General features: G+C 67.1%; 104 protein-coding genes, 1 tRNA gene, 1 rRNA gene and 1 pseudogene. 44 read left to right on the top strand and 63 right to left on the bottom strand.

Annotated elements, in window-relative coordinates; all coding sequences use genetic code 11:
- A 16S ribosomal RNA gene (locus QZM15_RS26940) occupies positions 1-580 on the bottom strand; the annotation flags it as partial.
- A 560-nt stretch (positions 581-1,140) separates the two neighbouring features.
- Here QZM15_RS26940 and QZM15_RS26935 point away from each other — a divergent pair.
- The 4 genes from QZM15_RS26935 to QZM15_RS26920 all read left to right on the top strand — a co-directional run bounded on the left by QZM15_RS26935 (position 1,141) and on the right by QZM15_RS26920 (position 4,952).
- Positions 1,141-2,358 carry a DUF2863 family protein gene (locus QZM15_RS26935; RefSeq protein WP_060312122.1) on the top strand — a complete coding sequence of 406 codons (1,218 nt, stop codon included), beginning with the start codon at positions 1,141-1,143 and terminating at the stop codon, positions 2,356-2,358.
- 210 nt (positions 2,359-2,568) lie between these two features.
- Positions 2,569-3,405: a response regulator transcription factor gene (locus QZM15_RS26930; protein ID WP_059583567.1), complete on the top strand. Its 837-nt coding sequence runs from the start codon at positions 2,569-2,571 to the stop codon at positions 3,403-3,405.
- A gap of 76 nt (positions 3,406-3,481) precedes the next feature.
- Positions 3,482-4,156: an energy-coupling factor ABC transporter permease gene (locus QZM15_RS26925; RefSeq protein WP_059646644.1), complete on the top strand. Its 675-nt coding sequence runs from the start codon at positions 3,482-3,484 to the stop codon at positions 4,154-4,156.
- A gap of 139 nt (positions 4,157-4,295) precedes the next feature.
- The gene (locus QZM15_RS26920; RefSeq protein ID WP_059646642.1) at positions 4,296-4,952 is read left to right on the top strand and encodes a hypothetical protein; all 657 of its coding nucleotides are present in this window, start codon (positions 4,296-4,298) and stop codon (positions 4,950-4,952) included.
- A gap of 82 nt (positions 4,953-5,034) precedes the next feature.
- On the opposite strand, the gene QZM15_RS26915 is transcribed toward QZM15_RS26920, so the two are convergent.
- Complete coding sequence (locus QZM15_RS26915) at positions 5,035-6,189, bottom strand: M14-type cytosolic carboxypeptidase (protein WP_302107582.1); 1,155 nt, start codon at positions 6,187-6,189, stop codon at positions 5,035-5,037.
- A gap of 139 nt (positions 6,190-6,328) precedes the next feature.
- The gene (yaaA, locus tag QZM15_RS26910; protein WP_059583575.1) at positions 6,329-7,111 is read right to left on the bottom strand and encodes a peroxide stress protein YaaA; all 783 of its coding nucleotides are present in this window, start codon (positions 7,109-7,111) and stop codon (positions 6,329-6,331) included.
- 57 nt (positions 7,112-7,168) lie between these two features.
- Between yaaA and QZM15_RS26905 the strand changes: the two genes are divergently transcribed.
- Together QZM15_RS26905 and QZM15_RS26900 are read left to right on the top strand one after the other, a co-directional pair.
- The gene (locus QZM15_RS26905) at positions 7,169-7,666 is read left to right on the top strand and encodes a putative toxin-antitoxin system toxin component, PIN family (protein ID WP_059583577.1); all 498 of its coding nucleotides are present in this window, start codon (positions 7,169-7,171) and stop codon (positions 7,664-7,666) included.
- A gap of 28 nt (positions 7,667-7,694) precedes the next feature.
- Complete coding sequence (locus QZM15_RS26900; RefSeq protein WP_059646632.1) at positions 7,695-8,867, top strand: pyridoxal phosphate-dependent aminotransferase; 1,173 nt, start codon at positions 7,695-7,697, stop codon at positions 8,865-8,867.
- A gap of 44 nt (positions 8,868-8,911) precedes the next feature.
- Here QZM15_RS26900 and QZM15_RS26895 read toward each other — a convergent pair whose 3' ends face one another.
- A complete protein-coding gene (locus QZM15_RS26895) occupies positions 8,912-9,568 on the bottom strand; it encodes a glutathione S-transferase (RefSeq protein ID WP_059583581.1) in 657 nt (218 codons plus the stop codon).
- Positions 9,569-9,767: 199 nt separating this feature from the next.
- Between QZM15_RS26895 and QZM15_RS26890 the strand changes: the two genes are divergently transcribed.
- Both QZM15_RS26890 and QZM15_RS26885 read left to right on the top strand, forming a co-directional pair.
- On the top strand, positions 9,768-10,559 hold the full coding sequence (locus QZM15_RS26890; RefSeq protein ID WP_302107581.1) for an oxepin-CoA hydrolase, alternative type: 792 nt from the start codon (positions 9,768-9,770) through the stop codon (positions 10,557-10,559).
- 216 nt (positions 10,560-10,775) lie between these two features.
- The gene (locus QZM15_RS26885; protein ID WP_059583763.1) at positions 10,776-11,468 is read left to right on the top strand and encodes a glutathione binding-like protein; all 693 of its coding nucleotides are present in this window, start codon (positions 10,776-10,778) and stop codon (positions 11,466-11,468) included.
- A gap of 43 nt (positions 11,469-11,511) precedes the next feature.
- Here the strand turns inward: QZM15_RS26885 and QZM15_RS26880 are convergent, their stop codons facing one another.
- The 28 genes from QZM15_RS26880 to QZM15_RS26745 all read right to left on the bottom strand — a co-directional run bounded on the left by QZM15_RS26880 (position 11,512) and on the right by QZM15_RS26745 (position 38,447).
- Positions 11,512-11,988: a MaoC family dehydratase gene (locus tag QZM15_RS26880; protein WP_059583586.1), complete on the bottom strand. Its 477-nt coding sequence runs from the start codon at positions 11,986-11,988 to the stop codon at positions 11,512-11,514.
- A complete protein-coding gene (locus tag QZM15_RS26875; protein WP_059583588.1) occupies positions 11,985-12,446 on the bottom strand; it encodes a MaoC family dehydratase in 462 nt (153 codons plus the stop codon). The genes QZM15_RS26880 and QZM15_RS26875 overlap by 4 nt, the downstream gene beginning before the upstream one ends.
- A gap of 38 nt (positions 12,447-12,484) precedes the next feature.
- A complete protein-coding gene (locus QZM15_RS26870; RefSeq protein ID WP_059583590.1) occupies positions 12,485-13,618 on the bottom strand; it encodes an acyl-CoA dehydrogenase family protein in 1,134 nt (377 codons plus the stop codon).
- A 19-nt stretch (positions 13,619-13,637) separates the two neighbouring features.
- Positions 13,638-14,834 (bottom strand): acyl-CoA dehydrogenase family protein, encoded by a 1,197-nt coding sequence (locus QZM15_RS26865; protein ID WP_302107580.1) that lies wholly within the window; start codon positions 14,832-14,834, stop codon positions 13,638-13,640.
- A 287-nt stretch (positions 14,835-15,121) separates the two neighbouring features.
- Positions 15,122-15,544, bottom strand: a complete 423-nt coding sequence (locus QZM15_RS26860; protein WP_050016483.1) for a DUF1178 family protein — start codon at positions 15,542-15,544, stop codon at positions 15,122-15,124.
- A gap of 136 nt (positions 15,545-15,680) precedes the next feature.
- A complete protein-coding gene (locus tag QZM15_RS26855) occupies positions 15,681-16,271 on the bottom strand; it encodes an NUDIX domain-containing protein (protein WP_059583595.1) in 591 nt (196 codons plus the stop codon).
- 39 nt (positions 16,272-16,310) lie between these two features.
- Positions 16,311-16,607: a DUF2818 family protein gene (locus QZM15_RS26850; protein ID WP_059583597.1), complete on the bottom strand. Its 297-nt coding sequence runs from the start codon at positions 16,605-16,607 to the stop codon at positions 16,311-16,313.
- The gene (gene nuoN, locus QZM15_RS26845; RefSeq protein ID WP_302107584.1) at positions 16,607-18,061 is read right to left on the bottom strand and encodes an NADH-quinone oxidoreductase subunit NuoN; all 1,455 of its coding nucleotides are present in this window, start codon (positions 18,059-18,061) and stop codon (positions 16,607-16,609) included. Before nuoN ends, QZM15_RS26850 begins: the two co-directional genes overlap by 1 nt.
- A gap of 39 nt (positions 18,062-18,100) precedes the next feature.
- Entirely contained in the window at positions 18,101-19,591 is a 1,491-nt protein-coding gene (locus tag QZM15_RS26840; RefSeq protein WP_099316655.1) for an NADH-quinone oxidoreductase subunit M, read from the bottom strand.
- 18 nt (positions 19,592-19,609) lie between these two features.
- Positions 19,610-21,664, bottom strand: coding sequence for an NADH-quinone oxidoreductase subunit L (nuoL, locus tag QZM15_RS26835; protein ID WP_059583601.1), 2,055 nt, complete (start codon positions 21,662-21,664; stop codon positions 19,610-19,612).
- A gap of 17 nt (positions 21,665-21,681) precedes the next feature.
- On the bottom strand, positions 21,682-21,987 hold the full coding sequence (gene nuoK, locus QZM15_RS26830) for an NADH-quinone oxidoreductase subunit NuoK (RefSeq protein ID WP_006478272.1): 306 nt from the start codon (positions 21,985-21,987) through the stop codon (positions 21,682-21,684).
- A gap of 18 nt (positions 21,988-22,005) precedes the next feature.
- A complete protein-coding gene (locus tag QZM15_RS26825; RefSeq protein ID WP_011545812.1) occupies positions 22,006-22,656 on the bottom strand; it encodes an NADH-quinone oxidoreductase subunit J in 651 nt (216 codons plus the stop codon).
- Between the two features lie 105 nt (positions 22,657-22,761).
- A complete protein-coding gene (nuoI, locus tag QZM15_RS26820) occupies positions 22,762-23,250 on the bottom strand; it encodes an NADH-quinone oxidoreductase subunit NuoI (protein WP_006478270.1) in 489 nt (162 codons plus the stop codon).
- Positions 23,251-23,265: 15 nt separating this feature from the next.
- Complete coding sequence (gene nuoH, locus QZM15_RS26815) at positions 23,266-24,333, bottom strand: NADH-quinone oxidoreductase subunit NuoH (RefSeq protein WP_034207963.1); 1,068 nt, start codon at positions 24,331-24,333, stop codon at positions 23,266-23,268.
- Positions 24,334-26,664: an NADH-quinone oxidoreductase subunit NuoG gene (gene nuoG, locus QZM15_RS26810; protein ID WP_060312106.1), complete on the bottom strand. Its 2,331-nt coding sequence runs from the start codon at positions 26,662-26,664 to the stop codon at positions 24,334-24,336.
- A gap of 81 nt (positions 26,665-26,745) precedes the next feature.
- The gene (gene nuoF / locus QZM15_RS26805) at positions 26,746-28,056 is read right to left on the bottom strand and encodes an NADH-quinone oxidoreductase subunit NuoF (RefSeq protein WP_302107579.1); all 1,311 of its coding nucleotides are present in this window, start codon (positions 28,054-28,056) and stop codon (positions 26,746-26,748) included.
- A complete protein-coding gene (gene nuoE / locus QZM15_RS26800; RefSeq protein WP_006478266.1) occupies positions 28,053-28,538 on the bottom strand; it encodes an NADH-quinone oxidoreductase subunit NuoE in 486 nt (161 codons plus the stop codon). Before nuoE ends, nuoF begins: the two co-directional genes overlap by 4 nt.
- Before the next feature lie 184 nt (positions 28,539-28,722).
- Complete coding sequence (locus tag QZM15_RS26795) at positions 28,723-29,976, bottom strand: NADH-quinone oxidoreductase subunit D (protein WP_059583605.1); 1,254 nt, start codon at positions 29,974-29,976, stop codon at positions 28,723-28,725.
- A gap of 9 nt (positions 29,977-29,985) precedes the next feature.
- Entirely contained in the window at positions 29,986-30,588 is a 603-nt protein-coding gene (locus tag QZM15_RS26790) for an NADH-quinone oxidoreductase subunit C (RefSeq protein WP_099316656.1), read from the bottom strand.
- Positions 30,589-30,609: 21 nt separating this feature from the next.
- Positions 30,610-31,089, bottom strand: coding sequence for an NADH-quinone oxidoreductase subunit B family protein (locus tag QZM15_RS26785; protein WP_006398799.1), 480 nt, complete (start codon positions 31,087-31,089; stop codon positions 30,610-30,612).
- A gap of 62 nt (positions 31,090-31,151) precedes the next feature.
- Positions 31,152-31,511 (bottom strand): NADH-quinone oxidoreductase subunit A, encoded by a 360-nt coding sequence (locus tag QZM15_RS26780; protein WP_006398798.1) that lies wholly within the window; start codon positions 31,509-31,511, stop codon positions 31,152-31,154.
- A gap of 153 nt (positions 31,512-31,664) precedes the next feature.
- Positions 31,665-31,749: transfer RNA gene (locus QZM15_RS26775), tRNA-Leu, on the bottom strand.
- A gap of 110 nt (positions 31,750-31,859) precedes the next feature.
- Entirely contained in the window at positions 31,860-32,237 is a 378-nt protein-coding gene (gene secG / locus QZM15_RS26770; protein WP_059533209.1) for a preprotein translocase subunit SecG, read from the bottom strand.
- Between the two features lie 72 nt (positions 32,238-32,309).
- Positions 32,310-33,065: a triose-phosphate isomerase gene (tpiA, locus tag QZM15_RS26765; protein WP_302107578.1), complete on the bottom strand. Its 756-nt coding sequence runs from the start codon at positions 33,063-33,065 to the stop codon at positions 32,310-32,312.
- 140 nt (positions 33,066-33,205) lie between these two features.
- On the bottom strand, positions 33,206-34,225 hold the full coding sequence (locus QZM15_RS26760) for an NAD(P)H-quinone oxidoreductase (protein WP_060312102.1): 1,020 nt from the start codon (positions 34,223-34,225) through the stop codon (positions 33,206-33,208).
- A 146-nt stretch (positions 34,226-34,371) separates the two neighbouring features.
- Positions 34,372-36,519: a polyribonucleotide nucleotidyltransferase gene (gene pnp / locus QZM15_RS26755; RefSeq protein WP_059583611.1), complete on the bottom strand. Its 2,148-nt coding sequence runs from the start codon at positions 36,517-36,519 to the stop codon at positions 34,372-34,374.
- A 291-nt stretch (positions 36,520-36,810) separates the two neighbouring features.
- The gene (rpsO, locus tag QZM15_RS26750; RefSeq protein ID WP_006398792.1) at positions 36,811-37,080 is read right to left on the bottom strand and encodes a 30S ribosomal protein S15; all 270 of its coding nucleotides are present in this window, start codon (positions 37,078-37,080) and stop codon (positions 36,811-36,813) included.
- A gap of 107 nt (positions 37,081-37,187) precedes the next feature.
- Complete coding sequence (locus QZM15_RS26745) at positions 37,188-38,447, bottom strand: branched-chain amino acid ABC transporter substrate-binding protein (RefSeq protein ID WP_302107583.1); 1,260 nt, start codon at positions 38,445-38,447, stop codon at positions 37,188-37,190.
- Positions 38,448-38,611: 164 nt separating this feature from the next.
- Between QZM15_RS26745 and QZM15_RS26740 the strand changes: the two genes are divergently transcribed.
- The 3 genes from QZM15_RS26740 (at position 38,612) to QZM15_RS26730 (ending at position 41,751) form a co-directional block, all read left to right on the top strand.
- The gene (locus QZM15_RS26740; protein WP_059583614.1) at positions 38,612-39,124 is read left to right on the top strand and encodes a hypothetical protein; all 513 of its coding nucleotides are present in this window, start codon (positions 38,612-38,614) and stop codon (positions 39,122-39,124) included.
- Between the two features lie 382 nt (positions 39,125-39,506).
- Positions 39,507-40,160 carry a carbonic anhydrase gene (locus QZM15_RS26735; RefSeq protein WP_059646593.1) on the top strand — a complete coding sequence of 218 codons (654 nt, stop codon included), beginning with the start codon at positions 39,507-39,509 and terminating at the stop codon, positions 40,158-40,160.
- A 40-nt stretch (positions 40,161-40,200) separates the two neighbouring features.
- A complete protein-coding gene (locus tag QZM15_RS26730; RefSeq protein WP_059583618.1) occupies positions 40,201-41,751 on the top strand; it encodes a SulP family inorganic anion transporter in 1,551 nt (516 codons plus the stop codon).
- 74 nt (positions 41,752-41,825) lie between these two features.
- Here the strand turns inward: QZM15_RS26730 and QZM15_RS26725 are convergent, their stop codons facing one another.
- The 6 genes from QZM15_RS26725 to QZM15_RS26700 form a co-directional block, all read right to left on the bottom strand.
- The gene (locus QZM15_RS26725) at positions 41,826-43,370 is read right to left on the bottom strand and encodes a 2-isopropylmalate synthase (RefSeq protein WP_059583619.1); all 1,545 of its coding nucleotides are present in this window, start codon (positions 43,368-43,370) and stop codon (positions 41,826-41,828) included.
- Positions 43,371-43,689: 319 nt separating this feature from the next.
- On the bottom strand, positions 43,690-44,562 hold the full coding sequence (gene pssA / locus QZM15_RS26720) for a CDP-diacylglycerol--serine O-phosphatidyltransferase (RefSeq protein ID WP_059583621.1): 873 nt from the start codon (positions 44,560-44,562) through the stop codon (positions 43,690-43,692).
- A 15-nt stretch (positions 44,563-44,577) separates the two neighbouring features.
- Positions 44,578-45,222 carry a phosphatidylserine decarboxylase gene (locus QZM15_RS26715; protein WP_006491035.1) on the bottom strand — a complete coding sequence of 215 codons (645 nt, stop codon included), beginning with the start codon at positions 45,220-45,222 and terminating at the stop codon, positions 44,578-44,580.
- Between the two features lie 127 nt (positions 45,223-45,349).
- On the bottom strand, positions 45,350-46,366 hold the full coding sequence (gene ilvC / locus QZM15_RS26710) for a ketol-acid reductoisomerase (RefSeq protein ID WP_006478252.1): 1,017 nt from the start codon (positions 46,364-46,366) through the stop codon (positions 45,350-45,352).
- 88 nt (positions 46,367-46,454) lie between these two features.
- Entirely contained in the window at positions 46,455-46,946 is a 492-nt protein-coding gene (gene ilvN, locus QZM15_RS26705) for an acetolactate synthase small subunit (RefSeq protein WP_006398781.1), read from the bottom strand.
- A 111-nt stretch (positions 46,947-47,057) separates the two neighbouring features.
- Entirely contained in the window at positions 47,058-48,821 is a 1,764-nt protein-coding gene (locus tag QZM15_RS26700) for an acetolactate synthase 3 catalytic subunit (RefSeq protein ID WP_059583623.1), read from the bottom strand.
- A 355-nt stretch (positions 48,822-49,176) separates the two neighbouring features.
- Here QZM15_RS26700 and QZM15_RS26695 point away from each other — a divergent pair, with 355 nt between their 5' ends.
- From QZM15_RS26695 to QZM15_RS26645, 11 genes are all read left to right on the top strand, one after another.
- Positions 49,177-49,740, top strand: coding sequence for an RNA polymerase sigma factor (locus QZM15_RS26695; protein WP_059646583.1), 564 nt, complete (start codon positions 49,177-49,179; stop codon positions 49,738-49,740).
- On the top strand, positions 49,737-50,171 hold the full coding sequence (locus tag QZM15_RS26690) for a DUF3619 family protein (RefSeq protein ID WP_059583627.1): 435 nt from the start codon (positions 49,737-49,739) through the stop codon (positions 50,169-50,171). The genes QZM15_RS26695 and QZM15_RS26690 overlap by 4 nt, the downstream gene beginning before the upstream one ends.
- Before the next feature lie 26 nt (positions 50,172-50,197).
- Positions 50,198-50,959 (top strand): DUF3106 domain-containing protein, encoded by a 762-nt coding sequence (locus QZM15_RS26685; protein WP_302107577.1) that lies wholly within the window; start codon positions 50,198-50,200, stop codon positions 50,957-50,959.
- 6 nt (positions 50,960-50,965) lie between these two features.
- Positions 50,966-51,472 (top strand): RDD family protein, encoded by a 507-nt coding sequence (locus QZM15_RS26680; RefSeq protein ID WP_059583631.1) that lies wholly within the window; start codon positions 50,966-50,968, stop codon positions 51,470-51,472.
- A 226-nt stretch (positions 51,473-51,698) separates the two neighbouring features.
- Entirely contained in the window at positions 51,699-52,637 is a 939-nt protein-coding gene (locus QZM15_RS26675; protein WP_060312086.1) for a UDP-2,3-diacylglucosamine diphosphatase, read from the top strand.
- A 28-nt stretch (positions 52,638-52,665) separates the two neighbouring features.
- Positions 52,666-53,700, top strand: a complete 1,035-nt coding sequence (locus tag QZM15_RS26670) for a glycosyltransferase family 1 protein (RefSeq protein ID WP_059583634.1) — start codon at positions 52,666-52,668, stop codon at positions 53,698-53,700.
- Positions 53,697-54,233 carry a diacylglycerol kinase gene (locus QZM15_RS26665; RefSeq protein ID WP_059583636.1) on the top strand — a complete coding sequence of 179 codons (537 nt, stop codon included), beginning with the start codon at positions 53,697-53,699 and terminating at the stop codon, positions 54,231-54,233. The genes QZM15_RS26670 and QZM15_RS26665 overlap by 4 nt, the downstream gene beginning before the upstream one ends.
- 486 nt (positions 54,234-54,719) lie before the next feature.
- Complete coding sequence (locus QZM15_RS26660) at positions 54,720-55,478, top strand: TetR/AcrR family transcriptional regulator (protein ID WP_059583638.1); 759 nt, start codon at positions 54,720-54,722, stop codon at positions 55,476-55,478.
- Positions 55,475-56,056 carry a TIGR00730 family Rossman fold protein gene (locus QZM15_RS26655; protein ID WP_060312082.1) on the top strand — a complete coding sequence of 194 codons (582 nt, stop codon included), beginning with the start codon at positions 55,475-55,477 and terminating at the stop codon, positions 56,054-56,056. Before QZM15_RS26660 ends, QZM15_RS26655 begins: the two co-directional genes overlap by 4 nt.
- Before the next feature lie 22 nt (positions 56,057-56,078).
- Positions 56,079-56,840 carry an SDR family oxidoreductase gene (locus QZM15_RS26650; RefSeq protein ID WP_302107576.1) on the top strand — a complete coding sequence of 254 codons (762 nt, stop codon included), beginning with the start codon at positions 56,079-56,081 and terminating at the stop codon, positions 56,838-56,840.
- A 227-nt stretch (positions 56,841-57,067) separates the two neighbouring features.
- Complete coding sequence (locus QZM15_RS26645; RefSeq protein ID WP_302107575.1) at positions 57,068-58,960, top strand: glycosyltransferase family 39 protein; 1,893 nt, start codon at positions 57,068-57,070, stop codon at positions 58,958-58,960.
- A gap of 171 nt (positions 58,961-59,131) precedes the next feature.
- Here QZM15_RS26645 and QZM15_RS26640 read toward each other — a convergent pair whose 3' ends face one another.
- From QZM15_RS26640 to QZM15_RS26575, 14 genes are all read right to left on the bottom strand, one after another.
- The gene (locus QZM15_RS26640) at positions 59,132-59,749 is read right to left on the bottom strand and encodes a DUF924 family protein (RefSeq protein ID WP_124863026.1); all 618 of its coding nucleotides are present in this window, start codon (positions 59,747-59,749) and stop codon (positions 59,132-59,134) included.
- Positions 59,746-60,477: an alanyl-tRNA editing protein gene (locus QZM15_RS26635; RefSeq protein WP_302107574.1), complete on the bottom strand. Its 732-nt coding sequence runs from the start codon at positions 60,475-60,477 to the stop codon at positions 59,746-59,748. Before QZM15_RS26635 ends, QZM15_RS26640 begins: the two co-directional genes overlap by 4 nt.
- Before the next feature lie 104 nt (positions 60,478-60,581).
- The gene (locus QZM15_RS26630; protein ID WP_059583648.1) at positions 60,582-60,992 is read right to left on the bottom strand and encodes a group II truncated hemoglobin; all 411 of its coding nucleotides are present in this window, start codon (positions 60,990-60,992) and stop codon (positions 60,582-60,584) included.
- A 43-nt stretch (positions 60,993-61,035) separates the two neighbouring features.
- Positions 61,036-63,651, bottom strand: a complete 2,616-nt coding sequence (locus tag QZM15_RS26625; protein WP_302107573.1) for an ABC transporter permease — start codon at positions 63,649-63,651, stop codon at positions 61,036-61,038.
- Positions 63,648-64,265 carry a DUF4126 domain-containing protein gene (locus tag QZM15_RS26620; RefSeq protein WP_060966844.1) on the bottom strand — a complete coding sequence of 206 codons (618 nt, stop codon included), beginning with the start codon at positions 64,263-64,265 and terminating at the stop codon, positions 63,648-63,650. The genes QZM15_RS26625 and QZM15_RS26620 overlap by 4 nt, the downstream gene beginning before the upstream one ends.
- Before the next feature lie 217 nt (positions 64,266-64,482).
- A complete protein-coding gene (sugE, locus tag QZM15_RS26615) occupies positions 64,483-64,803 on the bottom strand; it encodes a quaternary ammonium compound efflux SMR transporter SugE (protein ID WP_006497024.1) in 321 nt (106 codons plus the stop codon).
- A 136-nt stretch (positions 64,804-64,939) separates the two neighbouring features.
- On the bottom strand, positions 64,940-65,221 hold the full coding sequence (locus tag QZM15_RS26610) for a DUF333 domain-containing protein (RefSeq protein ID WP_302107572.1): 282 nt from the start codon (positions 65,219-65,221) through the stop codon (positions 64,940-64,942).
- A gap of 132 nt (positions 65,222-65,353) precedes the next feature.
- Positions 65,354-66,052, bottom strand: a complete 699-nt coding sequence (gene kdpE / locus QZM15_RS26605; protein WP_059583654.1) for a two-component system response regulator KdpE — start codon at positions 66,050-66,052, stop codon at positions 65,354-65,356.
- Positions 66,045-68,888: a DUF4118 domain-containing protein gene (locus QZM15_RS26600; protein ID WP_302107571.1), complete on the bottom strand. Its 2,844-nt coding sequence runs from the start codon at positions 68,886-68,888 to the stop codon at positions 66,045-66,047. The genes kdpE and QZM15_RS26600 overlap by 8 nt, the downstream gene beginning before the upstream one ends.
- A gap of 152 nt (positions 68,889-69,040) precedes the next feature.
- On the bottom strand, positions 69,041-69,622 hold the full coding sequence (kdpC, locus tag QZM15_RS26595; protein ID WP_089465014.1) for a potassium-transporting ATPase subunit KdpC: 582 nt from the start codon (positions 69,620-69,622) through the stop codon (positions 69,041-69,043).
- Positions 69,623-69,647: 25 nt separating this feature from the next.
- A complete protein-coding gene (kdpB, locus tag QZM15_RS26590) occupies positions 69,648-71,732 on the bottom strand; it encodes a potassium-transporting ATPase subunit KdpB (RefSeq protein ID WP_302107570.1) in 2,085 nt (694 codons plus the stop codon).
- A gap of 63 nt (positions 71,733-71,795) precedes the next feature.
- Positions 71,796-73,601, bottom strand: coding sequence for a potassium-transporting ATPase subunit KdpA (gene kdpA / locus QZM15_RS26585; RefSeq protein ID WP_059646545.1), 1,806 nt, complete (start codon positions 73,599-73,601; stop codon positions 71,796-71,798).
- Positions 73,598-73,690 (bottom strand): K(+)-transporting ATPase subunit F, encoded by a 93-nt coding sequence (gene kdpF / locus QZM15_RS26580; protein ID WP_006752209.1) that lies wholly within the window; start codon positions 73,688-73,690, stop codon positions 73,598-73,600. The genes kdpA and kdpF overlap by 4 nt, the downstream gene beginning before the upstream one ends.
- A gap of 306 nt (positions 73,691-73,996) precedes the next feature.
- On the bottom strand, positions 73,997-74,971 hold the full coding sequence (locus QZM15_RS26575; RefSeq protein WP_089465015.1) for a quinone oxidoreductase: 975 nt from the start codon (positions 74,969-74,971) through the stop codon (positions 73,997-73,999).
- A gap of 502 nt (positions 74,972-75,473) precedes the next feature.
- On the opposite strand from QZM15_RS26575, the gene QZM15_RS26570 reads away from it, so the two are divergent.
- Positions 75,474-75,827, top strand: a complete 354-nt coding sequence (locus tag QZM15_RS26570) for a Rap1a/Tai family immunity protein (protein ID WP_059583664.1) — start codon at positions 75,474-75,476, stop codon at positions 75,825-75,827.
- 105 nt (positions 75,828-75,932) lie between these two features.
- Positions 75,933-76,364 (top strand): hypothetical protein, encoded by a 432-nt coding sequence (locus tag QZM15_RS26565; protein ID WP_124658753.1) that lies wholly within the window; start codon positions 75,933-75,935, stop codon positions 76,362-76,364.
- A 287-nt stretch (positions 76,365-76,651) separates the two neighbouring features.
- On the opposite strand, the gene QZM15_RS26560 is transcribed toward QZM15_RS26565, so the two are convergent.
- Positions 76,652-77,044 carry a methylglyoxal synthase gene (locus tag QZM15_RS26560; protein WP_059583666.1) on the bottom strand — a complete coding sequence of 131 codons (393 nt, stop codon included), beginning with the start codon at positions 77,042-77,044 and terminating at the stop codon, positions 76,652-76,654.
- 52 nt (positions 77,045-77,096) lie between these two features.
- Positions 77,097-77,876: an SDR family oxidoreductase gene (locus tag QZM15_RS26555; protein WP_060312052.1), complete on the bottom strand. Its 780-nt coding sequence runs from the start codon at positions 77,874-77,876 to the stop codon at positions 77,097-77,099.
- Between the two features lie 217 nt (positions 77,877-78,093).
- Here QZM15_RS26555 and upp point away from each other — a divergent pair, with 217 nt between their 5' ends.
- The 13 genes from upp to QZM15_RS26490 all read left to right on the top strand — a co-directional run bounded on the left by upp (position 78,094) and on the right by QZM15_RS26490 (position 89,658).
- Positions 78,094-78,744, top strand: coding sequence for a uracil phosphoribosyltransferase (upp, locus tag QZM15_RS26550; protein WP_006481871.1), 651 nt, complete (start codon positions 78,094-78,096; stop codon positions 78,742-78,744).
- Positions 78,745-78,971: 227 nt separating this feature from the next.
- Positions 78,972-79,700 carry a YebC/PmpR family DNA-binding transcriptional regulator gene (locus tag QZM15_RS26545; protein ID WP_059583669.1) on the top strand — a complete coding sequence of 243 codons (729 nt, stop codon included), beginning with the start codon at positions 78,972-78,974 and terminating at the stop codon, positions 79,698-79,700.
- 104 nt (positions 79,701-79,804) lie between these two features.
- The gene (purD, locus tag QZM15_RS26540) at positions 79,805-81,085 is read left to right on the top strand and encodes a phosphoribosylamine--glycine ligase (protein WP_059646530.1); all 1,281 of its coding nucleotides are present in this window, start codon (positions 79,805-79,807) and stop codon (positions 81,083-81,085) included.
- 118 nt (positions 81,086-81,203) lie between these two features.
- On the top strand, positions 81,204-82,127 hold the full coding sequence (gene hemF / locus QZM15_RS26535; RefSeq protein WP_060312048.1) for an oxygen-dependent coproporphyrinogen oxidase: 924 nt from the start codon (positions 81,204-81,206) through the stop codon (positions 82,125-82,127).
- Positions 82,128-82,167: 40 nt separating this feature from the next.
- Positions 82,168-82,869, top strand: coding sequence for a nicotinate-nucleotide adenylyltransferase (locus tag QZM15_RS26530; RefSeq protein WP_081059376.1), 702 nt, complete (start codon positions 82,168-82,170; stop codon positions 82,867-82,869).
- Between the two features lie 4 nt (positions 82,870-82,873).
- Positions 82,874-83,317 (top strand): ribosome silencing factor, encoded by a 444-nt coding sequence (gene rsfS / locus QZM15_RS26525; RefSeq protein ID WP_006484266.1) that lies wholly within the window; start codon positions 82,874-82,876, stop codon positions 83,315-83,317.
- Positions 83,318-83,336: 19 nt separating this feature from the next.
- Complete coding sequence (gene rlmH / locus QZM15_RS26520) at positions 83,337-83,807, top strand: 23S rRNA (pseudouridine(1915)-N(3))-methyltransferase RlmH (protein ID WP_048249282.1); 471 nt, start codon at positions 83,337-83,339, stop codon at positions 83,805-83,807.
- Between the two features lie 51 nt (positions 83,808-83,858).
- Positions 83,859-84,506: a nucleoside triphosphate pyrophosphatase gene (locus QZM15_RS26515; RefSeq protein WP_302107569.1), complete on the top strand. Its 648-nt coding sequence runs from the start codon at positions 83,859-83,861 to the stop codon at positions 84,504-84,506.
- 8 nt (positions 84,507-84,514) lie between these two features.
- Positions 84,515-85,984 carry a ribonuclease G gene (gene rng, locus QZM15_RS26510; RefSeq protein WP_059583675.1) on the top strand — a complete coding sequence of 490 codons (1,470 nt, stop codon included), beginning with the start codon at positions 84,515-84,517 and terminating at the stop codon, positions 85,982-85,984.
- Between the two features lie 125 nt (positions 85,985-86,109).
- Positions 86,110-86,445 carry a YggL family protein gene (locus QZM15_RS26505; RefSeq protein WP_006490771.1) on the top strand — a complete coding sequence of 112 codons (336 nt, stop codon included), beginning with the start codon at positions 86,110-86,112 and terminating at the stop codon, positions 86,443-86,445.
- Between the two features lie 383 nt (positions 86,446-86,828).
- Positions 86,829-87,794 carry a PRC-barrel domain-containing protein gene (locus tag QZM15_RS26500; RefSeq protein ID WP_059583680.1) on the top strand — a complete coding sequence of 322 codons (966 nt, stop codon included), beginning with the start codon at positions 86,829-86,831 and terminating at the stop codon, positions 87,792-87,794.
- Positions 87,791-89,050, top strand: coding sequence for an MFS transporter (locus QZM15_RS26495; protein ID WP_059583682.1), 1,260 nt, complete (start codon positions 87,791-87,793; stop codon positions 89,048-89,050). Before QZM15_RS26500 ends, QZM15_RS26495 begins: the two co-directional genes overlap by 4 nt.
- A gap of 41 nt (positions 89,051-89,091) precedes the next feature.
- Positions 89,092-89,658: an aromatic acid exporter family protein gene (locus QZM15_RS26490; RefSeq protein WP_302107568.1), complete on the top strand. Its 567-nt coding sequence runs from the start codon at positions 89,092-89,094 to the stop codon at positions 89,656-89,658.
- 80 nt (positions 89,659-89,738) lie between these two features.
- Here the strand turns inward: QZM15_RS26490 and QZM15_RS26485 are convergent, their stop codons facing one another.
- On the bottom strand, positions 89,739-90,128 hold the full coding sequence (locus tag QZM15_RS26485; protein WP_059646521.1) for an RcnB family protein: 390 nt from the start codon (positions 90,126-90,128) through the stop codon (positions 89,739-89,741).
- 94 nt (positions 90,129-90,222) lie between these two features.
- On the bottom strand, positions 90,223-91,974 hold the full coding sequence (gene msbA, locus QZM15_RS26480; RefSeq protein ID WP_059646519.1) for a lipid A export permease/ATP-binding protein MsbA: 1,752 nt from the start codon (positions 91,972-91,974) through the stop codon (positions 90,223-90,225).
- Positions 91,975-92,197: 223 nt separating this feature from the next.
- Here msbA and QZM15_RS26475 point away from each other — a divergent pair, with 223 nt between their 5' ends.
- From QZM15_RS26475 to QZM15_RS26465, 3 genes are all read left to right on the top strand, one after another.
- On the top strand, positions 92,198-92,950 hold the full coding sequence (locus QZM15_RS26475) for a glycosyltransferase family 2 protein (RefSeq protein WP_302107567.1): 753 nt from the start codon (positions 92,198-92,200) through the stop codon (positions 92,948-92,950).
- Positions 92,951-93,070: 120 nt separating this feature from the next.
- On the top strand, positions 93,071-93,913 hold the full coding sequence (locus tag QZM15_RS26470) for a glycosyltransferase family 2 protein (protein WP_060966836.1): 843 nt from the start codon (positions 93,071-93,073) through the stop codon (positions 93,911-93,913).
- A 133-nt stretch (positions 93,914-94,046) separates the two neighbouring features.
- A complete protein-coding gene (locus tag QZM15_RS26465) occupies positions 94,047-95,327 on the top strand; it encodes an O-antigen ligase (protein ID WP_226290408.1) in 1,281 nt (426 codons plus the stop codon).
- Between the two features lie 127 nt (positions 95,328-95,454).
- Here the strand turns inward: QZM15_RS26465 and QZM15_RS26460 are convergent, their stop codons facing one another.
- From QZM15_RS26460 to dnaE, 3 genes are all read right to left on the bottom strand, one after another.
- Positions 95,455-96,633: a glycosyltransferase family 9 protein gene (locus tag QZM15_RS26460; protein ID WP_302107566.1), complete on the bottom strand. Its 1,179-nt coding sequence runs from the start codon at positions 96,631-96,633 to the stop codon at positions 95,455-95,457.
- Between the two features lie 151 nt (positions 96,634-96,784).
- Positions 96,785-97,870 carry a glycosyltransferase family 9 protein gene (locus tag QZM15_RS26455; RefSeq protein ID WP_302107565.1) on the bottom strand — a complete coding sequence of 362 codons (1,086 nt, stop codon included), beginning with the start codon at positions 97,868-97,870 and terminating at the stop codon, positions 96,785-96,787.
- A 309-nt stretch (positions 97,871-98,179) separates the two neighbouring features.
- Positions 98,180-101,713 (bottom strand): DNA polymerase III subunit alpha, encoded by a 3,534-nt coding sequence (gene dnaE, locus QZM15_RS26450; RefSeq protein ID WP_302107564.1) that lies wholly within the window; start codon positions 101,711-101,713, stop codon positions 98,180-98,182.
- A gap of 215 nt (positions 101,714-101,928) precedes the next feature.
- On the opposite strand from dnaE, the gene QZM15_RS26445 reads away from it, so the two are divergent.
- Both QZM15_RS26445 and gluQRS read left to right on the top strand, forming a co-directional pair.
- A complete protein-coding gene (locus QZM15_RS26445; protein WP_089465023.1) occupies positions 101,929-102,783 on the top strand; it encodes a sulfurtransferase in 855 nt (284 codons plus the stop codon).
- Between the two features lie 40 nt (positions 102,784-102,823).
- Positions 102,824-103,726: a tRNA glutamyl-Q(34) synthetase GluQRS gene (gluQRS, locus tag QZM15_RS26440; RefSeq protein ID WP_124862989.1), complete on the top strand. Its 903-nt coding sequence runs from the start codon at positions 102,824-102,826 to the stop codon at positions 103,724-103,726.
- A gap of 267 nt (positions 103,727-103,993) precedes the next feature.
- On the opposite strand, the gene QZM15_RS26435 is transcribed toward gluQRS, so the two are convergent.
- From QZM15_RS26435 to purT, 4 genes are all read right to left on the bottom strand, one after another.
- Positions 103,994-105,553 carry a DEAD/DEAH box helicase gene (locus QZM15_RS26435; protein ID WP_060966831.1) on the bottom strand — a complete coding sequence of 520 codons (1,560 nt, stop codon included), beginning with the start codon at positions 105,551-105,553 and terminating at the stop codon, positions 103,994-103,996.
- Between the two features lie 374 nt (positions 105,554-105,927).
- On the bottom strand, positions 105,928-106,308 hold the full coding sequence (locus QZM15_RS26430) for an MliC family protein (protein WP_060010282.1): 381 nt from the start codon (positions 106,306-106,308) through the stop codon (positions 105,928-105,930).
- A gap of 93 nt (positions 106,309-106,401) precedes the next feature.
- Positions 106,402-106,587 carry a DUF6726 family protein gene (locus tag QZM15_RS26425; protein ID WP_006497052.1) on the bottom strand — a complete coding sequence of 62 codons (186 nt, stop codon included), beginning with the start codon at positions 106,585-106,587 and terminating at the stop codon, positions 106,402-106,404.
- Positions 106,588-106,605: 18 nt separating this feature from the next.
- Positions 106,606-107,820: a formate-dependent phosphoribosylglycinamide formyltransferase gene (gene purT / locus QZM15_RS26420; RefSeq protein ID WP_059583706.1), complete on the bottom strand. Its 1,215-nt coding sequence runs from the start codon at positions 107,818-107,820 to the stop codon at positions 106,606-106,608.
- A gap of 216 nt (positions 107,821-108,036) precedes the next feature.
- Between purT and QZM15_RS26415 the strand changes: the two genes are divergently transcribed.
- Positions 108,037-108,582 carry an META domain-containing protein gene (locus QZM15_RS26415; protein WP_060311997.1) on the top strand — a complete coding sequence of 182 codons (546 nt, stop codon included), beginning with the start codon at positions 108,037-108,039 and terminating at the stop codon, positions 108,580-108,582.
- Between the two features lie 177 nt (positions 108,583-108,759).
- A pseudogene (locus tag QZM15_RS26410) lies at positions 108,760-109,621 on the top strand (DNA translocase FtsK); the annotation flags it as partial.

The raw sequence follows: 109,621 nt of genomic DNA, 5'->3' as shown, positions 1-109,621 counted from the left end.
CTGCGCACGCTTTACGCCCAGTAATTCCGATTAACGCTTGCACCCTACGTATTACCGCGGCTGCTGGCACGTAGTTAGCCGGTGCTTATTCTTCCGGTACCGTCATCCCCCGACTGTATTAGAGCCAAGGATTTCTTTCCGGACAAAAGTGCTTTACAACCCGAAGGCCTTCTTCACACACGCGGCATTGCTGGATCAGGCTTTCGCCCATTGTCCAAAATTCCCCACTGCTGCCTCCCGTAGGAGTCTGGGCCGTGTCTCAGTCCCAGTGTGGCTGGTCGTCCTCTCAGACCAGCTACTGATCGTCGCCTTGGTAGGCCTTTACCCCACCAACTAGCTAATCAGCCATCGGCCAACCCTATAGCGCGAGGCCCGAAGGTCCCCCGCTTTCATCCATGGATCGTATGCGGTATTAATCCGGCTTTCGCCGGGCTATCCCCCACTACAGGACATGTTCCGATGTATTACTCACCCGTTCGCCACTCGCCACCAGGTGCAAGCACCCGTGCTGCCGTTCGACTTGCATGTGTAAGGCATGCCGCCAGCGTTCAATCTGAGCCAGGATCAAACTCTTCAGTTCAAACCTGTTACTGTTTTCGGTTCCGTAGAACCGGTCGCTCACTCAAAGCTGACAGGAATATGAATCACTTCATAAACCTGACTTACTTTAGTGTGAGACTCTTGATACTTTCGCTATCTGATCCGAGGATCAGTTCGCTTTCATCAAGCGCCCACACTTATCGGCTGTTAATTTTTAAAGAGCGTTTCTGCGAGGAATCTGAGACCCCTCGGCAGCGCTGCGTTTTCAGCAGCAGAGAAGCGAGATTATGAACCGTGTTTCGCAGCTCGTCAACAACTTTCTGAACTGCTTCGTTGCGACCGCGGGGCTCAACTTCCTGCGCCGCCGCGGCTCGTTACCACCGAACCCCAACAGCACCGCTTCCCTTCCTCCCGCGCCGCGTTTCCGTTAGCGCGAAAGAGGCGTGATTCTAAGCAGCTCGCGGCATTCGCGCAAGGGGCTTGCAGCAACTTTTTTACGCAATTCGGCCGTCCGGCCATGCGTCGGCACCAGACCGCTTATGGTGCAAAGAACGGACTAGAATGTGAGGTTCTTCGCCTCTTTCTATATACGTCTTTAATATGCGCCAGCGAATCGCCAAACGCCTTCCCCCCGATGCCGACAAACTGGTCGGTCTGTCACTTGCGCTCTTCGCGTCGGGCAGCCGCATCGAGGATCGCTTCTGGGAAGCGAAGCTCGATGCGCTGCTCGCCAAGATTGTCCGCAACGGCAATCAGACGACGCTCGATGCCGCGCTCGACCATCTTCAACAGAATCATCCCGACGCCTACGGCGCGCTCGCCGACATGGCCGAGACGCACAGCGAGTCGATGGTGATCGAACACGACGGCCAACCGTACGATGCGCTGCTGGTCGCCGTCCCGGTTCTCGCCTGGACGCGCTACATGATTCCGTCCGGTCCGCTCAAGGGCGACGTTGCCGACGCGCTGCGAACACACCTGCAAGCGCACGTGCTGGCGGACGGCACGCTCGTCGGGCTCGCCCCGTTCCTCTACAGCATCGACCAGTTGCCGCGACACCATGTGGAAACCTACCGGCTCGCCCAGCAGCTCGCACATGCGGCGATCGGCCAGCACACGCCGAAGCTGAGCTTCGGCGACCTGCCGGAAACTTCGCCGATCCTGGCCGATCCGCGCTTCCTGCTGGCAGTCGTCGCCGCGCCGGCCGGTTCGCCGCTGTTCCGCTGGCAGGAAGAAGAAAACGGCAGCCGTATCGAGCGCGGTCAGTGCCTCGAACAATGGGCCGCACAGGGCGGCCCGAACCTGTCGATCGCGCTGCCTGGCTGCGAATTCGAATGCCTGCTTCCGGACGCGTACTACTCGGCCTGCCGCGATGCGGACGAACGCGTGCGTCCGCACACCGTCCGAACGGCCATTCGTTATCTATTCGACACACTTGGTGCAGCGCCGCAAGAGCTGCGCGCGGTGGTCGCCGGCTTCGGCGAACGTCGCATCGACGAGTATCGCGTCGGCTTCACGCGGCGTGCCAGCAACGACGTGATCTATGGTGTCGTGTGGCCGCTCTACGGCCGTGAAAACGGCGACGTATCGATCGATAGCGCGACGCTCGAGGGCGAAGCGCCGATCGAAGGACCGCTCGAGGAAATCGTGAGCCTGCTGAAAGAATGCGGCGTAACCGACGTCCGGCGGCACGCGGGCCGTTTCGAACCCGAATACTGCGACGACTGCGGCGTACCGCTTTACGCCGATCCGCTCGGTGAAATCGTCCATGCGGAAATGCCGGAAGACGCGTCGCCCGCCCAACCGCACTTTCACTGATCCACCCCGCAGGCCCCGACAGCCTGCCCCGCCCAAAGCCGCTTCCGGTGACCACCGGAGCGGCTTTTTTCTTGTCCGCTGCCCCGCCGCCCAAAATTTCGAACTTTTCCTAAGCCTTTCAGCCAAGCAGACATCGTGTAAGGTCTTTGTCATTATCGGGGCCAGCTTATACCCGACGGCAATCAATGACTCACCTTATGGAGGTTGAATATGCGGTTCTTGGTACTTAACTCAGACGCCGAACGGCGTGACGGACTGAAGACCCTGTTGCGGCAGATCGACCGGCACGCCAGCATCAACGACGCGCCTGACGGTTTCCAGGCACGCCGGCTGCTGCGCACCCAGCGTTTCGACCTCGTCGCGATCGACTGGCTGGACGTGGGCCGGCTCAGCGAGCTTCAGGCGCTCGGCAACGCATGCTCGCCGACACCGGTCGCCGTTCTGGTCGACGACATCTCGCCCGAAGCCATCCAGCGCTTCTTCAATTACGGCGTCGCGGGCGTCATCCCGCATTCCACGCGGCCGCACCTGATCGTGCGTGCGCTCGAGATCGTACTGCTGGGCGGACACTACATTCCGCCGATCGCCCTCAGCCTGCTGCCGTCAACGGCAATGGCGCGCCACGACGCCCATTTCCAGACGCTCGCCGGCTCGCTTCCACGGCGCCCGCCGAGCGGCCTCCTGTCGCCGCGCCAAGCCCAGATCATGCGGTTCGTCCACATGGGCAGCACGAACAAGATGATTGCCCGTACGCTCGGCATCAGCGAAGGCACCGTGAAGATCCACCTCGCGAGCATCTTCCAGCAGCTCGGCGCCGCAAACCGCGCCGCCGCGGTCGCGATCTACAACGGCTGGCTGTCGCCCCATCTCGAGGTACTGCTGGCGAACCGCAATCGCGCCCGCAAGCTGGCCATCGGCGAACACGGCCCCGCTCCGCTGCGAACACAACGGCATGACCGCCCGTACCCGTTGCCTATCGCCAACGCCGGCACGCAGGACCTGCCACTCGCCGCCGAGCCGCCGGCACGGTTCCGGCGCGGACGCTAGGCAAACAGTCTCGATATTGCGACGGTCGGGCACGTGCAGGCTCCCACCTTTGATGCTCAACGAGTAATATGGACGCATGGGTTTTCTTTTCACACCGCTTCCGCTCTGGGTTGGCATCGGTGGCTGGATCGCCGCCGTGGCCCTGCTCGCGCTCGCGATGTGGAATCGCCCGTTCGTACGCCTGCAGGACGCCACGCTTCAGCACGTGTGGCTCGCGCTCGTCACTGCGATCACGGTCCTGTGGGCCTCGAACGCATGGCTCGAAGATGGCATCGTCATGCATCTGCTTGGCGCAACGCTGCTCGTCACGCTGTTCGACTGGACACTCGCACTGGTCGCGATGGGCGCCGTCACGGCGATAGCCGCAGTCATATTCGACGCGCCGTGGCAAGGCGTCGGCCTGACCTATCTGGTCTACGGTGCGCTGCCTGTCGGCGTGTCGGCGTTGCTGCAACGCGCCGCGCTCGCCTGGCTGCCGCACAACCTCGCGTCGTTCATCACCGGACAGGGCTTCCTGTCGCCGGCCATCGCGATCGTCGCGGTCGCCGCCGCGGCGGCCGGTGTTCAGCTCGCGCTCGCGGACGGCGTGCCCGTCGTGATTCCGGCCGGCTATCTGCTGAACACCGCGCTGCTCGCGCTCGGCGAAGCATGGTTCACCGGTATGGCAACGGCACTCATCGCCGTCTATCGCCCCGCGTGGGTCACGACCTTCGACGTCCGGCGCTACCGCCTCGGCGGCCCGCGCGCCTGAATTTTCTCCGGATCGGCTCGACGCATCTGCGTGCCGGGGCACTTTCCGCGGCGCGCGCCGAGTACGTCGCCTACTGCCGCACAACTTTTTTACGCTAAGATTGAACTCCTGTTCTTCATCGGGCCTCTATACGTGCCCGATGTCTCCTTCGCTCCTCACCAATAACCAGATGGACAGCTCACCTGCCTCGCTCCGGATTTTCCGGGCGCTCGGCAAGCTGGCAGCCTGTATCGCGGGCCTGTCGCTTGCGCTTCCCGCTCCGGTATTTGCCGACCTGCTCGACCAGCGCTCCGAACTGATCAACAAATTCGTCAACGAGATGCATGCCGATCCGCTCGCCGCGGATTGTGCGGCGCACGGCAGCTTCATCGCCAGCACATCGACGGCGTTCGACCGCGTGGACTTCGCGCCGAACGCATTCGACAGCGGCAACGCGACGATCACGCCGTGGAACGACTCGTTCGACCAGGGCAAGCAGCGCGTGAAAGTCGACAACATCGTCACCGTCGACGGGCTCGGCATCCACAGCAACGGCAGCGATCCGACGCCGCTGAAGTTTCGCTGCGGCTATGTCGGCCAGCAAATGCTTGCGTTCAGCTGGAACGATCCGGTTCCGCCGCTGAAACCTCGCGTCGAGCGCTCGTCGTCCTCGACGAAGAAGTTCAAGGGCAAGTCGCACCGCGGCAAAGCCAAGGCGAAGGCATCGGGCCGCACCGGCAGCAAGAAGGCCGTCGCAACGAAGAAATCAGCCGGCCAAAAGAAAGCCGTGAAGAAGAAAACCGCGAAGAAATCCTGATACGACGGAGCGGCAACGACAGCAGCAAAAAGCCGGCGCATCTCGCGATGCACCGGCTTTTTTCATGCGACGACGGCAGCGCCTACGCGAACGTGTCGACGTGCACGAGGATCGCGGCGAGCATCGCCGCGCCGAGCGCCGCGCTGCGCTCGCCGTTCCAGCCGACGCGCTCGTCGGGGAGGTTCGCGTTGTCCTTGAACGGCATTTCGAGCGTCAACGACAGGCAGCCGAACTGGTGGCCGATGTACTTCGACGCGAGCTTCAGCGCATCTTCCTTGTACTTGCTCGCCGCGTAGCCATGCTCGGTCTGGAAGTCCGGGCTCGCGACCTTGAACGCTTCGATGAACGCGGCCTGCTCCTTGCCCTGCTGCTCGGTAAAGCTCGGCAGCATCTCCGAGCCGGCGACGAACACGTACGGCAGATCCTCGTCGCCGTGAATGTCGAAGAACATGTCGCAGCCGATCGCGTGGATCGCGTCGCGCACGGCCAGCACTTCGGGGCTGCGCTCGGCATCGGGCGCCATCCACTCGCGGTTCAGGTTCGCGCCGGCCGCATTGGTGCGCAGGTTACCGTGCACGCTGCCGTCCGGATTCATGTTCGGCACGATGTAGAACGTCACGCGATCGTAGAGCTTGCGCGCAACCGGATCGGCGGCCCAGTCGCCCCATCCGGCCAGCCGTTTGACCAGCCCTTCGACGAACCACTCGGCCATCGACTCGCCCGGATGCTGGCGCGCGATGATCCACACCTTCTTCTTCGGCGCGCCGTCGAGTTCCGGCGTGCCGAGCGTCAGCAGCGACATCGGGCGGCCTTCGACCGTGCGGCCGAGTTCGACGACGCTCGCCTGAGGCAACTGCTGGACCGCGCCGAGAAACGCCGCGTGACGCTCTTCCGAGTACGGTTCGAAATACGCGTAGTAGATGCTGTCGAACTCCGGCGTATGGTCGATGGTCATCGTCTTGCCGTCGAACGTCGTCGGCACGCGGAACCAGTCGACGCGGTCATAGCTCGCCACCGCGTGGTAGTTGCGCCAGCCCGACGGATACGCGCATTCGGCTGCGTTCTCGAACGTCATCACGCATCGCTCGCCGCGCGCGCCCGTCAAGCGGTAGTAGAACCATTGCGCGAATTCCGAACGATTGTCGCCGCGCACGCGCAGCCGGATTGCGTCGGGGCGGTCGCACGACACGACGTCGATTGCGCCTGCGTCGAAATTACTGGTGATCGAAAGTGCCATCTGTCCATCTCCTTTGTCGACCGGCGCTGGCGCTTCAGCGCTTACGCCGGTCCCATGCAAAGCGGTCGACCGAAGCAGGCGGTATGTCGCCGGTCCGGCCTCACGCATGCGCCGACCGTCTCGCGAACGGCCGGCAGGGTCACTCGCCGACGCGCCGGCGATATACGTAAGTCGAATCGTTCGACGCAGCCGCATCGAACGCATAGCCTTCGGTGGCGAATTCCTTCAGCGCCTTCGGGTCGGCGATACGGTTCTCGACGACAAAACGCGCCATCAGGCCGCGCGCGCGTTTCGCATGAAAACTGATGATCTTGTAGCGGCCGCCCTTCCAGTCCTCGAATACCGGCGTGATGACCGGTGCGGCCAGCAGCTTCGGCTTGACCGACTTGAAGTATTCGGTCGACGCGCAGTTGACGAGCACGCGCGCCGCGCCGCTGCGCGTCTCGAGTTGCTCGTTCAGCGCCCGCGTGATGCGATCGCCCCAGAACGCATACAGATCCTTGCCGCGCGCGTTCGCGAACCGCGTGCCCATCTCGAGCCGGTACGGCTGCAGCAGGTCGAGCGGACGCAGCAGCCCGTACAGGCCCGACAGCACGCGCACGTGATGCTGTGCATAGTCGAGATCGGCGGACGACAGCGATTTCGCGTCGAAACCCTCGTAGACGTCGCCGTTGAACGCCAGCACAGCCTGCTTCGCGTTGGCCGGCGTGAAGGTCGGCGACCAGTCGGCGTAGCGCTGGAAATTCAGGCGCGCGAGCGGATCGGAGATATCCATCAGCGTCGCGATGTCCTGCGGCGACAGCTTGCGCAGGCCGTCGATCAACTCCGACGCATCGTCGACGAATGCAGGCTTCGTGTAAGACTGGACGTGCGCGGGCGTGTCGTAGTCGAGGGATTTGGCGGGAGAGAGAACGATTATCATAGAGGCTCGCTGGCACGCCGTGCCTTGCGGTCAGACGAAAACCACCGATTGTAACGAATGACCCGCTCTCTCGCCCCGCATGCCGCACACCGCGTCGTGCTCGACTCGAACGTCTGGATCGACATTCTCGTATTCGACGACCCCGCCACGCGCCCGATCCGCGCCGCGCTGGAGCACGGCACGCTGGCCGCCGTGATCGACGGCCGCTGCCTGACGGAACTCGAATACGTGCTCGACTATCCGCAGTTCCAGTCGCGCGCGATCGACAAGGCGGCCGCGCTCGCGACCGTCGCCCGGCTCGCGAGCCTCGTCGAACCGCCGCCCGTCGACGCCGGCGCGCCGCCGCTGCCGAAGTGCAAGGACCGCGACGACCAGAAGTTTCTCGAACTCGCGCGCGCCGCGCACGCCGATTGGCTCGTGTCGAAAGACCGCGCGCTGCTGAAGCTCGCGAAGCGCACCGCCCGCGACTTCGGTTTCCGTATCGCGCAACCCGCGCCGTTCGCGCAAGCCTGCGCACTCGACGCCGCGCCGCCCGTCACGGCGACGCCGGCCTGACGCACCTCACCCGATTCCGACCGTATCGATGAACGCTCCTTCAGATATGCCAACGACACCCGTTTTCCCCTCGCGCCTGCCGAACGTCGGCACGACGATCTTCACGGTGATGAGCGCGCTTGCCGCCGAAAAAGGGGCGGTGAACCTCGGCCAGGGTTTCCCGGATTTCGATTGCGATCCACGCATCGTCGATGCGGTGGCCGCCGCGATGCGCAACGGGCACAACCAGTACCCGCCGATGGCCGGCGTCGCGCCGCTGCGCGACGCGATCGCCGACAAGATCGCGCGGGTGTACGGCCGGCGCTACGATCCGGCCGCCGAAATCACCGTGACGGCCGGCGCGACGCAGGCGCTGCTGACGGCGATCCTGTGCGCGGTGCATCCGGGCGACGAAGTGATCGTCGTCGAGCCCACCTACGACAGCTACCTGCCGTCGATCGAGCTCGCCGGCGGCAAGCCCGTGTTCGTCACGCTGGAGGCGCCCGACTACGCGATCCCGTTCGACCGTCTCGCGGCCGCGATCACGCCGAAAACGCGGATGATCCTGATCAACACGCCGCACAACCCGACGGGCACCGTGTGGCGCGAGGCGGACATGCGCAAGCTCGAGGACATCGTGCGCGGCACCAACGTGCTGATCCTGTCCGACGAGGTCTACGAACACATGGTCTACGACGGCGCGCGCCACGAGAGCGTCGCGCGCTATCCGGAACTCGCCGCACGCAGCTTCATCGTGTCGAGCTTCGGCAAGACCTATCACGTGACCGGCTGGAAGGTCGGTTACGTCGCGGCGCCTGCCGCGCTGACCGCTGAATTCCGCAAGGTCCACCAGTTCAACGTATTCACGGTGAACACGCCGATGCAGATCGGGCTCGCCGACTACCTGCGCGACCCGACGCCGTACCTGTCGCTCGCCGGCTTCTATCAGCAAAAGCGCGACTTCTTCCGGGCCGGCCTCGAGCGCACGCGCTTCAAGCTGCTGCCGTGCACGGGCACGTACTTCCAGTGCGTCGATTACTCGGCGATCAGCGACCTGCCCGAAGCGGAATTCTCGACGTGGCTCACGTCGGAGATCGGCGTGGCCGCCATTCCGGTGTCGGCGTTCTATCACGAGCCGCACGAATCGGGCGTCGTGCGCTTCTGCTTCGCGAAGCGGGAAAGCACGCTCGCATCCGCGCTCGAGCGGCTCGCCCGCCTGTAAGACCCGCACGGGGGCGGCCGCACGCCGCCCTTCGGGAAACGCGGTTACGAACGCGCGACGTTCGCCGCTTCGACATACGCCTTGCGCTCGGCTGCCACGCGCTGCGCGGCAGGGCGTTCGCTCACCGTCTTGGCGTGCGCCTTCCAGTCGATGCCTGCATCGAGCAGGAAGTCGCGGCCGAATATGGCCTTCGTCGCCATCCCGATCACCGGCAGATGAACCCACGCGGCAATGTCCGCGAGGCCGAACGACTCGCCGAGCACATACGGCGAAAACCGCGTCATCTGCTTGAACGCATCGATCGCGCGCGGCAGGCGCTTCTCGACGTGCGCCTTCATTCCGTCGCTGACCTTGCCGCCGAAAAACGCTTCCGTGTACACCTCGCGCGCCACCCATTCGAGATACAGCTCGAGCGTCTCGACCAGTTCGCGCACCTTCGCCGCCGCGAACGGGCTCGCGGGCAAAATGCCTTTCTCGGGATAGCGCGCCGCCAGGTATTCGATGATCACCTGGGACTCGAACAGCGCACCCTCTTCGGTCTTCAGGAACGGAATCTTGCCGAGCGGCGAATCGGCGAGCTGCACCGGATCGCTGACCGGCAAAGCGCACACCGACTCCTCGAACGGTATATCGTGCTCGAGCAGGACGAACTTCACCTTGTTGTAGTAGTTGGACAACGGAATACCGCACAGCTGTAGCATCGGAGTCTCCTTCGTTGCTGGAGCACGGCCGCATCGACGCCGGCCGCCTCGTGATTCATCGCGCCGAAAAGCACGTTCGTGCTAGTCTAAAGCAAGTTTTTCGTCCGTCACGACAACATTACATCCGCTGCGGCGACAGCCCTCGCTGTTCGCGGGATACACTCGGCGTCGCCGCGCCACCCGATGGAGACACGCTCGCATGAGTGCTGAACTGCTGGCCTCGCGCCCGCCCGAGAGCGAATCGACGCTCGTCCTCACGCTGTCCAATCCCGGTGCGCGCAACGCACTGCATCCCGACATGTATGCGGCCGGCATCGAAGCGCTCGCCACCGCCGAGCGCGATCCGGCGATTCGCGCCGTCGTGCTGACGGGTGCCGATCGCTTCTTCTGCGCAGGCGGCAACCTGAACCGGTTGCTCGAGAATCGCTCGAAGGATCCGTCCTTCCAGGCCGACAGCATCGATCAGCTCGCGGCATGGGTCACGGCGATCCGCGCGTCGACGAAGCCGGTGATCGCGGCCGTCGAAGGCGCCGCGGCCGGCGCCGGCTTCTCGCTCGCGCTCGCGTGCGACCTGATCGTTGCCGCACACGACGCGAAATTCGTGATGTCGTATGCACGCGTCGGCCTGACACCCGACGGCGGCGGCTCGTGGTTTCTCGCCCGCGCGTTGCCGCGTGCGACCGCCGCCGAGATCCTGTTCGAAGGCAAACCGGTCGCCGCCGAACGCCTGCATGCGCTGGGCGTCGTCAATCGGCTCGCCGCGCCTGGCACGGCGCTGAGCGACGCACTGGCGTGGGCCGACACGCTCGCCGGCATCTCGCCGAACGCGCTCACGCGCATCAAGTCGCTGCTCGACGACGCCACCGACCAACCGCTGGACGCGCACCTCGGCACCGAGCGCGATCATTTCGTCGCGTCGCTGCATCATGCGGACGGGCTCGAAGGCATCAGCGCCTTTCTCGAGAAGCGCCAGCCGCGCTACAAGCGCTGATCCACCGCGTCGGCCTTCGAACCGACGCCACGCCACCGCGTCCATCCGGTGCGGCACGTCGACGCCGCGTGCACCGCCGGCGACGCCCGCCCGGCCGCGCATGCCCGCCGGCACGGGCGTTTCCGCCGCCAGCAGCCCGCGTCGATCCATGCTCTAATGACCGCCTGTCGCGGCGCCGCAGGCGCCGTTTTCGCGCATGCCACACAGGAGTTGACGATGATCGACGTCTATAGCTGGGCGACCCCGAACGGCCACAAGGTGCACATCATGCTCGAGGAAACGGGCCTCGCGTATCGCGCCCATCCGGTCGATATCGGTGCGGGCGACCAGTTCGAGCCCGCGTTCCTGAAGATCAGCCCGAACAACAAGATCCCCGCGATCGTCGATCCGGATGGCCCCGGCGGCCAACCGATCTCGCTGTTCGAATCGGGCGCGATCCTGATCTACCTCGCGGAGAAGACCGGCAAGTTCCTGCCGACCGATCCGGCCGCGCGCTATGCGACGCTCGAGTGGCTGATGTTCCAGATGGGCGGTGTCGGCCCGATGCTCGGGCAGGCGCACCACTTCCGGCTGTATGCGCCGGAGAAGATCGAGTACGCGGTCAACCGCTACACGAACGAAGCGAAGCGCCTGTACAACGTGATGGAAAAGCGGCTCGGCGAATCCGAGTATCTCGCGGGCGACACGTATACGATCGCGGACATTGCGACGTTCCCGTGGACGCGCTCGTGGCGGAACCAGGGCATCGAGCTCGACGCGTTGCCGAACGTGAAGCGCTGGCACGAGGCGATCGCCGCGCGACCGGCCGTGCAGCGTGGCGTCGAGGTACTCGCGTCGATGCGCAAGGCGCTGCAGGACGACAAGGCACGCGAGGTGCTGTTCGGCGCAACGCAATACGCGAAGCACTGACACGCAGGGTGGACGCAGCGGCATCCGCGTGCCGCTGCGGGCTTCAGAAGTAATGCAGCGTGATGAATTCCGCCGCGCATACCGGCAGCGGCGCGTCGGGACGCTCGATCTGCATCGATACCGACCACGTCACCTGAATACCGCCGCGCGCGGCGTCGGCGATTTCCTTCACCGCGAACAGCGCGCGCACGCGCGCCCCGACCGGCACCGGCTTCAAGAACCGTACGCGGTTGAGCCCGTAGTTCACGCCCATCTTCTGCTCGAAGCGCATTGCGTCGGTCATCAATGCAGGAATCAGCGACAGCGTCAGGAACCCGTGCGCGATGGGCCCACCGAACGGCGACTCGCGCCGCGCGCGTTCGGGGTCGACGTGAATCCATTGGTGATCGCCGGTCGCGTCGGCGAAACCGTCGACGCGCGGCTGGTCGATCTCGATCCAGCCGCTCGCGAGCGGTTCCGCGCCAACCCGCGCCTGCAGCGCCTGCGCGGACGCGATCAGCGGCAAGGTCACGTCGGTCATGCGTTCGCGCCTGCCGGATGGCGCAGCCCGAAAATCACCTTGGTGTGCACGCTGATCACCGTCTCGCCGGCTTCGTTCACGCCGACCCATTCCGTCGACACGATGCCGCGATCGGGCTTGCTCTCCGACACGCGCTTGTCGTGCACCTTCTGGTACATCGTGATCGTGTCGCCGGCGCGCACCGGCTTCAGCCAGCGGATCGAATCGATGCCCGGCGAGCCCATGCTGGTCGAATCCGGCCCCAGCTTCTGGACCAGCAGGCTCATGAACACCGAACACGTATGCCAGCCGCTCGCGACGAGCCCGCCGAAGTGCGATGCCTTCCCTGCTTCCTCGTCGACATGGAACGGCTGCGGATCGTAGCGCTGCGCGAACGTCTTGATGTCGTCCGGCTCGAACGTGTAGCGGCCCACTTCGGTGGTACTGCCCACCACCAGATCTTCGTAACTGATGCCCACTGATAAGTCTCCTTGTCTGGCGCGCTCGCGCGTCGCCGTCATGCTACGTCGGTCTGCGCGAAATCGGGCAGCGCCGCGAGGCGGGCGAGGTGATGATCGGTATCGCCGAGCGTCGTCTCGATGATTGACAGCCGCTTGAACAGGTGCGCGGCGGCCACCTCGTTGGTCACGCCCATGCCGCCGTGCAACTGGATCGCCTGCTGGCCGACGAAGCGCGCGGCCGATCCGACCCGCGCCTTCGCGGCCGACACGGCCTTGCGCCGCGCATCGGCATCGCCGTTCGCATAGCGCACCGCCGCGAGATAGGTCAGCGAACGCGCCTGCTCGGCATGAATCAGCATGTCGACCATCCGGTGCTGTAGCGCCTGAAAGCGCGCGATCGGCACACCGAACTGCTCACGCGTCTTCGTGTATTCGACCGTCGCGCGATTCAGCTCGTCGAGCGCGCCAACCGCTTCCGCGCATAGCAGAAAGGTCGCGTAATCGGCAATCTGCTCGAGCGCCGCCGCGTCTCGCGCCCCGCCCGTCAGGAGTCGGGCCGGCGTGTCGTCGAACGTGAGCGTCGCGGCGCGCTGGCCGTCGATGGTCCGGTAGTCGACCACCTTCGCGTTGGCCGCATCGCGTTCGACGACGAAGAGGCCGATGCCGCCGCCGTCGACACGCGCGGGCACGATCCAGACGTGCGCCTGGGCGCCGTGCTGAACGACCGACTTGATACCGGTCAGCCGGTACGTGCCGTCCTGCTCGCGCGCGCGCGTGTCGAGTTCGTACAGGTCGTAGCGCGCCTGCGGCTCATGGAACGCGACCGCCACGCGCTTTTGTCCTTGTGCAATCGCCTCCAGCAGCGCGGCGTCGTCGCCCGCGCCGGAGCCGGCGATCCGCAACGCCTCGACGCCGACCGCCGTGGCCCAGTACGGCTCGATCACGAGCGCGCGGCCGAGTTCCTGCATCACGACCAGCATGTCGACCGGCCCGCCGCCGAAGCCGCCCTGGGCGTCCGGCACCGGCAACGCGGTCAATCCGAGTTCGGTGAATGCGCTCCACTGCGCGTCCGACACACCGGTATCGCTGCGCACGATCGCCTGACGTGCCTCGAAGCCGTATTGCTCGCCGAGATACCGGCGCAGCGCATCGGCGAACTGCTGCTGCTCATCGGTAAAGCTGAAATCCATGGTTGTCTCCGTTCCCTGATCACAGCCCCAGAATCATCTGCGCGATGATGTTTTTCTGGATCTCGTTCGACCCGCCGTAGATCGACGTCTTCCGGTAATTGAAGTAGTACGCGGCGAGCGGCGCCGCATCGTCGTCGCCGGCGATGCTGTGCTCGCGCTCGCCGGCGAGGAACGGCACGTCGAACGGTGCGGCCAGCGGGCCGATCGCTTCGACCATCAGCTCGGTGAGCGCCTGTTGCACCTCGGTGCCCTTGATCTTCAGCATCGACGCTTCGGGGCCCGGTCCCTTGCCGCTCGTCTCGCGGCTGACGACGCGCAGCACCGTCACTTCCAGCGCCATCAGCTCGACCTCGAGCGCCGCGACCTTCGCGGCGAACACGGGATCGGCGAGCAACGGCTTGCCGTTCTTGCGCTGGTTCGACGCGATGCGCTTCAGGAACGCGAGCTCCCGCTTCGACGCGCCGACGCGCGCGATGCCGGTGCGCTCGTGGCCGAGCAGGTATTTCGCGTAGGTCCACCCGCGGTTCTCGTCGCCGACGAGGTTCTCGACCGGCACCTTCACGTCCTCGAAGAAAACCTCGTTGACCTCGTGGTCCTCGTCGAGCATCACGATCGGGCGCACCGTGATGCCGGGCGTTTTCATGTCGATCAGCAGGAACGAGATGCCTTCCTGCTTCTTCGCGGCCGGATCGGTGCGCACGAGGCAGAACATCATGTCGGCGTGCTGGCCGAGCGTGGTCCAGGTCTTCTGGCCGTTGACGACGTAGTGATCGCCGTGGCGCTCGGCGCGCGTGCGCAGCGACGCGAGATCGGACCCGGAACCCGGCTCCGAATAACCCTGGCACCACCAGTCCGAGCCGTCGAGAATACGCGGCAGATAGCGGCGCTTCTGCGCTTCGCTGCCGTATTTCATCAGGACCGGCGCGACCATCGACACCCCGAAAGGCAGCACGGTTGGCGCACCGATGCGCGCGCACTCCTCGTCCCAGATGTGCCGCTGCGTCGCGTTCCAGCCCGGGCCGCCATATTCGACTGGCCAGGCGGGCGCGGACCAGCCGCGCTGGCCGAGAATCCGGTGCCAGCTCGCGAAATCCTCGCGGTCGAGTCGTTTGTGATCGAGTACCTTGGCGCGCAGTGCGTGAGGCAGGTTGGCCTCGAGCCAGGCGCGGACGTCGGCGCGGAACGCGTCGTCGGCGGGGGAATAATCCAGATCCATGCGCAGTGTCTCCTGTCGACCCGAGTTAGCGCTTCAGCGCTTACTCGGGTCCCATGGCGTGGTTGGGTGGAGTTAGTGCTTCAGCACTTACTCCACCCCCACGGCGGTCGATTCGAGTTAGCGCTTCAGCGCTTACTCGGGTCCCATGGCGTGGTTGGGTGGAGTTAGCGCTTTAGCGCTTACTCCACCCCACGGCGGTCAACCCGAGTTAGCGCTCTAGCGCCTGCTCCGATCTCATGCAAGGCTGGCCGCGACCGTCCGGCCCGGCCAAGGACACACTGCGTACGTCATTGCAGCGGTTCTTTCAGCGCGGCAGGAATCGGCAGCGGCATCACGTCGATGCCTTCTTCGACCAAGGACTGCGCATCCTCCGGCGTCGTGACGCCACGAATGCTGCGTGCCGGCGCCTCGTTGTAATGAATGCGCCGCGCTTCCTCGGCGAAGCGCTCGCCCACGTTCTCGGTCTTCTCCAGCACCTCGCGCAGCGCGCGCATCACCTGCGCCTGCAGCGCACGCGGATCGGCCGGCTGCGGCTGCGTCGCGCCCGACAGGTTCAGGCGCGGCGCCGACGGCATCCGGTTGATCTCCGTCGTTCCGCACACCGGACATTCGACCAGCTTGCGGGACAACTGCGCTTCGAATTCATCGGCGGAAGCGAACCAGCCTTCGAACCGATGACCGTGCGGACACTGTAAATCGAGGACCTTCATGCTGAATCAGGGCGTGTGACGAGTGTAGCGCAAAAAGCGGTTTTGTGAACGATCGTGCTAAATCCGGATTGCGCAGCGCGAACGCACTGCGTCGCCAGATTGTAACGCGGCGCCCCGGCCGCCGCCGACGCCGCGCTCAGGGCGTGACGACCGGGCCGAGCGGCCACGTGCCGGACAGCACCTTGTCGAGCCACATGGTGCCGATGATCGTCTTCACGTCGGAGATCTGGCCCGTGCGCACCCACTCCTGCAGGTCGTCCAGCGTCGCGGTGAAGGTTTCGAGGAATTCGCCTTCGTCGAGCTTGCGCTCGCCGGCCGTCAGCCCGCGCGCGAGGTACAGGTCGATGAATTCGGTCGAATAGGAAATGATCGGATGAATGCGGGCCAGGAACACGTACTCGCGCGCCGTGTAGCCGGTTTCCTCGCGCAGCTCGCGCGCCGCGCACGCGAGCGCGCCTTCGTTCGGATCGAGCTTGCCGGCCGGGAATTCGGCCATCACCTTGCCGATCGGATAGCGGAACTGGCTCTCCATCAGCACGCGGCCGTCGTCGAACAGCGGGATCACCATCACCGCGCCCGGATGCTGCACGTATTCGCGCGTGGCTTTCTTGCCGTCCGGCAGACGGACGGTATCGCGCTTGAGCTTGAGGAACGCGCCTTCGAAGATCGCCTCACTCTCGAGGCAGGTTTCGGTCAGTGCGGCGTCGTGATTGGGTAGTTCGGCCATCGGCGGCTCCTGGATGAGCACGACGGACGGCCGAAGCCGTCAGCGTCGTTTGACGAGATACTGGAACGTGAAGCCGGGAAACGCGAACACGACGAAGAGACTGAACGTGATCGCGTAAAACTGCCAGCCCTGTTCGAAGCGGTTGCCGGCGCGCGACTCGAGCCAGAAGCCGAGCGCGCCGACGATGAAGTACAGCACGATCAGCTCGCCGATCCGCACCCACGCACTCTTCTTCGTCGCGCCGAACGGCACGACGGCGAAGAGGCGTTGGTTCAGGAACGGCAGGTTGGCGCATACGAGCGCCAACAGCACGATGAACCAGCCGGCTGCCGACATTACAGCGGCAGCGTGTGGCGGATTGCCTGCAGGCAGGCGGTCAGCAGCGGGCTCGGGATCAGGCCGAGCACGACGACGGCCAGGCCGTTCAGCACGAGAATCGTGCGCTTGCAGAAATCGCCCGAGATCGGCGTCGAATCCTGCGGCGCATCGAAGTACATCAGCTTGACGATGCGCAGGTAGTAGAACGCGCCGAACAGCGACGTGATCACGGCCAGCACGGCCAGCCACGTGAGGCCCGCGTTGACGGTCGCCTCGAGCACCGCGAGCTTCGCGTAGAAGCCGACGGTCGGCGGAATGCCGGCCAGCGAGAACATCATGACCATCATCACGAACGCGAACACCGGGCTGCGCTTGTTGAGGCCCTTGAAGTCGTCGATCGTTTCGGCTTCGAAATCGCGGCGCGCGAGCAGCATCACCACGCCGAACGAGCCGAGCGTCGTGATCAGGTAGACGATCGCGTAGAACATCGCCGAGCTGTAGGCGTTCGCCGGCGCCGCCGCGTCGCCCTTCACGATGCCGGCGAGCAGGCCGAGCAGCACGAAGCCCATGTTCGAGATCGCCGAGTACGCGAGCATCCGCTTGATGTTGCGCTGGACGATACCGGTGATGTTGCCGACGATCAGCGACAGCGCGGCGAGGATCACGAGCGCGGTCTGCCAGTTCTGCGCGAGCGGCAGCAGGCCCATCACCAGGAAGCGCAGGCCCCACGCGAACGCGGCAACCTTCGGGCCGCCGCCGACGAACAGCGTCATCGCGGTCGGCGCGCCCTGGTAGACGTCCGGCACCCACATGTGGAACGGCACGGCGCCGAGCTTGAACGCGATACCGGCGACGATGAAGATCACGCCGAACATCAGCACGGCCGCGTCGGTGTTGCCGCCGACCGCCTTGTACACTTCGCCGAGCTCGAGCGAGCCGGTCGCGCCGTAGAGCATCGAGATGCCGTACAGCACGAAGCCCGATGCGAGCGCGCCCAGCACGTAGTACTTCATCGCGGCTTCGCTCGACTGCGCGGCGTCGGGGCGCAGCGCGATGACGGCGTACAGCGACAGCGACATCAGTTCGAGACCGAGGTACAGCGTCAGGAAGTTGTTGCCCGACACCATGACCAGCTGGCCGAGCAGCGAGAACATGCCGAGCAGGAACACGTCGCCGCGGAACATGTCGCGGTCTTCGAGGTACTTGCGCGAATAGACGAGCGAGACCGCGAAACCGAACGACACGACGGCCTTCATCATGCTCGCGAACGAGTCGACGACGACCATCTTCGAGAAGAAGTAGTACTGCTGCGGGTCGAGCGCCTGGACCGCGAACCACACGCCGGCGACGACCGACGAGACGACCGCGATCAGATAGGTCAGGCGGCGGCCGGACGCACCGGTAAAGGTGTCGTTCAGCCATGCGACGACGATGGCGGCCAGCACCAGCGCGTCAGGCAACAGGACATTCATAGGGGCGTTTTGCATGATCTTGAGTTCCTCCGCTCGCGATTACTGGGCCAGCGGCAGCTTCGACTGCGCGACGTGGGAGAGGAGGTTTTCCACGGAAACGTGCATCACGTCGGTGAAAGGCTTCGGATACAGGCCCATCAGCAGCGTGAACGCGGCGAGCACGGCCAGCATCAGGAATTCACGACGGCCGATGTCCTTCAGCTTGGCGACGTGATCGTTCGCGACCGCGCCGAAATACACGCGCTTGTACATCCACAGCGTGTAGGCCGCGCCGAGGATCAGCGTGAACGCCGCGCCGAATGCGATCCAGAAGTTGTACTGGACGGCCGCGAGAATCACCATGAACTCGCCGACGAAACCGGACGTACCCGGCAGGCCGCAGTTGGCCATCGAGAACAGCATCGCGAACGCCGCGAACTTCGGCATCACGTTGACGACGCCGCCGTAGTCGGCGATCTGGCGCGAGTGCACACGGTCGTACAGCACGCCGATGCACAGGAACATCGCGCCCGACACGAAGCCGTGCGAGATCATCTGGACGATCGCGCCTTCGACGCCGAGCTGGTTGAAGATGAAGAAGCCGAGCGTGACGAAACCCATGTGCGCGATCGACGAATACGCGACCAGCTTCTTCATGTCGGCCTGCACCATCGCGACGAGACCGATGTAGATCACCGCGATCAGCGACAGCGTGATCACGACGGGCGCCAGGAAGTGGCTCGCGTCAGGCGTGATCGGCAGCGAGAAGCGCAGGAAACCGTATGCGCCGAGCTTGAGCATGATCGCCGCCAGCACGACCGAGCCGCCCGTCGGCGCTTCCACGTGCGCGTCCGGCAGCCACGTGTGCACCGGCCACATCGGCACCTTCACCGCGAACGCGAGGAAGAACGCAATGAACAGCAGGATCTGCGGCGTCATCGCGATCTTCGCGTTCTGCCACGTCGCGAGGTCGAACGAGTGCGTTTCCGTGTACAGATAGATCAGCGCGACCAGCATCAGCAGCGAGCCGGCCAGCGTGTACAGGAAGAACTTGAACGCCGCATACACGCGGTTCGGGCCGCCCCACACGCCGATGATGATGTACATCGGGATCAGGGTCGCCTCGAAGAACACGTAGAACAGCAGGCCGTCGGCCGCCGAGAATACGCCGATCATGATCCCGGACAGGATCAGGAACGCCGCGAGGTACTGCGCGACGTTCTCGGTGATCACTTCCCAGGCGGCGATCACGACGATCACCGTGATCAGCGCGGTCAGCACGACGAACCACATCGAGATGCCGTCGACGCCGAGGTGATACGCGATGTCGAAGCGTTCGATCCAGGTCGACTTCTCGACGAACTGCAGCGCAGCCGTGCTGGAGTCGAAGCCCGTGATCAGCGGGATGGTGACCGCGAGACCGAGCAGCGCGCCGATCAGCGCGACCCAGCGAGCCGTCCCCGGATTTTTGTCGTTACCCACCGCCAGCACGAGGAGGCCGAAAACGATCGGCAGCCAGATCGCGGTACTGAGAATCGGAAAAGCGTGCATTAGTGTTGTCTCCCCGCCTTATTTGCCGCCGAGCGTTACAAACAGGGTCAGGAGCCCCAGCATGCCGATGATCATGGCGAACGCGTAGTGATAGATGTAACCGGATTGGAGGAAGCGGATCACGCCGGCGAACCAGCCGATGAACCGGGCGCTGCCGTTGACGAGGCCGTCGATCACCACGACGTCGCCCTCCTTCCACAGGCCGCGGCCGATCGCCACCGAACCGCGGGCGAACACCACTTCGTTGATCTTGTCCATGTAGTACTTGTTGTCCAGCAGCGTGTAGATCGGGCCGAACGCGCGGCGGATCGACGCCGGCAGCTCCGGACGCTTCAGGTACAGGAACCACGCGACGACGACACCGGCAAGCGCGAGCCACACCGGCAGGCCCGACACCGAGTGCAGGCCCATGCCCACCCAGCCGTGGAACTCCTCGGCCATCTCGGCCAGCGCCGGATGGTTTTCGCCGATGAAGATCACCTTGTCGAATGCGACGCCGTGCTGGAAGAAATCACCGAACAGCATCGGGCTGATCGCGATCGCGCCGATGATCACCGACGGGATCGCCAGCAGGACCAGCGGCACCCACACGACCCACGGGGTCTCGTGCGGCTCGTGCGCGTGGTCGTCATGACCGTGGCCATGGCCGTGATCGTCGTGGCCATGTGCAGCGGCCATGCCCATCGGCGATTCCGGATGCTTCGGCTTGCGGAAGCGCTCTTCGCCGTGGAACACCAGGAAGTACATGCGGAACGAGTACAGCGCGGTGACGAACACGCTCGCGACGACCGCGAAGTACGCGAAGCCCGAACCCGGCAGATGCGACAGCTTCACCGCGTCGATGATCGAGTCCTTCGAGTAGAAGCCCGAGAAGAACGGCGTGCCGATCAGCGCGAGCGAGCCGACGAGCGACGTGATCCACGTGATCGGCATGTACTTGCGCAGGCCGCCCATGTTGCGCATGTCCTGGTCGTGGTGCATGCCCATGATGACCGAGCCGGCGCCGAGGAACAGCAGCGCCTTGAAGAACGCGTGCGTCATCAGGTGGAACACGGCGACCGGGTAAGCGGACACGCCGAGCGCGACGGTCATGTAGCCGAGCTGCGACAGCGTCGAGTACGCGACCACGCGCTTGATGTCGTTCTGGACGATGCCGAGGAAGCCCATGAAGAGCGCCGTGATCGCGCCGATCACCGTGATGAACGACAGCGCGGTATCCGACAGCTCGAACAGCGGCGACATGCGCGACACCATGAAGATGCCGGCCGTCACCATCGTCGCCGCGTGAATCAGCGCCGAGATCGGGGTCGGGCCTTCCATCGAGTCCGGCAGCCACACGTGCAGCGGGAACTGGGCCGATTTACCCATCGCGCCGATGAACAGGCAGATACAGGCGACGGTCAGCAGGCCCCAGTCGGTGCCCGGGAAGTGCAGGCTCGCGAGCTCCGCGCGCTTCGCGAACACTTCGCCGTAGTTCATCGAGCCGGCGAACGCGAGCAGCAGGCCGATGCCGAGCAGGAAGCCGAAGTCGCCCACGCGGTTCACGAGGAACGCCTTCATGTTCGCGTAGATCGCGCTCTCACGCGTGAAGTAGAAGCCGATCAGCAGGTACGACACCAGACCCACCGCTTCCCAGCCGAAGAACAGCTGCAGGAAGTTGTTGCTCATCACGAGCATCAGCATCGAGAACGTGAACAGCGAGATGTACGAGAAGAAGCGCTGGTAGCCGTCCTCTTCCGCCATGTAGCCGATCGTGTACACGTGCACCATCAGCGAGACGAAGGTCACGACGACCATCATCATCGCGGTCAGCGAATCGACGAGGAAGCCGACCTCGAGCTTCAGCGAGCCGACGTTCATCCATTCGTAGACGGTCGCGTTGAAACTCGCGCCGCCCATCACGTCGAGGAAGACTTTCGCCGACAGGAGGAACGCGATCAATACGCCGAGGATCGTGATCCGATGTGCGCCCTTGCGCCCGACTGCGTTCCCGAACAGCCCCGCAATCAGCGAGCCGGCCAGCGGAGCGAGCGGAATCGCCAGCAGCAGGTTTTCATTGAGTGTCGTTGACATAACAGCGTTGCCTGAAATTAACCTTTGAGCTGATCGAGATCCTCGACATTGATCGTGTCGAGCTTACGGAACAGGGTCACCAGAATCGCGAGACCGATCGCGGCTTCCGCTGCGGCGACGGTCAGCACGAAGAACACGAAGATCTGGCCGTGTACGTCGCCGAGGTAATGCGAGAACGCGACGAAGTTGGTGTTCACCGCCAGCAGCATTAGTTCGATCGACATCAGGATGATGATGACGTTGCGGCGGTTCAGGAAGATCCCGACGATCGCGATCGCAAAGAGGATCGCGCCGAGCACAAGGTAGTGAGCAAGAGTCAGCATGGTTTTCTTTTCCTCCGCTTAGCCGTTGGTGCCCGAGCCGGCTTCGCTTTGCGCCGTTTCCGGCTGCGGCTTGTCCGCTTCCATCTTCACGAGGCGCACGCGGTCGTTGCGGCGCACCTTGACCTGATCCGACACGCGCTGGCGCTTGCTGTCCTTGCCCTTGCGCTCGGTCAGCCCGATCGCGGCAATGATCGCGACCAGCAGCACGAGGCCGGCGATTTCGAACGCGAAGATGTAGTCGGTGTAGATCACCTTGCCGATCAGGCGCGTATTCGACCAGTTGGCCATCTCGCCCGTCGCCATCGCATGCACGGTGTGCGTGTCGCCGTAGCCGCGCCACAGGATCAGCGCGGTTTCGATCACGATGATCGCGCCGACCACGGTTGCCATCGGGACGAAGCGCTTGAAGTCGCGGCGCAGGTAGTCGATGTTGATGTCCAGCATCATCACGACGAACAGGAACAGCACCATCACCGCGCCCACGTAGACCAGAACCAGCAGGATCGCGAGGAATTCCGCCTCCAGCAGCATCCAGATCGCGGCGGCGTTGAAGAACGCCAGCACAAGGAAAAGCGCAGACGCCACCGGGTTGCGCGAAGTGATCACCTTCAGCCCTGATACCACCAGGAGCAGCGCGAAGATGTAGAACAGTACGGTCGTGAATTCCATGATTACCGGTTCATCGTTAGGCCATAGTCAGGCGCGGCTTGCGGGACGCCCGCACCCGTCGCGGCGGCTCGGCCCGTTCATGCCGGGCCGGCACTGCAAACACAATCAACGATACGGCGCGTCGGCAGCCTTCGCCGCGGCGATGTCCTTCTCGTAGCGGTCGCCCACCGCGAGCAGCATTTCCTTCGTGAAATACAGGTCGCCGCGCTTTTCGCCGTGGTACTCGAGAATCTGCGTCTCGACGATCGAATCGACCGGGCAGCTCTCTTCGCAGAAACCGCAGAAGATGCACTTCGTCAGGTCGATGTCGTAGCGCGTCGTGCGGCGCGTGTTGTCCGCGCGCGTTTCCGACTCGATCGTGATCGCCAGCGCGGGGCACACGGCCTCGCACAGCTTGCACGCGATGCAGCGCTCTTCACCGTTTTCATAGCGGCGCAGCGCGTGCAGCCCGCGGAAACGCGGCGAAATCGGGGTCTTCTCTTCCGGGAACTGCACGGTGAACTTGCGCTTGAACGTGTAACGACCGGTCAGCGCGAGCCCCTTCAGCAGCTCGGTCAGGAAGAAAGTCTTAAAGAAGTGTTGGATTGCCGTCATGATTTCGTCCGATCTTTACTTCACCCAGATGTTCAGCGGCGACATCATCCAGAAGCCGACCACGACCACCCAGATCACCGTGACGGGCAGGAACACCTTCCAGCCCAGACGCATGATCTGGTCGTAACGGAAGCGCGGGAACGTCGCGCGGACCCAGATGAACACCGACAGCAGCGCGAAGACCTTCAGCACCAGCCAGAAGATGCCCGGGATGAACGACAGGAATTCGAACGGGGCGTCCCAGCCGCCGAGGAACAGCGTCGCGGCCAGTGCCGAGATCACGATCATGTTGATGTACTCGGCGAGGAAGAACAGCGCGAACGCCATGCCCGAGTAATCGATCATGTGACCCGCGACGATCTCCGACTCCCCTTCCACCACGTCGAACGGGTGACGGTTCGTTTCGGCGATGCCCGAGATGAAGTAGACGACGAACGCCGGCAGCAGCGGCAGCCAGTTCCACGACAGGAAGTTCACGCCGTGGCCGGCGAAAAAGCCGTGCTGCTGCGAACCGACGATTTCCGACAGGTTCAGGCTGCCGGCCGTCATCAGCACGAGCACCAGCGCGAAGCCCATCGAGATTTCGTACGACACCATCTGTGCCGCGGCGCGCATCGCGCCGAGGAACGCGTACTTCGAGTTCGACGCCCAGCCGGCCAGAATCACCGCGTACACGCCGATCGACGAGATCGCCATCGCGTACAGCAGGCCCGCGTTCACGTTCGCGAGCACGGCTTCCGCCTGGAACGGGATCACCGCCCACACGGCGAACGCCGGCACGACGGTCATCACCGGCGCGATCAGGTACAGCCAGCGGCTGGCGGCGCTCGGCTGAATGACTTCCTTCAGCAGCAGCTTCAGCACGTCGGCGATCGGCTGCAGCAGGCCGCCGGGGCCGACGCGGTTCGGGCCGAGACGCACGTGCATCCAGCCGATCAGCTTGCGCTCCCAGAGAATCAGGTACGCGACGCACAGCAGGATGACGACGGAGACGACGAGGATGCGCACGACTGCCCACACCGTCGGCCACGCGAAGCCGAGAAGCTCGGCCCCGCCCGCGTTGATCGTATCGAACAAGCTCATTTACGCCTTCTCCACCACCAGTTCACCGGACAGGCTGCCGAGCGCTGCGCCGGCAGGCGTCGCCGCCGACACGCGAACGACCGTCTCCGCAAGATTCGCGTCGCGCACGGCCGGCAACTGCACCGCACGCTCGCCCTGGCGCACGCGCACGGCGTCGCCTTCCTTCAAGCCCAGCTTGTCGAACAGCGCGGCCGGCAGGGCTGCGGCATGCGCCGCCTTCGCGGCGGCCGTCAGATGCAGCGCACCTGCGCGGCGCACGAGCGCGTCGGCATGATAGATCGGCACGTCGGCCAGGCGCTCGAAACCGCCGTTCGCGGCATTCGCCGCGGCGCGGGCCGGCGCGACCGACGTCTGGTTCGACAGGCGGCCCGCGACGCCGGCGTCGCCGAGCGCGGCGACACGCACTTCTTCCGCGGTCTCGTATTCGAAGTTCGGCAGGCCGAGCAGGCTGCCGAGCACGCGCAGCACCTTCCAGGCGGGGCGCGTGTCGCCGAGCGGGCGCACGACGCCGTTGAAGCTCTGCACGGTGCCTTCCGCGTTGACGAACGTACCGGCCGTTTCCGTGAACGGTGCGACGGGCAGCAGCACGTCGGCGTAGTCGAGGCCGTGCTTGAACGGCGACATCACGACGACCATCTCCGCCTGGTTCAGCGCGGCCAATGCCTGTGCCGGATCGGCGGTATCGAATTCCGGTTCGACGTTCAGCAGCACGTAGCCCTTGCGCGGCTGCGCGAATGCCTCGCGTGCATTCAGGCCGCCTTCGCCCGGCAGCGCGCCGACGACGTGCGCACCGACCGTGTTCGCCGCTTCCGTCAGGAAGCCGAACGTGGCGCCGGTGTTGTCGGCGATCCACTGCGCGACGGCGTGCAGCTTCGCGAATTGCGGATGACGGACCGCGACGTTGCCGAGCAGCACCGCGCGGCGTTCGCCGTTCGCGAGCGACTGCGCGACAGCCTGGGCCGCCGGCGACGCCGTGACGCCTGCGAGCGCGTCGGGCAGCGCGACGCCGCGCAGCTGCGCGACGGCCGCGGCGATGCCGGCCAGCTCGTCGAGCCACGCGGACGGCGCGGCGACGATGCGTTGCGCGGTCGGGATCAGCGAATCGTCAGCGGTCGCGTGCAGGAAGTGCAGCTTCGCGCCGTTCTTCGCCGCCTGACGCAGGCGCGATGCGAACAGCGGGTGGTCGCGGCGCAGGAACGAACCGACGACGAACGCGGCGTCCACGTTCGACAGATCGGCGATCGGCATGCCGAGCCACGGCGCGCCCTGGACCGGCGCCGAGAAATCCTGCTGGCGCAGACGGAAGTCGACGTTCGGCGTGTTCAGTTCGTTGGCGAGCTGCTTCACGAGGAACAGCTCTTCCGCGGTGCTGTGCGCGCTCGCGAGCATCGCCAGCGCGTTCGCGCCGTGATCCGCGGCGATGCCCTTCAGGCCCTTCGCGACGTATTCGAGCGCGGTCTGCCAGTCGGTTTCGATCCACTGGCCGCCCTGCTTCAGCATCGGCTTCGTCAGGCGCTCTTCGCTGTTGAGGGCTTCATACGAGAAGCGGTCCTTGTCCGAGATCCAGCATTCGTTGATCGCTTCGTTCTCGAACGGCAGCACGCGCATCACGCGGTTGTTCTTCACCTGCACGACGAGGTTCGCGCCGACGGAATCGTGCGGGCTCACCGACTTGCGGCGCGACAGTTCCCACGTACGGGCGCTGTAGCGGAACGGCTTGCTGGTCAGCGCGCCGACCGGGCACAGGTCGATCATGTTGCCCGACATTTCGGAGTCGACCGTCTTGCCGACGAACGTCGTGATTTCCGAGTGCTCGCCGCGGCCCAGCATGCCGAACTCCATCACGCCGGCGATTTCCTGGCCGAAGCGGACGCAGCGCGTGCAGTGGATGCAGCGCGACATCTCTTCCATCGAGATCAGCGGGCCCACGTTCTTGTGGAACACCACGCGCTTTTCTTCCGAGTAGCGCGACGACGACTTGCCGTAGCCGACCGCCAGATCCTGCAGCTGACATTCGCCGCCCTGATCGCAGATCGGGCAATCGAGCGGGTGATTGATGAGGAGGAATTCCATCACCGACTGCTGCGCCTTCACGGCCTTGTCGGATTGCGTGCGCACGATCATGCCGGCCGACACGGGGGTCGCGCAGGCAGGCACGGCCTTCGGCATCTTCTCGACTTCGACGAGACACATCCGGCAATTGGCCGCGACCGACAGTTTCTTGTGATAGCAGAAGTGAGGAATGTACGTATCCGCCTTGTGCGCAGCCTGGATCACCATGCTGCCTTCGGGCACCTCGACCTTCTTGCCGTCTATTTCAAGTTCAACCATGATGGTGAATGGTCCTTAACCTATTTCCGCCCGTTCGCGCGTTCGCCCGACCGTGCGCTCAAATTCCGCAACCGGGTTCGCTCAGGCTGCCGCCGCGTGCGCGTGGCCGCCGACCATGCAGTGCTTGTGCTCGACGTGGTACGCGAATTCGTCCCAGTAGTGCTTGAGCATCCCGCGTACCGGCATCGCCGCCGCATCGCCGAGTGCACAGATCGTGCGACCCATGATGTTCTCGGCCACCGAGTTCAGCAGGTCCAGATCTTCCTGGCGGCCTTCGCCGTGCTCGATACGGTTCACGACGCGATACAGCCAGCCGGTACCTTCGCGGCACGGCGTGCACTGGCCGCACGATTCCTCGTAGTAGAAGTACGACAGGCGCAGCAGCGAGCGCACCATGCAGCGCGTCTCGTCCATCACGATCACCGCGCCGGAACCGAGCATCGACCCCGCCTTCGCGATCGAGTCGTAGTCGAGATCGGTCTGCATCATGATGTCGCCCAGGATCACCGGCGCCGACGAACCGCCCGGAATCACGGCCTTGATCTTCTTGCCGCCGCGCATCCCGCCGGCGAGCTCCATCAGCGTCGCGAACGGCGTGCCGAGCGGCACTTCGTAGTTGCCCGGACGCTCGACGTCGCCCGACACCGAGAAAATCTTCGTGCCGCCGTTGTTCGGCTTGCCGATCTCGAGATAATTCTGCGGCCCGATGGACAGCAGGAACGGCACCGCGGCGAACGTCTCGGTGTTGTTGATCGTGGTCGGCTTGCCGTACACGCCGAAGCTCGCCGGGAACGGCGGCTTGAAGCGCGGCTGGCCCTTCTTGCCTTCGAGCGACTCGAGCAGCGCCGTTTCCTCGCCGCAGATGTACGCGCCGTAGCCGTGATGCGCGTGCAGCTGGAACGAGAATTCCGAGCCCATGATGTTGTCGCCGAGGAACCCGGCCGCGCGCGCTTCATCGAGCGCGGCTTCGAAGCGTCGATACACTTCGAAGATTTCGCCGTGGATGTAGTTGTAGCCGACGGTGATGCCCATCGCGTACGCGCCGATGGCCATGCCTTCGATCAGCGCGTGCGGGTTCCAGCGCAGGATGTCGCGATCCTTGAACGTGCCCGGCTCGCCTTCGTCCGAGTTGCAGACGAGGTACTTCTGCCCCGGGAACTGGCGCGGCATGAAGCTCCACTTCAGGCCGGTCGGGAAGCCCGCACCGCCGCGGCCGCGCAGGCCCGACGCCTTCACGTCGGCGATCACCTGCTCGGGCGGAATCTTTTCTTCGAGAATGCGGCGCAGCTGCTTGTAGCCGCCGCGCGCAACGTAATCTTCGAGGTGCCAGTTCTCGCCGTTCAGACCAGCGAGGATCAGCGGTTTGATGTGACGGTCGTGGAGGGACGTCATTTCGAGAGCTCCTCAAGCAGCTGGTCGATCTTCTCGCGGCTCATGAAGCTGCACATTCTGTGATTGTTCACCAGCAGCACCGGCGCATCGCCGCACGAGCCCATGCATTCGCCTTCCTTCAGCGTGAACTTGCCGTCGGGCGTGGTCTCGCCGAAGCCGATGCCCAGCTTCTGTTTCAGGTAGTCGGCAGTCGCTTCCGCGCCGCCGTGCGGGCCGAGCTGGCACGGCAGGTTCGTGCAGAGCGTGATCTTGTGCTTGCCGACCGGTTTGAGCTCGTACATCGTGTAGAACGTCGCGACTTCCTGCACGGCAACGGCCGGCATGCCGAGATAGTCCGCGACGAACTGCATCAGTTCGGGCGACAGCCAGCCATGCTCTTCCTGAGCCACGGCCAACGCCGACATCACGGCGGACTGTTTCTGATCGGCGGGATACTTCGTCAACGCTCGATCGATTTCCTTCAGGCCTTCAGCTGAGATCATTTTCAGACACGACTCTTTCAATTCCTACCGAACGAACAACCTGCCGCACACTGGGGTGCATGGACGGCAGACCTGGCGCTCACTCTGTTGACAGCTTGCGAAGCCGCGCCGGTTCGGCGCATACCGCATGGTGCTTCGCGTGTGACTGACTGCTCGCCGCCCGCGCTCGCGGGCGGCGCAACCATTAGCGATCGATTTCGCCGAACACGATGTCCTGCGTACCGATGATCGTGACGGCGTCGGCGATCATGTGACCGCGCGCCATTTCGTCGAGCGACGCCAGGTGCGCGAAACCCGGCGCGCGAATCTTGAGGCGATACGGCTTGTTGGCGCCGTCCGACACGAGGTAGATGCCGAATTCACCCTTCGGATGCTCGACCGCCGCGTACGCTTCGCCTTCCGGCACATGGAAACCTTCGGTGAAGAGCTTGAAGTGGTGAATCAAGTCTTCCATGTTGGTCTTCATGCCGACGCGCGACGGCGGGGCAACCTTGTGATTGTCCGTCATCACCGGCCCCGGATTCTTGCGGAGCCACTCAATACACTGTTTCGCGATGCGGACCGACTGGCGCATTTCTTCGACGCGCACCAGATAGCGGTCGTAGCAATCGCCGTTCACGCCGACCGGCACGTCGAAATCCATGCGATCGTACACTTCGTAGGGCTGCTTCTTGCGCAGGTCCCACGCGATGCCCGAGCCGCGCAGCATCGGGCCCGTCAGGCCCATCTGCAGCGCACGTTCCGGGCTCACCACGCCGATCCCGACCAGACGCTGTTTCCAGATCCGGTTGTCGGTCAGCAGCGTTTCGTATTCGTCGACGCACTTCGGGAAGCGCGTGAAGAAATCGTCGATGAAGTCGAGCACCGAGCCGCTGCGCGCCTCGTTCATCTTCGCGAGCGCCTTCTCGTTGCGAATCTTCGACGCCTTGTATTGCGGCATTGCGTCAGGCAGATCGCGGTAGACGCCGCCCGGACGATAGTAGGCCGCGTGCATCCGGGCGCCGGACACCGCTTCGTACACGTCCATCAGGTCTTCGCGTTCACGGAATGCGTACAGGAACACGGCCATCGCGCCGACGTCGAGCGCGTGCGCGCCGATCCACATCAGGTGGTTCAGCACGCGTGTAATTTCGTCGAACAGCACGCGGATGTACTGCGCGCGCTCCGGCACGTCGATGCCGAGCAGCTTTTCGATCGCGAGCACGTAGCCGTGCTCGTTGACCATCATCGACACGTAGTCGAGACGGTCCATGTACGGCACGGACTGGATGAAGGTCTTGGATTCGGCGAGCTTTTCCGTCGCGCGATGCAGCAGGCCGATGTGCGGATCGGCACGCTGAATGACTTCGCCGTCGAGCTCGAGCACGAGGCGCAGCACGCCGTGCGCTGCCGGGTGCTGCGGGCCGAAGTTGAGCGTGTAGTTCTTGATTTCTGCCATGACGCCCCCTTAATGTTTCAGACCGCCATAGCGATCCTCGCGGATCACGCGCGGCGTGATTTCGCGCGGCTCGATCGTCACCGGCTGGTACACGACCCGCTTCTCTTCCGGGTCGTAACGCATTTCGACGTAGCCCGACACCGGGAAGTCCTTGCGGAACGGGTGACCGATGAAGCCGTAGTCGGTGAGGATGCGGCGCAGGTCGGGGTGGCCTTCGAACACGATGCCGTACAGGTCGAACGCTTCGCGCTCGTACCAGTTCGCGGAAGCCCAGATGTCGACCAGCGACGCCACGATCGGCAGATCGTCGTCCGGCGCGAACACGCGCAGGCGCAAGCGCCAGTTGTTCGTGACCGACAGCAGGTGCGACACGGCCGCGAAGCGCGGGCCGTCGTAGGCGCCGTCGCCGAAGGTCTGGTAGTCGACGCCGCAGAGGTCGATCAGTTGCTCGAAACGGAGCTTCGGATCGTCGCGCAGCGTCTTTGCGACTTCGAGGTAATCGCTCGCCTTCACGACGAGTGTCAATTCACCGATCGCTTCGGTGAGGCTCACCACGCGCGCGCCGAGCGCGGCGTCGAGGTTCGCCTTCAGGGTCTCGATTTTGCTTGCCATATTGAGGGGACGCTCGGGGCTTTATTGACGGGCGATGGTATTGGTGCGGCGGATCTTCGCCTGCAACTGGATCACGCCGTAGACCAGCGCCTCGGCCGTGGGCGGGCAGCCCGGCACGTAGACGTCGACCGGCACGATCCGGTCGCAGCCGCGGACCACCGAGTACGAGTAGTGGTAATAACCACCGCCGTTCGCGCACGACCCCATCGAGATCACCCAGCGCGGCTCGGCCATCTGGTCGTACACGCGGCGCAGCGCGGGTGCCATCTTGTTGCACAGCGTGCCGGCGACGATCATCACGTCCGACTGACGCGGGCTCGGGCGGAACACGACGCCGAACCGGTCCAGATCGTAACGGGCCGCGCCCGCATGCATCATCTCGACGGCGCAACACGCGAGCCCGAACGTCATCGGCCACAGCGAGCCGGTACGCGTCCAGTTGATCAGCTTGTCAGCCGTCGTGGTGACAAACCCTTCCTTCAAGACCCCTTCGATACTCATTTGCTTTCCACTCCAGACGAGCGACCGAGCGCGGCCGCCCATGCAAACCGGCGATTAACCCATCACTCCCAGTCGAGCCCGCCTTTCTTCCAGATATAGGCAAAGCCCAGCAGGAATTCGAGCAGAAAAATCATCATTGCGATGAAACCCGGCCAGCCGATGTCCCGGAGCGCGACGCCCCACGGGAACAGGAATGCGGTTTCGAGATCGAAGATGATGAACAGGATGGCGACGAGGTAGTACCGGACGTCGAATTTCATCCGGGCGTCTTCAAAGGCTTCGAAGCCGCACTCGTACGGTGCGTTCTTCTCGACGTCCGGCTTGTTGGGACCAAGGAGCTTGCCGATGCTGACCAGCGCTATACCTAAACCAGTGCCCACGAGGAGGAACAACAAGACGGGGTAATAGGCTGCGAGGTTCAAGGCAATCCTCTATCGGTTGGTTCTGAGCGTCCGGAGAATACCACTTCCGGCGGAAGGAATCATTTCGGAGTACAGGCGATCGCAAGACAACCGCAAGCACACCCCAGAAATGAAAAATGCCAGCCACTAGAAGCGGCTGGCATTGAGTAACTTTGGTGCCGACGGCGAGACTCGAACTCGCACAGCTTTCGCCACTACCCCCTCAAGATAGCGTGTCTACCAATTTCACCACGTCGGCACTGCATGCAACTCGGGTTGTGCTGCTGGTTCCCGCGAATCGCTTCAAGAATTAAATTCTAACCCGAGTCCTGGATTTGTTCAACGCACAACCGCAAAAAAATTAACTTTTTATTTCGGGACATCCTGGCCCGGCGCGCTCGCGGCCGAACCGGCGGCGGCGGACGCCGCGACAGCCGGCGCCGATGCCGCAGGGGCCGATGCCGGCGCGGTCGCGGCCGTGCCGAGCACGCCCGCCGACGGCGTCGACTTGTACGAACCGAGGTAAGTCAGCGCGAGCGTCGCGACGAAGAAGATCGTCGCGAGAATGCCCGTCGTGCGCGACAGGAAGTTCGCCGAGCCCGTCGCGCCGAACAGGCTGCCCGACGCGCCGCTGCCGAAGGCGGCGCCCATGTCGGCACCCTTGCCGTGCTGCAGCAGCACGAGCCCAATCACACCGAGTGCCGACAGCACCTGCACCACAATAATCAGCGTCTTGAATAACAGCATCACACCCACCCGATTGGATCGGGCGACCGGACCGACCGGCCGCCGTCATGGTTCAATTCGATCCCGGACCGCTCAACGCGCGGCCCGGCAGATCTCCAGGAAATCTTCCGCCTTCAGCGACGCGCCGCCGATCAGGCCGCCGTCGATGTCCGGCTGCGCGAACAGTTCTTGCGCGTTGTCCGGCTTCACGCTGCCGCCGTACAGCACGGACACGTCCGCCGCACCCTTTGCCGCCAGGCGCGCACGCAGGAACGCGTGTACGTCCTGCGCCTGCGCCGACGTCGCGCTCTTGCCCGTGCCGATCGCCCAGACCGGCTCGTACGCGACGACGATGCGAGCGGCCTCGTCAGCCGTCAGCACGGCCAGCACCGCGTCGAGCTGCGCACCGACGACCTGCTCGGTCGCACCCGACTCGCGCTCGTCGAGCGTCTCGCCGACGCACACGACCGGCGTGAGGCCGGCCGCGAGTGCGCGCTGCGTCTTCGCCGCGACCGTCTCGTTGCTTTCGCCGTGATACGCGCGACGCTCCGAATGACCGACGATCGCATACTGCGCGCCGAACTCCGCCACCATCGCGGCCGCCACCTCACCGGTGAACGCGCCTTGCTCGTGCGCGGACACGTCCTGCGCACCGAACGCGACACGGCCACCGCCGAGCTGGGCCTGAACCTGCGCGAGATACGGGAACGGCACGCACACGCCGATCGACGTTTCAGCCGCCACCAAGCCCGCACCCTGCACCACTTCGTTCAGCAGCGCCTGGTTGCCGGCCAGCCGGCCGTGCATCTTCCAGTTGCCGATCACTCGCTTTGTTCGTTGTTTCGACATCGTGTCTGTCTCGTCACTATCTTGTCATTAACGTGCCGGAACCCGGCCGTCAGGTTGGATCTGGCGAAGCAAACCCGCGATTTTACTGCGCGCGGCTTGAACCGGTCAAACCGCGCATGTCAAGCCCGCCGCACGGGCCGTCACGCGTTCGCGCCCCAATCAAGCACGATCTTGCCGATGTGCTCGCCGCTCTCCATCAGCGCATGCGCCTGCGCGGCCTCGCCGGCCGGCAGCACACGATAGATCACGGGCTTGATGCGACCGTCGGCCAGCAGCGGCCACACGCGCGCCTTCAACTGCGCGGCGATGCGCGCCTTGAACTCGACCGGACGCGGGCGCAGCGTCGAGCCCGTCACCGTCAGCCGGCGGCGCAGGATCTCGTTGAGGTTGACCTCGGCCTTCGCACCGCCGAGCAGCGCGATCAGCACGAGACGGCCGCCGTCCGCGAGCGCGGACAACTCGCGCGGCACGTACGCGCCCGCCACCATGTCGAGGATCACGTCGACGCCGCGATCGTGCGTCAGCGACTTCACGACTTCGACGAAGTCTTCGGTCTTGTAGTCGATCGCGCGTTCGGCGCCGAGCGCCTCGCACGCACGGCACTTGTCGGCGGTGCCGGCCGTCGCGAACACGCGAAAGCCGAGCGCATGCGCGATCTGGATCGCCGTCACGCCGATGCCGCTCGAGCCGCCCTGCACGAGCAGCGTCTCCTGCTCGCCGCCCTCGCCCGCGCCGAGCCGCGCGCGGTCGAACACGTTGCTCCACACGGTGAAGAACGTCTCGGGCAGCGACGCGGCTTCGATATCGGTGAGACCGTCCGGCACCGGCAGACACTGCGGTAGCGGCGCGACCGCATATTCGGCATAGCCGCCGCCCGCGAGCAACGCGCACACGCGATCGCCGAGCTTCAGGCCGAACGGGTTCAGTGCCGCATCGGACACATCGCCGCCGACGATCTCGCCCGCGACCTCGAGGCCCGGCAGATCCGACGCACCCGGCGGCGGCGCATAGGCGCCCTTGCGCTGGAACACGTCGGGCCGGTTCACGCCGGAAGCCGCCACCTTGATCAGCACCTCGCCGCGCTTCGGTTCGGGGCGCGGACGCTCCGCGAGCTTCAGCACGTCGGGCGCGCCGAATTCGGTGATTTCGATGGCTTTCATGGTGAGAATCGCTCCAGGATCGGAATCGGATGGCACGCGCGCGCACGGCGCGAGCGCCTCGCCGGCGCTGCTGCGCCGCGCAACGATGCTACAGAAAAAACGGCCGGCACGCTTTCGCACTGCCGGCCGTTGATCCGCCTGTCCGCTTACTGCTGCGGCGGCGTATCCGACTGCGCTGCCGCCGCTGCTTCATTCAGCAGCGCCTTGGCCGACAGACGCACGCGACCCTTCTCGTCCGTCTGGATCACCTTGACCTTCACCTGCTGACCTTCCTTCAGGTAGTCGTTGATGTCCTTCACGCGCTCGTTGACGATTTCCGAGATGTGCAGCAGGCCATCCTTGCCCGGCAGCAGGTTCACGATCGCACCGAAATCGAGCAGCTTGAGCACCGTGCCTTCGTACACCTGGCCGACTTCGATCTCGGCCGTGATTTGCTCGATGCGCTTCTTCGCTTCGGCCATGCCTTCGCTGCTCGTGCTCGCGATCGTCACGACGCCGTCGTCCGAGATGTCGATGGTCGTGCCCGTTTCTTCCGTCAGCGCGCGGATCACCGAACCGCCCTTGCCGATCACGTCGCGGATCTTTTCCGGGTTGATCTTGATCGTGATCATGCGCGGCGCGAATTCCGACAGTTGCGTGTTCGCACCCGACACCGCCGACGTCATCTTGCCGAGGATGTGCAGGCGGCCTTCCTTCGCCTGCGCGAGCGCGACCTGCATGATTTCCTTCGTGATGCCCTGGATCTTGATGTCCATCTGCAGCGCCGTCACGCCTTGCTCCGTGCCGGCCACCTTGAAGTCCATGTCGCCGAGGTGATCTTCGTCGCCGAGGATGTCGGTCAGCACCGCGAACTTGTTGCCTTCGAGGATCAGGCCCATCGCGATACCGGCGACGTGCGCCTTCATCGGCACGCCGGCGTCCATCAGCGCGAGGCAGCCGCCGCACACCGACGCCATCGACGACGAACCGTTCGATTCGGTGATTTCCGACACGACGCGGATCGAGTAGCCGAATTCGTCGGCGCTCGGCAGGCACTTGACCAGCGCGCGTTTCGCGAGGCGGCCGTGGCCGATTTCGCGGCGCTTCGGCGAGCCGACGCGGCCCGTTTCGCCGGTCGCGAACGGGGGCATGTTGTAGTGGAGCATGAAGCGCTCGCGGTATTCGCCTTCGAGCGCGTCGATGATCTGCTCGTCACCCTTCGTGCCGAGCGTCGCGACGACCAGCGCCTGCGTTTCGCCGCGCGTGAACAGCGCCGAGCCGTGGGTGCGCGGCAGCACGCCGGTGCGGATCTCGATCGGGCGCACGGTGCGCGTGTCGCGACCGTCGATGCGCGGCTCGCCGTTCAGGATCTGCGAACGGACGATCTTCGCTTCGATGTCGAACAGGATATTGCCGACCGTGGCCTTGTCGGCCGCGACCGTGCCGGCCGCCAGCGCGTCTTCCTCGAGCTTCGCCGAGGTCGCCGCGTAGACTTCCTTCAGCTTCGCCGAGCGCGCCTGCTTGTCGCGAAGCTGGTAAGCGGCGAGCAGATCGTTCTGCGCGAGCTCGGTCACGCGTGCGATCAGCGCCTCGTTCTTCGGCGCCGGCTGCCAGTCCCACTCGGGCTTGCCGCCATCGCGCACCAGTTCGTGGATCGCGTCGATCGCGACCTGCATCTGCTCGTGGCCGAATACCACGGCGCCCAGCATCACTTCTTCCGACAGCTGATCGGCTTCCGACTCGACCATCAGCACGGCGCGCTCCGTACCCGCGACGACGAGGTCGAGGCTCGATGCCTTGAGCTGGTCACGCGTCGGGTTCAACACGTACGCGTTGTCGATGTACGCCACGCGCGCGGCACCGACCGGGCCGTTGAACGGCAGGCCCGACACGGCGAGCGCGGCCGATGCGCCGATCAGCGCGGGGATGTCCGCCGGGATTTCCGGGTTCACGGACAGCACGTGGATCACGACCTGGACTTCGTTGTAGAAGCCTTCCGGGAACAGCGGGCGCAGCGGACGGTCGATCAGGCGCGACGTCAGCGTCTCGTGCTCCGACGGACGGCCTTCGCGACGGAAGAAGCCGCCCGGGATCTTGCCGGCCGAGTAGGTCTTCTCGAGGTAGTCGACGGTCAGCGGGAAGAAATCCTGGCCCGGCTTCGCCGACTTCGCGCCGACGACGGTTGCCAGCACGACGGTATCTTCGACGTCGACGATCACGGCGCCGCTTGCCTGGCGAGCGACTTCACCGGTTTCGAGGCGCACCTTGTGCTGGCCCCACTGGAATTCCTTCACGACCTTGTTGAACATGGACATGGTTGCTCCTTTGTATTCATGCATTTCATTCGCCGCGCCGGCGACCCCCGCGCGGCGGCGTCCCGACCGAATCACCCGGAGCAAGGTGTGTTTTTTATGCCATTCCAGCGCGGCGCTCACGCAGCGACGCGCTGGAATGACACAAATCCTGCCCCGGTATCGGTCGTGGCGGCGGCCCCGCACGAACGTGCCGGACAGCCTGCGATGCGTGTGACGCTACGCACCGCGCAAAAACAAAATGCCTGTATCAGCGGACTGACACAGGCATCTTGCTGGCGGCAATCGCCTCGATTACTTACGCAGACCCAGCTTCTCGATCAGTGCGCGGTAACGATCGGCATCCTTGCCCTTGAGGTAGTCGAGCAGCTTGCGGCGGCGGCTCACCATGCGCAGCAGGCCGCGGCGGCTGTGGTGATCCTTCGCGTGGGTCTTGAAGTGACCCGTCAGTTCGACGATACGTGCGGTCAGCAGTGCGACCTGGACTTCGGGCGACCCCGTGTCGTTGGTACCGCGGGCGAACTGAGCAACGACTTCCGACTTCTTGATATCTGCAACAGACATGTGATTTCCTTTCTAACTGAACAGGCGGACACGGAAGAATGGCCGTGCCGTGACTTACAACCGGCGCGCATTGTAGCACAACTCGGTGCCGTTCTTGCCGCCTCCCGTCACGGGCGCGTCATCGAGCACGTCGACGGCATCTCCGTGCGCTGCGCCGGCACCGCCAGGACCGTCCGGAAGCCGTAGCCCGATCCCTCGTTGTCGAAGCGCACGCCCGGCGTGCCGACCTTGTCCATTTCCATCACGTAAAGGGGCTGGATCAGTTGGTGATCCTGCGCGCGCATCCGCGACGCGTGGAAGCCGTCGTCGAACGGCAGGCCCTCGAGCGCACGCGCGACCGCGACGGGGTCGGCCGAACCCGCGCGGGTCATCGCGGCGGCCAGCATCTCGATCATCTGGCTCATCCGCCGCACCGGATAGTCCTCCTGCGCGGCCGGGAAACGGGTGCGGAACGCGCGGTAGAACGCGTCGGATCTGGCGCCGCCGGCGTTCGGATGCCAGTCGGCCACCGCCACGACGCGGCCGACGCCCGCGTCGCCCAGGGCCGCCGGCGCGCCGAGGCTGTTGCCGTAGAACGTATAGAACTTCGCGTTCAGCCCCTGTTCGCGCGCCGCCTTCACGAGCAGCGTGAGGTCGTTGCCCCAGTTGCCGGTCACGACGGCGTCCGCGCCGCTCGCCCGGATCTTCGCGATATACGGCGAGAAATCCTTGATCCGGCCGATCGGGTGGAATTCGTCGCCGGCGATCGTCACGTCCGGGCGCCGCGCGGCCAGCGCCTGCCGCGCGAGGGTGCTGACGTCATGGCCGAAGCTGTAGTCCTGATTCAGCAGATAGACCTTGCGCAGCGCGCGATCGCGCGCCATCACGTCCGCGAGGGCGGCCATTCGCATGCCGGCGTGCGCATCGAAGCGGAAATGCCAGAAACTGCAGCGCGCGCCGGTCAGCGCCGGATCGTCCGCCGAGTAGTTCAGGAACAGCATCCGGTTGTCCGGATCGCGCGCGTTCAGCTTGTCGAGCGCCGCGACGAGCGCGGCGGCGACGGCCGAGCTGTTGCCCTGCGCGACGAAGCCGATATGCCGATCGGCCGCCGCGCGCAACTGCACGAGCGCCTCTTCCGGGCTGCCCTTGCTGTCGAGCACGACGAGTTCGAGCGGGTGCGCGCCGTCGCGCAGTTTCACGCCGCCCGCCGCATTGACCTGCTCGACGCCGAAGCGCAGGTTGCGCTCGACCGCCGCGCCCGCGTTCGCGAACGGGCCCGACATCCCTTCGATCAGCGCGATCCGCACCGGCTCGCCGCCGGCACACGCGGACGACACCAGCATCCACCCCGCGCTCCACGCGAGCGCCCACCGCTTCCATCCCTGCATCGGCCACCTGCCCTTCAATCTGCCCGAGAAGCGCGGATCATAGGCCGGTGCGCCGGCCGCCCGCAAGCGCGCGGGCCCGATCCGCATCGATTTTTTCCTGCCGATGCGCGATCGCGCGCCGTCCGTGATAAAACGGGACCTGTTTCCGTGTTCTGGAGAATCCGATGCGCATTCGCATTCCCGCGCGCCTGCCGGTGCTCGCCGCCTGCGCCGCCGCGCTGCTGGCCGGTTGCGCGCAACCGTGGCAGCAATACCAGGCCGGCCAGGACGAGTCGGCGATCGTCGCGCGCATGGGCCCGCCGCGTGAGATCTACGACCTGCCCGGCGGCGGCAAGCGCCTGATGTGGCCGACCCAGCCGATGGGCGAGATCACGATCGCGGCCGACGTCGATGCCGCCCACCGGATCGTCAACGTGCGCCAGGTGCTGCAGCCGAGCGAGTTCTATCGCGCGGAGATCGGCAAGTGGACGAAAACCGACGTCCTCGTCAATTTCGGACGCCCGGTCGAGACCTCCTACTTCCCGCTGATGAAGCGCGAGGTATGGACGTACCGGTATCTCGAGGACAACGTCTGGTACATGATGTACAGCTTCTACTTCGATCCGCAGGGCATCCTGCGCACCACGCAGAAAACGCCGGACCCGCTGCACGATCCCGATCGCCGCACCCTGTTCTGACCGATTGCGCATCGACACGCAATTGTCGCAATGGCCATTCACGAATGATTGCCGAATGGCCATTTCATTTTTTCCGCTGCCTTATTTAATTTCAGGAATAAGACGGAAAACTTTTCCGATCGTTAATATTCCGATGGCAATACGCTGAACGCCCCGTCATGCGGGCGCTTGAGCCTAAATAGGCATAGCCAGTGCATGTCATGCGTCGCACTGGTGCAGGCAATGCACTACGCCCAATCAATTTGAAACAATTTGTTTCAACCCACCCCGAGTGCTAGGGCATACCCCTAATATCAGTCGAAATCGAACCTTTCAATTTAGAAAGAATGCGACTGCGCCATTTCGCTCGATATTTATTTGCCTTGATCAAAAAGGAGTCCTCATGAATCGCCCCAAGAGCATGCTGGTTGCCAACATTGCCTGGGCCCGCGAGACGCGCGAACACACGCCCGGCTTCTTCGACGCGCTCGCACGCGGCCAGAATCCGCGCGTACTGTGGATCGGCTGCGCCGACAGCCGCGTGCCGGCCGAGACCATCACGCACTGCGCGCCCGGCGAGCTGTTCGTCCATCGCAACATCGCGAACCTGTTCCACCCCGACGACGACAATTCCGCCAGCGTGCTCGAGTACGCGGTGCGGGTGTTGAAGGTCGACCACGTGATCGTGTGCGGGCACTACGGGTGCGGCGGCGTGCGCGCATCGCTGCTGCCGCCGCCCGCCGACCTGCCGCACGTCGCGCGCCGCATCGCGCCGCTCTGCGCGCTCGCGCGGCGCCATCGCGATACGCTCGACGGGCTGGACGACATGGCTGCCGCCGATCGCCTCGCCGAGCTGAACGTGCTCGAACAGGTGCGGCTGCTGCGTGCGTCGCCGATCGTGCGCGGCCGCGAACGGCCGCCGCTCGTGCACGGCTGGATCTTCTCGCTCGCCGACGGCCACCTGAAGGAACTCGATTCCGGCTATGCGCCATCGCCGGCCGAAGCCGAAGCCGAAGCCGAGCCCGAGCCTGCCGCGACCGCCGTCGCGCTCGGTTGACCCGCGCCCTGCCCTCCATGTCAACGAAATCACCCCAATCATGAAACTGAACGAGCGCCTGTCCACCCTGCCGCGCGACATCGTCGCCGGCATCGTCGTTTTTCTCGTCGCGCTGCCGCTCTGCCTCGGCATCGCCAACGCCTCCGGCGTCGAACCGTTCGCCGGGCTCGTATCGGGCATCGTCGGCGGCATCGTCGTCGCGCTGTTGAGCGGCTCGTCCCTGTCCGTCAGCGGGCCGGCCGCCGGCCTCGTCGTGATCGTCGTCGAAGGGATCGCGCAGCTCGGCAGCTTCTCCGCGTTCCTGCTCGCGGTGCTGCTGTCCGGCGTGCTGCAGTTCGGGTTCGGCATGCTGCGCGCCGGCCGCTTCGCCGCCTACGTCCCGTCGCCCGTCATCAAGGGCATGCTCGCCGCGATCGGCCTGCTGCTGATCGTGAAGCAGCTTCCGTTCGCATTCGGCATCGGCGGCCCGGCCGCGCAATCGTTTGCGAACTGGCTGCATTTGCCGACCGCATGGGCCGCCACGGCGATCGCGCTCGTGTCGCTGGCGCTGCTGATCGCGTGGGACACGCCGGCGCTCAAGCGCTTCGCGTGGGTACGCTCGGTACCCGCCCCGCTCGCGGTCGTCGTGCTCGGCATCGGCGCGACGCTCGTGCTCGGCATGGTCGCTCCGGCAGCCGCACCGGGCGCCGCCCATCGCGTCACGCTGCCCGAGTTCGACTCGTTTGCGGCGCTCGCGGCATCGCTCAAGCATGCGGAACTCGGCCCGAACTTCGCGCAACTGCTCAATCCGGACGTATGGCGCGTGGCGATCACGCTTGCGGTCGTCGCGAGCCTCGAGACGCTGCTGTGCCTCGAGGCGGTCGAACAGATCGATCCGAAGCGACGTCCGACGCAGCCCGATCGCGAGCTGAAGGCACAGGGCGTCGGCAACCTTGTCGCGGGCGCCGTCGGCGGCCTGCCGATCACGTCGGTGATCGTGCGTAGTTCGGCCAACGTCAACGCCGGCGCGCAAAGCCGGATGTCCGCGATCGTGCACGGGATCCTGCTGCTCGCGAGCGTGTTCGCGCTCACCGGCCTGATCAACCTGATCCCGCTCGCGAGCCTGGCCGCGATCCTGATCCACACCGGCATGAAGCTCGCGAAACCGGCGCTGTTCCGCTCGGTCATGAAGCAAGGCCCGGCCGCGTTCGCGCCGTTCGCGGCGACGATCGTCGGCGTGCTGGCGGTCGACCTGCTGTTCGGCATCGCGCTCGGCCTCGCGTGCAGCGTGCTGGCCGTCGCCGTCGCGAACCTGAAGAGCCCCGTCACGCTCGCGCAGCACGACGACCACTTCCTGCTGTCGTTCCGCAAGGACGTGTCGTTTCTGGGCAAGGTGCAGGTCAAGCACCACCTGCGACACATTCCGGACCGGGCGGCCGTGATCATCGACGCAACCCGCGCAGACTACATCGACCACGACGTGCTCGAGCTGCTCGACGCGTTCGTCGCCGATGCGCCGCGGCGCGGGATCGCGGTCGAGTTCCGCCGGCGCAACCCCGCGCCGCGCGCGGCCGCCCGCCGCTGGCTGTTCCGCGCGCCGGCCGCCGAATGAGCGGCCAATGAAAACAAACGCCCCGGCGGCGCAGGGCCGCACGGGGCGTTTCGAGGCTGCGTCCTGCGCGGCGCTTACGAGCGCTGCGGATTGACCTTGTCGTCCTTCGAGTGCAGCTTGTTCAGCGCGGAAATGTACGCCTTCGCGGACGCGGCGACGATATCCGGATCGGTGCCGACGCCGTTGACGATCCGCCCGCTCTTCGACAGCCGAACCGTCACTTCGCCCTGCGCCTGCGTGCCGGTCGTGATCGCGTTCACCGAGTACAGCAGCAGCTCGGAGCCGCTGCCGACTTCACCTTCGATCGCATTGAACGTCGCATCGACCGGGCCGTTGCCGCGCGCCTCGCCGGTCACTTCCTTGCCCTCGACCGCGAACACGACCTTCGCCTGCGGCTGCTCGCCCGTTTCCGAACGCTGCGACAGCGACACGAACTTGAAGTGCTCCTGCTCCTGCGCGAGCGCCGATTCCTCGGACACGATCGCGATGATGTCCTCATCGAAGATCTCCGCCTTGCGGTCGGCCAGATCCTTGAAGCGCATGAACGCGGCATTCAGTTCGGCTTCGCTGTCGAGCGATACGCCGAGCTCCTGCAGCCGCTGCTTGAACGCGTTGCGGCCCGACAGCTTGCCGAGCACGATCTTGTTCGCGGTCCAGCCCACGTCTTCCGCGCGCATGATCTCGTAGGTGTCGCGCGCCTTCAGCACGCCGTCCTGGTGAATGCCCGACGCGTGCGCGAACGCGTTCGCGCCGACCACCGCCTTGTTCGGCTGCACGACGAAGCCGGTGATCTGCGACACGAGCTTCGACGTCGGCACGATCTGCGTCGTGTCGATGCCGACGTCGAGACCGAAGTAGTCCTTGCGGGTCTTCACGGCCATCACGATTTCTTCGAGCGACGTGTTGCCCGCGCGCTCGCCCAGACCGTTGATCGTGCATTCGACCTGACGCGCGCCGCCGATCTTCACGCCGGCGAGCGAGTTCGCGACCGCCATCCCGAGGTCGTTATGGCAGTGCACCGAGAAGATCGCCTTGTCCGAGTTCGGAATGCGTTCGCGCAGCGTCTTCACGAGGTTGCCGTAGAGCTCCGGCACGCCGTAGCCGACCGTGTCGGCGATATTGATCGTCGTCGCGCCTTCGGCGATCACGGCTTCCAGCACGCGGCACAGGAAATCCATGTCCGAGCGGCTGCCGTCTTCCGGCGAGAACTCGACGTTGTCGGTGAACTTGCGCGCGAAACGCACGGCGAGGCGCGCCTGCTCGAACACTTGATCCGGCGTCATCCGCAGCTTCTTCTCCATGTGCAGCGGCGACGTCGCGATGAACGTGTGGATCCGGAAGCTGTTGGCGGGCTTCAGCGCGTCGGCCGCGCGCTGGATGTCCTTGTCGTTGGCGCGCGCCAGCGAGCAGATCGTGCTGTCCTTCACGAGCCCGGCGATCGTGTGGATCGCGTCGAAATCGCCGTTCGAGCTCGCGGCGAAGCCGGCCTCGATCACGTCGACCTTCATCCGCTCGAGGTGCTTCGCGATGCGGATTTTCTCTTCTTTCGTCATCGACGCGCCGGGCGATTGCTCGCCGTCACGCAACGTCGTATCGAAAATGATCAGCTTGTCTGTCATGGGGGCTCCAGGGCTCTTTTATACGGAAGTCAAACGTAACGAGATCGCGCCACCGCTGGCGACGCTCAACAACAGACGAGGCTTGACGGGGGGCGAGAACGGTCAGCGCGGCAGGCGCGCCAAAGCTAGCGCGCGTAGCGGCGCACCGGCTAGAAGGAGGGAGAGGCGGGGAAATACAGTCATGCCAAAGACTATAGCGACATTCCGTTGACCGCGCAATCGGACGGCACCCGGGAATCGACACGGCCGGCCCGAAAAAAGGGGCAAATGAAAACGGCGGCCCCGAGGCCGCCGTTTCCGGGCAAATCGCGTGTCGGCGTCAGTGCTCGCGCTGCGACGAGCGCGCCGGGTTCGCCCGCCCGCGCACGGCCATGTAGGCCCAGAACACGTAGCCGGACAGCCCGTACAGCACGAACAGGCAGAACAGCATCAGCGGCGGATCGGACGACACCAGCACGAACGCGACGACGACCAGCAGGATCGCCGCGAACGGCACGCGGTGGCGCACGTCGAGCGCCTTGCCGCTGTAGAACGGCGCGTTCGACACCATCGTCACACCCGCGTAGATCGTCAGCACGAACGCGACCCACGGCAGCCAGCCGAGCTTCATCGGCACGCGGTTGTCTGTCGCGAGCCACACGAAGCCCGCGATCAGCGCGGCCGCGGCCGGGCTCGGCAGCCCCTGGAAGAAGCGCTTGTCGACCACGCCGATGTTCGTGTTGAAGCGCGCAAGGCGCAGCGCGGCGCCCGAGCAATAGACGAACGCGGCGAGCCAGCCCCAGCGGCCGAGATCCTTCAGCACCCACTCGTACATCACGAGCGCGGGCGCGACGCCGAACGACACCATGTCCGACAGGCTGTCGAACTGCTCGCCGAACGCACTCTGCGTATGCGTCATGCGCGCGACGCGCCCGTCCATCCCGTCGAGCACCATCGCGACGAAAATCGCGATCGCGGCGATCTCGAAGCGCACGTTCATTGCCTGCACGACCGCGAAGAAGCCGCAGAACAGCGCGGCGGTCGTGAATGCATTCGGCAGCAGGTAGATGCCGCGCGTCTTCAGGAACCGCTGGCGCGCGGCGCGGCGGCTCTCGATGGGCGCCGAATCCGGCGCCATCACCTTGTTGCGGCGGAACGGGCGTGGCGTCTGGCCGGCGCCGTTGCGCGGCCGACGCGGTTTGAATGCGGCCATCGTGCGCCCCGCCGCTTACTGTTCGAGCTCGGCGAGGATCGTCGACGACGCGTAGACCTTCTCGCCGATCGACACCTTCGCGCGGCTGCCGAGCGGCAGGTACACGTCGACGCGCGAACCGAAGCGGATGAACCCGTAGCGCTGGCCGCGCGACAGCGGCTCGCCGGCACGGACGTAGCAGAGAATCCGGCGGGCGATCAGGCCGGCGATCTGCACCGAGGTGACCGTCTTGCCGCTCGCCGTCTGGATCACGACCGCATTGCGCTCGTTCTCGGTCGACGCCTTGTCGATCGCCGCGTTCAGGAACGCGCCCGGGAAGTATTCGACCTTGCTGATCGCGCCATCGACCGGCGAACGCTGCGAATGAACATTGAAGACATTCATGAACACGCTGATCTTCAGCGCTTCGCGGTTCGCGTACGGATCCTGCGCGGTCTCGACCGCGACGATGCGGCCGTCCGCCGGACACAGCACCGCGTTCGGCTGCGCCGGGATCGGGCGCTGCGGATCGCGGAAGAACTGGACGACGAAGACGAGCAGCAGCCAGAACGGCCACGCGAAGCCGAAGCCCCCGACGGCATGGATCAACAGCGCGATGACGGCTGCAATCGCGATGAACGGCCAGCCTTCGCGCGCGATGATCGGATGAGGATAGTTCATGGATTCGTTCTGTGTTCGGTGAATTGCAAAGCACGTAGCATAGCAAAAGCCGCCCGGGGCACTGCTGCCTTCGGACGGCTTTTTGATGCCGACCCTCCATTCGAAGGGCCGGAACGGCACGGCGCGCTTAGTTCTTCGTCTGGTCGACGAGCTTGTTCTTCGCGATCCACGGCATCATCGCGCGCAGCTTCGCACCGACCTGCTCGATCTGGTGCTCGGCCGTCAGGCGGCGGCGCGACTGCAGCGTCGGGGCGCCCGCCTTGTTCTCGAGAATGAAGCTCTTCGCGTACTCGCCCGTCTGGATGTCGGTCAGGCACTGCTTCATCGCCTTCTTCGTCTCTTCCGTGACGACGCGCGGGCCCGTCACGTACTCGCCGTATTCGGCGTTGTTCGAGATCGAGTAGTTCATGTTCGCGATGCCGCCTTCGTAGATCAGGTCGACGATCAGCTTCAGTTCGTGCAGGCACTCGAAGTACGCCATTTCCGGCGCGTAGCCGGCTTCCACCAGCGTCTCGAAACCGGCCTTGATCAGCTCGACGGTACCGCCGCACAGCACGGCCTGCTCGCCGAACAGGTCGGTTTCGGTTTCTTCACGGAAGTTCGTCTCGATGATGCCGGCACGGCCGCCGCCGTTCGCCGCCGCATACGACAGCGCGATGTCGCGCGCCGCGCCCGACTTGTTCTGCGCCACCGCGATCAGGTGCGGCACGCCGCCACCTTGCGAGTACGTGCCGCGCACGGTGTGGCCCGGCGCCTTCGGCGCGATCATGATCACGTCGAGGTCGGCGCGCGGGATCACCTGGCCGTAGTGGACGTTGAAGCCGTGCGCGAACGCGAGCGCCGCGCCCTGCTTGATGTTCGCGTGCACTTCCTTCGCGTACACGTCGGCGATCTGCTCGTCCGGCAGCAGCATCATGACGACGTCCGCGCCCTTCACCGCTTCGGCGACTTCCTTGACCGACAGGCCGGCGTTCTCGGCCTTGCTCCACGACGCGCCGCCCTTGCGCAGGCCGACCGTCACGTTCACGCCGCTGTCCTTCAGGTTCAGCGCGTGTGCATGGCCTTGCGAGCCGTAGCCGATGATCGTGACTTGCTTGCCCTTGATGAGGGAGAGGTCGGCGTCTTTGTCGTAGAAAACGTTCATGATGGTTCCTTCGCTAATTCAAAAATTCAACAATTCGTTCGGATGGAGTACTGCGGGCCGGGACATGACGGCGCACCCGGCGTCGGCATCACACCTTCAGGATGCGCTCGCCGCGCCCGATGCCTGAGCTGCCGGTGCGCACGGTCTCGAGGATCGCGCCCGCGTCCAGCCCCTGGATGAATGCGTCGAGCTTGTCGCTCGCGCCCGTCAATTCGATCGTGTAGGTCTTCTCGGTCACGTCGATGATGCGGCCGCGGAAAATATCCGACATCCGCTTCATTTCTTCGCGCTCCTTGCCCACTGCACGTACCTTGATCAGCATCAGCTCGCGTTCGATGTGTGCACCGTCGGTCAGGTCCACCACTTTCACCACCTCGATCAGGCGGTTCAGATGCTTCGTGATCTGTTCGATCACGTCGTCGGAGCCGATGGAAACGATGGTGAGCCGCGACAGCGATTGGTCTTCGGTCGGCGCCACCGTCAAGGTTTCAATGTTGTAGCCGCGTGCGGAAAACAGGCCGACCACGCGCGACAGCGCGCCCGGTTCGTTCTCCAGCAGGACGGAAATGATGTGTCTCATGTTCGCTTCTTCCAGAATGTGCCGTGTCGATTCACTCGCGCCGCGCGCCGCCGCGTGCCGCACCGCCCTTCGTGAAGGCGGCCGCATCGGGCCCGAGCGCGCGTCGCGCCGTTACAGATCTTCCGATCCGAGCAGCATCTCGGTGATGCCCTTGCCGGCCTGTACCATCGGCCAGACGTTTTCGGTCGGATCGGTCTGGAAGTCGAGAAACACGGTGCGGTCCTTCAGGCGCAGCGCTTCCTTCAGCGCCGGCTCCACATCCGAAGTCTTTTCGATCCGCATGCCGACGTGGCCGTACGCTTCGGCGAGCTTCACGAAATCGGGCAGCGCATCCATGTACGAATGCGAATAGCGCTTGCTGTATTCGATCTGCTGCCACTGGCGGACCATGCCGAGATAGCGGTTGTTCAGCGAAATGATCTTCACGGGCGTGTCGTACTGCAGGCAGGTCGACAGTTCCTGGATGCACATCTGGATCGAGCCTTCGCCCGTGATGCACAGCACGTCGTCGTCCGGATGGGCCATCTTCACGCCCATCGCCGCCGGCAGGCCGAAGCCCATCGTGCCGAGGCCGCCGGAGTTGATCCAGCGACGCGGCTTGTTGAAACGGTAGAACTGCGCGGCCCACATCTGGTGCTGGCCGACGTCCGAGCACACGAACGCATTGCCGTCCGTCAGCTCCCACGCCTTCTCGACCACGTACTGCGGCTTGATGATCTCGCTTTCGCGGTCGTACTTCAGGCAGTCCTTCGCGCGCCAGCCCTCGATGTCCTTCCACCATTGCGCGAGCGCCTCGGTGTCGGGGCCATGCTCGGCCGTCTGCAGTTGCTCGATCAGTTCCTTCAGCACTTCCTTCACGTCGCCGACGATCGGGATGTCGACCTTCACGCGCTTCGAGATCGACGACGGGTCGATGTCGATGTGAATGATCTTGCGCGGGCGCGACGCGAAGTGCGCCGGGTCGCCGATCACGCGGTCGTCGAAGCGGGCGCCGATCGCGATCAGCACGTCGCAGTGCTGCATCGCCATGTTCGCTTCGTAGGTGCCGTGCATGCCGAGCATGCCGAGGAATTTCCTGTCCGACGCGCGATAGCCGCCGAGGCCCATCAGCGTGTTCGTGACCGGGTAGCCGAGCAGGTCCGCGAACTGGTTCAGCTCACGCGACGCGTCGGCGAGGATGATGCCGCCACCCGTGTAGATGTACGGACGCTTGGCCGACAGCAGCAGCGACACGGCCTTGCGGATCTGGCCCGAATGGCCCTTCGTGACGGGGTTGTACGAACGCAGCGACACGCTCTTGATCGGCTCGTATTGGCACGGCGTCTTCGAGATGTCCTTCGGGATGTCGATCAGCACGGGGCCCGGACGGCCGGTGCGGGCGATATAGAACGCCTTCTTGACGGTTTCCGCGAGGTCGCGCACGTCCTTCACGAGGAAGTTGTGCTTCACGCACGGACGCGTGATGCCGACGGTGTCGCATTCCTGGAAGGCATCCTGGCCGATCGCGGCCGTCGGCACCTGGCCGCTGATCACGACCATCGGGATCGAATCCATGTAGGCCGTCGCGATGCCGGTCACCGCGTTGGTGACACCGGGGCCCGACGTCACGAGACAGACGCCGACATTGCCGGTGGAGCGCGCATACGCATCGGCTGCGTGCACGGCCGCCTGTTCATGGCGCACCAGCACGTGCTGAATCTTGTCCTGCTTGTACAGCTCGTCGTAGATATAGAGAACCGAGCCGCCGGGGTAGCCCCAGATGAATTCGACGTTTTCGTCGGCCAGTGCCTTCATGAGCACGGTGCCGCCGATGGAGTCGCTATCGGGAGGGGAAAGGGGTTCCGACGTGGAGAATTCCGCGCTGGGCATGTTCATTTCGACCTTTCGAATTTTCGGCAAAAAATTGATCGGGTGCTCTCTGCCGGGCTTGTGGCTCGGGTTCAAGCGGCGCGTCCAGTTTGAAGGGCGGGCTTCTTGGGCCAGCCTCAAATGAGACCATCACTTCATGTTGCGAATCGCTGACGATAGCGGGTCGTGATTGGCTCGTCAAGAAAAATATCCCGCAGCGCATCATGCGCGCCGCCCGGCGCCCGACCGGCGCGGTTGGCGCGCAACGTGCGGCGCCCGATCCGGTGCCAAGTCGCATGAAAATTTGATAGCATCCGCGGGTTTTACGAAATTTTTCGACCTTTTTCACCACGCAGCGGGCCGCAGCGCATACCTTCACGGAATGGCATCAGACAAGGAACTCGCCGACTTTCTGGCGGGCGTCGAAAGGCGCGCGTTCAAGCAGGCTGCGTACGCCGTGCGTGACGACGATGCATCGCTCGACATCGTGCAGGACGCGATGATCAAGCTCGCGGAAAAGTACGGCGACCGGCCGTCGGCCGAGCTGCCGCTGCTCTTTCAGCGGATCCTGCAGAACGCGATCCACGACTGGTTCCGGCGGCAGAAGGTCCGCAACACGTGGGTCACGCTGTTCTCGTCGCTGAACAGCACCGACGACGAAGACTTCGACCCGCTCGAAACGCTCGAATCCGCGGACGACAACGCGGGCGTCGAGAGCAGCGAGCACCGCCTCGAACGAGAGCAGGTTCTGGCCCTGATCGACGAAGAAATCCAGAAGCTTCCGGCGCGTCAACGGGAAGCGTTCCTGATGCGTTATTGGGAAGATATGGATGTCGCCGAGACTGCCGCCGCAATGGGGTGCTCCGAGGGCAGCGTCAAGACGCACTGCTCGCGGGCCACTCACACGCTGGCGCAAGCGCTCAAGGCCAAAGGAATCACGCTATGAGCTCCGCAAACCGAGAACACGAATTCGCGCTGAAGGTGCGCCGCGCACTGGACGAGCGCGCGGCCGCGCTGCCTGCCGCGACCACCGATCGGCTGGCCGTCGCCCGCCGGGCGGCGCTCGCGCGCAAGAAGCCCGAAGCCGCGAGCGCGCCGGTGTTCGTGCCGGCCTTCGCCGGCGCGGCCGGCGCCTACGGCTCGACGCCCGCGAACCGCCCGCCGGCCGGCCGCCCGTCCGCGTCGTTCGCCCGTCGCCTGCTGCGCGCATGGCCGCTCGCGCTGCTGCTGGCGGGGCTCGTCGGCATCGCGTACTGGGAAGACATGCAGCGCACCGCCGAGCTCGCCGACATCGACGCGGCGATGCTCAGCGACGACCTGCCGCTCAACGCGTATCTCGACCACGGATTCAACGCGTATCTGTCGCGCGCTCACTGACAGACAATAACGAGGGGATCGCACGGGTGAGTCAGAAGCGCGGCCTGGCCGTATTTTTCGGATGCGTGATCGCGATCGCCGTTTCCTACGTCGCCACGTATTCCCGATTCCACCCGGCCCCGGCGACGGCGCCCGTCGCGACCACCAGCCCCGCCGCGCCGGCGTCGGCGGCGACCGGGCTGAGCACCGACCTCCCCCCGCTGCCCCTGCCGCTGCCGGCCGCCGCCGGCCCGCTGTCGTGGGCGCGCCTCACGCCGGCCCAGCACGCGGCCCTCGCCCCGTTCGCCGACCAGTGGGACGGCTTCAGCGACGCCCGCAAACGAAAATGGCTGAAGATTGCATCACGTTTCGCAAAGTTGTCGCCGGATGACCAGAAGCGCCTGCAGGAACGGATGACCGAATGGGCGAAGATGACGCCCGAGCAACGCCGCGTCGCGCGCGAGAACTACCAGAGCGCGAAGGAGTTGTCGGCGCAAGCGCGCGAGCGCGCGTGGAAGGCCTACCAGCAGCTCCCCGAGGAGCAGAAGCAACGGCTGGCCGCCGCCGAGCGCCGCCGCAGGCCGAGTGTCGTCAGCGCGCCGCCGACCGTCGCCGACCGCGACGTCCGCCGCCTCGTCAATGCGCACGAACATCCGGCCAGCGGCGCGGCCGTCGCCCCGGCGCCCGCCTCGGCCAGCGCAGCCGCGCTGCCGGCGCCTGCATCGTCGACGGCAGGCGCCGCGTCCGCACCGCCTGCCGTGGCGCCGGTGTCGCCGGCCGATGCCCCGTCGCTGTTCAAGGGCTCCTGAGCGGCCGTGGCGAAGGTCCGCGCGCCCGAGCCCCCGGCCGCCGCGCCGTCCGTACGGCGGCGCCTCGCCGCGCTGCTCTACGAAGGCGTGCTGCTGTTCGGCGTCGTATTCTTCGCCGGGCTCGCGTTCAGCCTCGCGACGCAGCAACGCAACGGCCTCGTCCATCACAACCTGCTTGCCGCGTGGATCGCGCTCGTCGTCGGCGCGTATTTCGTGTGGTTCTGGACGCACGGCGGCCAGACGCTGCCGATGAAAACCTGGCGGCTGCGGCTCGAATCGTCGAGCGGCCGGCCGCTGAGCGCCGGCCACGCGCTCGTCCGCTACGTGCTCGGCTGGCTGTGGTTCCTGCCGCCGCTCGCACTGCACCCGCTCCTCGGCCTGTCGGTACCCGTCACGCTCGCGCTCACCGCCGCATGGATCGTCGTGTGGGCCGGCGCCGCGCGGCTGCACGCTGGCCGCCAGTTCCCGCACGACCGCATCGCCCGCACGCGCGTCGTCGCCCTGCCGCGCTGACGCGCCGCATTCAGCAGACGAAAGCCGTTCGTCCGGCGCCGCTTCATCCAGCCGGGCTGGCCTGACCGGACAAGCCCCAGCCGTTCAGTGCGGCAGATTACGCAACGTCCGTTCATTCACGGCTAAACACCCTTCGACGGTCGTAATAAGAACGTCTCGTGACTGTCACGGCACAGTCACGCCCGCATGGCGGAATGCCGGTAATGTCAACCGGCGCGAGTCATGCATGGGCCAGAAAACGTCCGCGACCTCACTGTTTCGCCACCCCATCGGCGCCCGCGCCGCCACTGCGTTCCTGTCCGGCACGGGGGCAACCGACGGCGTGGCGTCCCAAAAGCCGCCCGTCGCGCACACCACGCAACACGAGGATCCCGAGCCGTCCGCCCACCGCTACCGCACCATCTGGCTGTCCGACATCCACCTCGGCTCGAGCGGCTGCCAGGCGCCCTACCTGCTGGATTTCCTGCGTCACAACGACTCGGAATACCTGTACCTCGTCGGCGACATCATCGACGGCTGGCAGTTGAAGAAAGGCTGGTACTGGCCGCAGGCGCACAACGACGTCGTGCAGAAGATCCTGCGCAAGGCGCGCAAGGGCACGCAGGTCGTCTACATCCCCGGCAACCACGACGAAGGCGCGCGGCAGTTCTGCGATCTCGCGTTCGGCGACATCCAGGTGCGCGGCGAGGCGTTCCACACGACGCTCGCGGGCAAACGTTTGTGGATCGTGCACGGCGACCTGTTCGACGGCGTGATCCAGCACGCGAAATGGCTGGCCTACCTCGGCGACACGCTCTACACGCTGATCCTCGTGCTGAACCGCTGGTTCAACCGGATCCGCAGCCGGCTCGGTTTCCAGTACTGGTCGCTGTCGCAGTACCTGAAGCACCAGGTCAAGAACGCGGTCAACTTCATCTCGCAGTTCGAGACCGTGATGACCGACGAGGCGCGCCGCCGCGGCTGCGACGGCGTCGTGTGCGGCCATATCCACAAGGCGGAGATCCGCGACATCGACGGCGTGCTGTACTGCAACGACGGCGACTGGGTCGAAAGCCTGTCCGCGCTCGTCGAAACGATGGAAGGCGAACTGAAGATCGTCTACTGGACGGTGATGCGCACCGCGCCGTCGGAAGCCACGTCGCGCAAGGCCAAGGCCGCTGCCTGACACAACCCAACTTACAGGACATGCCGCGATGAAGATCATGATCGTCACCGACGCGTGGGAACCGCAGGTCAACGGCGTCGTGCGCACGCTGAAGAGCACGTCGCGCGAACTCACGGCGCTCGGCCACCGCGTCGAACTGCTCACGCCGCTGGAATTCCGCACGGTGCCCTGCCCGACCTACCCCGAGATCCGCCTGTCGATCCTGCCGTACCGCAAGCTGCGCGCACGGATCGATGCGTTCGCACCCGACGCGCTGCACATCGCGACCGAAGGCCCGCTCGGCCTCGCCGCACGGCGCTATGCGCGCGCCCGCAAGCTGCCGTATACGACCGCGTACCACACGCGCTTTCCGGAATACGTGCAGGCGCGCTTCGGCATTCCGCTCGCCGCGACCTACCGCTTCCTGCACTGGTTCCACGGCCCGTCGCTCGCGGTGATGGCGCCGACGCCGGTCGTCAAGCAGGACCTCGAGAAATTCGGCTTCACGAACGTGGTGCTGTGGACCCGCGGCGTCGATCTCGACATCTTCCGGCCGATGGAGTCGAAGGTGCTCAACACCGCGCGGCCGATCTTCCTGTACGTGGGCCGCGTCGCGATCGAGAAGAACGTCGAGGCGTTCCTGCGCCTCGACCTGCCCGGCTCGAAGTGGGTCGCGGGCGAAGGCCCCGCGCTCGCGGAGCTCAAGTCGCGCTACCCGGAAGCGAACTATCTCGGCGTGCTGTCACAGACGGAGCTCGCGAAGGTGTATGCTGCGGCCGACGTGTTCGTGTTTCCGAGTCGCACCGACACGTTCGGCCTCGTGCTGCTCGAAGCCCTCGCCTGCGGCACGCCGGTGGCCGCGTATCCCGTCACGGGCCCGATCGACGTGCTCGGCGAAGGCCATGCCGGCGCGATGCACGAGGACCTGCAGGAAGCCTGCCTCGAGGCGCTGAAGATCGAACGCACGACTGCGCGCGCGTGGGCCGAACGCTTCTCGTGGCGCGCGGCATCCGAGCAGTTCGCGTCGCATCTGAAGCCGCTGCCGAAGACCGCGTACTCGCCAGCCGAAGGTGCCGCCGTTTGAAACGAGACCTGAACGACAAGATTCCGCCCCCCGCCGCGACGCCGCCACGGCACCGCCCGTTCGACGAGGAAGAGCCGCACGCCGACGCCGACGCGCACACGCACGAGCCGCTCGGCCCCGACGATCGGCTCGCGCCGCTGCCGCCGAACCCGTACAAGCGCCACCGCGGCATCACGCGCGCGTGGTTCGCGCTCAAGCATTCGCTGAACGGCTTTCGCGTCGCGATCCGCGAGGAGAGCGCGTTTCGCCAGGAGCTCACGCTCGCCGCGCTGATGCTGCCGATCGGCGCGTTCGCGCCGGTGCCGGCCGCGTCGCGCGCGCTGCTGATCGGCTCGGTGCTGCTGGTGCTGATCGTCGAGCTGCTGAACTCGAGCGTCGAAGCCGCGATCGACCGCATCTCGCTCGAGCGTCACGAACTCTCGAAGCGCGCGAAGGACCTCGGCAGCGCGGCCGTAACGGTCGCGCTGTTCGCATGCGTGACGACGTGGGGCTTCGTGCTCGGACCGGTCGTCGCACGCTGGCTCGGCTTCTAGGGTCTGTTTACATACGGAACGCACATGCGAATGCGCGAAATCGCTCGCAGGGCAAGGAGGAAGGAGCGCCGTTTGGCCGAGCCAAACAAGTGACGCGCGACGCCGCCATGCGGGCGATTTCGCGCATTCCCCTGGAATGATTTTTTAATTTGGGGTTGCCACGAGAACGGCCGCTCGCCGCGTTGTGCTCCTTGCGAATACGTCCAGTATTCGCGGCGTCGCACGCCTCGCGAGCGGCCGTTCTCGTGGCAACGCATGTGCGTTCCGTATGTAAACAGACCCTAGCAACCGGCGGGCCTCTTTCCCGCCGCCCGCGTGCGGCGCTGCACCATGCGCCGCGCGGCGGCCGCGCTCACGAAATGCCCCGATGGGGCGAAACCCCGGTTTATAATCGTCGGCCAGACATAGAACAGCAACCCGCGCCGGACGAATCACGCAGCATCGATTGCAGCGCCCGCCAGTCCGGCATACACAGGGCCGGACGACATGGAAGCGAAACCTCCCCGCCGCACCCGCGAACGGATTCTCGAGTTGTCGTTGAAACTCTTCAACGAGATCGGCGAACCGAACGTCACCACCACGACGATCGCCGAGGAAATGGAAATCAGTCCAGGCAACCTGTACTACCATTTCCGCAACAAGGACGACATCATCAACAGCATCTTCGCGCAGTTCGAGCAGCAGATCGAACGGCGGCTGCGCTTCCCCGAAGATCACCGTCCGACGATCGACGAAACCTGGTCGTACCTGCAGTACATGGCCGATTTCATGTGGACCTACCGGTTCCTGTATCGCGACCTCAACGACCTGCTCGCCCGCAACCGCACGCTCGAGACGCACTTCAAGCAGATCATCAGCCACAAGGTGCGCTTCGCGCACGACATGTGCGAACTGCTCGTCTCCGATGCCGAAATGGTCGCGACGCCCGCCGAGATCGAAGTCATCGCCACCAACATGGCGGTGATCTCGACGTACTGGCTGTCGTACCAGTACGTGATGCATCCGCGCAAGTACAACGACCAGGACGCGATCCGCGAAGAGCTGCACCAGGTGAGCATGCACGTGATCTCGATCATGGCGCCGTACCTGCGCGGCCGTTCGCGCCAGCTGTTCGACGATCTCGTCTCCGGCAAGCTGCCCAAGCGCCAGTTCACCGACTACCTGCCCCCGCGCGACGGTTCGCCGCGCCCGGCCGGCAGCCCCGTCGCCACCGGCCCGGCCCCCGCCAAGGACGCGAAGCAATGAAGGCAGTCTGCGTTTACTGCGGCTCGTCGTCCGGCGTGCGGCCCGTCTACGCCGATGCCGCGCGCGCGTTCGGCCGCGCGCTCGTCGACGCAGGTCTCACGCTCGTGTACGGCGGCGGGCGCGTCGGCCTGATGGGTGTGATCGCCGACGAAGTGATGGCGGCCGGCGGCCGTGCGGTCGGCGTGATCCCCGAGCTGCTCGTCGACAAGGAAGTCGGCCATACGGGGCTGTCGGAGCTGCACGTCGTGCCCGACATGCATCATCGCAAGAAAATGATGGCCGACCTCTCCGACGCGTTCGTCGCGATGCCCGGCGGCGCCGGCACGCTCGAGGAGCTCTTCGAGGTCTACACGTGGGCGCAGCTCGGCTATCACCGCAAGCCCGTCGCGCTCTACAACATCGATTCGTTCTACGATCCGCTGATCGCGCTGCTGCGCCATACGGTCGACGAAGGCTTCATGCGGCCGGCCTATTTCGACGCGCTGTGCGTCGAATCGGAGCCCGTCGCGCTGATCGAGCGGCTGCGCCGCTACCAGCCGCCCACCCGCGACAAGTGGGCGCCCGACGCAGCGAAGTAACCTTCACCGGAAACCGTACGCGATGACCGCACCGTCCGACCGCAAGGCCGTCCTCATCACCGGCGCGAGCCGCGGCATCGGCCGCGCGACCGCCGTGCTCGCCGCCGAGCGCGGCTGGGACGTCGGCATCAACTACGCACGCGACGCGGCGGCGGCCGAACTGACCGCGCAGGCCGTGCGCGACGCGGGCGGCCGCGCGTGCATCGTCGCGGGCGACGTCGCGAACGAGGCGGACGTCGTCGCGATGTTCGATACCGTCGCGGGGACGTTCGGGCGGCTCGACGCGCTCGTCAACAACGCGGGCATCGTCGCGCCGTCGATGCCGCTCGCCGACATGCCGGTCGACCGGCTGCGGCGGATGTTCGATACCAACGTGCTCGGCGCGTACCTGTGTGCGCGCGAAGCCGCGCGCCGGCTGTCCACCGACCGCGGCGGGCGCGGCGGCGCGATCGTCAACGTGTCGTCGATCGCGTCGCGGCTCGGCTCGCCGAACGAGTACGTCGACTACGCGGGCTCGAAAGGCGCGGTCGATTCGCTGACGATCGGCCTCGCGAAGGAACTCGGCCCGCACGGCGTGCGCGTCAACGCGGTGCGCCCCGGCCTGATCGAGACCGATATTCATGCGAGCGGCGGCCAGCCGGGCCGGGCGGCCCGTCTCGGCGCGCAGACGCCGCTCGGCCGCGCGGGCGAAGCGCAGGAGATCGCGGAGGCGATCGTCTGGCTGCTCGGCGACGCGGCGTCCTACACGACGGGCGCGCTGCTCGACGTCGGCGGCGGCCGCTAAGCTGACGCGCGGTGCAACAATACGGCGGTCACAAACGCCCCTTCGTCACGGCGCCACAAATCTCCACAATTCCGTGACAGTTTCAGTAAACATTCGTAACAATTCCGTGCTCTACTAGCGGACATCCAGACAGGTGTCCCGAACACGCTGTCCGTTACCCGAATGTAGCCGCTAATCGGTCCAGCCCATGTCGCCGGACCGGCTCGACTCGACCCGAGATCTTTTCCATGCCTGGAACCGCAGCGCCCGGCCGGCGACGCACGCCCGTGCCCGCCTCGGCCGCGCACACCCGCTCGACCGCCGATACCGACGCCATCGCGACGCTGGACGCCGCCGGCACGCCCGTCGCCGCCTCGACCGCCGCGATCAGCCCCCCACGCGAGCGCTCGCTGCCGCTCGGCTGGCGCGCGTGGCTGTTCGTCGCCGCCCTGGTGTGCGCGTACACGCTGCCCGGCGTGCTCGGGCACGATCCGTGGAAACAGGATGAAACCTACACGTTCGGCATCATCCAGCACATGCTCGAGACCGGCGACTTCGTCGTGCCGACCAATGCCGGCCTGCCGTTCATGGAAAAACCGCCGCTCTACGCGTGGGTCGCGACCAGCCTCGCGTGGCTGCTGCAGCGCGTGATGCCGCTGCACGACGCGGCACGCCTGGCGAGCGCCCTGTTCGCCGCGCTCGCGTTCGGCTTCATCGCGCGCGCGGCGCGCGTGACCAGCCGGTCGGACACGTGGTTCGACCTGCGCGTGCTCGGCCCGGTCGTGCTGAGCGCGAGCACGCTCGTCGTCATCAAGCACGTGCACGACATGATGACGGACGTCGCGCTGTTTGCCGGCACGGCGATGGGATTCTGCGGGCTGCTCGAACTCGTGATGCAGCACGTCGCGCGCGCGCAGCAGATGCGGCACGGGCTGCCGCCGCATCCGGCCGGCCGCTGGGCCGCGCCGCTCTTCGGCGCGGGCGTCGGCATCGCGCTGATGGCGAAAGGGCTGTTCGTGCCGCTCGTGTTCGCGGCCACGCTCGTCTGCACGCTGGCGCTCTACCCGGCCTGTCGCACCCGCGCGTTCGCACGCGCGCTCGGCGTCGCCGCGCTCGTGTTCGCGCCGTTCGCGCTGATCTGGCCGACCGCGCTATTCCTGCGCTCGGAAACGCTGTTCATGACGTGGTTCTGGGACAACAACGTCGGGCGCTTCTTCGGTTTCTCCGTCCCCGAACTCGGCGCGGAAAACGACAAGCCGTTCTTCATCCTGCGCGCGTTCCTGCTGGTCGGCTTCCCGGTCGCACCGCTCGCGATCGTCGCGCTCGCGCGCGGCGCATGGCGCGACTGGCGTGCGCCGCGCATCGCGCTGCCCGTGCTGTTCGCCGGTATCGGGCTCGTGGTGCTGCAGGTGTCCGCGACGTCGCGCCAGCTTTACATCCTGCCGTTCTTCGCGCCGCTCGCGCTGGTCGCCGCGCAGGCGATCGACCGCCTGCCGCGCCGCGCGCATCTCGCGTGGGACTACCTGAGCCGCATCCTGTTCGGCACGGTCGTCGCGCTGGCATGGGCGATCTGGGCGGTGATGGCCGATTCGGCCGCGTCGCGCGCCGATCTCGCGCTGCTCGGCCGCTGGCTGCCGCTCGACTGGACGATGCCGATCCAGCCCGCGCTCGTGACCGGCGCGCTCGCGCTGACGGTCGGCTGGCTGACGCTGCTGCCGAAGCTGCGCACGACGGGCCTGTGGCGCGGCGCGCTGTCGTGGGGCGCCGGCGCGCTCGTCGCGTGGGGGCTCGTCTATACGCTGCTGCTACCGTGGCTCGATGTCGCGAAGAGCTACCGCTCGGTGTTCGACGACCTGAACGCGCATCTCGCGCTCGAATGGAACGACGGCGACTGCATGGCGAGCCTGCATGGGCTCGGCGAATCGGAAGCGACGATGCTGTACTACTTCTCCGGCATCCAGCACACGCCGATCGACGATGCGAAGACGACGCGCTGCACGTGGATGATCGTGCAGGGCGTGCGGGCCGTCGATCCGGCGCCCGGCAATGAATGGAAGCTGTTCTGGGCCGGCGCCCGCCCGGGCGACAACGAGGAGCTGCTGCGCGTCTACGTGCGCACGCCCGAACAGCATCCGCAGTGACACAGGGCGGCGCGATGCGCCGTCCTGCCCGCCTTCACTTTCCTCTTCGGCGCGCGCCGCGCTCAGCCGTCCGGCCGGTGCGCAGCCTTTTGCGACACCGGCGCCGGCACGAACCCGCATGCGTCCCAGGGTTCGCCGCGCCCTCTCCTCATCCCGCCAACCTCCGGATCGTCAGAACGACGAGCCGGGCTCCCGCAGAAACGCCGTTTCCTCGTCGGTCGACGCGCGACCGAGAATCGCGTTCCGGTGCGGAAAGCGGCCGAAGCGCTCGACGACGGCCGCATGCAGCAACGCGAAGCGGTGATAACTCTCGCACCCGGCCTCGTCGCGGATGCCCGCGCACAGGCGCACGGCCTCGCGCTGGCTCTCGAGCGACTCGTCGTGCTCGAACGGCAGATACGCGAACGCACGGTGATGCCCGCTCGGCAACCGCACGTCCCAGCCGGCCGCGACGACGCGGCGGGCGAGCGCGAGCGCCTTCGGATCGGCGGCAAACGCGCGCGGCGTGCCGCGATGGATGTTGCGCGAGAACTGGTCGAGCACGACGATCAACGCCAGCGCGCCCGACGGCGAATCGGCCCAGTGATCGCAGGCGCCGTCGCACGCGGCGTCGAGCAGCGCGCCGTAACGCGTGCGCAGCACGTCGTCGAACGCCGCGCCGCCGTTGAACCAGATCTTGCGGTTCTGCCCGAATTCGGCCGAGCCCGGCTCGCCGAACCAGAAATCGAGAATCTCCCGTGCCTGCGGATCGAGCGCCGCCGCGCCCGCCTTCCCGGTATCGATCGTCATGCAAACTCCAGTACGAGGCGCCGTGTGCGCGCGCTCTTCTTTTCCAGTTTCGCGACCCGCAGCCCGCCGATTTCGGACGTGTTGCGCACATGCGTGCCGCCGCACGGCTGCAGGTCGACGTTTTCGATGCGCAGCAGCCGCACGCGGCCGAGGCCCATCGGCGGCTTCACGCTCATCGTGCGCACGAGTTCGGGCCGTTGGGCCATCTCGTCGTCGGTGATCCATTCGGTCGTGACCGGATGCGCACCGGCGACGAGGCGCGCGAGGCGCCGCTCGACGTCGTCGCGGTCGATCGCCTCGGACGTCGCGAAATCGAGCCGCACATAGTCGGCCGTCACGCTGCAGCCGTCGACCGCGTACGGCAGCACCGCGCACATCAGATGCGCGGCCGTATGCAGGCGCATGTGCCGATAGCGGCGCAGCCAGTCGATCTGCGCGACCACGCGCGTGCCGGGAGCGAGCGTCGCGACGCTCGCCGCCTGGCCCGGCGCCGGCACATGGACGGCGTCGTCGGGCGTCGCGCCGTCGAACTTCGCCTTGCGCGTGTCGGCGATCGCGATCGTGCTGCCGTCGGGCAGCGTGAGCGTACCGGCGTCGCCGGCCTGGCCGCCGCCGAGCGGATAGAACACCGTGCGGTCGAGCCGGATGCCGTCGTCGCCGACGGCCTGGACGATCGCCCCGCATTGCGTGAGGTACGCGTCTTCGCGAAACAGCGCTTGTGTCGTCATCGGGCGAGCCTCGAATCGATGGGGGAAACGGCCAGTGTCGCGCCGGGCCGCACGGGCGCCCAGACGCAGATCGTCCCGCGCGCGGGCAGCGGCGTACCGGTCGATCAACCGGGCCGGTTGCGCATCCAGTCCGCCGTGTCGTAGAACGAGTGCATGAGCCGCTCGCGCAGCGGCTCCGCCAGCCCGACGTCCTCCATCGCCCACGCCATGCAGCGCAGCCACTGGTCGCGCTCGACCGATGCGATCGGGAACGGCAGGTGCCGCGCGCGCAGCCGCGGATGGCCGAACCGGCCGATGTAGTGGTCGGGGCCGCCGAGCCAGCCGCACAGGAACCAGAACAGCTTGTCGCGCGACCCATCGAGCGACGGCGGGTGCAGCGCGCGAATCTGCGCGAACTCGGGCTCGAGGTCCATCAGGTCGTAGAAGCGGTCCACCATTTCGCGCACGCGGGCTTCGCCGCCCACGAGCTCGAACGCCGTCGGCTGCGACGGCGCGTCGTCATTCACATCGGTCATACGGATAGTCGGGAAACGGAATCTTCGGGGCCGCGGACGACGCTCAGGCGTCGCGCAGCGACTGCAGCGCGGGGCGCCGCAACACATTATGCAGGCTCAGCCAGCCGGCCGCAGCCGCGCAGACGACACCGGCCGCGACGCCGGCCGGCACGAGCCATGGATCGACGGCGAGCTGGAAGTCGAACACGCGCGACGCGAGCACCCAGCCGACCGCGATCGCGCCCGCCGACGCGAGTGCGCCGGCCAGCGTGCCGACCACGACGAATTCGGCGCGCTGCACCGCATTGACCTGCGCGCGCGACGCGCCGAGCGCGCGCAGCAGCGCGGCCTCGCGCACGCGCTCGTCGCGCGAGCCGGCAAGCGCCGTGTACAGCACCAGTACGCCGGCCGCGAGCGTGAACGCGAACAGGAACTGCACCGCGCCGACCACCTGCAGCATCATGCGCTGCAACTGCGCGAGGATTGGCGCGACGTCGATCGCGGTCAGGTTCGGGTAACGCGCGATCAACGGATCGAGCAGCGCGGCATTCGATGCGGGCAGATGGAAGCTCGTCAGGTAGACGGCCGGGAAATCCTTCAGCACCGGCGGCGGCATCAGCACGAAGAAGTTGACGCGGAACGAGCCCCAGTCGAGCTTGCGCACGCTCGTGATCGGTGCGTCGACCGTCAGCCCCGTCACGTCGAAGCGCAGCGTGTCGCCCGGTTTCACGTTCAGCGTCTTCGCGAGGCCGGCTTCGATCGAGATCTGCGGCGTGGCCGCGGTGCCGAACCAGTCGCCTTCGACGATCCGGTTGTCGGACGGCAACTCGGTCGTGTACGACAGGTTGAATTCGCGATCGACGAGCCGGCGCGCCTCTTCGGACGGGTACGCGTCCGGATTCACCGGCTTGCCGTTGATCGCGACGAGGCGGCCGCGCACCATCGGCGCGGGCACGGCGTCGCGCACGCCGTGCGCGGCCAGATAGGCGGCGACATCGGCGCGCTGGTCGGGCTGGATGTCGATCAGGAACTGATTCGGCGCATCGGGCGGCGTCGACTGCCGCCAGCCCGCCACGAGGTCGTTGCGCGTGATCGCGATCAGCAGCAGGCACATCAGGCCGAGCGCGAGCGCGGTGATCTGCAGCGCGCTGGCCGTGCCGCGCCGGTGCAGCGACGCCAGCGCGTAACGCCAGCCGACGCCCGCGGCCACGCGCGCGTTACGCACCGCGCGCGCGGCGGCGAACAGCACGAGCCGGGCGATCAGCGCGAACCCGACCAGCGCGCCGGCAAAGCCGCCCGCGACGATCAGGCCGAGCTTCAGGTTGCCCGCGGCCACGATCAGCAGCGCCGCGAACAGCACGACGCCGACCGCATACGCGGCCCACGCGGTGCGCGACGCGTCGCCCCACTCGCGCCGCAGCACGCGCACCGGCGGCACGCGCGTGAGCGGCACGAGCGGCGGCAGCGCGAAACCGAGCAACAGCACGAGCGCCGCGCCCATGCCGATCAGCGCCGGCCACAAGGTCGGCGGCGGCAGCACGACGTCGATCAGGCTGCCGAGCGCGGCCAGCAACGCCCAGTGCCCGCCATAGCCGAGCACCGCGCCCGCGGCGCCCGACACGATGCCGACGCCCGCGAATTCGAGCGCGAACAGCGCGCCGAGCGTGCGGCGGCTCACGCCGAGGCAGCGCATCGTCGCGCATCCGTCGAGATGGCGCCGCATGTAGCGCTGCGCGGCCATCGCGATCGCGACCGCCGCGAGCAGCGCGGTCAGCAACGCGACGAGCGTCAGGAAATGACGCGCGCGATCCAGCGTCTGCCGCACCTGCGGCTGCCCTTCCCGCAACGATTCGAGCCCGACGCCGCGCAGCTTCCCGCCGTCGACGCGCGCATGCGCATACGACTCGAAGCGCGCGACGGCCGGTGCGTCGCCGGCGACCAGCAGCCGGTACGTGACGCGGCTGCCGTAGCCCGTGAGCCCCGTCGCGGCGAGCTCGTCCGCGCGCATCATCAGCCGCGGCGAAAAATTGACGAACGAAAAGCCGCGATCGAGCTCGCGGGTGATCGCCGCGGCGACCGTGAACGTGCGCAGCCCGACGCGCACCGTATCGCCCGCCTTCAGGTGCAGCGCGTCGAGCAGCGCCGGATCGGCCCATACGGTGCCGGGCGCGGGAATCGCGGCCGCCTTGTGCGCGACGGCCGCGCCGGGCGGCAGGATCTCGACCGCGCCGCGCAGCGGATAGCCGGGCGACACGGCCTTCACGGCCGCAAGGCGCGACGGCGCCGCATCGGCGGCCTGCCCGCCCGCGGCGGACGCGATCATGCTCGGGAAGATGGCGGTCGTCGCGGTCCGCAGGCCGAGCGCGCGGGCCTGCCGGTCGAACGACGGATCGACGGGACGATCGGCGCGCACGACGAAATCGGCGCCGAGCATCTGGCGCGCGTCGCGCTCGAGCCCCTGGCGCAGGCGGTCGGCGAGAAAGCCGACGCTCGTCAGCGCCGCGACCGCGAGCACCAGTGCGAGGACCACCAGCGTCAGTTCGCCCGCGCGCCAGTCGCGCGCGGTCATCCGGGCAGCCTGGTGGATCAGGTCGCGCAGGCCGAAGCGGCCGCCATGCGCGCGCCCGTCATGGCCGGAGGGCCCGGCCGGCGGCTGCGCCGCGTGTTGCGGCCCCTTCAATCGCGTTTCCCTCCGATCGAGTTGAGCCGCGACACCATGTGGTTCGCCATCCCGCGGAAGCCGCCCGACACGCCGCGCCACAGGCGCGGCAGCGCCCACGCCGACGCCGCGATGAACGCCGCAAGCAGCACGAGGAACGCGAGCGGAACGAAGAAGGCGAGCGCGAGCCCGCCGACCACGAGACCGTCCTCGGTCGACGACGCGAACCAGTTCGAAATCGGTTCGGGAGACAGGTTGATCAGCGCGCGCGTGCCGGCCTTCGCGACGTGCGCGGCGCCGGCGAGCGAGCCGCCGGCCAGCCCCGCGACCGCCAGCATGGTCGGATCGGCATGGCCGAGCGCGCCGGCCGCGAGCACGGCGCCGGCCGGAATGCGAATGAAGGTATGCACGGCATCCCACAGCGAGTCGAACGCGGGGATCTTGTCGGCAAGGAATTCGGTCACGGCGAGCACGGCAGCGGCGCCGATGACCCACGGCGACATCAGCACGGCCAGCGTGTCGGGCAGATGGAGCCAGCCGAGCCGCGCCAGCACGCCGGCGATCAGCACCGTCAGGTACAGGCGCAGGCCGCTCGCCCACGCGAGCCCCGCGCCGAGGGAAATGGCTTCGATCATGGCCCTCTCCTTGCACTTTCCGTGCGTTTTGCCGATTGACCGCATCGGGTCGGACAGACTGGCCGCGCGGCGCGTGGCGACCGGCACCGCGTGCCGCGACAGGCACGACGGTATTCAGGCCCGAATACGTTCCATTATAGACAGGCTGGACGGGCAACCGGCGCAATTGCGCGAGGCGGCGCGGCGCCCGGGCGCACGCGCGCCCGGGATACCGTCGTCAGGCGGCCGACGACAGCTTCAGGCCGACCAGCCCCGCGACGATCAGCGCCGCGCTCGCGACGCGCGCGACGGTCAGCGCCTCGCCCATCATCACGATGCCGAACACGAACGCGCCGACCGCGCCGATGCCCGTCCACACCGCGTACGCGGTGCCGAGCGGCAACTGGCGCATCGCGACCGCGAGCAGCCCGAAGCTGGCCAGCGCCGTCACGATCGTGAACACCGACGGGCCGAGCTTCGTGAAGCCGTCCGACGATTTCAAGCCGGCCGCCCAGGCCACTTCCAGCAAACCGGCGATCAACAACCATACCCACGCCATCTCGACGTACTCCGTATCGGATGGGGCCGTCCCCGTTGAAGCGAATGACCCGGGGTCGTCCCCGGACGGCGCCGAGTATAACAAGCGGCTTACAGGCTTGCCGGCGGCCGGTGCGGGGGCGCAGCGGGCCGCGCGGTCAGTTCGCCACGCGCTTGGGCGCGCCCCCGCCGACGCACCGGTCGTCGCGGTACAGCGCCCACTCCTCGCACACGCGGCCGTCCTTGAACACGCACATGCCGACCTGCCCGCTCGACAGGTTACGGATCACATGGCGACCGCCGAGCTTCTCGCAGTTGACCGACGCGGGATTGGCCAGCGCCGCCCGCGCGGGCGGCTGCTGCCCGGGCGGCAGCGGCTGGGCGAACGCGCCGGGCGCGGCCAGCGCCAGCGCACAGACGACGACCAGACGGACGGACATTGCACGCTCCTCGTTTTCGTTCGGGGAGCGGTCAGGATAGCGGGGATTTCGCGGCCGGTGTGCAAGGCCGGCAGCGGTCGCGAAACTGTCGCGCCGGCGCAACCCTGCCGGCGCGCGGCCGCGCACCGCCCGTCACACGGCGCCGACGAGCCGGTAGCCGACGCCCGTCTCGGTGACGATGTGCTCGGGCTGCGCGGGGTCGGCCTCGAGCTTCTGGCGCAGGTGCGCCATGTAGATGCGCAGGTAATGATGGCTCTCGACGTGCGACGGCCCCCACACGTCGCGCAGCAGCTGGCGGTGCGTGAGCACGCGCCCCGCGTGGCGCACGAGCGTCGCGAGCAGCCGGTATTCGAGCGGCGTCAGGTGCACGATCGCGTCGTCGCGCCACACCTGGCGCAGCGCGAGATCGACGCTCACGGCGCCGAAGGTCACCTTCGGCGACTCGTTCGCACCGCCCTGGTTGCGCCGGCGCAGTTGCGCGCGAATCCGCGCGCGCAGTTCGGACACGCCGAACGGCTTGGTCAGGTAATCGTCGGCGCCCGCATCGAGCGCCGCGACCTTCTCCTCTTCCTGCGTGCGGGCCGACAGCACGATCACCGGCACCTCGGACCAGCCGCGCAGCTCGCGGATCACGTCGAGGCCGTCGGTGTCCGGCAGCCCGAGGTCGACGATCACGAGGTCGGGCTTGCGCGTCGCCGCGTCGATCAACCCCTGCTTGCCCGTCTCGGCTTCGAACACCGCGATGTCCTCCTCCTCGAGCGCGGCGCGCACGAAGCGGCGGATCTGCTTTTCGTCCTCGATCAGGACGACGGTCAGGGTCGGTTCACTCATGGTCGGGCAATGACTCGGATGGGGGCGATGCGCCCGGCAGGTCGGATTCGTCGTCGGGCACGGCGGGTGCTGCCGGCGGCGTGTCGACCGGCAGCGTGAACCAGAAGCGCGCGCCCGTCACGCGGCCGTCGGGCGCGGTGCGGTTGAGTGCGCCGATTTTACCGCCGTGCGCCTCGACGATCGCGCGGCAGATCGCGAGGCCGAGCCCGATGCCCGGCGTCGCCGATTCCTTCTCGCCGCGCGTGAACTTGTCGAAGATCCGCGCCTCCATGCCGGCCGGAAGGCCCGGGCCGTGATCGTCGACGTGCACGCGCACGAACGGGCTCCCGTCGTCGGTCACGCGCTCCGCGCCGATGTCGAGCGACGTATCGGGCGGCGTGTACTTCGCCGCGTTCTCGAACAGGTTGGTGAACAGCCGCTCCATCAGCACCGCGTCCATCTGCAGCAGCGGCAGGTCGGCCGGCAGCGCGACGCGCACGGGATGGCGCGCGAGCACGCGCCGGCAGGCGGCAAGCGCGGCGCCGACGGTTTCCTCCAGCAGCGACCACTGGCGCTTGAGCTGCAGGCTGCCGGCCTGCAGCCGCGCCATGTCGAGCAGGTTCGTGACGATGCCCGTCATGCGCAGCGCCTCGTCGTGAATCGCGTCGACGAGCTCGCCCTCGCGCTGCGCGAGGCGCGCGGCCGCCGCGGCGTCGCCGGCCTGCGCGGCCGCGCGCCCGTTCGCGAGCATCGACGAGAAGCCGACGATCGTCGTGAGCGGCGTGCGCAGGTCGTGCGAGATCGCCGACAGCAGCGAGTTGCGCAGCCGCTCGGATTCCATGTTGACGAGCGCGTCGCGCGCGATCTCGACGTAGTGCACGCGCTCCAGCGCGAGCGCGATCTGCGCGGCGAATGCGTCGAGCATCCGCTGCTGCTCGGGCACCTCGAGTTCGCGCGGCTCGCGCGACGCGACCGCAAGCACGCCGCGCGTGCGCATCGGCGCCTTCAGCGGCAGGTACAGCGCGGCCGTCGCCGGCAAGGTATCGGTGCCGCGCCCGGCCGGCTTCTGCTGGTCGTACACCCACTGGCCGACGTCGCTGTCGAGCTCCGCGCCCGTCAGCGTGACGGCCGCATCGGGCTCCTCGATCTTCTGGCGCACCTGGTCGGCGCTGTCGGGCAGCAGGAACGCGACGCGCGCGCGGAACACCTCGCCCACGTGGCGGCTGCCGATCTCGACGATCTGCTCGGTCGTCAGCGCCGCGCCGAGCTCGCGCGCCATCGCGTAGATCGCGCCGGTGCGGCGCTCGCGGCGCTGCGCGACGCTCGCCTGGCGCGTGAGCGTCGACGTCAGGTGGCTGATCACGAGCGACGTCAGCAGCATCCCGAAGAAGGTCAGCAGGTATTGCGTGTCGCTGACCGAGAACGACATGCGCGGCGGCACGAAGAAGAAATCGAACGCGGCCACCGACAGGAACGACTGCAGCACGCCCGGGCCGCGCCCGAGCCGGACGGCCGAGAACACCACGCCGAGCAGGTACAGCATCACGAGGTTCGTGAGGTCGAGCCGCGCGGACACGACGCTCGCGACGACGGTGATCGCCGCGCAGATCGCGGCCGCATACGCGTAGTGGCGCGGCGGCGAGCGGTGCGTGCCGAACTGCGCGAATGCATCGCGCCAGTCGCGCGCGCGCGCGTCGAGCGGCGCGGCGCGCGCCTCGTCGCTCGCGGACGCGCGAATCAGCATCAGGTCGACGTCGCCCGCGCGTTCCGCCAGTTGCTCGCCGAACGGCCGCGCGAAGCGGCGCGCGAGCCCGACCTTCGGCGAGCCGCCCGCGACGAGCTTCGACACGTTGCGCACCTTCGCATAGCCGATCAGCGCGGCGACCGCGTCGGCGCCGGCGAGCGTGGCCGTCTCCGCGCCGAGCTCGGCCGCGAGCTTCAGCGCGTCGAGCGTGCGCTGCCGCCGCGCGTCGGGCAGCCGCTGCAGGCGCGGCGTCTCGACGTACACGGCGATCCAGTCGGCCTTCAGGCTCGCGGCGAGGCGCGCGGCTGCACGCACGAGCGTCGGCGCCTCGGCGCCCGGGCCGACGCACACGAGCAGCCGCTCGCGCGCCTGCCAGATGCGCTGGATCGAACGGTCGGCACGGTACTCGCGCATCTGCGCGTCGACGCGATCGGCCGTGCGCCGCAGCGCCAGCTCGCGCAGCGCGATCAGGTTGCCCTTGCGGAAGAAGTTGCGCACCGCGCGCTCGGCCTGCTGCGCGAGATAGACCTTGCCGTCGCGCATCCGCTCGAGCAGCTCCTCGGCCGGCAGGTCGACGAGCGTGACTTCGTCGGCCGCGTCGAACACGCGATCGGGCACGGTCTCCCACACGCGGATGCCGGTGATCGCGCCGACCACGTCGTTCAGGCTTTCGAGGTGCTGGACGTTGACGGTCGTATATACGTCGATGCCCGCGTCGAGCAGCTCGTAGACGTCCTGCCAGCGCTTCAGGTGCCGCGCGCCCTGCACGTTCGAATGCGCGAGTTCGTCGACGAGGATCAGTTGCGGCGCCCGCGCGAGCGCGCCGTCGAGATCGAATTCGGCGAGCGTGCGGCCGCGATAGTCGATGCGGGCGGACGGCAGCACGTCGAGGCCGTCGAGCAGCGCGGCCGTCTCGGCGCGGCCGTGGGTCTCGACGATGCCGACGACGACGTCGACGCCTTCCTGCACGCGCTGACGCGCGGCCTGCAGCATCGCGTAGGTCTTGCCGACGCCGGCGGACGCGCCGAAGAAGATCTTGAGCTGGCCGCGCCGCTGCTTTTCTTCGTCTCGCTGCAGCTTGTCGAGGAGTTGGTCGGGATCGGGACGATTCATGCGTGAGGAAAGCGGAGCGCCCGGATGCGCGCGGGTACGAGCATTGTGGTTCCAAATCGCCGCAAAAGGCAAAGACGGCGCGCGCGCCGTCGGGAAAAGCGCATCCGGCACGGTTCAGGCCACGCCGGATGCCGGTCAGCCCGCGCGACCGATCAGTGCGCGGCCTGCGCCGCGTCGAGCGCGAGATTCAGCTTCAGCACGTTCACGCGCGGCTCGCCGAGCACGCCGAACTGGCGGCCCGTCGTGTTCGCGGCGACGAGTTGCGCGACCGCGTCCGGTGCCAGATTGCGCGCCTTCGCGACGCGCTCGACCTGGTACGCGGCGGCGGCCGGCGTGATCTCCGGATCGAGGCCGCTCGCCGACGCCGTCACGAGGTCGACCGGCACCGGCTTCGACAGGTCGGTGCCCGCATCGCGCAGCGCGGCGATGCGCGCCTTCACCTGATCGGCGAGCGACGGGTTCAGAGGGCCGAGGTTCGAGCCGCCGGAGCCGGCCGCGTTGTACGGCATCGGCGCGGTGGCCGACAGCCGGCCCCAGAAATACTTCGGCGCGTCGAACGGCTGGCCGATCAGCGCGGAGCCGACGACCTTGCCGTTCTGCTCGATCAGGCTGCCGTTGGCCTGCGACGGAAACACGGCCTGACCGAACACGGTCATCACGGCCGGGTAAGCGAGCCCCGTCACGGCGGTCAGGATGACGAACAGCACGACGAGCGGGCGAATCAACGATTTCATGATGGTTCCTTCAAGTGCGGCGGGCTCAGGCCCAGCCGAGCGCGGCGAGCGTCATGTCGATCAGCTTGATGAACGGGAACGGCAGCAGCACGCCGCCGAGGCCGTAGACCAGCAGGTTGCGGCGCAAGAGCGACGCGGCGCCGAGCGGCCGGTAGGTCACGCCCTTCAGCGCGAGCGGAATCAGCGCGACGATGATCAGTGCGTTGAAGATCACCGCGGACAGGATCGCGGACGCCGGCGACGTCAGGTGCATGATGTCGAGCACGCGCAGTTGCGGGTAGGTCGTCACGAACGCGGCCGGGATGATCGCGAAGTACTTCGCGATGTCGTTCGCGATCGAGAACGTCGTCAGCGAGCCGCGCGTCATCAGCATCTGCTTGCCGATCTCGACGATCTCGATCAGCTTCGTCGGGTTCGAGTCGAGGTCGACCATGTTGCCGGCCTCCTTCGCCGCCTGCGTACCCGTGTTCATGGCCACTGCGACGTCGGCCTGCGCGAGCGCCGGCGCGTCGTTGGTGCCGTCGCCCGTCATCGCGACGAGACGCCCGGCCGCCTGATGCTCGCGAATCGTCGCGAGCTTGGTTTCCGGCGTCGCTTCCGCGAGGAAATCGTCGACGCCCGCTTCCGCCGCGATCGCCGCGGCCGTCAGCCGGTTGTCGCCCGTCACCATCACGGTCTTGATGCCCATCTTGCGCAGCTCCGCGAAGCGCTCCTTGATGCCGCCCTTCACGATGTCCTTCAGCTCGATCACGCCGAGCACGCGCGCCACCCCGTCCTGCAGGTCGGCCACGACGAGCGGCGTGCTGCCGCGGCGCGCGACGTCGTCCACCGCGCGGCGCACTTCGTCCGGAAAGCGGCTGCCGTGCGTCTCGACGTAGCGGCGGATCGCGTCGGCCGCGCCCTTGCGGATCTCGCGGCCCGGCAGGTCGACGCCGCTCATCCGCGTCTGCGCGGAAAAGCCGAGGAACGTCGCGTGCAGTTGCGCCATGTCGCGCTGGCGAATGTTGAAGCGCTCCTTCGCGAGCACGACGATGCTGCGGCCTTCCGGCGTTTCGTCGGCGAGCGACGACAATTGCGCGGCATCGGCCAGCGCTTCCTCGGTCACGCCCGGCGCCGGCACGAACGCGGACGCCTGACGGTTGCCGAGCGTGATCGTGCCGGTCTTGTCGAGCAGCAGCACGTCGACGTCGCCGGCCGCTTCCACCGCGCGGCCCGACGTCGCGATCACGTTCGCCTGCATCATCCGGCTCATCCCGGCCACGCCGATCGCGGACAGCAGGCCGCCGATCGTCGTCGGGATCAGGCACACGAGCAGCGCGACGAGCGCGGTGATCGTCACCACGTGGCCGGCCTTCATCGCTTCGACCGAGAACATCGAGAACGGCAGCAGCGTCGCGGTCGCGAGCAGCATCACGATCGTCAATGCGACGAGCAGGATCGTCAGCGCGACCTCGTTCGGCGTTTTCTTGCGCTTCGCGCCTTCGACCATCGCGATCATCCGGTCGAGGAACGCCTCGCCGGGGTTCGCGGTGACCTTGACGACGATCCAGTCGGACAGCACGCGCGTGCCGCCCGTCACCGACGAAAAGTCGCCGCCCGATTCGCGGATCACCGGCGCGGATTCGCCGGTGATCGCCGACTCGTCGACCGACGCGACGCCGTCGACGACCTCGCCGTCGGCCGGGATCACGTCGCCCGTCTCGACCAGCACGACGTCGCCTTTGCGCAGATCGGACGCGGTCGTGATGCGGATCGGCGACTTCGGATGCGGCTCGTTCAGCTTCTTCGCCATCACGTCCCTCTTCGCGCTGCGCAGCGACGCGGCCTGCGCCTTCGAGCGCCCTTCGGCAAGCGCTTCGGCGAAGTTCGCGAACAGCACCGTGAACCACAGCCACAGCGCGATCGCGAGGATGAAGCCCGCGGGCGCCTCGGCCTGGCCGGCGAGCGCCGCGATCCACAGGATCGTGGTGAGAATGCTGCCGACGTACACGCAGAACATCACCGGGTTGCGGAACTGCGTGCGCGGCGTGAGTTTCTTGAACGAATCCACGATCGCCGGGCGCAGCAGCGCCGGATCGAACATGGACCGTGTTGCGGAATGTTGAGTCATTGCGATCTCTTCAAGCTCTTCAGTCTTTTCAGTGTGTCGCCATGCGGGCGCGTCACGGGTGGATCACGCGCCCAGCCACATCATCAGGTGCTCGACGCCCGGGCCCAGCGCGAGCGCCGGCACGTACGTCAGCGCGCCCACCAGCATCACCGTGCCGAGCAGCAGCACGACGAACAACGGGCCGTGGGTCGGCAGCGTGCCGCTCGTCACCGCGATGCGCTTCTTCGCGGCGAGGGAACCTGCGATCGCCAGCACCGGCACGATCGTGCCGAAACGGCCGAACCACATCGCGATCGCGGTCATCCAGTTGTAGAACGGCGTGCCGACCGTCAGGCCCGCGAACGCGCTGCCGTTGTTGTTCGCGGCGGAGCTGAACGCATAGAGGATTTCCGAGAAGCCGTGCGGGCCGGGGTTCGCGATGCCGGCCTTGCCCGCGTCGGCGAGCACGGCGATCGACGTGCCGACCAGCACGAGCAGCGGCGTGAGCAGCACGACGATCGACACCATCTTCATCTCGTACGACTCGATCTTCTTGCCGACGTATTCCGGCGTGCGGCCGATCATCAGGCCGGCGACGAACACCGCGAGCAGCGCGAACACGAGCATCCCGTAGAGGCCCGAGCCGACCCCGCCGTAGACCACCTCGCCGAGCTGCATCAGCAGCATCGGCACGAGGCCGCCGAGCGGGGTCAGTGAATCGTGCATCGCGTCGACCGCGCCGCACGACGCGGCCGTGGTCGCGACCGTGAAGATGCCGGTCTGCGCGATCCCGAAGCGCGTTTCCTTGCCTTCCATGTTGCCGCCCGGCTGCAGCGCGCCGGCCGACTGGTCGACGCGCAGCGCGGCGAGCGTCGGGTTGCCGGCCTGCTCGGCGCTCACCTCGACGCCGATCGCGATGACGAACGCGACCGTCATCGCTGCGAGCACCGCGACGCCCTGCCGGCGGTCGCCGATCATGCGGCCGAACACGAGACACAGCGCGGCCGGGATGATCAGGATCGAGAAGATCTGCAGAAAGTTCGCGAACGGCGTCGGGTTCTCGAACGGGTGCGCGGAGTTCGCGTTGAAGAAGCCGCCGCCGTTGGTGCCGAGCATCTTGATCGCTTCCTGTGAGGCAACCGGGCCCATCGCGAGCGTCTGCTTCGTGAGCGGCGTCGTCACCGTGACCGGGTTGCCCTTGTCGTCCTTCACCGGGTTGCCCTGCGCGTCGAGCTTCGGCGCCGCGTAGGTGCTCGCCTGCAACACCGGCACGTCCTGGTACGCCTTCATGTTCTGCAGCACACCCTGGCTCATCAGCAGCGCGGCGACGAGCGCCGCCATCGGCACGAGCACGTACAGCGTCACGCGCGTGAGGTCGACCCAGAAGTTGCCGATCGTCTGCGCGGTGTGGCGCGCGAAGCCGCGGATCAGCGCGATCACGACGACGATGCCGGTCGCCGCCGACAGGAAGTTCTGCACGGTCAGGCCGAGCATCTGCGACAGATAGCTGACGGTCTGCTCGGGCGCGTAGTCCTGCCAGTTCGTGTTGGCGACGAAGCTGACGGCCGTGTTGAACGCGCCATCGGGCGTCATCGCGCCGAACTGCTGCGGGTTGCCGGGCAGGAAGCCCTGCAGGCGCAGCAGCGCGTAAAGAAACAGCACGCCGAGCGCGTTGAACGCGATCGTCGCGATCGTGTACTGCTTCCAGTTCATTTCGGTGCCCGCATCGACGCCGGCGATGCGGTACAGCACGCGTTCGAGCGGCGCGAACACGCGCACGACCCGCGAACTGCCGTCCATCACGGCGCTCAGGTAGCGCGCGACCGGCACGGCCGCCGCCAGCAGCACGACGATGAACAGCAGCGTCTGCAACAGGTTGTTCGCGTTCATTCGATGTCCTCCGCGCGCAGCAGCGCAAAGACGAGATACGCGAACAGCAGGGCCGTCGAGGCGCCCGCCAGCCAAAGCATCCAGGTCATGCGCGCCCCCCGCGACCGTATTGCACGAGCTTGTCGCAACCGGCAAGCAAACCGAGGATCAGCGCGGTGAAGAGCACCAGTGCGCCGATGAAAACCCCATCCATTTTTATGTTCTCCGTCGTCGAAATCGGACGACTAGAACCTTATGGGAACGCGCGTAAAGGGCGGGTCAAAGCTATCGGGGCGGGTGTAAAAAACGCGTAAACGCGCGGGGCGGGACCGGAGCGAATCGAGGCGGGACGGACGGCGCGGCGGCGCCGCCCGCGACAGGCGCGTACCGGCGCGGCGCCGGCACGCGGGAGCGGATCAGGGAACGAGGATCGTCGAACCGGTGGTCTTGCGTGCTTCCAGATCGGCATGCGCGCGACCGACTTCGGCGAGCGGATAGCGCTGGTTGATGCTCGTCTTCACCTTGCCCGACAGGATCACGTCGAACAGCTCGGCGGCCGCGGCTTCGAGATCGGCGCGCTTCGCGATGTACGAGAACAGCGTCGGCCGCGTGAAGAACAGCGAGCCGCGCGACGAGAACTCCTTCGAGTCGATCGGCGGCAGCGGGCCCGACGCGTTGCCGAAGCTGACGAAGTAGCCGAGCGGCGCGAGGCAGTCGAGCGAACCGACGTAGGTGTCCTTGCCGATCGAATCGTAGACGACCGGTACGCCCGCGCCGCTCGTGATCTCCTTCACGCGCTGCGTGAAGTTCTCACGCGTATAGACGATCGGATGATCGCAACCGTGCGCCTTCGCGAGTTCGGCCTTCTCGTCGGAGCCGACCGTGCCGATCACGGTCGCGCCGAGCGCCTTCGCCCACTGGCACACGAGCAGGCCGACGCCGCCGGCCGCCGCGTGGATCAGGATCGTGTCGCCGGCCTTCACCGGGTACGTGCGGCGCAGCAGGTAGTGGGCGGTCAGCCCCTGCAGCATCACCGACGCCGCGTCGTCGTAGCTGATTCCGTCAGGCAGCTTCACGAGCCGCTCGGCCGGCATCGCGCGTTCTTGCGCGTATGCGCCGGGCGGCTGCCCGACATAGGCGACGCGGTCGCCCGCCTTGAACGCGGTCACGCCGTCGCCGACGGCCGTCACCTCGCCCGCCGCCTCCATCCCGAGGCCGCCGGGCAACGGCTGCGGATACAGGCCCGTGCGGAAATACACGTCGATGTAGTTGAGCCCGACCGCGTGCTGCCGGATGCGGACTTCGCCCGCCTTCGGCGCGCCGACATCGACGTCGACCCACTTCATCACGTCCGGGCCGCCCGGCTGGTCGTATCGGATTGCTTTCGGCATCGTTTCGCTCCTCGTTTGTCTGGAATCTGGAAATCCGGTTCGGCGAATGCATCGACGTCGTCCCAACGGCGATGCGTGTGAACGCGGGTCATGGCGGACGATTCTCGCGCGTCGTGCGCGGTCGTGCAGCGCGTCGTCGCAAATCCTTCATATCGGTAGGGTTTTCGCGGAAAACGGATCGCATGAGCCGCGCGTGCGGAAAACGGCGCGGTATGAGACCGGTCGCTGCCGTTCGTTTCCCCCGCTTGCGCAGTCGATGATGTTCGGCACACTTCGTAACGTTGACGTCACGTCGCTCGCGCCGCGATGGCCGGACCCGGCCGGTCGGTCATTTCTCGCCTCGCGCCCCGCGCGCAAAGGATCTGCCGCGCGGCGTCGACGCGCTTTTCCCGCACCGGCGAATGCCGACGTCGATCGGGCGGGAAACCGGTTGTCGCCAAGGTCGTTTACGAGATGACGACCGTGCTAATTTGCCTGCTGCCCAATTCGCCCAGTCCACGCCATGAAGCTCGCTCTTGCCCGGAACGTGTTTGTTTTCGCGTCGTTGTCCGCAAGTATCGGCAGCGCAACCGCGGCCCCGGTACCGCGTGCGGACGGCGTCCGTTTGCTCGACGGCCTGAGCCGTTTCGACAACACGCCGTATGGCGGCGCCGAGCGCCACGCGATGGCCGGGTATCTGGCGGGCGTCGCCGATGCGACCGAAGGCAAGGACTGGTGCGACAACGGGCGTGTCAAACCGGGGGAAATCGATTCGGAAGTGCTCCACGATCTCGGGAAACGGCCAAGAGATGCGCTGAAGGCGAATGCGGCAGTCCTGGTCACATACGTCTTGCGACAAAAATACCCGTGCCGTTAGCAGCGCCTGAAATACCGGACATTGCCTCTCACCGGAACGAAACGAACGGCTAGGTGGGCAATTGTTCATCACGTCTCGGAAGGTTGCGTTTTTAGCGTTGAACCCATGCTGATCATCGACACAAATGACTTTCGACTTCAGATGGAGCCCGTTGCTGCGCGACGCGACGAACCGGGAGGGCCGTATCTTGAATGGATCGATGTACGAATCCAATTGACGGTACCGGGTATCCAGGCGGAAGGGCAATGGAGTGTCATGCCCGACGAGTTGCGACAATTTCGGCAACAGATTCGATCTGTTCAAATGCAGCTTCAAGCCGGGCAACGAGCGGAGTTAACAGGCGTTGAGCCGGGGTTTGAGCTGACATTGCGAACACTTGATCGAGGCGCAATCGTGGGCGACTGGCGCTTTCAGCCAACTCCTCCCGACGGCGCGTGCATTACGGGGCATTGTGGACTGGATCAGTCCTTCTTGCCCGAACTGCTTCAAGGAGTTGAATCCCTTCTATCGTTCGCCGGAACGAGCAGTTCGCCATAGTCCAGGCGCTATCGCGCGAGGTCCGCGCGTTGGCCGGCGCCGTGACCTGTCCCGCGACGGCTTCGACGAACGCGCAAGCGCGCTCGTCCGCTCGATTGCGTGTCGCGTGATCGCGCCAACACGCTGTGCCGACAGGCGCGGCGCGCTGAAGCACCGAGCCGGTCGTTGCGTGACAACGCACCGACCGGCTCGCACGACAGCGAAGCACGCGGCACAACCGCCGATCGGATACGGCACCCTTTCAGACAGAACCCGACCGTTAATGCGGAGCACTCCAGAACAGCTCGTCAGCACACGTCCTGCATGTTCCTCGCCAGATCGTCGAGCAGCATCCGCGCGGTCGCGACGTTGGTCGCGACCGGCACGTCGTGCACGTCGCACGCGCGCACCAGCGCGGTGATGTCGGGGTCGTGCGGCTGCGCGGTCATCGGGTCGCGCAGGAACACGACGAGGTCGACGCGGCCGTCGGCCAGTTCCGCGCCGATCTGCAGGTCGCCGCCGAGCGGCCCCGACAGCTTGCGCTCGACCTCAAGCCCGTGCGCGGCCGCGATGCGGCCGCCCGTCGTGCCCGTCGCGACCAGCCGGCATTGCGCGAGCGTCTCGCGAAACTGACCCGCGAGCGCGACGATCTCGTCCTTCTTCGCGTCATGCGCGATCAGTGCGATACGGGGTTTGCTCATCTCCAGTTCCTTCGTCGTTCGGTTGTCGTCGTCGTGAATCGAAAAGCGCGGGTCAGAACGTGCCCGGATACGCGCCGCCGTCGAGCAGCCAGTTCTGCCCGGTGATGTAGCCCGCGTGCACGCTGCACAGGAACGCGCAGGCCGCGCCGAATTCGGCACGCGTGCCGAGGCGCCCGGCCGGGATGTCCTTCGTGCGGCGCGCGCGCATCTCGTCGACCGTCACGCCCTGCGCCTTCGCCGACGCGGCGAGCGTCGTCGCGATCCGGTCGGTATCGAACAGCCCCGGCAGCAGGTTGTTGATCGTCACGCCCTGCCCCGCGACCTTGCGCGACAGCCCCGCGACGAAGCCGGTCAGCCCCGAGCGCGCGCCGTTCGACAACGCCAGCACGTCGATCGGCGCCTTCACCGCCGAACTCGTGATGTTGACGATCCGGCCGAAGCCGCGCGCGATCATCCCGTCGATGGTCGCGCGGATCAGCTCGATCGGCGTCAGCATGTTCGCGTCGAGCGCGCGGATCCAGTCGTCGTGGGAGAAATCGCGGAAGTCGCCGGGCGGCGGGCCGCCGGCATTCGTCACGAGAATGTCCGGCTGCGGGCACGCGGCGAGCGCGGCCGCGCGGCCGTCCGGCGTCGTGATGTCGCACGCGACCGCCGTGACCGACACGTTCGCGCCGGCGCGGATCTCTTCCGCGGTTTCCTCCAGCGTGTCGCGCGTGCGCGCGACGATCACGAGGTTCACGCCCTCGGCGGCCAGCGCTTCCGCGCAGCCGCGCCCGAGGCCCTTGCTGGCCGCGCACACGAGCGCGGTCTTTCCTTCGATGCCGAGATCCATCTTCGCTTCCCTGGTGGCGCGCGTGCCGACGCGGCTCCCCGTTGCCGCCGGCCGGCAGGCAAACGGGCGAACGGGCGGGCGCGGCACGCGGATTGTCGTGAGACGTCGATAATATCCGGATCGCGCGGCGCGCCTTGGTAAAATTGCGGCCATGAGCGACGGCCGGCCCACACCCGCCGCCGCCCCCGATCCCCTTTTGCCGTCAAGGCACCCCGTCATGAAACAGGACAGCCGTTTCCCGAACCTCTTCATCACCGATCACCCGCTGATCCAGCACAAGCTCACGCACATGCGCGACAAGGACACGTCCACGCGCACGTTCCGCGAACTGCTGCGCGAGATCACGCTGCTGATGGGCTATGAGATCACCCGCAACCTGCCGATCACGACCAAGCGGGTCGAAACCCCGCTGGTGGCGGTCGACGCACCGGTGATCGCCGGCAAGAAGCTCGCGATCGTGCCCGTGCTGCGCGCGGGCATCGGGATGTCGGACGGCCTGCTCGACCTGGTGCCGTCCGCGCGCGTCGGCCACATCGGCGTGTACCGCGCCGACGACCATCGCCCGGTCGAATACCTGGTGCGCCTGCCGGACCTGGAAGACCGCATCTTCATCCTGTGCGACCCGATGGTCGCGACCGGCTATTCGGCCGTGCACGCGGTCGACGTGCTCAAGCGCCGCAACGTGCCGGCCGCGAACATCATGTTCGTCGCGCTCGTCGCCGCGCCCGAGGGCGTGCAGGTGTTCCAGGACGCGCACCCCGACGTGAAGCTGTTCGTCGCGTCGCTCGACTCGCACCTGAACGAGCACGCGTACATCGTGCCGGGCCTGGGCGACGCCGGCGACCGCCTGTTCGGCACCAAGAACTGACCGCACCAGGCGTCCGGCGCCGCCGTGCCGCGCGGCCCGGCGCGCCGCGACGGCCGCCCGGCCGTTCGGCCATGCGCGGCGGCCCCGAACCGGCGGTCGCCGCGTGATAAAATCACGCTCCACTCGACACGCGCGGCCCCGCGGCTTCATGCCCGCCGACACGGCCGCCGATTCAACGACACACTGAAACAATCGCCCGCGCCGCGCGCACGGGCACGGAGAAAGGTATGGCTGGTCATTCGAAATGGGCCAACATCAAGCATAAGAAGGCAGCGGCCGACGCGAAGCGCGGCAAGATCTGGACCCGCCTGATCAAGGAAATCCAGGTGGCGGCGCGCCTCGGCGGCGGCGACGTCAACTCGAACCCGCGCCTGCGTCTCGCGGTCGACAAGGCAGCGGACGCGAACATGCCGAAGGACAACGTCAAGCGCGCGATCGATCGCGGCGTCGGCGGCGCGGACGGCGCGAACTACGAAGAGATCCGTTACGAAGGCTACGGCATCGGCGGCGCGGCGATCATCGTCGACACGCTGACCGACAACCGCACGCGCACGGTCGCGGAAGTGCGCCACGCATTCTCGAAGTTCGGCGGCAACATGGGCACCGACGGCTCGGTCGCGTTCATGTTCGATCACGTCGGCCAGTTCCTGTTCGCGCCCGGCACGTCGGAAGACGCGCTGATGGAAGCCGCGCTCGAAGCCGGCGCGAACGACGTCAACACGAACGACGACGGCTCGATCGAAGTGCTGTGCGACTGGCAGGCATTCTCGGCGGTGAAGGACGCGCTCGAAGCCGCGGGCTTCAAGGCCGAACTCGCCGAAGTGACGATGAAGCCGCAGAACGAAGTCGAATTCACCGGCGACGACGCGGCGAAGATGCAGAAGCTGCTGGACGCGCTCGAGAACCTCGACGACGTGCAGGACGTGTACACGAACGCCGTCATCGTCGAGGAATGAGATGCCGGCCGCCGCGCACCTGTCGCGGCGGCGGCCCGACCGATTCCGCGGCCGGCGCGCCTGAGCGTGCCGGCCGCCCTGTTTTCTAGTCTGCGGGGAATCCCATGAAACTACTCGTCGTCGGTTCCGGCGGCCGCGAACATGCGCTGGCGTGGAAGCTCGCGCAGTCGCCGCGCGTCCAGATGGTCTACGTCGCTCCCGGCAATGGCGGCACGGCGCAGGACGAGCGTCTGAAGAACGTCGACATCACGGCGCTCGACGAACTCGCCGATTTCGCGGAACGCGAAGGCGTCGCGTTCACGCTCGTCGGGCCGGAAGCGCCGCTCGCGGCCGGCATCGTCAACCTGTTCCGCGCACGCGGCCTGAAGGTATTCGGCCCGACCCGCGAAGCCGCGCAGCTCGAAAGCTCGAAGGATTTCGCGAAGGCGTTCATGAAGCGCCACGGCATCCCGACCGCCGACTACGAAACCTTCGCCGACGCGGCCGCCGCCCATGCGTACATCGACGCGAAGGGCGCGCCGATCGTCGTGAAGGCCGACGGCCTCGCGGCCGGCAAGGGCGTCGTCGTCGCGATGACGCTGGAAGAAGCGCATGCGGCCGTCGACATGATGCTGTCGGGCAACAAGCTCGGCGATGCCGGCGCGCGCGTCGTGATCGAGGAATTCCTCGATGGCGAGGAAGCCAGCTTCATCGTGATGGTCGACGGCAAGCACGCGCTGGCACTGGCTTCGAGCCAGGACCACAAGCGCCTGCTCGACGAGGATCGCGGCCCGAACACCGGCGGCATGGGCGCGTATTCGCCCGCGCCGATCGTCACGCCGCAGATGCACGCACGCGTGATGCGCGAGATCATCATGCCGACCGTGCGCGGGATGGAGAAGGACGGCATCCGCTTCACGGGCTTCCTGTACGCGGGCCTGATGATCGACAAGGACGGCAATCCGCGCACGCTCGAGTTCAACTGCCGGATGGGCGACCCGGAAACGCAGCCGATCATGGCGCGCCTGAAGAGCGATTTCTCGAAGGTCGTCGAGCAGGCGATCGCGGGCACGCTCGACACCGTCGAGCTCGACTGGGATCGCCGCACCGCGCTGGGCGTCGTGCTGGCCGCGCACGGCTACCCGGACGCGCCGCGCAAGGGCGACCGCATCAACGGCATTCCGGCCGAAACCGAACAGGCCGTGACGTTCCATGCGGGCACGACGCTCGCCGACGGCGACAAGCTCGTGACGTCCGGCGGACGCGTGCTGTGCGTGGTCGGCCTCGCCGATTCGGTGCGCGAAGCGCAGCAGCATGCATACGACACGATCAACCAGATCAACTTCGAAGGCATGCAGTACCGCCGCGACATCGGCTTTCGCGCGCTCAACCGCAAGAGCGCGTGACGTCGCCGTCGCCGCCCCGCGCGCTCGCGGCGGCGGCCCCTCTGCCGGGGTTCGATAGAATGCCCGGCAGACGCTTTTTTTACGGCCCCCGCGTCAGGCGGGGGCAGCCAGTCCAGACATGACCGATTCGACCTACGACGTGGCGCGCGTGCGCACGTACCTCCAGGGCCTGCAGACACGGATCGCCGACGCGCTCGGCGCGCTCGACGGCACGCCGCTCGCGACCGACACGTGGCAGCGCGGGCCGGCCGAACGCCTGCGCGGCGGCGGCTGCACGCGGATTCTCGAAGGCGGCCGCGTGTTCGAACGCGCGGGAATCGGCTTTTCCGACGTCGCGGGCGACGCGCTGCCGCCGTCGGCGAGCGCGGCGCGCCCGCAGCTCGCGGGCCGCGGCTTCGAGGCGCTCGGCGTGTCGCTCGTGCTGCACCCGCGCAATCCGTACTGCCCGACCGTGCACATGAACGTGCGGATGCTGATCGCGACGAAACCGGGCGAGGCGCCCGTGTTCTGGTTCGGCGGCGGCATGGATCTGACACCGGTTTACGGTTTCGAGGACGATGCGCGGCATTTCCACCAGACCTGCAAGGATGCGCTCGACCCGTTCGGCCTCGAGCTCTACCCGCGCTTCAAGCAATGGTGCGACGAATATTTCTTCCTGAAGCACCGCAACGAAACGCGCGGCATCGGCGGGATCTTCTTCGACGATTTCTCGGAGCCCGGTTTCGAACGCTCGTTTGACCTGATGCAAAGCGTCGGCGATGCGTTCCTGCACGCGTATCTGCCGATCGTCGAGCGCCGCGCCGAGTTGCCGTACGGCGAGCGCGAGCGCGACTTCCAGGCCTACCGGCGCGGCCGCTACGTCGAATTCAACCTCGTGTTCGACCGCGGCACGCTGTTCGGGCTGCAAAGCGGCGGCCGGACCGAGTCGATCCTGATGTCGATGCCGCCGGTCGCGAACTGGCGCTACAACTGGCAGCCCGAGCCGGGCTCGCCGGAAGCGCGCCTGTATAGCGACTTCCTCGTGCCGCGCGACTGGGTCTGAACCCGCCCGCCCCGCTGCCCCAACGAAAGGACGCGTTTCTCTGGACACCACCACCCGCCCCGCCCCGCTGCCGCGCCGTATCGGCTTGCTGGGCGGCACCTTCGACCCGATCCACGACGGCCATCTCGCACTCGCGCGCCGGTTCGCCGAACTGCTCGACCTGACCGAACTCGTGTTGCTGCCCGCCGGGCAGCCGTACCAGAAACGCGACGTGTCGGCCGCCGAGCACCGGCTCGCGATGACGCGTGCGGCCGCCGGCACGCTGTCCGTGCCGGGCGTGACCGTGACCGTCGCCACCGACGAGATCGAGCACACCGGCCCGACCTACACCGTCGAGACGCTCGCGCGCTGGCGCGAGCGGATCGGCCCGGATGCGTCGCTGTCGCTGCTGATCGGCGCCGACCAGCTCGTGCGCCTCGATACGTGGCGCGACTGGCGCACGCTGTTCGACTACGCGCACATCGGCGTGTCGACGCGCCCGGGCTTCGAGCTCGGCGCGGCGCCGCCGGACGTCGCGCGGGAAATCGCCGCGCGGCAGGCCGGCGCCGACGTGCTGAAGGCGACGCCGGCAGGCCGCCTGCTGATCGATACGACCCTTTCGTTCGACATCGCCGCGACCGACATCCGCGCGCACCTGCGCGAATGCATCGCACGCCATGCGCAAATGCCCGACGCGTCGGCCGAACATGTGCCGGCCGCCGTATGGGCCTATATTCTTCAACATCGCCTCTACCATTCCTGAACCCATGGATATTCGCAAACTGCAGCGCGTGATCGTCGACGCCCTCGAAGACGTCAAGGCGCAAGACATCAAGGTGTTCAACACCAGCCACCTGACCGAACTGTTCGACCGCGTGGTCGTCGCCTCGGGCACTTCCAACCGCCAGACCAAGGCCCTCGCGTCGAACGTGCGCGACAAGGTCAAGGAAGCCGGCGGCGACGTCGTCAGCTCCGAAGGCGAGGACACCGGCGAATGGGTGCTGGTCGACTGCGGCGACGCGGTCGTGCACATCCTGCAACCGGCGCTGCGCCAGTACTACAACCTCGAGGAAATCTGGGGCGACAAGCCCGTGCGGATGAAGCTCGGCGGCGGCAAGGGCAACGGCTTCGCGACGGCGAGCGAAGACGACGAGGAAGAGGAAGAAGCGCCCGCCCGCCCGGCGCGCAAGACGGCCGCCCGCCGCCGCTGAGTCGCGGCGCGTCTCCCCGATGAAGCTTTTCATCCTCGCGGTCGGCCACAAGATGCCGGGCTGGATCGCATCCGGCTTCGACGAATACACGAAGCGGATGCCGCCCGAGCTGCGCATCGAGTTGCGCGAAATCAAGCCTGAACTGCGCTCGGGCGGCCGCAGCGCCGACAGCGTGATGGCGGCCGAGCGGCAGAAGATCGAGGCCGCGCTGCCGAAGGGCGCGCGGCTCGTCGCGCTCGACGAGCGCGGCCGCGACTGGACCACGATGCAGCTCGCGCAGGCGCTGCCCGGCTGGCAGCAGGACGGCCGCGACGTCGCGTTCGTGATCGGCGGCGCCGACGGGCTCGATCCGGAGCTGAAAGCGCGCGCCGACGTGCTGCTGCGCATCTCGAGCATGACGCTGCCGCACGGCATGGTGCGCGTGCTGCTCGCCGAACAGCTTTACCGGGCGTGGAGCATCACGCAGAATCACCCCTACCACCGCGCATGACGTGCCGTCCTCGAGACGCGCGCCGCGCGCGCTCAACGAGATAACGACACCATGCCGTCCAGCACGTCTCCCGCACTTTTCCCGACCCCGCTTTTCCAGACGCTCTACCTCGCTTCGCAAAGCCCGCGCCGCCAGGAGCTGCTGCAGCAGATCGGCGTACGCTTCGAGCTGCTGCTGCCGCGCCCCGACGAGGACGCCGAGGCGCTCGAAGCCGAGCTTCCCGGCGAAGCCGCCGACGCTTACGTGCGGCGCGTCACCGTCGCGAAGGCCGAGGCCGCGCGGGCGCGCCTCGTCGCGAGCGGCAGGCCGGCCGCGCCGGTGCTCGTCGCCGACACCACCGTGACGATCGACGGTGCGATCCTCGGCAAGCCGGCCGACGCCGACGATGCGCTCGCGATGCTGACCCGCCTCGCGGGCCGCGAACACGAGGTGCTCACCGCGGTTGCCGTGATCGGCGCCGACGGCGAACTGCTGCAGCCCGCGCTGTCGCGCTCGTCGGTGCGCTTTGCGGCTGCCCCGCGCGACGCCTTCGCGCGCTACGTCGAAACCGGCGAGCCGTTCGGCAAGGCGGGCGCGTATGCGATCCAGGGGCGCGCCGCTGAATTCATCGAGCGAATCGACGGTTCCCATTCGGGTATCATGGGTCTGCCCCTTTTTGAGACTGCCGCGTTGCTGCGCACCGCGCGCCTCGCCTTCTGAATCCCACCATGAACGAAGAAATCCTGATCAACCTCACGCCCCAGGAAACGCGGGTCGCACTCGTCCAGCAAGGCGCGGTGCAGGAGCTTCACGTCGAGCGCACGCTGTCGCGCGGGCGGGTCGGCAACATCTATCTGGGCAAGGTCGTGCGCGTGCTGCCCGGCATGCAGTCGGCGTTCATCGACATCGGCCTCGAGCGCGCGGCGTTCCTGCACGTCGCCGACATCTGGCATCCGCGCCTCGCCGGCGAGCCGCAGTCGGGCGCGCCGCACCAGCCGATCGAGAAGATCGTGTTCGAAGGCCAGACACTGATGGTCCAGGTGATCAAGGATCCGATCGGCACGAAGGGCGCGCGGCTGTCGACGCAAGTCAGCATCGCGGGCCGCACGCTCGTGTATCTGCCACAGGAACCGCACATCGGGATCTCGCAGAAGATCGAGAGCGAGGCCGAGCGCGAGGCCGTGCGCGCGCGCCTGACGGCCGTGATCCCGCCGGACGAGAAAGGCGGCTACATCGTACGCACGATCGCCGAGGATGCGACCTCCGAGGAGCTGGCCGGCGACGTCACGTACCTGCGCAAGACGTGGGCGACGATCGTCGCGCAAGCGCAGCGGCTGCCGGCGACGAGCCTGCTGTACCAGGATCTCGATCTCGCGCAGCGCGTGCTGCGCGATTTCGCGAACGACGACACGACGCGCATCCAGGTCGATTCCCGCGAGACGTACACGCGTCTGGCGGAATTCGCGGGCGAGTTCACGCCAGCCGTGAGCCCGAAGCTGCATCACTACACGGGCGAGCGACCGCTGTTCGACCTGTACAACATCGAGACGGAGATCCAGCGCGCGCTGTCGCGCCGCGTCGACCTGAAGTCGGGCGGTTACCTGATGATCGACCAGACGGAGGCGATGACGACGATCGACGTGAACACGGGCGGCTACGTCGGCGCGCGCAACTTCGACGACACGATCTTCAAGACCAACCTCGAGGCCGCGCACACGATCGCGCGGCAACTGCGGCTGCGCAACCTCGGCGGCATCATCATCATCGACTTCATCGACATGGAGAACGCCGAGCATCGCGACGCGGTGCTGTCCGAGCTGAAGAAGGCGCTGTCGCGCGACCGCACCCGCGTGACAGTCAACGGCTTCTCGCAGCTCGGGCTCGTCGAGATGACGCGCAAGCGCACGCGCGAATCGCTCGCGCACGTGCTGTGCGAACCGTGCCCGACCTGCCAGGGCAAGGGCCAGGTGAAGACGTCGCGCACCGTGTGCTACGACATCCTGCGCGAGATCCTGCGCGAATCGCGGCAGTTCAACCCGCGCGAGTTCCGCGTGATCGCCGCGCAGCAGGTGATCGACCTGTTCCTCGACGAGGAGTCGCAGCATCTGGCGATGCTGATCGATTTCATCGGCAAGCCGGTGTCGCTGCAAGTGGAATCGAACCTGAGCCAGGAGCAGTACGACATCGTGCTGATGTAACCTTTCGCCCATCCGCCGCCAGCATTGCCGGGCGGTGCCCCGATGCGGCGTCCGGGCTGTTCGCGCATGCAGCGCCGGCCCCGCCGCCGCCCTTTCATTGACCCTTTTCGCATTCACCACACACCATGAGCCAAGGCCACAACCGCCGCCAGCGCAAGAAACTCCACATCGGCGAATTCCAGGAACTCGCGTTCAACGCCACCGCGCATTACCGCAACGACATGACCGACCTCGAGCGCGGCCAGTTGATCGATGCGTTCATCGACTTCGTCGAAGCGAACGGGCTGCTGACCGTCGCGTCCGCGGACGAAGGCATCGGCGCGTACGTGATCTCCGGCGCGCCGCGCGGCACGACGACCGACGCCGACCGCGAACTGGTGCGCGGATGGCTGGCCGCCCGCCCGGAACTGACCGACGTCAAGGTCAGCGAATTCACCGACGCGTGGTATCCGGACGCCTGATTTCGGGGTTTCACCCGGCTTAAGACGGCGCTCGCGCCGTCCCGCCACGACGGCCGGCCACGCTGGCGTCGCTTTTCCGAATGGTCATGATCGCGGCGGGCGTTGCGACGCTGAAGTCCCTGTCCGCGGGCGTCGGCTCGGCTCGCCGAGCCGACGCACCGGCGGCGCCCGCGTCGTTGTCGACGATCCGGCGCCGCCGCCGGACCGCCGGCCGGCCTTCGATCCCTTCCTTTTCCCGACGGCCGGCCTGCAACCCGCCATCGAAATCGGTCCTGAAAGCAAGACACGTTAAACTCTCACCTCGCGTGGTGCGCCGCCCGCACCCGCCATCCATCGCCAGCCGCGTGCCCTCGGGCCGCCCCCGACCCATGGAGTGAGTGTCAATGAGCGGCGGACTCCCGTTTCCCGCATCCCGCAAGTCGTTGCCGTCGTCGACGGTCTTCCTGATTCTCGCCGCCGCCGCGCTGCTGTCCGGCTGCGGACTGCTGCCGGTCCAGAACCCGCCCGCACCGATCAGCGAGGCGCTCGTCGAGCCGGTCGAGGAGACAGCCGGCGAGCCGCTGACGATGCCGCCCGTGCCCGCGCCGACGCAACCGGAGACGCCGGAAGCGCCGAAGAAGCCGCACCGCGAGGTCGCTCGGCCGAAGCCCGTGCAGCGCCCCGAATCGCCGACCCCGCCGCCGCCTCCGCCCCCGCCGATCGTCGCGACGCGCCCGCTCGACCGTACCCAGATCCATGCGCTGCTCGACAGCGAGGTCGCGCGCCGCAACGGCAAGGTGGTCGGCCGCGCGGTCGACATGGTGGTCGACGCGAGCGGCAAGCCGCGCGAGATGATCGTCAATCTGCAGGGCTTCATGGGCATCGGCGACCGCAAGGTCATCTTCCCGTGGAACGTGTTCCGCTTCACGCCGGGCGGCAAGCAGGAGCCGATCGTGCTCGACGTGCCGTCGGGCGACCTGCCGCCGGCCGCGCGGCCGAAGGCCGTGCCGCTGTCCGGCTCGGCCGCGGCGTCGCCGGCGACGCGCCTGCCGATGCTCGACAGCGACGTCGAGCGCCCGAACGGCACGAAGATCGGCCGGATCGTCGACGTGCTGATCGACCGCGGCGCCCAGCCGCAGGCCGTCGTGCTCGACCTCGGCGGGCTCGTCAATACCGACCGGCGTTCGATCGCCGCGAGCTGGGGCGCGCTGCGCTTCGTCACGCGCGACAAGGCGCTGCGCGCGCAACTCGACCTGAACGACGCGCAGATCAAGGCGTCGCCGCCGTACGCGGCCGACAAACCGATCGTCGCGGTCTTCCCGCCCGTTGCCCCGGCGGCGCCGGCTTCGTCTGCGAGTGCCACCCGATGACGATCAAGCATTCCGTCAGCGTTCGCAGTCTCCGGGCCCTCGACTGGCTCAACTTTTTCGTTGCAAACGTTCAAACCGGGTTCGGTCCGTTCATCGCGTCCTACCTCGCGTCGCACAAGTGGACGCAGGGCGAGATCGGCATGGTGCTGTCGATCGGCACGATCAGCGCGATGGTCAGCCAGGTGCCGGGCGGCGCCGCCGTCGATGCGCTGAAAAACAAGAAAGGCGCGGCCGCGTGGGCGATCGCGGCCATCATCCTGTCCGCGGTGCTGCTCGCGTCGAGCCCGACGATCGTGCCGGTGATCGCCGCCGAGGTGTTCCACGGTTTTGCCAGCTGCATGCTGGTGCCGGCGATGGCGGCGATCTCGTTCTCGCTCGTCGGCCGCGCCGACCTCGGCGACCGGCTCGGCCGCAACGCGCGCTGGGCGTCGATCGGCAGCGCGGTCGCGGCCGGCCTGATGGGGCTGACCGGCGAATACTTCTCCGCCCGCGCGGTGTTCTGGCTGACCGCCGTGCTGGCGCTGCCCGCGCTGTTCGCGCTCGCGATGATCCAGCCGACGCACCAGGTGATTCCGCAGTCGTCGAAGCCTGACGACGTCGACGAAGCCGGCGAGCGCGAAACGCTGCTCGAACTGCTGCGCGATCGCCGGATGCTGATCTTCGCGGCCTGCGTCGTGCTGTTCCATCTGTCGAACGCCGCGATGCTGAACCTCGCGGCCGGCGAAGTCACGGCCGGGATGGGCGAGAACGTGCAGCTCGTGATCGCCGCGTGCATCATCGTGCCGCAGGCGATCGTCGCGATGCTGTCGCCATGGGTCGGCCGCTCCGCGCAGCGCTGGGGGCGCCGGCCGATCCTGCTGCTCGGCTTCTCCGCGCTGCCGGTGCGCGCGCTGCTGTTCGCCGGCGTCAGCAGTCCGTACCTGCTCGTGCCGGTGCAGATGCTCGACGGCATCAGCGCGGCCGTGTTCGGCGTGATGCTGCCGCTGATCGCGGCCGACGTCGCGGGCGGCAAGGGCCGCTACAACCTGTGTATCGGGCTGTTCGGGCTCGCGGCCGGGATCGGCGCGACGCTCAGCACCGCGGTGGCCGGCTACGTCGCCGATCACTTCGGCAACGCGGTCAGCTTCTTCGGGCTCGCGGCCGCCGGCGCGCTCGCGGTGCTGCTGGTGTGGCTCGTGATGCCCGAAACGCGCGTCGGGAACGGCGATGCGACGGCCGACGAACCGGCGGCCGCATCGCCCGAACAGGCGCATTGACGGCGGCGCACCGCCGCTACCCGCTTCTTGACCGACGCACGATGGATACGATCAGGACACTCAACGAAGCCCGTCAGCAGATCCAGCAGTCGATCTTCGATCTGTTCAAGGGGCTGTCATTCAGCGAGCGGCTCGCGCAAGGCGGACTGATGGCGCTGCAGGCGGTGTGCGGCGCGTGCCTCGCGTATGCGATCGGCCGCGCGATGCATACCGAGCAGGCCGTATGGGCGGCGATCACCGCGATCGCGGTCACGCAGCACAACTACTCGGACACGATGTCGCTGTCGCGCGACCAGTTCATCGGCGCGATGGTCGGCGGCGTACTCGGTTTCGCCGGTGCGGCGCTGGGCGGCGATCGCCTCGTCGCGTACGCGATCACGGTCGCGGTCGTGATCGTCTGCTGCTGGTGCCTGAACATCGGCAGCGCGGCACGGCTCGGCGGCGTGACCGCGACGATCGTGCTGCTGTTCCCGGGCAACGGCCCGCTGTGGGGCGTTCCGCTGATCCGGCTCGGCGAAGTGACGCTCGGCACGGTGTGCGCGCTCGGCGTGTGCTGGGTGATGTCGAGAATCGAGCGGCGCTGGTTCGGCCGCGCGGCGGCCAGGTGATGCGGCGCCGGGCGACGCGCCCGGCAGCCGGATGAACGAACGGAACGCTGCGTGACAGCGACGGGTGACGGGCCGGGTGGTTACGGACCGACCCGCAGCACGATGCCCGAGCCGATCTGCACGAGCAGGTAGTCGCCGCCGACGCCGACCCAGTGATAGCCGCGCGGCGGCGCGCTCAGGTGGTAGCCGCGCCAGTCGTCGACCACGTACTGACGATCGCGGAATTCGTCCGGCAGCCGGTCGCCCTTGTGCCAGTCGCGGCGCGGCCCGTCGGCCCAGCGCGGCGGTACGTCGTCGCGATGCATCGCGTGGCCGGGCGGCACGTGTTTCGGGCCATGCCCGCGATGCATGCCGGGGCCGCCGCGGTCATCGCGATTGCCGTGGTTACCGTGATCCTGCGCCATCGCCGCCGTCGCGGCGCAGCCCGCCGCGATCAGTGCGGCCAGCATCATGCCGTGCATCCTCTTCATTGTCCTTCCCTCCGTGGTGTCACGTCGAACAAGAAACGACCAGGACTGCCCGATGAAGATAGCACACGGCATCGCGTGGCCGCATGACCCTGGGTCACGCCGCCTGCTGCTGGTACTGGATCCGGTGCAGGTGCGCGTAGAGGCCGCCGTGGCGCAGCAGTTCGTCATGGCTGCCCTCTTCGACGATCTTGCCGGCCTCGAGCACGAGGATGCGGTCCGCGCGCTCGATCGTCGACAGCCGGTGCGCGATCACCAGCGTCGTACGACCTTCCATCAGCCGTTCGAGCGCGGCCTGCACGTGGCGCTCCGACTCGGAATCGAGCGCCGACGTCGCTTCGTCGAGGATCAGGATCGGCGCGTCCTTGTAAATCGCGCGCGCAATCGCGAGCCGCTGGCGCTGGCCGCCGGACAGCCGCATCCCGTTGCCGCCGACCAGCGTGTCGAGCCCGTCGGGCATCGCGGCGACCGCGTCGGCGAGGTTCGCGGCCTCGAGCGCGGCCTGCACGCGCGCCCGGTCGGGCGTCTGCCCGTAGGCGACGTTCGCGGCGATCGTGTCGTTGAACAGCACGACGTCCTGGCTGACCATCGCCATCTGGCTGCGCAGTGCGTGGAGGTCGTAGTCGGATACCGACACGCCGTCGACCAGGATCGTGCCGTCCGTCGGGTCGAAGAAGCGCGGCAGCAGGTTCACGAGCGTCGTCTTGCCGCTGCCGGACGGGCCGGCCAGCGCGATCATTTCGCCCGGCGCGACCTTGAACGAGATGCGGTCGAGCGTCGGCCGCTCGGCCGCGCCGTAGTCGAACGACACGGCGCGGAACTCGATCTCGCCGCGCGCCTGCGACAGCGGCCGCCCGCCGCCCTGCGGCTCGGCCGGCTCGTCGATCAGCCCGAAGATCAGCTCGGCGGCCGTCATCCCCCGCTGCAGCGGCTGGTTGACGTCGATCAGGTGCTTGAGCGGCGAGATCACGAGCAGCATCGACGTGACGAACGCGACGAACCCGCCGACCGTCGTCTGGTCGTTCGACGACTGCACGACCGCGATCGTGATCACGACCGCGAGCGCGATCGACGCGAGAAACTGCGTGAGCGGCTGCGCGAGGCCGCCCGAGATCGTCATGCGCATCGCGTAGCCGCGCAGGCGCTTGCTCATCGTCGTGAAGCGGTCCATCTCGTACGCTTCGCCGTTGTGCACCTTGACGACCTTGTAGCCGCCGACCGTCTCCTCGACGATGTACGACAGTTCGTTGGTGAGCGTCTGGTGTTCGCGGTTCAGGCGACGCAGCCGGCGATTGATCTTGCTGACGAGCCAGCCGATGCCCGGCAGGATCACCGCGACGATCAGCGTGAGCCGCCAGTTCAGGTAGAACAGGTAGCCGAGCAGGAAGATCACCGTCAGCGAATCGCGCACGAGCGTGACCATCACGCCCGTCAGCACCGACAGGATCTGGTTGACCTCGAACACGATCGCGTTGATCACGGTGCTCGCGGTTTCGCGCTGGAAGAACGACGCGCCGGTATGGATCATCCGCTGGAACATCTCGAGCCGCAGTTGCAGCAGGATGCGGTTCGATACGTAGTTGAGCAGGTAGTTGGACGTGTATTGCGACACGCCGCGCACGAGCGCGAGGCCGATCACCGCGATCGGCACGTACCATTTCGCGCGGTCGCTGCCGTGCGCGCCGAAGCCGTGGTCGAGCAGCGGCTTGAGCAGCGCCGGAATCCCGGCCTCGGTAGCCGCGACGACGCCCATCGTCATCACCGCGAGCACCACGATGCCGATGAGCGGCCGGATGTACGGCCACAGGCGTTTGAGAACCGTGATCGGCGACGTACCGGTGCCGTCCATCGGTTTGCGAAGAGTGTTCTGGGTTTCCAAGGCAATCCTTCTTGAGCCGCGACGCGGCGCCCGGAGCGTGGCTGCCCGGGATTCGCCCCGTCCGGCGGGTGCCGAAAAAGGCCCAACATTATAGCCGTACCGCCCCCGCCGGCACGGCCGTAGCGGAAGCGGCCGCCGGCCGGCGCGCGGGTATACTGCCGCTCACCGTTTTCTCCGCCTTTTCGACGATTTCATGGCAGAACCCACCCTCGGCGTCGCCCTCATCGCCCTCAACGCATCCGCGCGGCTCGCGCAGTGCCTCGATGCGCTGTCGTTCGCCGACGACGTCGTCGTGATCGACGGCGGCAGCACCGACGATACCGTCGCGATCGCGCAGGCGCACGGCGCGCGCGTGATCGTCGAGCGCGACTGGCCGGGCTTCGGCCCGCAGAAGAATCGTGCGGTCGACGCGCTCGGCACCGACTGGATCCTGTCGCTCGATACCGACGAAATCGTCACGCCGGAACTCGCGCGGTCGATCCGCGACGCAATCCGCGCGCCGGCCGCGCAGGTCTACGCGCTCGACCGGCTGTCCAGCTTTTGCGGCCAGTGGATCCATCACAGCGGCTGGTATCCGGACTGGGTGCCGCGGCTGTTCCGGCGCGGCGCCGCTCGGTTCTCGGACGATCTCGTGCACGAGCGCCTCGTATTCGATACCGCCGCACAGCGCCTGGCCGGCAAGCTGATGCACTACTCGTACGAGGATTTCGAAACGGTCGTGCGCAAGCTCGACGCGTATTCGACGGCCGGCGCGCGCCAGCGCCGCGCGGCCGGCCAGCGCGGCGGCTTCGGCAAGGCGCTCGGCCGCGGCGCGTGGGCGTTCGTGCGCACCTACGTGCTGCGGCGCGGCTTCCTCGATGGCCGCGCCGGTTTCATGATCGCCGTGTTCAACGCGGAAACCGTGTACTACCGCTTCCTGAAGCTCGGTCACGAACCGGCACGCTAGGCAAGCACCCGGCGCGCGGCCTGCCCGGCGTTACAATGCCGGGCCGCGCGCACCGCGCGTGTCCGCCCGAGCGGCTGCGCCTCGCGCCGCGCGCCACGACGACCACCGAATCCGACCGCCATGTTCTCCATCATCATCCCGACCTGGAACAATCTGCCGTACCTCAAGCTCGTCGTCGACAGCCTGCGCCGGCATTCCGCGTACGACCACCAGATCATCGTGCACGTGAACGACGGCTCGGACGGCACGCTCGACTGGGTGCGCAACGAAGGGATCGAGCACACCGCGTCGCCGGCCAACATCGGCATCTGCCATGCGGTCAACCTGGCCGCCGCGCGCGCCACGCGCGACTACGTCGTCTACATGAACGACGACATGTTCTGCTGCCCGGGCTGGGATACGGCGCTCGTGCGCCGCATCGAACGGATGCCGACCGACCTGTTCATGCTGTCGGGCACGATGATCGAGCCGGTCGACACGCGCAACCCGTGCGTCGTCGTCAGCAATTTCGGCCGCGACGCCGAGCAGTTCGACGCGGCCGCCCTGATCGCCGCGACGCCGAAGCTCGCGCGCGCGGACTGGCTCGGCTCGACGTGGCCGCCGACGCTCGTGCACCGCGACTGGTGGAACCGCATTGGCGGCTACAGCAGCGAGTTGTCGCCGGGCATGAGCAGCGACAACGACTTCTCGATGAAATTCTGGGATGCCGGCTGCCGGATCTTCATCGGCGTCGGCGACAGCCTCGTGTACCACTTCCAGCAAAAGAGCACCGGCAAGATCGTCAAGAACGACGGCCGTCGCCAGTTCCTGAACAAATGGGGCATGACCCAGGCGACGTTCGACCGCTACTACCTGCATCGCGGCGAGCCGGTCGGCACGCAGATCGCGCTCGATACGCCGGTCGTGGAAGGTCGCCTCAAGCGCGCGCTGTTGCGCTCGCGAATCAAGCGCGCGTTCAGCTGATCGGACCCCGAAAACCGCGCAGAAACCTGTCGTGCTTCGCGTATACTGCGCCGTTCGTCCCGGATCGCTCGCCGGGATACGCGGCGCGGGGCGCGATGTCCGCGAGCCGCATTCGTCCATACGACAGGTTCCAATGCTTTCGTTTTCCACTCCCGCCACGCGGCGCCTGACCGCCGCCCGTGCATTCGCCGTCGCCGCGCTGTGCATGGTGCCCGTCTCGACCGCGCTGACCAACGTGTTCTGCGGGCTGTTCGCCGCTGCGCTCGTGATCTCCCCCGAATTCTGGCGTGACCTGCGCTCGTTCGTCACCGATCCGGCTTCGCTCGCGGCGTTGCTGATCCTGGCCGCGCTGGCCGCGAGCGTCACCTATACGGTCGCGCCGCACAACAAGGCGTGGAACTGGGTCGCGAAGTACGACAAGCTGCTGCTGCTGCCATTCGCCGTGCTCGCGTTCCGTCATTCGAACTGGGCGCCGATCGTGCGGCGCTGCTGGTTCGGCACGCTGTGCGTGGTCCTGCTGCTGTCGACGACCAACTATCTCGGGTTGACCTCGATCGGGCCGGCGTATGCGACCCAGTTGCCGCTTTCGCGCGCGTGGGTGTTCAAGAACCACATCGCCGCCGGCATGTTCGGCGCACTGCTCTTCTACCAGGCGGCCGATCTCGCGCTGGCGGCCCGCACGACGCTGTCGCGCGCCGCCTATGCGTTCGTCGCGGCATTGGCGCTCGTCAACGTGTTCGTGATGCTGCAGGGGCGCACCGGGCAGGTCATCGCGCTGTTGCTGATCCTCGTCGTCGCGGTGCGTTTCGTGCTGTTGCTGCGCCGGCAGTCCGCGCTGCGCGCGGGGCTCGCCGCCGGCGTGCTCGTATTGGCGGGCGTCGCGCTCGTGGTCGCTGCATGCACGGTTCACAACGGCCGTCTGACGAAGGTCGTGACGGAAGTGCAGCAATATCGGCAGAGCGATGCAGCCACGTCGACCGGGCTGCGCCTCGAGTGGTACAAGAAGGGGCTCGAACTGTATCGCCAGCGCCCGGTGATCGGCTACGGCGCGGGCGGCCTCGAATCCGAATTCGAGAAGCTCACGGCCGGCAAGACGGCCGCCGAAGGCCAGCTCACGTCGAATCCGCACAACGAATATCTGCTGATGGCCGTGCAGCTCGGCACGCTCGGCCTGCTGCTGTTCGTCAACCTGATCGTGCAGATCGCGCGCGGCAGCCGTGCGCTCGATCCGCGCTCGCGGCACCTGCTGCTCGCGTGGCTCGCGATCTTCGCGATCGGCAGTCTCGCGAATTCGCTGCTGCTGGATTTCGCCGAAGGGCACCTGATCGTGCTGCTGGCCGGCATTCTGCTCGGCTGCGGCGAACGCAGCGAAGCGCTGCCGCGCGAAACGTCGGCGATCCGACGCAGCGTGTAACGCACGCCGGCATACGTTCCGCTGCCCTGCCGACCAGCGCCGGCGGCAGCGGATATCCGCCATCGATGCGGCCGAGCCGCGTGGCGCTTCGCGAAACCAGCCTTCCGCGAACGAAAAAAGGCACGCCTCAGTCGGTTCCGGTGCGGCGCAGCCGTGACGTGTCGACGACGATGTCGGCCGGGCCCGGCGGAGTCAGCCCGAGCATCTCGGCCGCCGCGGCCTTCACGCGCTGCGCGCCGAGATGGGCGAGGCAGTCGCTGCGGCTGTCGACGTGACGCTCGCAGCCTTCGTGCCGGCACGGCACGCAATCCCCGTCCCCCTGCAACAGCCACACGTTCCCATGCCGGCCGGAGCCGCGCAGCGCCCACGGATTCTCGGTCGCCGGCCAGTGCTGCGGCCACGGCCCCCAGCGCACGGGGTCGGACGGCCCGAACAGCGCGATCGTGTCGGTGCCCGTCGCGGCCGCGACGTGCGTCGCGCCGGTGTCGGGGCCGATGAAGAGCCGCGCGCGCCGCACGAGTTCCGCGCTCTCGCCGAACGTCAGGCGGCCGACCAGGTTCAGCACGTCACCGCCCGCCTCGGCCGCGACCTGCTCCGCATATTCGCGCTCGCGGTCGGCCGGGCCGCCCGACAACGCCACCGCGAAGCCCTGCTCGCGCAGCCAGCCGATCATTTCGACCCAACCGTCGAGCCGCCATTGCTTGTAACGGAACATCGGATACGGATGCAGCACGACCAGTGGCTTGCCGGCGCGGATCGCCGGCGACTCGGCGAGGCACGCGTCGAAACGCGCGCGCCGCGCGGGATCGTCGCCGATGCCGGGCGCGACGACCTCGGACACCGGCTCGATGCCGATCACCGGCGCGAGCGCCAGCGTACTGACGACCGTATGCGCCGATTCGTGGTGATTGATCGCGATTCCGTGCAGCATCATCCGCGTGAGCCACGTGACGCGATCCGGATCGACGAGACCGACCCGCTTGCGGCCGGCGAACCAGCTATAGAAACGCGGCCGGTCGGAACTCAGCGCCGCGCACGCGAGATCGTAGCGACGCCATATCGACAGCGCGTCGCGCAGCCGCTCGCCCAATCCCGCGCGCTGCGCGACGACGATCACGCGCCGCACGTCCGGATTGTGCTCAAGCACGCCCTCGGTGCCGCGAAACACCAGCATGTCGATCTGCGCGTCCGGCCAGCGGGCCTTCAGCGACCGTACGAGCGGTGTCGTCAACAGTACGTCGCCGATACGGCGAGGCGCGGCGACGAGGATGGTTCTGGGCGGACGGGCGGAAGAAAACAGGGCCACGGCAATCGTCTGGCTGGCTGAACAAGGCTGGCAATGTACAGGATTTTGCAGCAGCCGGCGCGGCGCCGCACACCGGTCGTGCAGGCTGCCGCGATACGTCCCTGCGCAGCCGGGCATCGCAGTATGTGCGGCTGGTACGGCCCGCCGGGCGCTACGAAGCGATCGTCACGGTCGCAGGCGCCGCCGCGGCCGGCCGCGCGCACGCCGTGCCGGCCGGCGCTTCGTCGCGGTGGCACGCCTGCGGCAGCAGGTGGCGCACAGCGCGCTCGACCGCATCGACGCCGATCGCATCGACGGTCGGGCCCGCGCGCAGGACCACGTGCGGCACACCGAGCGGATGCCAGCGCAGGTATTTCTCGGGACGGTCCTCGAACAGGGCAGCCACCGGTACGCCGAGCGCCGACGCAAGGTGGACGGGCGCGCTGTCGGCCGAGACGATCGCATCGAGCAGGCTCGCGGCCGCCACCAGCTCGGCGACCGACGCCGGCGCGACATGCCGTGCATTCACGTCGCGCCACAGGTCGCCTTCGGCGGCATGGCCGATGGCCGGATCGCGAAACACGATGACATCCGCGACGGGGGCGAGCCGCTCGCCGAGGTCGCGCCAGCGCTCGGCGGGCCAGCGGCGCTCGACCGCCTTGTTCGACACGAACAGCCCGACGCGCGGCTTCGTGCGCGCGCCGAGCAGGCGATGCCACACTTCCTGCAGCGCGCGGTCGGGATGAACCGACAGCTCGAGACGGTCGAGATCGGCGCAGCCGAGTTCGGGCACCAGGCGAAAACCCGACAACGCCTCGTGGCACATCGGCCGCTGCGCGACATGCTCGGGCTTGCGATCGTCGAATTCGGTCTCGGCATCGTGCCAGCGGCAATCCTTCGCGCGAAGCTGGCGCGCGAACTGCATGCTGCTGCGGTGCATGCCGCCGTTCGGCACGATCACGAGGTCGAACCGCAAGCGGCGCAGACGGCGCACGAGGCGCAGCCGGTCGAAGAATGCGCGCATCCGTCCGGGACGGTCGTTGCGCTCGCACTGGCGGCTGTACACGTAGGTGTGGATGGCGTGCACGTCCGGGTTGCCGGCCAGCGCGGCCGCGTTGTAGCGGTTCGCGACCACATGCAGCTCCGCGCCCGGCCAGCGCGCCTTCAGCGCGCGGAGAAACGCCGTCGTGCACAGCATGTCGCCCAGAAAATCAATCCGGATCACAAGGATCCGCTGCATCGGGTTCCCATTGGCCATGGTCTTGTGGTGGTGACAATCAGTTTTTATCGTCGCGACGAGCCCTGCCCCGGCATCCTGCCCAGAGCGGCCCTGTCGCGCACTGCCGCACGGCGCGTGAATTCGCCCCCGTTTGCGCGCATGCTGCCGGCTTCGCCGCCGCGCAAACCTGCGCAAGCGCCGAGTTCATCCGGTCAGCGCGGGATTGTATAGCGTCCGGATGGGCAGCCCAAGACCCGCCTGCCCGCGCTCGTCAAAACGGCCCGCCGCACCGCACGATGGCGATGCGACGGGCCGTGCATAGGCGACAGCCGTCGAAGTGGAACGCGATCAGTACGTGATTTCGACGACGCTGCCGTCGAACGCCGCTCGCAACTCCGCCAGCAGCACGTCGCTCGGCTTCACGCGCCATGCGTCGCCCAGACGCATTTCGCCTTGCGCGCGCGCATTGCTGTAGTGAATCTGCACCGCCAGCCCGTTCGGCAGCGGCGCCTGCGGGCGGCGACCGCCATCGCGTCCGCCGCCGCGCGGCGCGGGCGCTTCGACCGCGTTCGCGGCAGCCGGCTCGTCCTTCGCCACATGCGGCTCGAGCACGCGGCGCAGCGCAAGCGCGTCGGCGTTGCCGTTCATCGTCAGCCGCACGGCCTGCGCATAGCGGCTGCGCGCGCGTTCGAGATCCATCACGGTATCGGCCGTGAAGCGAATGCCGCCGGTGAACGCGTCGTTGCGCGCCTGCCCCTGCACGATCAGCAGCTCGTCTTCCTTGAACAGCGCCTTGTTCGCCTCGAACTGTTCGTTGAAGATCGTGATCTCGCATTGGCCCGAGCCGTCGTCGAGCAGCGCGATCAGCATCTTGCCGCGCTGCGTCATCTGCGTGCGCAGCGACGCGATGATGCCGGCGACGAGCTTGTCGCGGCCTTCCTTCAGGTCGCCGACCTTCTGCCGCACGAAGCGACGCACTTCGTCGCGATACGCGTCGAACAGGTGGCCGGACAGGTAGAAACCGAGCGCACCCTTTTCTTCCTGCAGACGGCGCTTGTCGTCCCACGCGGGTTCGTCGACGAGCGCGTGCGCATGCGGCGACTCGGCGCCCATGTCGAACAGGCCGGCCTGCATCGCGTTCGCCTCGGCCTGGTCGGCCGCTTCCATCGCGAGCGGCACCGACGCGATCAATTGCGCTCGGTTCGGGTTCAGCGAATCGAACGCGCCGGCGCGGATCAGCGCCTCGACCGTGCGGCGGTTGACGACGCGCCGGTCGATCCGTTCGCAGAAGTCGAACAGGTCGGTAAACGCCTTTTCCTCGCGGGCCCGCAGGATTTCCTCGATCGCGTTCTGGCCGCTGCCCTTCACCGCGCCGAGGCCGTAGCGGATCGTGCGCGAACGCTTGCCGTCGGCTTCCGCGACCGGCTCGAACCGGTAATGCGATGCGTTGATGTCCGGCGGCAGCACGACGAGGTTGTTCAACACGCAATCGTCGAACAGGATCTTCACCTTGTCGGTGTCGTCCATCGCGAGCGTCATGTTGGCCGCCATGAATTCGGCCGGATGGTGCGCCTTCAGCCACGCGGTGTAATACGCGAGCAGCGCATACGCGGCCGCGTGCGACTTGTTGAAGCCGTAGCCCGCGAACTTCTCCATCAAGTCGAAGATCTCGTCGGACTTCTCGCGCGTGAGGCCGTTCTTCGCCGCACCCTCGGCGAAGATCTCGCGATGCTTGGCCATCTCCTCGGGCTTCTTCTTGCCCATCGCGCGACGCAGCAAGTCGGCGCCGCCGAGCGAGTAGCCGCCGATGATCTGCGCCATCTGCATCACCTGCTCCTGATAGACCATGATGCCGTAGGTCTCTTTCAGGACGGGTTCGACGCGCGGATCCGGATAGTCGACCTTCTCGCGCCCGTGCTTCCGTGCGCAGAAGCTCGGGATCAGGTCCATCGGGCCCGGACGGTACAACGACACGAGCGCGATGATGTCCTCGAAGCGGTCGGGCTGCGCATCCTTCAGCATGCCCTGCATCCCGCGGCTTTCCAGCTGGAACACCGCGACCGTGTTGGCCTTCTTCAGGATCTGGAACGAGGCTGGATCGTCGAGCGGCACCTGCGCGAGCGACCAGTCGGCCTTCGACGGATCGAGGCGGCGGATGTAGCGCTCGGCCCAGTCGAGGATCGTCAGCGTCGTGAGCCCCAGAAAGTCGAACTTCACGAGGCCGACGGCTTCGACGTCGTCCTTGTCGTACTGGCTGACCACGCCGCCGTCGTCGCCCTGCGTGTACAGCGGGCAGAAATCGGTCAGCTTGCCGGGCGCGATCAGCACGCCGCCCGCGTGCATCCCGACGTTACGCGTGAGGCCCTCGACGCGCTGCGCGAGATCGAGCAACTGATGGACTTCGTCCTCGTGGTCGTAGCGCTCCTGCAGTTGCGGCTCTTCCTTCATCGCGTCGGCAATCGTCACGTGCTTGCCGGGCTTGAACGGAATCAGCTTCGCGACGCCGTCGGTGAACATGTAGCCGAGGTCGAGCACGCGGCCGATGTCGCGCACGGCCGCCTTCGCGGCCATCGTGCCGAACGTGGCGATCTGCGACACGGCGTCCGCGCCGTATTTCTCCTTCACGTACTGGATCACGCGATCGCGGCCGTGCTGGCAGAAGTCGATGTCGAAGTCGGGCATCGACACGCGCTCGGGGTTCAGGAAGCGCTCGAACAGCAGGTTGTAGCGCAGCGGATCGAGGTCGGTGATGCCGAGCGCGTACGCGACCAGCGAGCCGGCGCCCGAGCCGCGGCCCGGCCCGACCGGCACGCCGTTGTTCTTCGCCCAGTTGATGAAGTCCGCAACGATCAGGAAGTAGCCGGGGAAGCCCATCTTCGTGATGGTCCCGCACTCGAATTCGAGGCGCTTGTAGTACGTGTCGCGCTGCGCGTCGCGCTCGGCTTCGACCGGATACAACTGCGCGAGGCGGGTCTCGAGCCCTTCCTTCGACAGCTGGACCAGGTAGTCGTCGAGCGACATGCCGTCCGGCGTCGGGAACAGCGGCAGTTTCGGCTTGCCGAGCTCGAGCTTCAGGTTGCAGCGCTTCGCGATCTCGACCGTGTTCGCGATCGCCGACGGCAGGTCGGCGAACAGCCCGACCATGTCGTCCTGCGTGCGGAAATACTGGTCGGTCGTGAAACGCTTCTGCCGCCGCGGGTTCGCGAGGATGTCGCCTTCCGAGATGCACACGCGCGCCTCGTGCGCGGTGAAATCGTCGTCGGTCATGAACTGCGTCGGGTGCGTCGCGACGACCGGCAGCTTCAGCGACGCGGCGAGCGTCGCGGCCTGCTGGATGTACGCCTCGGCGCCCGGCTGGCCGTAACGCTGCAGCTCGATGTAGAAAGCGCCCGGGAATACGCTCGCCCAGCGCGCGGCGTGACGGCGCGCGGCTTCTTCGTTGCCGGCGGCCAGCGCGAGCCCGATATCGCCCTGCTGCGCGCCCGACAGCGCGAGCAGCCCCTGCGCGAGCTCGCCGTCGAGCCAGCTCGCGTCGAGCTCCGCGCGGCCGCGGTACTGGTTCGTGAGCCACGCCTTCGACAGCAGCTCGCAGAGATTCAGGTAACCGACCTTGTCCTTGACCAGCAGCAGCAGCCGCGACGGCTTGTCGCGGTCGTCCGGATTGGCGATCCAGACGTCGCAACCGGCGATCGGCTTGATGCCCTTGCCGCGGGCTTCCTGGTAGAAACGGACGAGGCCGAATGCATTGCCGAGATCGGTGAGGGCGAGCGCGCCCTGGCCGTCCGCGGCCGCCGCCTTGACGATGTCGTCAATGCGCACGATGCCGTCGGCAATCGAGAATTCGGAGTGAACGCGAAGATGGACGAAGCGAGGATCTGACATGGGCGCTATTGTAGCCGCCCCGCCGCGTGGGCTGCCCAAAAAATGCCCGCGTTGGCCGTTCGGCCGATGCACGCGGCGACGCGTCGCGCGGCTGGCCGTTCGGCCAGATACCGATGCCGGCGTCGTTTGCGGGATAATACGGTTTTTCGAATCAACGCCCCGGCTTCGCACCCTTTTTTGCGGGCCGCGTGCGGCCGTTTTCCCGTCGGACCATCATGACCATCGTCAACCTCGCCGCCTACCACTTCGTATCGCTCGACGCGAACGAGCAATGGCGCCCGCTCGTCACCGCGCGCTGCAACGAACTGGGCCTGCGCGGCACGATCCTGCTCGCGCCGGAAGGCATCAACCTGTTCATCGCCGGCACGCGCGAAGCCACCGACGCATTCATCGCATACATCCGCCACGATCCGCTGTTCGAAGGCAAGTTCGCGACGCTGCAGTTCAAGGAAAGCCTGTCCGACTCGCAGCCGTTTCGCCGCATGCTCGTGCGCCTGAAGCGCGAGATCATCACGATGAAGAAGCCCGCGATCAAGCCGGAACTCGGCCGCGCGCCGTTCGTCGACGCGCGCACGCTCAAGGCGTGGCTCGACCGCGGCCACGACGACACGGGCCGCCCGGTCGTGATGCTCGACACCCGCAACGCGTTCGAAGTCGACGTCGGCACGTTCGACAACGCGCTCGACTACCGGATCGACAAGTTCAGCGAATTCCCGGAAGTGATCGACGCGCACCGCGCCGACCTCGAAGGCAAGACGGTCGTGTCGTTCTGCACCGGCGGCATCCGCTGCGAGAAAGCCGCGATCCACATGAAGGAAATCGGCATCGAGAACGTGTACCAGCTCGAAGGCGGGATCCTGAAGTACTTCGAGGAAGTCGGCGGCGCGCACTATCACGGCGACTGCTTCGTGTTCGACTACCGCACCGCGCTGAATCCGCAGCTCCAGCCCACCGCGAACGTCACGTGCTTCGCGTGCCGCGCGGTCGTCACGCCGCAAGCGCAACAGTCGCCGAGCTACGTGCCGGGCAAGTCGTGCCCGGCCTGCGTGCAGGCAGCCAGCGCCGCGTAACGGCGCGCCTCGCCTCGCCACGTCTCGTCGCGCCCCGCCGATGAATCACGGCTATCGCGGCCGCTTCGCGCCGTCGCCCACCGGCCCGCTGCACTTCGGCTCGCTGGTCGGCGCGCTCGCGAGCTGGCTCGACGCGCGCGCGCACGGCGGCACGTGGCTCGTGCGCATCGAGGATCTCGACGGCCCGCGCACGGTGCCCGGCGCGGCCGACGACATCCTCGCGACGCTCGCCCATTTCGGCATGACGCCCGACGCGCCGCCCGTCTGGCAGAGCACGCGCGATGCGGCCTACACGGCCGCGCTCGAGCGGCTCGTCGCGGCGGGGCTCGTCTATCCGTGCGGCTGCACGCGCAAGGAAATCGCCGATTCGCTGCGCGCGGCCCACGAACGCCACACGACGCTCGCCTATCCGGGCACCTGCCGCACCGGCCTGCACGGCAAGCCCGCGCGCGCATGGCGGCTGCGCGTGCCGGACGGCAGCGACGCGCTCGTCACGTTCGACGATCGCTGGCAGCACACGCAAGCGCAGAACCTCGCGACCGAAGTCGGCGATTTCGTGCTCAAACGCGCGGACGGCCAATGGGCGTATCAACTCGCGGTCGTCGTCGACGATGCCGATGCCGGCATCACGCATGTCGTGCGCGGCGCCGACCTGCTCGATTCGACCGCGCGCCAGATCTACCTGCAGCGCTGCCTCGGCGTGCCGACTCCCGCGTATCTGCACGTGCCCGTCGTGGTCGATGCGAACGGCGAAAAGCTCAGCAAGCAGACGGGCGCGACGGCGCTCGAACGCAACGATCCGCTCCCGGCGCTGCGGGCCGCGGCCGCGCATCTCGGTCTCGGTCTGACCACCGATGGCGACCGATCGGGCAATACGTTGGCGTCCTTCTACGCGGCCGCGACCGATGCGTGGGCGCGTCGCTTCGGCCTGCGCGCGGGTTGAGTCGCCTGCGGGACACCGGCGCCTGCCCGACTACGCTCGTGCGTCCGTCGGCCTCTAATCCGATCGCGTGACGACGTGACGCAAGCATGACCGTCACGCCTGCCGACGACACGGCATCAAAAGATCCGCCCCGCGCGGCAAGCAATAGCCCCGCCTCGCACGCCACCCCGCCCCGATCGCGTCACCCAATGAAAAACGGGCACATGCTCGTCGCATGTGCCCGCTTGCCGGCAGCGCTCACGCGCCGCCCCCGCCGCTCCGCCCGGCTTACGCCGACGGCTTGCGCGGCATCCCGAACCCGCCGAGCAGCGCGGCGACCTGCCGCTTCGGCCCTTTCTTCTCAGGCTGCTGCGCGGGCTGCGCGTCGTCGGGCTGCTTCGCCGACGCCTGCGGCTCGTACGGCTTCAGGAAGAAGTCGTCGACCGGCGCTTCGTGGCGGCGATGATGGCCGCCGCGCTCGGCGCTGCCCGACCGGCGAGCCGATGCACCGCGATGCTCGTCGCGATCGCGCCGGCCGCCCCGCTCGCCACCGCGCTCGCTGTTGCGTTCACCACCGCGCTCGCCGCCACGTTCGTCGTGACGATGGCGCGCCGGCTTGTCGAGCTTGAGCGTCTGCACTTCGAGCGGACGCTTGATCAGCTTCTCGATGTCGGCGAGCTGCTTGCGCTCGTTCGGGCTGCACAGCGACAGCGCGTCGCCCGTCGCACCCGCGCGGCCGGTACGGCCAATCCGGTGCACGTAGTCTTCCGCGCTGAACGGCAGGTCGAAGTTGATCACGGCCGGCAGCTCGGCGATGTCGAGGCCGCGCGCGGCCACGTCGGTCGCGACCAGCGCCTCGATCTCGCCGCGCTTGAACGCGTCCAGCGCCTGCATCCGCTCGATCTGCGTCTTGTCGCCGTGAATCGCCGACGCGACCACGCCGTCGCGCTCGAGATTGCGCGCGAGGCGGCTCGCGCCGATCTTGCTGTTGCAGAACACGATCACCTGCTTGAGCCCGCGATCGCGCAGCAACTGCACGACGGCCGCCTGCTTGTCGCCTTCGGCGACGTCGTAGACGATCTGCGTGACGTTCGCGTTCGTCGAGTTGCTGCGCGCGACCTCGATCGTCTGCGGATTGCGCAGGTAGGTCGACGCGAGCTTCTTGATTTCGCCCGAGAAGGTGGCCGAGAACAGCAGCGTCTGACGCTCCTTCGGCAGCAGGTTCAGGATGCGCTGCAGATCGGGCAGGAAGCCCATGTCGAGCATCCGGTCGGCTTCGTCGAGCACGAGGATCTGCACCTGGCCGAGGTTCGCCGTCTTCTGCTGCACGTGATCGAGCAGGCGGCCCGGCGTCGCGATCAGGATCTCGACGCCGCGACGCAGTTCGGCCGATTGCGGGTTCATGTCGACGCCGCCGAACACCACCGCGCTGCGCAGCGGCGTGTGCTTCGCATACGCGTGCACGTTCGCGGCGACCTGGTCGGCGAGTTCGCGGGTCGGCGTGAGGATCAGCGCACGCACGGGGTGGCGCGCCGGCGACGCGCTCGTGTTGGCCTGCGGCAGCAGGCGCTGGATGATCGGCAGCGAGAAGCTCGCGGTCTTGCCGGTGCCCGTTTGCGCGGCGCCCATGACGTCGCGGCCGGCGAGCACGACCGGAATGGCCTGCGCCTGGATCGGCGTCGGCGTCGTATAACCCTGCTCCGCAATGGCTTTCAGGATATCGGCGGCAAGGCCGAATTGATCGAAGGTTGCGTCGACGGGCTTGGCGACAGAATCGGACATGGTGGCGTTTCGCTCAAAAGGCGCGGCGGGGACATCGTGCGTCAGGCCGGCCGGGCCTGCGCTCATCACAATTCGGAAATAGACGGAGCCGCGGCGCGCCGCGCGGCGCCGCTCTGGCGCTTGGGACCGGTTCAATGCGAACGCTGGACGCCAGGCCGTGCGGACTCCGTTCGGCGCGAATGCCGGCGGAAAGGGCCGTATTGTAGCACCGTGCGGGAATCTGTCCGCGACAACGCCGCGAACGGCCACGGCGGCGGTTCGCGCGGCGGGACTGCCCACGCCCGTACGGGTTATCCGTATCGGGCAGTAAACAAGAATGGGGGTTCGATGCCGAAGCCTCGTACCAGTCGGTCCGCCGCCCATCCGCGTACCGGGCCTTCAGCCTGACAGCCGTCACGACGCGCGAATACGCGAATGCGTGCCGCGACCGCGCCCGCCGCTCAGCCCTGCTTCTTTTTCTTCTCGACCTGCACGCAGTCGCCCAGCAGCGGCGGCGACTTCGGGTCGGCGATCTCGTCGCGCAGCGTCGCTTCCTTGCCCTTCGTCCACCACGTATAGCGGCCGGCCTGGTAGCGCGCGCCCGACGCCGACACCGTGTCGACGAACAGCAACCGCTTGCCGTCGACCGGCACGAGCGCGAAGCTCTGGCCGTTGCCCGCGAGCCAGTACGACACGCGCACCGGCTGCTTCTGGTTCGCGCACTGGTAGACGACCTGCTGGCGTGTGTCGGCGTCGATCTCTTCGATGGTCAATCGCGCGGCATGCGCGACGGAAACGGCACCGCCGGCAAGCGCAAGCGCGGCGAGGGTGTAGCGAATCATGCAGGTCCTCTCACGAGACGGTGGAAACGCGCCATCGCGGCGCGCGGGGGGATTGTCCATACGGTTGACGGGAAGGCACGTCGGCGGCCGAAATCAGGGATCGATCACATCCGCGCACGCATCGGTCGGCGCCGCGGCGACATGGCCGACGAGCGGCACGATCTTGAGGCCCGCCGACGCCACGCGGCACGGGGCGGCCGCCAGGCCGCAGCCGGCGAGACTCGCGACAAGCGCCAGCGCGGCGCCCAGCTTTCCGATACGCAACCACCTCGACGCCATCGTCCGCTCCTCGTTCCGTCAGCGCGCCGACACGGGCCGCACGGCCGCGGCAGCGCGCTTCGCGCGTTCACGGGCTTCGTCGACGGTCGCGCCGGTCGCCAGCGCGACACCCATGCGCCGCTTCGCGAAACTTTCCGGCTTGCCGAACAGGCGCAGGTCCGCGCCCGGCACCGCGAGCGCGTCGCGCACGCCTTCGAACGCGATCCCGCGCTCGTCGAGCCCGCCGTAGATCACCGCCGACGCAGCCGGCGTGCCGAGCGCCGGATCGACCGGCAGCCCGAGAATCGCCCGCGCGTGCAGCTCGAATTCCGACTGGCGCTGCGATGCCAGCGTGACGAGGCCCGTATCGTGCGGCCGCGGGCTCACCTCGGAGAACCAGACGTCGTCGCCGCGCACGAACAGCTCGACGCCGAACAGCCCACGCCCGCCGAGCGCCTCGGTCACCTTGTGCGCGATCTCGCGCGACTTCTCGAGCGCCGCCGCGCTCATCGGCTGCGGCTGCCACGATTCGACATAGTCGCCCGCCACCTGGACGTGGCCGACCGGCTCGCAGAAATAGGTACGCGTGTCGAGCGTCGCGGGGTCGATCGCGCGCACGGTCAGCTGCGTGATCTCGTAGTCGAAATCGACGAAGCCCTCGACGATCACGCGGCCGTGGTTCACACGCCCGCCGGCCATCGCGTAGTCCCACGCCGGCTTCACGTCGGCCTCGGTCTTCACGACCGACTGCCCCTTGCCCGACGACGACATCACGGGCTTCACGACACACGGCATGCCGATCTTCGCGACGGCCGCGCTGAACGCTTCGAACGAATCCGCGAACGCATACGGGGAGGTCGGCAGGCCGAGTTCCTCGGCCGCGAGCCGGCGGATCCCTTCGCGATTCATCGTGAGCTGCGTCGCGCGCGCGGTCGGGATCACCTCGGCGAGACCGGCCGCCTCGATCGCCGCGAGCGCGTCGGTGGCGATCGCCTCGATCTCGGGGACGATCAGGTGCGGACGCTCGGCCTCGACGACGGCCCGCAGCGCGGCCGGGTCCGTCATGTCGATCACGTGCGCGCGATGCGCGACCTGGTGGCCCGGTGCGTCCCGATAGCGATCGACCGCGACGACTTCGACGCCGAGACGCTGCAACGCGATGATGACTTCCTTGCCGAGTTCGCCCGCGCCGAGCAGCATGACGCGCGTGGCCGAGGGTGAAAGCGGCGTACCGAGCCGCTGACCGATCTGCATGTGATTTCCCGCTGGTTCTGTTGGAGGACGAAAACGGCTTCGATGTTAACACGGGCATCCGGGCCGGTTCGGGCGGTTTGGCCGCGCCGGCGCGTCGTCGTGCGAGGCCGGTGGGCGGCCCGCGAACGTTTTCACGCGCGAAGTGTCGGCTCGCCTGCCGCGGGGCGGGTGCGTTACTCTTACGCCTTGATCAGAATCCGAAGAGGAACGAGGCTCATGTCCCACCTGTCCGCGGCCGCACGCGCACGCACCGGCCTGTTTCGTCCGTTGCGCGCGCCGCTTTGCGCGCTGACGCTTGCCACGCTTCTCGCCGCCTGCGCGATGCCGACCCATCCCGATTCCGCCGCCCCCGCGCCCGACCCGTACAACCCCGCCGCCGTCCAGTTGCTCGACGACACGAGCTGGGAGCTCACCCGCTGGGTGAACGCCGACGGCACGCAACGCGCGATCCCGCACGGCGACAACGGCGAGCCGATCAAGCTCGCGCTGTCGACCGATTCGGGCATCCGGCGCGCAAGCGGGTTCTCGGGCTGCAACCGCTACATGGGCACCTATGCGATCAAGAATGGCGTGCTGAGCTTCGGCCCGCTCGCCGGCACGCGAATGGCCTGCCCGAACACGCTCGGCGGCCAGCTCGAAGCCGCGTACCTCGACGCGCTCGCCCACATCGCGAAGACCGGCGTGCAGATGCGCGCGCCGCAGCAATTGCAGATCGTGACCGAGGCCGGCGCGACGCTGACGTTCACGCACCGGAGCCCCTGACGCCCGGCGCGCGCGAAGGCCGACCGACCGCCTTCGCGTGGCGCGCCACGCGCATGTGCCACCCACGTGCGTCGCGCGGCGTGAATCGGAATCACGCCGCGTTAGAGTCTTGTTCGCCGGCCGGTTAAACTCGGCGGGTCGCGCCCCGCGCGCCCCTCCCCACTCCTGTTTCAAAGCATGCACACGGTTGTCTTCGGCTGGTTCGGCATCTCCGCCGTCTGGTTCCTCCTTCTCTTCTGGCGTCTCGTCCAGGCGATGCTGCCCGGCGGCGGCGGGCTCGCCGGCCGCGGCTCGATTCGCCTGTGGCTCGGCTTCGCCGCGGTATTCGTCGCCAGCTGCACGCTGACGAGCCCGCTGTCCGGCCCCGACACGAACGCGCTCGGCCATGCGTGCTCGGCCGGCTTCGCCCGCGTGCTCGGCCCGATCGGCACGCCGGTCGCGATGGTCGTGCTGTTGTTCGCCGGCTTGCCCTGGCTGACCGGCATCGGCTGGCGGCAGTTCGCCGCGTGGGTCGACACGTCGTTCGGCGTCAAGCTGTCGCGCGACGGCGGCGACGACGACGCGCGCGGGATCGCCGATCTGCCGCGCAGTGCGCTGCATCGCGACGACGACGTCGTGCAGCCGACCACCGCGCACACGGTGAACTCGATGGCGCCGCGCCAGAACGGCCGGTATTCGCGCCCGACCGTGTGGAAGCCCGATCCGCAGGCGCGACCGAAGCCGCGCAGCAAGACGCCGCCGCGCCCGCTCGCGGAGCCCGTCGCGCCGTCGGGCTGGCTGAAGCCCGCCGCGCCGCAACGCACACCGGCGCCGCCCGCGCCGATCCCGGCCAGCGCGATGCCGCCGCCGACCACCGGCAGCACCGCCAGCCTCGCGCGCGCCGCGGCGAACGCGCAAGTGTCGCGCCCGGCGCCCGCTCCGCTTCCGGCGGGATTCGAACCCGTCCGGCCGCGTCCGACCGCCGCGCGGCCGGCCACCGCCGCGCTCACGCAGACTACGCCGCGCGCCACGGTCGCGCCGCGACCGGCCGGTACGCAAC

This window comes from Burkholderia sp. AU44665, from assembly GCF_030504405.1.
Taxonomy (GTDB): domain Bacteria; phylum Pseudomonadota; class Gammaproteobacteria; order Burkholderiales; family Burkholderiaceae; genus Burkholderia; species Burkholderia semiarida.
The sequence above is the reverse complement of the archived record's forward strand: the minus strand, read 5'-3'. Positions and strand labels throughout refer to the sequence as shown.

Excerpts from the sequence above, each read along its gene's own strand:
- QZM15_RS26935 (WP_060312122.1), top strand. The coding sequence starts at position 1,141 with ATGCGCCAGCGAATCGCCAAACGCCTTCCCCCCGATGCCGACAAACTG.
- QZM15_RS26930 (WP_059583567.1), top strand. The coding sequence starts at position 2,569 with ATGCGGTTCTTGGTACTTAACTCAGACGCCGAACGGCGTGACGGACTG.
- QZM15_RS26925 (WP_059646644.1), top strand. The coding sequence starts at position 3,482 with ATGGGTTTTCTTTTCACACCGCTTCCGCTCTGGGTTGGCATCGGTGGC.
- QZM15_RS26920 (WP_059646642.1), top strand. The coding sequence starts at position 4,296 with ATGTCTCCTTCGCTCCTCACCAATAACCAGATGGACAGCTCACCTGCC.
- QZM15_RS26915 (WP_302107582.1), bottom strand. The coding sequence starts at position 6,189 with ATGGCACTTTCGATCACCAGTAATTTCGACGCAGGCGCAATCGACGTC.
- yaaA (WP_059583575.1), bottom strand. The coding sequence starts at position 7,111 with ATGATAATCGTTCTCTCTCCCGCCAAATCCCTCGACTACGACACGCCC.
- QZM15_RS26905 (WP_059583577.1), top strand. The coding sequence starts at position 7,169 with ATGACCCGCTCTCTCGCCCCGCATGCCGCACACCGCGTCGTGCTCGAC.
- QZM15_RS26900 (WP_059646632.1), top strand. The coding sequence starts at position 7,695 with ATGAACGCTCCTTCAGATATGCCAACGACACCCGTTTTCCCCTCGCGC.
- QZM15_RS26895 (WP_059583581.1), bottom strand. The coding sequence starts at position 9,568 with ATGCTACAGCTGTGCGGTATTCCGTTGTCCAACTACTACAACAAGGTG.
- QZM15_RS26890 (WP_302107581.1), top strand. The coding sequence starts at position 9,768 with ATGAGTGCTGAACTGCTGGCCTCGCGCCCGCCCGAGAGCGAATCGACG.
- QZM15_RS26885 (WP_059583763.1), top strand. The coding sequence starts at position 10,776 with ATGATCGACGTCTATAGCTGGGCGACCCCGAACGGCCACAAGGTGCAC.
- QZM15_RS26880 (WP_059583586.1), bottom strand. The coding sequence starts at position 11,988 with ATGACCGACGTGACCTTGCCGCTGATCGCGTCCGCGCAGGCGCTGCAG.
- QZM15_RS26870 (WP_059583590.1), bottom strand. The coding sequence starts at position 13,618 with ATGGATTTCAGCTTTACCGATGAGCAGCAGCAGTTCGCCGATGCGCTG.
- QZM15_RS26865 (WP_302107580.1), bottom strand. The coding sequence starts at position 14,834 with ATGGATCTGGATTATTCCCCCGCCGACGACGCGTTCCGCGCCGACGTC.
- QZM15_RS26860 (WP_050016483.1), bottom strand. The coding sequence starts at position 15,544 with ATGAAGGTCCTCGATTTACAGTGTCCGCACGGTCATCGGTTCGAAGGC.
- QZM15_RS26855 (WP_059583595.1), bottom strand. The coding sequence starts at position 16,271 with ATGGCCGAACTACCCAATCACGACGCCGCACTGACCGAAACCTGCCTC.
- QZM15_RS26850 (WP_059583597.1), bottom strand. The coding sequence starts at position 16,607 with ATGTCGGCAGCCGGCTGGTTCATCGTGCTGTTGGCGCTCGTATGCGCC.
- nuoN (WP_302107584.1), bottom strand. The coding sequence starts at position 18,061 with ATGAATGTCCTGTTGCCTGACGCGCTGGTGCTGGCCGCCATCGTCGTC.
- QZM15_RS26840 (WP_099316655.1), bottom strand. The coding sequence starts at position 19,591 with ATGCACGCTTTTCCGATTCTCAGTACCGCGATCTGGCTGCCGATCGTT.
- nuoL (WP_059583601.1), bottom strand. The coding sequence starts at position 21,664 with ATGTCAACGACACTCAATGAAAACCTGCTGCTGGCGATTCCGCTCGCT.
- nuoK (WP_006478272.1), bottom strand. The coding sequence starts at position 21,987 with ATGCTGACTCTTGCTCACTACCTTGTGCTCGGCGCGATCCTCTTTGCG.
- QZM15_RS26825 (WP_011545812.1), bottom strand. The coding sequence starts at position 22,656 with ATGGAATTCACGACCGTACTGTTCTACATCTTCGCGCTGCTCCTGGTG.
- nuoI (WP_006478270.1), bottom strand. The coding sequence starts at position 23,250 with ATGACGGCAATCCAACACTTCTTTAAGACTTTCTTCCTGACCGAGCTG.
- nuoH (WP_034207963.1), bottom strand. The coding sequence starts at position 24,333 with ATGAGCTTGTTCGATACGATCAACGCGGGCGGGGCCGAGCTTCTCGGC.
- nuoG (WP_060312106.1), bottom strand. The coding sequence starts at position 26,664 with ATGGTTGAACTTGAAATAGACGGCAAGAAGGTCGAGGTGCCCGAAGGC.
- nuoF (WP_302107579.1), bottom strand. The coding sequence starts at position 28,056 with ATGACGTCCCTCCACGACCGTCACATCAAACCGCTGATCCTCGCTGGT.
- nuoE (WP_006478266.1), bottom strand. The coding sequence starts at position 28,538 with ATGATCTCAGCTGAAGGCCTGAAGGAAATCGATCGAGCGTTGACGAAG.
- QZM15_RS26795 (WP_059583605.1), bottom strand. The coding sequence starts at position 29,976 with ATGGCAGAAATCAAGAACTACACGCTCAACTTCGGCCCGCAGCACCCG.
- QZM15_RS26790 (WP_099316656.1), bottom strand. The coding sequence starts at position 30,588 with ATGGCAAGCAAAATCGAGACCCTGAAGGCGAACCTCGACGCCGCGCTC.
- QZM15_RS26785 (WP_006398799.1), bottom strand. The coding sequence starts at position 31,089 with ATGAGTATCGAAGGGGTCTTGAAGGAAGGGTTTGTCACCACGACGGCT.
- secG (WP_059533209.1), bottom strand. The coding sequence starts at position 32,237 with ATGCTGTTATTCAAGACGCTGATTATTGTGGTGCAGGTGCTGTCGGCA.
- tpiA (WP_302107578.1), bottom strand. The coding sequence starts at position 33,065 with ATGTCGAAACAACGAACAAAGCGAGTGATCGGCAACTGGAAGATGCAC.
- QZM15_RS26760 (WP_060312102.1), bottom strand. The coding sequence starts at position 34,225 with ATGAAAGCCATCGAAATCACCGAATTCGGCGCGCCCGACGTGCTGAAG.
- pnp (WP_059583611.1), bottom strand. The coding sequence starts at position 36,519 with ATGTCCATGTTCAACAAGGTCGTGAAGGAATTCCAGTGGGGCCAGCAC.
- rpsO (WP_006398792.1), bottom strand. The coding sequence starts at position 37,080 with ATGTCTGTTGCAGATATCAAGAAGTCGGAAGTCGTTGCTCAGTTCGCC.
- QZM15_RS26745 (WP_302107583.1), bottom strand. The coding sequence starts at position 38,447 with ATGCAGGGATGGAAGCGGTGGGCGCTCGCGTGGAGCGCGGGGTGGATG.
- QZM15_RS26740 (WP_059583614.1), top strand. The coding sequence starts at position 38,612 with ATGCGCATTCGCATTCCCGCGCGCCTGCCGGTGCTCGCCGCCTGCGCC.
- QZM15_RS26735 (WP_059646593.1), top strand. The coding sequence starts at position 39,507 with ATGAATCGCCCCAAGAGCATGCTGGTTGCCAACATTGCCTGGGCCCGC.
- QZM15_RS26730 (WP_059583618.1), top strand. The coding sequence starts at position 40,201 with ATGAAACTGAACGAGCGCCTGTCCACCCTGCCGCGCGACATCGTCGCC.
- QZM15_RS26725 (WP_059583619.1), bottom strand. The coding sequence starts at position 43,370 with ATGACAGACAAGCTGATCATTTTCGATACGACGTTGCGTGACGGCGAG.
- pssA (WP_059583621.1), bottom strand. The coding sequence starts at position 44,562 with ATGGCCGCATTCAAACCGCGTCGGCCGCGCAACGGCGCCGGCCAGACG.
- QZM15_RS26715 (WP_006491035.1), bottom strand. The coding sequence starts at position 45,222 with ATGAACTATCCTCATCCGATCATCGCGCGCGAAGGCTGGCCGTTCATC.
- ilvC (WP_006478252.1), bottom strand. The coding sequence starts at position 46,366 with ATGAACGTTTTCTACGACAAAGACGCCGACCTCTCCCTCATCAAGGGC.
- ilvN (WP_006398781.1), bottom strand. The coding sequence starts at position 46,946 with ATGAGACACATCATTTCCGTCCTGCTGGAGAACGAACCGGGCGCGCTG.
- QZM15_RS26700 (WP_059583623.1), bottom strand. The coding sequence starts at position 48,821 with ATGAACATGCCCAGCGCGGAATTCTCCACGTCGGAACCCCTTTCCCCT.
- QZM15_RS26695 (WP_059646583.1), top strand. The coding sequence starts at position 49,177 with ATGGCATCAGACAAGGAACTCGCCGACTTTCTGGCGGGCGTCGAAAGG.
- QZM15_RS26690 (WP_059583627.1), top strand. The coding sequence starts at position 49,737 with ATGAGCTCCGCAAACCGAGAACACGAATTCGCGCTGAAGGTGCGCCGC.
- QZM15_RS26675 (WP_060312086.1), top strand. The coding sequence starts at position 51,699 with ATGGGCCAGAAAACGTCCGCGACCTCACTGTTTCGCCACCCCATCGGC.
- QZM15_RS26670 (WP_059583634.1), top strand. The coding sequence starts at position 52,666 with ATGAAGATCATGATCGTCACCGACGCGTGGGAACCGCAGGTCAACGGC.
- QZM15_RS26660 (WP_059583638.1), top strand. The coding sequence starts at position 54,720 with ATGGAAGCGAAACCTCCCCGCCGCACCCGCGAACGGATTCTCGAGTTG.
- QZM15_RS26655 (WP_060312082.1), top strand. The coding sequence starts at position 55,475 with ATGAAGGCAGTCTGCGTTTACTGCGGCTCGTCGTCCGGCGTGCGGCCC.
- QZM15_RS26650 (WP_302107576.1), top strand. The coding sequence starts at position 56,079 with ATGACCGCACCGTCCGACCGCAAGGCCGTCCTCATCACCGGCGCGAGC.
- QZM15_RS26645 (WP_302107575.1), top strand. The coding sequence starts at position 57,068 with ATGCCTGGAACCGCAGCGCCCGGCCGGCGACGCACGCCCGTGCCCGCC.
- QZM15_RS26640 (WP_124863026.1), bottom strand. The coding sequence starts at position 59,749 with ATGACGATCGATACCGGGAAGGCGGGCGCGGCGGCGCTCGATCCGCAG.
- QZM15_RS26635 (WP_302107574.1), bottom strand. The coding sequence starts at position 60,477 with ATGACGACACAAGCGCTGTTTCGCGAAGACGCGTACCTCACGCAATGC.
- QZM15_RS26630 (WP_059583648.1), bottom strand. The coding sequence starts at position 60,992 with ATGACCGATGTGAATGACGACGCGCCGTCGCAGCCGACGGCGTTCGAG.
- QZM15_RS26620 (WP_060966844.1), bottom strand. The coding sequence starts at position 64,265 with ATGATCGAAGCCATTTCCCTCGGCGCGGGGCTCGCGTGGGCGAGCGGC.
- sugE (WP_006497024.1), bottom strand. The coding sequence starts at position 64,803 with ATGGCGTGGGTATGGTTGTTGATCGCCGGTTTGCTGGAAGTGGCCTGG.
- QZM15_RS26610 (WP_302107572.1), bottom strand. The coding sequence starts at position 65,221 with ATGTCCGTCCGTCTGGTCGTCGTCTGTGCGCTGGCGCTGGCCGCGCCC.
- kdpE (WP_059583654.1), bottom strand. The coding sequence starts at position 66,052 with ATGAGTGAACCGACCCTGACCGTCGTCCTGATCGAGGACGAAAAGCAG.
- QZM15_RS26600 (WP_302107571.1), bottom strand. The coding sequence starts at position 68,888 with ATGAATCGTCCCGATCCCGACCAACTCCTCGACAAGCTGCAGCGAGAC.
- kdpC (WP_089465014.1), bottom strand. The coding sequence starts at position 69,622 with ATGAAATCGTTGATTCGCCCGCTCGTCGTGCTGTTCGTCATCCTGACC.
- kdpB (WP_302107570.1), bottom strand. The coding sequence starts at position 71,732 with ATGACTCAACATTCCGCAACACGGTCCATGTTCGATCCGGCGCTGCTG.
- kdpA (WP_059646545.1), bottom strand. The coding sequence starts at position 73,601 with ATGAACGCGAACAACCTGTTGCAGACGCTGCTGTTCATCGTCGTGCTG.
- kdpF (WP_006752209.1), bottom strand. The coding sequence starts at position 73,690 with ATGACCTGGATGCTTTGGCTGGCGGGCGCCTCGACGGCCCTGCTGTTC.
- QZM15_RS26575 (WP_089465015.1), bottom strand. The coding sequence starts at position 74,971 with ATGCCGAAAGCAATCCGATACGACCAGCCGGGCGGCCCGGACGTGATG.
- QZM15_RS26570 (WP_059583664.1), top strand. The coding sequence starts at position 75,474 with ATGAAGCTCGCTCTTGCCCGGAACGTGTTTGTTTTCGCGTCGTTGTCC.
- QZM15_RS26565 (WP_124658753.1), top strand. The coding sequence starts at position 75,933 with ATGCTGATCATCGACACAAATGACTTTCGACTTCAGATGGAGCCCGTT.
- QZM15_RS26560 (WP_059583666.1), bottom strand. The coding sequence starts at position 77,044 with ATGAGCAAACCCCGTATCGCACTGATCGCGCATGACGCGAAGAAGGAC.
- QZM15_RS26555 (WP_060312052.1), bottom strand. The coding sequence starts at position 77,876 with ATGGATCTCGGCATCGAAGGAAAGACCGCGCTCGTGTGCGCGGCCAGC.
- upp (WP_006481871.1), top strand. The coding sequence starts at position 78,094 with ATGAAACAGGACAGCCGTTTCCCGAACCTCTTCATCACCGATCACCCG.
- QZM15_RS26545 (WP_059583669.1), top strand. The coding sequence starts at position 78,972 with ATGGCTGGTCATTCGAAATGGGCCAACATCAAGCATAAGAAGGCAGCG.
- purD (WP_059646530.1), top strand. The coding sequence starts at position 79,805 with ATGAAACTACTCGTCGTCGGTTCCGGCGGCCGCGAACATGCGCTGGCG.
- hemF (WP_060312048.1), top strand. The coding sequence starts at position 81,204 with ATGACCGATTCGACCTACGACGTGGCGCGCGTGCGCACGTACCTCCAG.
- rsfS (WP_006484266.1), top strand. The coding sequence starts at position 82,874 with ATGGATATTCGCAAACTGCAGCGCGTGATCGTCGACGCCCTCGAAGAC.
- rlmH (WP_048249282.1), top strand. The coding sequence starts at position 83,337 with ATGAAGCTTTTCATCCTCGCGGTCGGCCACAAGATGCCGGGCTGGATC.
- QZM15_RS26515 (WP_302107569.1), top strand. The coding sequence starts at position 83,859 with ATGCCGTCCAGCACGTCTCCCGCACTTTTCCCGACCCCGCTTTTCCAG.
- rng (WP_059583675.1), top strand. The coding sequence starts at position 84,515 with ATGAACGAAGAAATCCTGATCAACCTCACGCCCCAGGAAACGCGGGTC.
- QZM15_RS26505 (WP_006490771.1), top strand. The coding sequence starts at position 86,110 with ATGAGCCAAGGCCACAACCGCCGCCAGCGCAAGAAACTCCACATCGGC.
- QZM15_RS26500 (WP_059583680.1), top strand. The coding sequence starts at position 86,829 with ATGAGCGGCGGACTCCCGTTTCCCGCATCCCGCAAGTCGTTGCCGTCG.
- QZM15_RS26495 (WP_059583682.1), top strand. The coding sequence starts at position 87,791 with ATGACGATCAAGCATTCCGTCAGCGTTCGCAGTCTCCGGGCCCTCGAC.
- QZM15_RS26490 (WP_302107568.1), top strand. The coding sequence starts at position 89,092 with ATGGATACGATCAGGACACTCAACGAAGCCCGTCAGCAGATCCAGCAG.
- QZM15_RS26485 (WP_059646521.1), bottom strand. The coding sequence starts at position 90,128 with ATGAAGAGGATGCACGGCATGATGCTGGCCGCACTGATCGCGGCGGGC.
- msbA (WP_059646519.1), bottom strand. The coding sequence starts at position 91,974 with ATGGACGGCACCGGTACGTCGCCGATCACGGTTCTCAAACGCCTGTGG.
- QZM15_RS26475 (WP_302107567.1), top strand. The coding sequence starts at position 92,198 with ATGGCAGAACCCACCCTCGGCGTCGCCCTCATCGCCCTCAACGCATCC.
- QZM15_RS26470 (WP_060966836.1), top strand. The coding sequence starts at position 93,071 with ATGTTCTCCATCATCATCCCGACCTGGAACAATCTGCCGTACCTCAAG.
- QZM15_RS26465 (WP_226290408.1), top strand. The coding sequence starts at position 94,047 with ATGCTTTCGTTTTCCACTCCCGCCACGCGGCGCCTGACCGCCGCCCGT.
- QZM15_RS26455 (WP_302107565.1), bottom strand. The coding sequence starts at position 97,870 with ATGGCCAATGGGAACCCGATGCAGCGGATCCTTGTGATCCGGATTGAT.
- dnaE (WP_302107564.1), bottom strand. The coding sequence starts at position 101,713 with ATGTCAGATCCTCGCTTCGTCCATCTTCGCGTTCACTCCGAATTCTCG.
- QZM15_RS26445 (WP_089465023.1), top strand. The coding sequence starts at position 101,929 with ATGACCATCGTCAACCTCGCCGCCTACCACTTCGTATCGCTCGACGCG.
- gluQRS (WP_124862989.1), top strand. The coding sequence starts at position 102,824 with ATGAATCACGGCTATCGCGGCCGCTTCGCGCCGTCGCCCACCGGCCCG.
- QZM15_RS26435 (WP_060966831.1), bottom strand. The coding sequence starts at position 105,553 with ATGAGCGCAGGCCCGGCCGGCCTGACGCACGATGTCCCCGCCGCGCCT.
- QZM15_RS26430 (WP_060010282.1), bottom strand. The coding sequence starts at position 106,308 with ATGATTCGCTACACCCTCGCCGCGCTTGCGCTTGCCGGCGGTGCCGTT.
- QZM15_RS26425 (WP_006497052.1), bottom strand. The coding sequence starts at position 106,587 with ATGGCGTCGAGGTGGTTGCGTATCGGAAAGCTGGGCGCCGCGCTGGCG.
- purT (WP_059583706.1), bottom strand. The coding sequence starts at position 107,820 with ATGCAGATCGGTCAGCGGCTCGGTACGCCGCTTTCACCCTCGGCCACG.
- QZM15_RS26415 (WP_060311997.1), top strand. The coding sequence starts at position 108,037 with ATGTCCCACCTGTCCGCGGCCGCACGCGCACGCACCGGCCTGTTTCGT.